Origin of the sequence: Marivita sp. S2033 (assembly GCF_046592965.1) — a bacterium.
Lineage (GTDB): Bacteria > Pseudomonadota > Alphaproteobacteria > Rhodobacterales > Rhodobacteraceae > Marivita.
In genome coordinates, this window is the sequence record NZ_JBISBV010000001.1 from 397,218 (window position 1) to 511,219 (window position 114,002).

Here is a 114,002-nt window from a genome sequence, read left to right on the forward strand (position 1 = left end):
TTGAAAGGGGTCTATTTCGACCGTTCCGGCGTCAGCGATATCGACGGATCGGCCGGAACGCTGCACTACCGCGGATATTCGATTCACGATCTGGCAACCCAAGCCACGTTCGAGGAAGTCTGCCATCTGTTGATGAAGGGTGAATTGCCCACCGCGACAGAGTTGGCGGAGTTCGATGGCATGATGCGCGCCAATCGCGCGGTGCCCGATGCAGTGCTCGACATCATCCGCACGTGTCAGAACGGGCATCCAATGGATGTCTTGCGCACCTGTGTTTCCGCACTGGCGGCGCTCGACGCTGACAGTCAGCAAACCGGCGAGGAGGCGTTTCTGCGCAACGGCATGAAGCTGACCGCTCAGGTGCCGACCCTGATCGCGGCGCACGAGGCGATCCGCAATGGCCGCGATCCGGTGCAACCTGACGACAGCCTGAGCCATGCCGCCAACTGGTTGTGGATGCTCAAGGGCGAAAAGCCTTCGGAGGATGCCGCGCGTCTTGCGGATGTGGATTTCGTGCTGCACGCAGAGCACGGTGCCAACGCTTCGAGTTTTGCGGCGCGTGTCACTGTCGGGACGGGTGCCAATCTTCATGGTGCAATCGTGACTGCGCTGTCCACGCTGGCAGGCCCGGCGCATGGCGGTGCGGCAGAGGATGTGATGAAGATGGTGCGCGAGATCGGCGCGCCCGAAAACGCCGCCGCCTACGTCAAGGCCAAGCGCAGCAACCGCGAGCCGGTCACCGGCTTCGGCCATCGCGTCTATCGCGCCGAAGACCCGCGAGCGCGTCACATGCGCGAAGGGGTGCGCAAATTGGGCGAGGAAATGGGCGCGCCCGAATGGTACGAGATCCTGCAAGGTGTCGTCGAGGCGATGAAACCCTATAGCCGGCATGGCCTGAACGTGAACGTCGATTTCTATTCCGGCGTGATCTATCAATTGCATAAGATCGCGATGGACCTTTACGTTCCGATTTTCGCCATCGGGCGGATGCCCGGCTGGGTGATCCAGTGCCTTGAACAGCAGCGTGGCAACATCCTGATCCGCCCGCTGACGCTCTATAACGGGCCGGAACCGCGCGACTGGACGGCGATTGAAGACCGCGGCTGACGCCGGTTTGTCATTCGTCGTGATGGCGCGCCGGTCTGCTATCCCTTGTATGCGAGATCCTTTGATGGTTTTGTCCCTGCTAAGACCGTCGGGACAAAACCCTGTTCCGACATTTATAGGGTGAACAGTGCGAAGCGGCTTCGCATCGCTGAGGGAGGTTGCATGGGCCAGCCGAAGATCGACACATCCCCCAAAGTCTCGGACGAGGTGCGCAAGACGACCTGCTACATGTGCGCCTGCCGCTGCGGGATCGACGTGCACATGAAAGACGGCAAGGTCGCCTATATCGAGGGCAACCGCGACCATCCGGTAAACAAGGGTGTGCTCTGCGCCAAGGGCAGCGCGGGGATCATGCAGCATAACGCACCCGCGCGGCTTCGCGCGCCGATGAAGCGGGTCGGGCCGCGCGGATCAGGCGAGTTCGAGGAGATCAGCTGGGACGAGGCGCTAGAGATCGCGACGGACTGGTTGAAACCATTGCGAGAGAAAGCGCCTGAAAAGTTGGCGTTTTTCACCGGACGTGACCAGTCACAATCCTTTACCAGCTTCTGGGCGCAAAATTTCGGCACGCCGAATTACGCTGCACATGGTGGATTCTGTTCCGTCAACATGGCCGCTGCCGGAATCTACACAATGGGCGGTGCGTTCTGGGAATTCGGACAGCCCGATTGGGACCACACCAAACTGTTCATGCTGTTCGGCGTGGCCGAAGACCATGACAGCAATCCGATCAAGATGGGGCTGGGCAAGATCAAGGCGCTCGGCGCCAAGGTGATCGGCGTCAACCCCATTCGAACCGGCTATAACGCTATCGCCGACGACTGGGTCGGTATTACACCGGGCACCGATGGTCTGTTCATCCTGTCGCTGGTGCACGAATTGCTTCGGGCCGGGAAGATCGACCTCGACTATCTGGCGCGGTTCACCAATGCGCCGGTCTTGGTAAATGGCGATCCCAAGTCGGACGAACACGGCCTGTTTCTCAAAAACGAGGCTGGCAAACCGCTGGTGATGGACCGTGAGACCGGCAAGCTCACGCCATTTGATCAGCCCGGTGTCAAACCGGACCTTGCCGCCACCTATCGCCACGCCGGAGTGACGCACCGGCCTGTGATGCAGCTCTTGGCCGAGCGTTATCTTGACAAGAAATACGCGCCGGACGCGGTGGCCAAGACCTGTGGCGTCGCGGCGTCCAAGATCAAGCGCATCGCGGCCGAGATTGCACATGTCGCCTTCGATCAGGCCATCGAGATCGCCCAGCCCTGGACGGACTTTCGCGGCGATCGACATGAGAGGATGGTGGGCCGCCCGGTCAGCTTCCACGCCATGCGCGGCATCAGCGCCCATTCCAACGGCTTCCAGACCGCGCGCGCGTTGCATGTTTTGCAGATCCTGCTGGGCAGCGTGGAAACGCCCGGCGGCTTCCGGTTCAAACCGCCCTATCCGAAACCGGCCACTGCGCATCCCAAGCCGCATTGCAAAGTCACACCCGGCAAGCCGCTCGATGGTCCGCATCTGGGCTTCGTGCAGGGGCCGGATGATCTGTGCCTGACCGAAGACGGCACGCCCGCGCGTATCGACAAGGCGTTCACATGGGAGAACCCGATGAGCGCGCATGGGCTCATGCACATGGTCATCTCGAACGCGCATGCGGGTGATCCCTACAAGATCGACACGTTGTTCATGTACATGGCGAACATGTCGTGGAATTCGTCGATGAACACCGGCGGCGTGATGAAAATGCTGACGGACACGGACGTGACCGGAGATTATATCATCCCGCGGATCATCTATTCCGATGCGTATTCATCAGAAATGGTCGCTTACGCGGACCTGATCCTGCCCGACACCACCTATCTGGAACGCTACGATTGCATCTCGTTGCTGGATCGCCCGATCTGCGAGGCGGATGCGGCGGCCGATGCGATCCGCTGGCCTGTGGTGGAGCCGGACCGCGATGTGCGCGGCTTCCAGTCGGTGCTGTGCGAACTGGGTGCAAAGCTCGATCTGCCGGGATTCGTGACCGAAGACGGCAGCCAGAAATTTGCCGATTACGCGGATTACATCACTCACCACGAGCGCCGCCCCGGCATTGGCCCCTTGGCGGGCTGGCGCATGGGCGAAGACGGTTTGACCAGCGGGCGCGGTGATGTGAACGAGGCGCAACTGGACAGCTACATCGCCAATGGCGGGTTCTGGACGTCGCATATTCCCGAGGAGGCCGCGTATTACAAGCCGTGGAACATGGCCTATCAGGAATGGGCAGTCGAGATCGGTCTTTATGATGCGCCAGCGCCCTATATCTTTCAGCTTTACGTCGAGCCGATGCGCAAGTTCCAGTTGGCCGCCGAAGGGCATGGTGACCGCCAACCGCCAGATCATCTGCGCGAGCGGATCAAGGCCACGCTCGATCCGCTGCCGATCTGGTATGCGCCGCTCGAGGATGGCCATGTCGACCCCGAGGAATATCCGATCCACGCGCTGACCCAGCGGCCGATGGCGATGTATCACTCCTGGGGGTCGCAAAACGCGTGGTTGCGCCAGATTCACGGGCATAATCCACTGTATTTGCCGACCAACCTTTGGGAGCGGCACGGCTTTGCCGAGGGCGATTGGGCGCGCGTGTCGTCAACTCATGGCGAGATCACGGTGCCGGTCGCACATATGGCGGCGCTGAATGAAAACACCGTCTGGACGTGGAACGCCATCGGCAAGCGCAAGGGTGCCTGGGCTTTGGAGAAAGACGCGCCGGAGGTCACCAAGGGCTTTCTGCTCAACCATCTGATCCATGAATTGCTGCCACCCAAGGGCGACGGGTTGCGCTGGGCAAACTCTGATCCGGTGACAGGACAGGCCGCGTGGTTCGACCTGCGGGTGAAGATTGAAAAAGTTGCGGCCCCTGACGAGGCACATCCGATCTTCGATCCGCAGGTATCCCCCGTAGGCACCGGACCGGACGAATTGCGCTGGAAGGTGGGATCATGAGCGGCGCGATGAAAACGACGTTGGCTCTTATCGCCGTGGTGATGTTCGGCATGGTTGCGTCGTTTATCTGGTTCGTCGCGAACTGGGACAAGGATGCAGAAGCGTCTATCGTCCTTGCCCCTGTCTGGCTGCTTACGGAGGAGCGTATCGCATGACCCAGCTTCCTGAAACCACCCAGCGCAAGATGGGCCTAGTGATCGACCTTGATACCTGCGTCGGGTGCCATGCCTGCGTGATTTCCTGCAAAGGGTGGAACACCGAAAACTACGGTGCGCCGCTGAGTGATCAAAACCCCTATGGCGCCGATCCATCCGGCACATTCCTGAACCGGGTACATTCCTACGAGGTACAGCCGGAAAGTGGTCCGGCGCAGTTGATCCATTTCCCCAAGTCCTGCCTGCATTGCGAAGATGCGCCCTGCGTGACCGTCTGCCCGACCGGAGCCAGTTACAAGCGTGTGGAAGACGGGATCGTTCTGGTGAACGAAAGCGATTGCATCGGCTGTGGCCTCTGCGCCTGGGCGTGCCCCTATGGCGCGCGAGAGATGGACCGCGCGGAAGGCGTGATGAAGAAATGCACGCTCTGCGTTGACCGGATTTACAACGAGAACCTGCCCGAGGTGGACCGCGTGCCTGCCTGCGTGCGGACCTGCCCGTCGAATGCGCGCCATTTTGGCGATCTGGGCGATCCCGAAAGCGCTGTCAGTCAGCTGGTGGCCGAGCGTGGCGGGGTGGATCTGATGCCCGAGCAGGGCACCAAACCGGTGAACAAATACCTGCCGCCGCGACCCAAGGACAGGCTGGACGACGAGATCGACATCCTTGCGCCACTGCTCGCGCCGGTGGCCGAGGAGCCGAAGGGGTTTCTCGGCTGGCTCGATAAAGCGCTGGAGAAACTCTGATGCATCCAGCCCCATCTATCATCGCATTCAGCACATTTTCCGGCCTTGGCCTTGGCTTGCTGTTCTGGCTGGGCGTCGATCAGACCGCGCCGACAGGCTGGGTCGCTTTCGCGTTTTTCGCCATCGGGTATCTTCTGGCGGTCGGAGGTCTGGTGTCCTCGACGTTTCATCTTGGCCGACCGGACCGCGCAATCAAAGCGTTCACGCAATGGCAAACCAGCTGGCTGAGCCGCGAGGCATGGGCGTCGGTTGCCGCGTTGGTGGTGATGGCGCTGTATGGGCTGGGGCTGGTATTCTTCGATGCCCAATGGATGATTTTGGGGCTTCTGGGCGCCGGGCTATCGATGCTCACGGTCTATACGACGTCCATGATCTATGCGCAGATGAAGACCGTACCGCGCTGGAACACCGTTCTGACGCCCGTTCTCTTCATCGCGCTCTCACTTGCAGGTGGCGCGCTCTTGTCGGGGCGTATCGCTGTGGCGCTTGTCCTGTTGATTGTGGCTGGCGTGTTGCAAGCGATCTGGTGGGTTCTTGGCGACAAGAGCCTGACGCAGAGTGAGACGACGATGGCCACCGCCACGCGTCTGGGCGACATCGGCACCGTACGCGCGTTCGAGCCGCCGCACACCGGAACGAACTATCTGCTGGATGAAATGGTCTACAAAATTGGCCGCCGTCACGCACAAAAGCTGCGCGTGATCGCGATCGTGTTGATGGTGATCGTGCCGATCATTCTGTTGCTGTTGCCTTCACCGCATATCTTTGGCGTGCTGGCCCTCCTCAGCCATATCGCCGGGGTCCTCACTTCACGATGGCTGTTCTTTGCCGAAGCGGAACACGTCGTGGGGCTATATTACGGAATGCGCTGATCCGGGTCCGGCTACTTGGACCGCCAACTGTCCAACCACCGCCGGAACCCGCTGCGCCGCCGGGCAAAGCCGTCGCCAACGGATTCGAACCCGTGCCCGACATCTTCGAGTACCGGATCGACCCGCGCGCGACGGAACCGCCGCCAGCGCACCCAGATCGCCCAGAACAGAGCGACCAGCACCACCAGAACGATGATCGTGACCCACGGAATGACCCGGGCATCCGGCCCGGCTACCGGTTTGATGCTGATCGCGTTGGGAAAGATCGACAGGAATTCGTTGCGCCAGCCGTAATGCTTGACCGCGTACCACTCGGGCGCGGCCCGGTCCGAGATCGCGTCATTCGCCTCGGTGTAAAGATTGGCGGTGTCGAACTTGAAATACGGCGGCCAGCCCCAACCGGTGTCTTCGTTGCGATAGACCATCGGCTTGCCGTTTGGCCGCACCGCCTGAATAAACTGCACGTCCCGGTTGGCAAGGTTGACCGCCTGATCGTCGGGAAGCGACCAGAATATCCGGGTCCAGTCGGTCAGGTCCTGACGTTCTTCGTAGGTGTTGACGATCCGCACGACATCGTTCTGCGGCAACGTATAATGCAAAAACGCACCCAGTACGGCCCAGAACAGGAGGATGATCGTCCACTTGATGTAACCCACGGCCCTGTTCCCTAATAAAAGTTCGTAAAGTAGATGACCGCACACATAAGCGTAAGCGGCACGATATACACCCCCAGAAGAAGCTTGCGTCGCAGTGATCCGTCATACTCGCGCAAACCGCCCTGAACATAGGTGTCACGGTTGCCTGCCCGGATCTCTTCGTCCCATTCCTTTTCCAACTCTTCCCGCCGCCCGGCGCGGCAATAGAAGGACAGAGAGAAATAGACCACGGTCAGGACAAGAAATCCGATCACCACCAGCCGTCCAAGTGCAAGCATACCCTACCTCCGAACCGCGCCCCAGGGACCGACGCGCGTGATGATATCGTCGCGGATATGTTGCGGTTCCACAAGCGGCGCGTCATGGCCGAACAACGCTTCGCGCGCGCCGACCTTGTCGGCCACGTATTCGCGGGTCAGGAAATCGACAACATAGGCGCGCTTGGTGTCGCTCCAGCTACGATAGGCGCCATAGAACGCCTCCTTGTGACAGATATAAAGCTGGCGGATATCCTTGGGCGACAGCTCCGACAGCAGCATGTTGACCAAGGTCGCATCCGGCGTGTCACTGGCGCGCAGCGTGTAGAAATAGGCCGGATGGTCGCTGGCGATCCGGGGCCATCTGGCATCGCCATCCGCCCAGAGCACAAGCTGGTTGAGCGCGTGCCACTCGGGCGGCAATCGGTCGGAATATCGCCGCGCCAGCCCTCTGATGTCCCGCCGGGTGGCACCGGTCAGGTCGATCTCGGCCTCTTGTGCGATGTCAACGACGATGAAGTCCATCTTCTGCCGCAAGATCGCACTTGCGTCGATGCCGCGCGCCTTGACGATGGGTTCGACCAGCCCGTTGAGGTCAAGAAACTTCGCCACCTTGTTCCGATCGTCCAGCGCGAACGTATAGGCAATCGGCAGCCCCGGCACCGCATCGCCCGCGCAGATCGCCGCCGGATGCTCCACCCCGCGAAACACATAGATCCCGCCGAAATGGCTGGTGTGGAAATTGTCCTGCCTGAACGACATCCGGTCGAGCTTCACCGGATTGCGCACAACATCTCCCGTGCGTTTGGCAAGGGTGATCATGTCGGCGATCAGCACGTCATCGTGCCAGCCGCCTTCCTCGGTGGTAAAGCGATCCACCAGCGCCGCCAGCTTGCCCGCATCGCGCAGCGTGCCCGTTGTCGTGTCCGCCTCGATGGTGATGGTGTGAATGTCGAACAGCCGTTCGGGATTGCTCACGTCGAACACCGAGTTGACCAGTTCTCCGGCCACTGCGTCCCTAGCCGTGAGCGCGAAAAGTTGCGGCTCGTTGGCGTTTATAAACTGCCTCAATATACCGCGCGAGGTCGAGAACTTCGCCTCCAGCAGCGGCGCGGTCTTCTGCTGCGTCGTCAACAGAATGAACTGCCGGTTCACCCCGTTCTGGTTGAGGTAGAGCGGGTCATTCAACTCATCCCCCACCTCGGGCGAGAAGCCGGAGATGTCGATGTGGAAATCCGTCTGAGTTGTGGTCTTGCCGGTGAGGTGCAGGAGCGCCCGGTTATACCGCTCTACGAGCGCGGGCGAGGCGACATGGATCAGGTTGCCGAACATCAGACCGGATTGGATGAGGCGGTTCATTGGTTAGCCATCCGCAACAAAAACCGGTTTTATAGAGCCAGTATTTTGAACTTTGAAAATGAAAGGTGCTTTGTGGTTTTGAGCCAGAGCTATGATGCGTTCATGCGTTCGCATAAAAATGGCTAAAGTTTTCCACATCCCAATCTGGGCATCAGGAAAGTAAAAGCACCGAATATTGTGCTGTTTCAGAGCTTGAACCTCATGTTCGATTAGATGGAATTTGAGGTCTTGGGTGAGAACTATCCAATTTTTGCCACCAACTTTTTCCATCCACTCGTCATCCGGCATATCTTGAGCGAACCGTTCGCCTTGATGCCAGCGAATTTCTACAGGAGGACGAAGCTTGTAAAGTGCGTTAGGAAGGCGCTTTCCAAAGTTCCTATCAAAGTAAAAAGTTAATGCATCCATCGAGATAAACGAACTTCGCTTGGTTCAATGCCTTCGAAGGTGAGTGCTTGTAGGACCTGTTGCTCGGACAGCGAGAAGTCTTCAGCGATCTCGTCTACGTCTTCACCTGCTACCCAACGAGCCTTCAAAATCCCTGTCTTAATTCCACCAATTTGCGGCGCACCAAATGCTAATTTTGGGTTGATCTCAATATCCTTGTCTGGTCCAGCGACTTTCCAGGCTATGACTGCGCCACTATCGTCATAATTAAATTCCTTGAATCTCGAGGAAAGCATTTCGGTCCAAGTGTATTGTCCCCCGTGGTTTGCCGATAGAACTTTGTCTTCGATGACTTCCCCCAAAGCCCCCTCAATTTCGCTAAACACGTCTGCGCCGTCACTCTTGAATCTTAGTTTTGCAAAGGGAAATTCGAGTCCAGTTTCTTTTTTGAAATATGCCCGAGCCAGCTCAATTTCGTGCAGCTTAACACCTAGCTTGCGCATGTCAGCCACAACCGCAAGCTCAATGAGTTGTAGGAAGGAAATCCCCTCGCGCGGCTTCTTCTCGCTGAGCAGTTGAGGTTTGCCTGCTATTTTTCTCTTGTGCCAAGCCGTGACGGTCTGTGGAGCAACGCGAGCATAGGAAGCAGCTTCACCCACTCGGTAAGAGGGGATGTTCAACCGTGTTTCCCATAATTGACGCGCTTCCGCAGGCATTTTTTTACTCCTTGATACCAAGTAGAATGTAGATGGGGTCTTTGGCAACGACTATGAAGTCACCCCTTCCCCTCCAAATACCGCCGCTTCGCCTCTTCCTGACGCCCGAAGTCGCGCACCATCCCCTCAATCGCAACCTCATCCGACTTGTCCGCATAGCGGAACTCGGAATCCGCGTAGCGGTTGATCTCCTGGATCACCATCTCGACCGTGATCGGCCGCCGCAGGTCTTCGATCATCGCCGCCTTCTCGTCATACGATTTGAACAGGAAAAGCTCCGGCTGCTCCATCCATTCATCCGGCAGTTCGAAATCCATCGCGCGAACCTTTACCGCGTCGGTGATGTTCTTGATCGCGCGGCCGGTAAAGCGCGGGTCGGCCTCCTGAATGGCCTTGAGGTAGGTGCCCATCTTGGCAATCGTGTCGAGCGCGCCGATCCGCGACGACACCCGATCATAGACCTCCAGCAACCCCGCCTCCTTGGGCCGGTTGTGCGAGTCAAACGACGCAGCCACCGCCTTCTTGATCTGCTGCGCCGCGTAAAGCTCGTGATCACCCAAGGGAATGTCGTGCTTCTTGCCCATCAGCAGCGCAAGGATGTCGATGTAATCCTCCCGCGTTTGTGGCCCGTCCACGAGGAACCGCGCGCCCGCCCGCTGGCGCAGGGCGTCGTCCACGTTCTCGGGGTAGTTCGAGAACATGCCAAACGTACAGCTCCCCCGCACCACCGTATTGGCCCCGGCGAAGGCCTCCATGAACACCGCCGTGACCTCCTGCTGGCCCGCGCTCGACTGCCGGTCGCCGCGCCGCCCCGCGATCTGGTCGATGTCGTCGATGGTGCCGAACCCGATCACCGACGGGTCGAGCACATTGGTCACAAAGGCCTTGGCGTTCTGGCCGGATTTGCCCTGATAGCTGTCGATATTGTCGATACCGAAGTTCTGATAGCGGAACGGATAGCCCGCGTTCTGGCAATAGTCGTGAATCAGCCCCGCCATCATCTGGATCAGTGTCGTCTTGCCGGTCCCCGGCGCACCGTCACCCATGAAGGTGAAGATGAAGCCGCCAAGCTCCGCAAACGGGTTGAGACGCCGCTCAAAGTCATAAGCCATCAGCATCTTCGCCAGCCGCATCGCCTGATACTTGGCGATATGGTTGCCCACCACCTGATTCGGTTTCTTGAACTGCATGGTGAGGACCGTACCCTTGGCGCGGGAGGCAGGCGTGAAGCCCCGGATCGTCAGGTCATCCGCCTCCACCCGCCAGTTGGCGCCGGTGAACGCGCCCGTCCGTGCGCCGTTCTGGGCGCGCAAGGCAACCCGCTCCATCAATTGCTCGGTAAAAGCCAGAACGGTCGCCACCATCCGGGCTTCGTCACTGGCGTGGGTGGCGATCTTCTGATCGAGTTCCCAAAGCGCCCCCTGCAAGGCCAGCGGCGCATTGTCAGTCAAAACTTCCTGCACCTCGCCCACGTCGGCGCTCACCTCGCTTGCCTGAGAAGCCAACAGATAGGACGTGGCGTTAGCAAAGACATGCAGAACCGCCAGCGCCTCGGCCTCCAACAGCGCACTGAAATCGGCCTTTCGATCCGCAGCCAAGGCACCTTGCAGGTTCGCGCGCTTGAGATCGGCCAGGGGCGTCGCTTCCGAAAACGCCTCACCCATTGCCAATGCGATCGCAAGGGCGCGGCGCAACCCGTGCATGACGACGGCCTGCGGCGGCGAAATCAGCGGATCGTCCCCATCGGCAGACGCGATCCGGTCCAGCAGGTGCACCCCCTCCGGCCGCGCGGTCGAGCGTGTTACCAGGCCCGGCGTTGTGCTGCGAAACCGACGCCGCGTGCCAATTCCCGAAGATCGCTCCACCCGCTCAGGCGACGCCGACCCATTGCGCGGCGTATGGTCAAACCCCTCGAGCATCGCGGTCGCGGCAGAATAATGTTTGCGGATCGCGTCTTCGCGCAACTCCATCAGGTCGGACGTCACACTCATCTCACCACGCTCCTAAACTTCATCTTGCCAAGTAAACTCCCGCCGGAGGCTCCCGCACGCAGCAAGAGCGCAACGCTCAATACCGCAGAACAGGCCCCGCATCGCTCACCACGAATTTGCGCACGTTTTCAAACCCCGGCGGATTGCGTTCTGCCAACACCTGAAACGGCCGCTCGGGCATGACGATCATCCGCTCCGTTCGCGTCGCGCCGGTTTCGGCGCCGCGGCCCGAGAACGGATCAAGCGCGAACATCTCGCGCTCCACGGTCGAAAACCAGCCGGATTTCTCCTGCCGCACATCTTCGCTTTCCAGGTCCTCCACCGTCCAGACCAACGCCCAATCCTGCCCGTCCGGCGCGCTTGCCTGTTCAAGAACCTCGCGGATCGGTCCGCTCTGGTGGGTAAACCCGTGCACATACATGGGGCCGATATGAAACCGGCGCAGACGCTTGGGGTGCAGATCGTCAAAGGTCTGGTCGAACCCTTGTGCAATGGTCAACAGCTTCAAACCGCTCAGGCTTTGCGCCATGAGATGGGCTTGCGCCTCGGGCCAGCGGCGCTGGTCGCGCGGCAGCGGATCGCGGCCGGTATCCTCGACTTCCATCAGGTAGACCGTCGGCAGGTTCATCTGAGTGTCGTAGATCGCCCAATGCAGCAGATAGCGCCGTCGCTCCTCTGTCCCGCCAAGCCACTGGCATTGCGGATCGTTGCGCGCCCAGAACAGGTTGCCGCGCAGCAATTCCTCGTAATACAGCCGCTGGCTCAAGGTGAATTGCAACCGCGTCGGGATGCTCTGCTCGCCGATGATCTCGGCCACCATGCGTTTCTTCAGCGTGCCGGCGTCGGGCAGCGTTTCAAGATGGCGTGCAGCCTGAGCTGCATCATTGGCCATCACCATCAGTTCGGTCGCAGTGGGAAACCCGCTTTCGTGCGTGTCCATCGTCAGCGCGCCAAAAACCTGGCCGGTCTCGCGCCCGACCAGCATGTACTTCATCGACAATGCGCGAAACGTCAGGTTGAGGCCGGTGACGTAGCGCGCCAGCACATCGACCTCGTCCTTGCTCAAGCGCCCTTCGGCATGCAGCAGCCCCGCAACCCGCGAAAGATGCGCGATGATCGCGTCGAACTTGGCAAAGTAGCGGCGGCTGACGTGCGTGTCGGTCAGGCCGCGATGGTCACTGGCAGGCTCTGTCATGCCCCATACAGGTTCTTGTCATGTTTCTCGACAATCGCCTGAAAGCGGCGCGCGAACCGTTCATCGGCCTTGGCCTTGGCTTCAAGCACCTCGCGGGCAAAGATCATGTGATCCTCGTGCCCTTCGAGCATATCGGCCATACGCTGGTTGGTGGCCGCGCCAATTCCGGCCATTGCCGATTGCGCTTCCTTGTCCGTCTGGACGCCGATTTCGTTGATCCGGTGCGCCACATCCTGTTGCTGTGCGGTTTTCAGCGATTTGGTCAGCGCGTCATACAGAACCACACGCTGCTTGGTGTCGGTCTGCAATTTATTGATCAGGACCATCTGCGTCGCCGCCTGGTTCTGCAGGCTGTCGATCCACGTCTTGCCCTTTTCGATATAACGCTCAAGCGTCTGGCTTTTGGCCAGCTTGACCTGCTCGTCCTGCACCAAGGCATTATAAGCGGCATTCAGTTCCGCCAGTTCGGTTTCCAGCTTGGTGCGGGCTGCGGCGTCTTGTTCAACGCTGATCTTGTTCTCGAGTTCGATGATCCTCGGATCCATATCAAGGATTTCAGCGCGCACGGTTTCCAACTCGCCGACCGTCGCCTCGCGCTCGTCCAGCGTCTCGGACAGGTTCACCTCGACCTTGTCCTTCTGCTCGTTGAGCATGTTCAACTGGCCTTGCAGAAGGGTAACGATAACGTCCGACTTGGCGATCAGATCCTGCAACTTGTCGTCAATCGACGCCGTGCGCATCCGTTCTTGCCGCATTGAATCGGATTTGCCCTTTGAGAAGATGCCGACAAAGCTCTCCCAGCCGGTTTTCGACCGCATGTCGTCGAAATCCTTGGAAAAGGCAGAGGTCACATCGTCAAGCCCCATGATCAGTTCCGCGATATTGGCGTTCATCACATCGGTATGGGCGTGCACATCGTCCAGAGTGGCGTTTTCAATGTCGAACGTGACATCGTCGCCGCTTTTCATCTGCGATCTGGCGGCTTCAATCCGTGTGGTCAGTTCGGCAATCTTGGCCTGTGCTTGCGCCACCTGAGCCTGACTTTCACGCACCTGAGTGTCAAAATCCGCCATCCGAAAAAATCTCCAATACGTATGCTGGGGCTCGAAAGCCGGGGATGTGACCATCGGGTCCGATGGCAGTGGAAAAACTTTTGCAAATACCCGCTTGAAAGTGAAGCGCAGATCGTATGCGGTGTTGCCTTAAGGTCAGCGTTTGGCGACGCTGGGAGTCTGGTCAAGGACGGAGTATTGAGATGAATCGTTTTGTTTCCGCAGCTTTGGCGCTGTCTCTGGCGCTTCCCGCCATATCGCACGCCGATGAGATTTCCGACACGTTGCAGGCCGCGCTGGAGGCCTACAACGACGGCGATGTGCAATATGCGCTCGAAGAGCTCGAGTTCGCGCGTCAGAAGATGAAGGCAATTCAGGCGGAGGCGTTCAAGCAGTTCCTGCCGGAGGCACCGGAGGGATGGGACCGACAACTAGACGATGACATGCAGGCCGGGCTTGCGATGATGGGCGGCGGCATGGGCGCGGGCGCCAGTTATACGTCCGAGGATCGCTCGCAATCCTATTCAATCACCATGATGGCCGATAACGCAATGGTGTCGACGATGGGAGGCATGGTCACCAACGCCGCCGCGATGGGCATGAAGCTTGAGCGGATCGGCCGCCAACGGGTCGCGTTGAACGACGGACAGGCTATGGCCTTGGTCAACAATCGTATCCTCATCACGATCGAGGGTCAGGACGAGGAGTTGCTGATGGACGCGATGGGCCGGATCGACTTCGAAGGCCTGTCGAATTTCGGCCAATAACCTTCAGGAAACTCGATGTTGGAAAAGGCGCTGTTCATCCGGCGCCTTTTTTTTGGCTTGCCGCGTCGCACCGTATCGCGCACCAAGCGGCAACGTGAACTGAAAGGAACAGGCATGGATTGGTCGCCGGATAAAACGCAAGTCAAAAGCTGGAATGAATGGGATACTCTGCGCCATGTGATTGTCGGGCGCGCCGATGATTGCCACATCCCACCCGAGGAACCGGCGCTGGATGCCAAGGTGCCCGAGGACAGCGACATGCGAGGCCAGTGGGGCCGCCGTCCGCAAGAAACCATCGACCGCGCGAACGAGCTGCTCGACACATTTGCCGACACGTTGTCCAAACGCGGCATTCGCGTGGACCGTCCGACACCGACCGATTTCAGCCTTCCGGTGACGACGCCCGATTTTCACACCGAAAGCCAGTTCGGCTGTATGCCGCCGCGCGACGTGCTGCTCACCGTCGGGCACGAGATGTTGGAAGCGACGATGTCCTATCGTTGCCGATGGTTTGAATATCTGTGCTATCGTCCGTTGATGCAGCAATACTTTGACGAAGATCCCAACTTCCGCCACGAGTCTGCGCCGAAGCCCCGCTTGAGCGATGCTGATTATCACGACGATTACCTGTCCGACAAAATCGGGATCGAGAAACGCCTAAAGTGGACGGCCGAAAAGCATTTTGTCACGACCGAAGAGGAACCGCTTTTCGATGCTGCTGACGTTCTTCGATTTGGCAAGGACCTGATCGTCCAGCACGGCTTTACCACCAATCTGAAGGGCATCGAGTGGCTGCGTCGTCATTTCCCCGACCATCGGGTGCGTGCGGTGAATTTCCCCGGCGATCCCTACCCGATCCACATTGACGCGACCTTCACGCCGCTGCGCCCCGGTTTGATCCTCAACAATCCCAACCGCCGTTTGCCCGATGATCAGCGGGACTATTTCAACAAGAACGATTGGGAGATCGTCGATGCCGCGCAGCCGGCGCACAACACGCCGCCACCGCTGTGCTATTCGTCGACCTGGCTGTCGATGAACGTGCTGGTACTCGACCCCAAAACGGTCTGCGTCGAGGCATCGGAAGTGTATCAGGCCGAGCAGATGGACAAGCTGGGGCTAGAGGTCATTCCCGTGGAACTGCGCGACGCCTATGCCTTTGGAGGCGGTCTGCACTGCTGCACGGCGGATGTGTACCGCGACGGTGTTTGCGAGGACTACTTCCCAATCCAGTAACCGCCATCGCGTCTTGTAAACTCTCCAGAGAGCCGCCCGACCGGCTCCTGGCAGGGGGCCAGATTCCGCCAGAAAACCATATCCTCGTCACAAGATTTTCACGGTTGCGCGCTAGGATGACGGGGCATGCTTTTTGGAGTGTGGATCAAGGTGATGATCGGTTCGGTGACGTTTCGGAAAACTGTGGCCGATTATCCTCATTTCCTGGCGAAACGTAAGATATTGTTTTAAACCGATGTTCGCTTCGTCACGGTGTGGAACGGTTCCGCAGCAGGGGCGTTGAACCACGTAAGGCACCTCTTTATAAATAACAGGCAAACCCGTTATGACCCGAAACGCGCTAGAGTATCCGCGCCCTGTGTGTGGCGCACCGATCCCGGATGAACGGTTGGCCGGCGCATTGGTCAAACCGATCTAGCGTCTTATGTCACCTGACCGATCAAACCCCTCCGACACCACAGCGGAAGACGCCGAGAGCAAGACTTTGACTCAAAGCCTCGTGGTGCGGATCGCCTTGCTGTTGTCGCTGGCGTTGTTGCCCATCGGTCTGGTGGCGATGAGCCAAAGCTGGCGCGCAATTGAGGCCGCCAACGAAAACCTTGAATCATCGCTGCACGCGCGAACCAGCACACTCGTCGAACCCGAACGGCGCGAGTTGCTGATGAAGATGGGCGTGGCAAAGGGGCTGGCCGAGACTTTGGGGGCAACAGAACTCAGCACCGAACAATGCACGGCGATCATGCAGCGGGTTCGGGTGTCGGGTGAACAATTCGAATTCGTTGGCGTCATGAACAGCGAATCCCGGTCCGTCTGTAACAGTGCCGGTACGGAACTTGAGTTCACACCCGGCCCGAGAGCCGCGGATCTGTTCCAGAATCCAGAGCCGTTCATCGGATTCAGTGCACGCGGCTCTGTTTCGGAATTGCCGGTGATCACGGTTTTACACCCGATTTTTGACGTCGAGGATATGCTGACCGGGTTCGTCGCATTATCCTTCGCGGCCGAGCCTATGGAGCGCACGGTTGAGCGGATAGAAGACGCCGGCGACGTGTCGATGGTGATGTTCAACAAATACGGCGAAGTTCTGTCGTCATCCTCCAACGGCGACTTCGAAGACAATTTGCCAGAAGGTCTGGCTCTGGAAGGGTTCGTGAATCAAGAGGGGTCGTTCTTTACAGCAACGAGCCGCGCGGGTGATCCCCGCCTGATTTCCGTAATCCCCATTTTGCCGGGCGAAGTTTACGCATTGGGCAGTTGGGGCCGCGAGGCGCTCAAGATGATGTCGGCCCCGTGGTTTACAGGAACGACGCTGCTCTTCCCCTTCGTGATGTGGGCGGTCGGCATTATCGTCGCCGTGATATCACTCAACCGTCTCGTGCTGCGTCATATCAGCGATTTGGGACGGCGTATGCGCCGCTTCGCTGACGAAAGGAACATTCAGTCATCCAAGGAGATTCAGGAAGCGCCAAACGAAATCCAGACCATCAACGAGACGTTCGAGTCGATGGCCGATCAGCTGTTGAGAGACGAAGCGGACCTGCAAAACGCGATTTATGAGCGCGAAGTGCTGCTGAAAGAGGTGTATCACCGCGTCAAGAATAACCTTCAGCTTATTTCCTCGATCATCAACATGCAGGTTCGGCAACTGAAAAGCCCCGAGGCCGTGACAGCTCTGCGCCAGTTTCAGGACCGCGTGAACAGCCTCGCCTCGGTTCACCGCGCCTTGTATCAGGAACCTTCGCTGACCAAGCTCAGGGTGGATGTTCTGATCGGGGAATTGGTGACGCAAGTTGCCAATATCGGTGCGGCATCAAAAACCTCGGTCGATATCCGCAAAGACCTTGAGAAAGTAACCTTGATCCCGGATCACGCCAGCCCTCTGGCAATGGCCACCACCGAGGCGCTTTCCAACGTCTTCAAATATGGCGGGCCGGGAAAAGACGGCGTTTTCCGACTGCGCATCGCTCTCAAGAAGCTGGAAATCGACGGCGAGGAGCATATCCGCCTGTCGATCGGCAACAGCGTGATGCCAACCAAGGACAGGGTTACGGGAACCGGGCTTGGCAGACGGCTGATCGCGGCGTTTTCCAGCCAACTCGAAGCTGATGTCCAAGAAGATGTGCGGGAAGACTGGCACGATCTCACGATCACGTTTCCCTACCAGCCGTATCTTCCCGAGCAGGCCTGAGTGCCGCACATGAAAAAGCGGCGCTGCCCATGATGGGCAACGCCGCTTTCTATCTTTGAATGTAAAAGACCCTTACGCTTCTTCAGCGTTCGCGCCGATGAACCAAGCATCCTTGTCGATGGCGCGGCTTACCTCGGTGAACAGATCGGCGGTATCTTCATCACCCGCGTCGCCTGCCGTCTTGGCCGCTCCACGCACTGCTTCACCGACTTCGAGAAACCGTTCTTTCAGAGCTTCGATATGCTCAGCAATATCGGTGGCTGCTTCAGGGTACGGGCTGACGCGCGTTTCCTTTGCGGCGGCTTCGAGTGTGCCCTTGGCGATACCGCCAAGAATGACGGCGCGCTCTGCCATGAGATCGGCGCCGTTGCGAAGGCGATCGGCCACCTCATCAAGCAACTCGTGGACGCCGATAAATCCGCGCCCCTTCAAATTCCAGTGCGCCTGTTTCACTGCGAGAGTAAGCGCAATGGCGTCAACCAGGTTCTCGTTGAGAAGGTCGACCATTTGGCTGCGCGTGTCCTGATTCAGGCCACCGGCAAAATTCGTAGGCATTGTAAACTCCTGTTTCTGGGGTTGGTGTTCTCAACGGGCGGCGTGTTGACCGGCCGTTGAACGAAAGTCGCGCCCGTCAGTCCTCTGACGTGCGCTCTGTGGATATCGGGAAACGATAAACTCGGCACACGGCTCGTAAGCCGCGCACCGGGAGCAGGTTTTCAAATGTCTTTCCTTGCCATCTCAACAAGCGACACGGCCTTGGGTTTGGTCGCAAGGATGAAAAGGAATTGGACAAGAACGAGGGCGAAAAGCGCCAAGGTAATTTGAACAGTCATGGTGTTTCCTTTCATTAAGGATAACCCCGAACACTCGCTGAGGTTCCCGCGTGAGGGCCGTCACATGCAAATAATTGCGTGTGTCCGCACTGGCACCGGGAGTCGGTCGCTCAGGGACCAGCATTGCCTGCGAATTAGGCCCCGGACGGAAAGATCGCATGCATCAGCGGGCTGTCAGCCTCGGTCAGCGCGTCGATGACATCGAAATGATGCTTGCCCGGATCGACGATGATGTTACAGCCCCACGCATCGGCAAGCCATTGCGCCTGATCCAGAAACACCGGCCGCTCGGCGCCGCCGACCCACACGGTCACATCCGTGGGCGGCGCGTCTGTGAGCACAGGGCTCTCGGCTGCGGCGGATGTCTCGTCCAGCTTGAAATCGTCGTTCATGCGGGTGTTCATCAGCGGGCGCAGGTCAGACACTGGCGAAATCGGTACGCATTTCTCGATCCGCTTCATGACATCCTCGGGCAACACGTCCGGTGCCAGCATTCGAGCGACCAGATGGCCACCTGCCGAGTGCCCGGCAAGCCGCAACGGTCCGTCGAACTCGTTCGCGACCACGCAAATGGCCTGTGCGATCTGGCGTGTGATGTCGGCAATTCGCACTCTTGGCGTCAGGTCATAGGTCGGCATGGCGACCGCCCAACCCCGATCCAGCGCGCCCTGCGCAAGGTGCGACCAGAGAGAGCCGTCAAACTGCCGCCAATAGCCACCATGCACAAAAACGAACACGCCTTTTGGAACACCGTCGGGGAGGAACAGGTCCACGATCTCGCGCGGGCCATGACCATACATCATCCCAAGTCGGGCGCGCCCCGAGACCGACAGCCGCTGCCGGAACGCGTCGGCCTCGGCCCGCCATCTGTCTGGAAACTCTTCACTGTTCGGAATGTAGGGCGCATTTGCATAGGCGTCGTCCCAATCCACGTTCCGTTCTCCTCAAAGATCAACACTTGCCTTACCATCTAGCAAGTGATCCACCATTGTCAGCATCTAATTCGGAGGGACCCATGCTCGATCAAAATACAAACCTTGCCAGCCTTCTCAACGACCCGTCGCTGTTGGAAACGCGCGCATATGTAAATGGTGAATGGATCGACGGCGATGATGGCACGTTTGCCGTCGAAAACCCCGCCCGTGGCGATACGATTGCCGAGGTCGCTGATCTGTCGCGCGCACAAGTGGCCGATGCCATAGCTGCGGCTGAGGTGGCCCAGAAGGACTGGGCCAAGTGGACAGGTAAAGAGCGTGCCGGCGTGTTGCGCAAATGGTTCGATCTGATGATCGAGCATCAGGACGACCTCGCCACAATCCTCACCGCCGAGCAGGGCAAGCCGCTGGCCGAGGCCAAGGGCGAGATCGGATATGGCGCGTCCTTCGTCGAGTTCTTTGCCGAAGAGGCCAAGCGCGTCTACGGAGAGACCATCCCCGGCCACCAGCGCGACAAGCGTCTGATGGTGATCAAACAGCCGATCGGCGTTGTCGGCTCGATCACGCCGTGGAATTTTCCGACTGCGATGATCACCCGCAAGGCAGGGCCGGCCTTGGCCGCCGGATGCAGCTTTGTCGCCCGTCCCGCCGCCGAAACACCGCTCTCGGCCATCGTTCTGGGCGTCCTGGCCGAACGGGCCGGCATTCCGAAAGGCGTGTTCAACGTCGTTCCATCCTCCTCCTCCTCCGAAGTGGGTAAGGAGTTCTGCGAGAACCATGCGGTGCGCAAGCTGACCTTCACCGGCTCGACCGAAGTGGGCCGCATCCTGCTGCGTCAGGCCGCCGATCAGGTGATGAAGTGTTCGATGGAGCTTGGTGGCAACGCGCCGTTCATCGTGTTCGACGATGCCGATCTCGATGCCGCCGTCGAAGGCGCGATCATGTGCAAGTTCCGCAACAACGGCCAGACCTGCGTCTGCGCCAATCGCATCTATGTGCAGGCGGGTGTCTATGACGAGTTTGCGCAAAAGCTGAAGGACAAGGTGTCAAAGATGAAGGTCGGCGACGGCCTCAAGGACGGCACCGACCTTGGCCCCCTCATCAACAAGGACGCGCTGGAGAAAGTGCAGGAGCATATCGCCGATGCCAAGTCCAAGGGTGGTAAGGTGATCCTGGGCGAGGAGGGCCAGAACCTCGACGGTAATTTCTTTGCCCCCGTCATCGTCACTGGCGCCACCAAGGACATGGCGTTTTCGACCGATGAAACCTTCGGCCCGCTTGCCCCGCTGTTCAAGTTCGAAACCGAAGACGACGTGATCGAATTGGCCAACGACACGATCTTCGGACTGGCGAGCTATTTCTATGCCAAGGATCTGAGCCGCGTCTACAAGGTGGCCGAGGCGCTGGAATATGGCATTGTCGGCGTCAATACCGGCATCATCTCGACCGAATTCGCGCCCTTTGGCGGGGTCAAGCAATCCGGGCTTGGCCGCGAAGGCAGCCACCACGGGATCGAAGAATTTCTTGAGATGAAATACATCTGCATGTCCGTCTGACACACAAAAAGGCCCGGCGGTCTACCCGCCGGGCCTTTCGTTTCAGCGTCGCGTTTAGTTCACGGCTTTAGCGTCAACCACATCTTTCTCGATGGCATCAGCCTTGGCAATCTCGATCCGACGCGGCTTCAGAGCCTCGGGAATCTCGCGCGCAAGGTCGATGTGCAACATGCCGTTCTCGTGGCTGGCGCCAACGACACGCACATGATCGGCAAGATGGAACCGGCGCTGGAACGCGCGGGTGGCGATGCCGCGATGCAGATAAGTGCGGCTTTCGTCTTCATCGACCTTGTTGGCCGAAACGAGCAGCGCGCCATCCTTCACCTCGACCGTCAGATCCTCGTCCGAGAATCCGGCCACGGCGATTGAGATGCGATAGGCATCATCAGCGGTTTTTTCGATATTATAGGGTGGATACGTGGTGTGCGAACCCTCGTTGGTTGTCACACGATCCAGCATGTCGGCGATTTGGTCAAAGCCGACGGTTGCGCGGTAAAGCGGCGCGAAATCAAGTCCTCGCATAGGTCATCCTCCATTGAGCGATACCAGATGTTTTGGGCCTTCCAGATTGGACAGGCCCGGTTTGCTGGGCCGGACTCCCGATGGGACATCCGACGATGATAAAATGGGAACCCGATATGGCGGGTTCAAGGGGTTTCGTGGCGGGAAACCGGACGAATGAACTTTGCTCCGGCGGCTTTGCGCAGGCGGTCATCGACACGGAACGGGCGAAAGGCGCTGCCCTCGATGAATCCGACACCGTCTTGCATCAACGCTTCGATCACCGCGATCTGGCCTTCCAGCGGCGCCCCCAACGACACCGGCGATCCGTCGCTTTTGGCCTTGGACGACACCACCGCGACGATCTTGGGCCCGTCCGGGCCAAGGGAAAAGACCGGCGATCCCGAGCTGCCGAAATCGACCGAACATGACAGCACCAGAAGATCGCTTTGTTCCGACAAGACCTCGCAAGTGTCCTGCATCGAGGGAGCCTCGGACCGGTTGTGCGCGTAAGAGACAACCGACACGCTCGATCCGGCGTGCGGGCGTTGATCGGTTGCGAAAGGGATGATCGTTGTGTTGCGCACCGGATGCTGGAGTTCGATCAAGGCGACATCGCGATAGACCCGACCCGCGCCCGATTTGGCGTTGAAATCATACTCGGGATGCGCAACCGCGCGCCGCACCCGCCGATAGGCCGCCGCGCGGCCATTGCGCCAACCGGCAAGAAACTGAATGTCCTCGGGCGCCAGAAGCGCGCCGGTGTCGTCGTACAGACAATGCGCCGCCGTCAGCACAAGGTGCGGCGTGATCAATGAGCCTGTGCAAAAGGCGCTTCCAGCCAATTCAAGACGCCCCACAGCCTCCCATGCGCGGCCATCCTGACGGCTTTCCATCGAGAACAGCCCGCCGCCCTGTGCAGCCACCAAAGACGGCAGCAGGGTCGACAGGAGGCCGAGTATGAAAAGGCGCATCAAACACTCCCCTTATTCGCCGTCTGGATACCGGGATATTGGGGCGAAACTATGACTGCAATGGTTAATTTCCGTTTAATTTCAACGCTGCAGGCGGAGGTCCGCCGGTCGCCCAGTCCAGCAACTCTACCGTGTGCACGACCGGAATCCCGGTTCCCGATCCAATCTGCATCATGCAGCCGATATTGCCTGCTGCAATGATCTCCGGCGCCTTCGCTTCCAGTGTCTGGACCTTGCGCAATTTCAACTTTTTGGAGATCTCGGGCTGCATCAGGTTATACGTCCCCGCCGATCCGCAGCACAGATGGCTGTCCGCCGGTTCCACCACGTCAAACCCGGCCGCCTTGAGCAGCGTCTTGGGATGGGTCTTGATCTGCTGCCCATGCTGCAAGCTGCATGCCGCATGATAGGCCACGCGCGGCCCGCCGTGAATCGTTCGCGCCTCCGCCACGTCGGCCTCGTCCACAAGCTCGATCAGAACTTCGCTGACATCCTTCGCTATCGCCGACACCCGCGCGGCATCTTCTGCCAAGGAGTCCGTCCGGAACATATGTCCGTAATCCTTCACCGTGGTGCCACAGCCGCTGGTGTTGATGACAATGGCATCCAGCCCATCGCCATCTATCTCGGCCACCCACGCGCGAATATTGGCCGCCGCCGAGCGGTGGCTCTCGTCGACCTTGCCCATGTGATGCGTCAATGCCCCACAACATCCCGCACCCTTGGCCACGACAACCTCGCACCCCAGCCGCGTCAGCAACCGGATCGTGGCATCGTTGATATCGGTGTTCAGCGCCTTTTGCGCACAGCCGGTCATCAGCGCGACCCGCTTCTTGCGCGCCACCTTGGGTGCGAAACTCTGCGGATCGTCATTCCGGCTCACCGGAGGAATGCGCTTTGGCGCCATCTCCAGCATCGCGCGCAACCGCGCATCCGGGATCAGCGGCGCGAACGGCTTTCCGATCTTCGCCGCGATCAGGGCCATCCGAAACCGCATGGGATAGGGCAAAATCCGCGCCAACATCCAGCGCAGCGCCTTGTCATGCCAGGGCCGGTCGTAATGCTCTTCGATATAGGCTCGCGCGTGATCGACAAGATGCATGTAATGCACCCCCGACGGGCAGGTCGTCATGCAGGCAAGGCACGACAGGCAGCGGTCGATATGCCTGACCGTCTTGGGGTCGGGCACCCGCTCGTTCTCAAGCATGTCCTTGATCAGGTAAATCCGCCCCCGCGGGCTGTCCAGTTCGTCTCCCAACACCTGATAGGTCGGGCAGGTCGCGGTGCAAAATCCGCAATGCACGCAGGCGCGCAGGATCTCGTTCGAGCGCTCGAAATCGGGATCCTGCAACTGCGCGTCGGTAAAAGTCGTCTGCATCGCCTACCCCATCAACCCGGTGTTCAGAATGCCCTTCGGATCAAACCGCTCACGCAGCCCTTTCGACAGCGCCGCAATGTCGTCCGGCTCGGGCTGGAACTTCGCGTGTCCGCTGCCACGTACGAGCGTCGCATGTCCGTCAAATGCGCCAAGGCGTGCGCGCAGATCGACGCCCGCCGGAACGCGCACCCAGATCAAGCCGCCACCCCAATCATAAAGCAGCGCATCTGCCTGCATCATGGCACCCAACTCGGCCGCTTTGCTAGGTGTGCAAGACACCCGCCAGACGTCGCCGCCATGATCGTGAAACGGCGCCACGTCCCGCACCGACACCCACTGCTCTGCAACCACCTCGGGCGCGCGTTCCACGCGCACCGGCTGGTCTGGATACAACGCTGAAATCCTGTCGGCGCGATAGCTGACCGATCCGGCAAACCCCTCGACCCTCAACATCGTCACCGATGCGCCATGCGCTCCGTCCGGAAGATGCGCCGCTCCCGACACCTCGAACGGCGAACGCAGCGCTTTGGCCATGGCGCTCACCGCGTCTGCATCGCTCAGACCGTCAATCATCACGCAGGCCGCCGCTTCGGGGCGCGGCAACACCTTGAGGCTCACCTCGCTCAACACGCCAAGTGTCCCCCAGGCTCCGCTCATCAGCTTGACCAGATCATAACCGGTGACATTCTTCATCACCCGACCGCCATTCTTGATGACGGTGCCCATGCCATCGACAAACCTGACGCCCAGCATGAAGTCCCGGCACGCACCCACGGAGACGCGCCGCGGCCCGCTGACATTGCCCGCCACCACGCCGCCGATCGTCGGCGTGCCTGATGTTCCCAGCAATCCGCGGTGATCCATCGGCTCGAAGGCCAGACGCTGCCCCTCGGCATCAAGCGCCGCTTCGATCTCTGCCAACGGTGTGCCCGCCTGCGCGACCAACGTCAGTGATCCCGGCTCATAAAGCGTGATCCCCGACAAGCCGCCGGTTTCCAGCACCTCGCCGTCAAGTCTCACGCCCCGCGTTCCACCTCCGCGCACGCAAAGCGGCCCGTCGGCTCCGGCTATCATGTCCGCCAGATCGGCTTCTGTCGTTGGTTTCATGGTCTCTTTGGGCCTCAAATACCTCGGGGGGTTTGGGGGGCTGGCCCCCCATCGCTCACTCAGCCGCCAGCGCCACGCTGCGACGGCTCTCTGACGCTGCGAGCGGGAACACCTTGGCCGGATTGAGTAGCCAGGCCGGATCGAAAACATCCTTCACCGCCATCTGCGCCTCGAGATCGGCAGGCGCGAACTGGTCGACCATCAGGTCGCGTTTTTCAATGCCGACACCATGCTCGCCTGTCAGGCAACCGCCCACCTCCACGCAGAGTCGCAGGATATCCGCTCCGAACGCTTCGCAAAGCTCCAGGTCGCCCGGCTTGTTGGCATCATACAGGATCAGCGGATGCATGTTGCCGTCCCCGGCGTGAAACACGTTGGCCACGCCCAGACCGTACTCCTTTGACATCTCGCCGATCCGGCGCAGAACGAAGGGCAGTTCCGACACCGGGATCGTCCCGTCAAGACACATGTAATCGTTGATCTGTCCCATCGCGCCAAAGGCCGATTTGCGGCCAAGCCAGATACGCCCGGCTTCGTCGGCATCCTTGGCCTCGCGCAGTTCGACGGGATCGTGCCGCCGCGCGATTTCAAGGATCAGCGCGAGTTGCTCGTCGATCTCGGCCGCGCTGCCCTCGACCTCGACGATCAGCAGCGCTTCGCACATCGGATAACCCGCCTTGGCAAACCGCTCTGTCGCCTCGATGCAGGGGCGGTCCATGAATTCGATCGCCACCGGCAAGACACCGGCCTTGATGATGTCGGCGACGCAGGCCCCCGCGACCTCGTTGCTGTCAAACCCCATCAGAACGGGCCGCGCGCCTTCGGGCTTGGGCAGGATGCGCAGCGTCGCCTCGGTCACAACAGCCAACTGGCCTTCGGAGCCGCAGATCAGCCCGAGCAGGTCGTAACCGCCCGCATCCATGTGCGTGCCGCCGATCTCGACGATGGTGCCGTCCATCTTCACCATCGTGACACCCAACAGGTTGTTCGTCGTCACGCCATATTTCAGACAATGCGCGCCTCCCGAATTCATTGCGATATTGCCGGCAATCGCACAGGCAAGCTGGCTTGAGGGATCGGGGGCATAGAAGAACCCGTCTTCCTCGACGGCGCCGGTGACACTCAGATTGGTGCGCCCGGTTTGCACTCGAATGAAGCGGTTGTCATAGTCGGTTTCAATCACATCGGCCATCCGCGCGACACCCAGCAGGACGCAATCCGCAGTCGGCAATGCGCCACCCGCAAGCGACGTTCCCGACCCTCGCGGCACGACAGGCACACCCATCTCGTGACAGATTTTCAGGATCTCCGAAACCTCGGACGTCGAGGATGGCAGCACCACCGCCAGCGGCGGGCATTTATACGCGGTCAGCGCATCACACTCGTATGCGCGGGTTTCCATCTCGTCAGAGATCACCGCGCCGTCAGGCAGCACGGATTTCAACCGGTCCACGATTTGCGCCTTGCGTGACAGCACGCGGGCGTCTGGCTGGGGCATTTGCATGGGACATCCTCCAAATTGGTAAAAAGATATAACCAATTTCACTCCGATGACCAGAAGTTTTTGGTCCAACCAAGTCTACCTGCCTCTTGCCTTCAGACGCCAGCAAGGCCACCAAGCGCCATGGACTGGATCAAGATTATACACCTTCTTTGCGTCATGGGCTGGATGACATCGATTTTCGCCGTTCCGCGCGCAATGATCTATTGGAAGCGCGAATATGACCGGTTGGGCGAATTCGGCCCGCTGGGGGATCTGACCGTCCGCCTGTACCGGTTTTCGGCGGGGCTTGGGGTGATCGCCCTGATCACCGGGGTCTGGCTTGGCGTGCTTTGGGGTATGCCGACATGGGTCTGGCTCAAGCTGGGGCTCGTCACCTTGCTGGCGCTGCACTACATCTGGACGGGTCGCATGGTGATCAGAGGCAAGCGCGGCGTCTTCACCGAAGGCGATGTCTACCTGCGCGTCTTCAATGAAATCAGTGTTTTCGGCGTGATCGCGATCCTGTGGGTCGTTGTCGTGAAGCCGTTCTGACAGATGGGCTGGATGGATCGCATCGCGCTGTTCACGCCACTGGATGCCGTCGCTTTCGCGGTGTTGCTCATCGCATGGGCCGGGTGCGGCGTCCTGATCGAGCATCCACCCAAATCGCGGCCTTCGGTTTCTCAGACCTGAGCCTGTCAGACCTGCCGAACGTGCAGCTGTTCATTCGCGCCAGATGTTCGGTTGACGGATGGTCCGGGGCGGTTTCGTCGCTGGGAAAGTAGGTCAACACCGCTGCCCCATTGTTTCGCATGCGAAACAAAAGGTCCGGTGCGGGCCTTTTTACGTTTCGTCAACCACATCCGCGTGCAGGTGCCGCTCGCCGCGTTCTTCGGCCAATCGGATCTGCTTTTGACGTTCGCGGAAGCGCGTCTTGTCCTCTTGCGAGGTTTCGTCGGCGCATAAATGGCAGGCAACGCCATGTTCGTATTCCGGCCGGTCGCGATCTTCGGGCAGGATCGGGCGCCGGCAGGCATGACAGAGCAGGTGCGGCCCTTCGACCAGTCCGTGACCAACCGAGACGCGGCCGTCAAAGACGAAACACTCGCCGTTCCAGGCGCTGTTTTCCTCGGGCACCTCTTCGAGATATTTCAGGATGCCGCCCTTGAGGTGATAGACGTCCTCGACGCCTTGGCTCAGAAGGTAGTTGGTCGATTTTTCGCAGCGAATACCGCCGGTGCAGAACATGGCGATGCGTTTGTTGTGAAAACGCTCCTTGTTCTTTTCCCACCACGCGGGAAACTCGCGGAAGCTTTCGGTTTCCGGATCGACTGCGCCTTCGAATGTGCCGATGGCAACCTCGTAGTCATTGCGGGTGTCGATCACCGCGACATCGGGGCTCTGGATCAATTCGTTCCACGCGCTCGCCTCAACGTAATGCCCAACCTTCGCGCGCGGATCGACATCCGGCACACCCATCGTCACGATCTCTTTCTTGAGCCGGACCTTCATGCGCGCGAACGGGCGTTCAGCCGCGTGTGAGAGTTTCCACTCCAGATCGGCGCAGCCGGGCAGGGCGCGCAGATGGGCCAGCAGATGCTGGACGCCGGTGTCCGGTCCGGCAACGGTGCCGTTGATGCCCTCATGTGCCAGAAGCAGCGTGCCGGTGATCTTGTGCGTGCGGCACAGGTCGCGCAGCGGCGCTTGCAAGGCGGCTGGGTCATCAAATCGGGTGAAGTGATATAAGGCGCAGACGGTAAACATGCGCGGGGGATTACGCCCGGATCGGGCCGTCTGCAAGGTTTCGCAATGCCGCAACCCTTGACCGCGCGCGGCAGGGTTCCTACCCAAGGGCAACTCAACAGGAGGATGCCTCATGTCCGCATTGATCGTCATTGATGTGCAAAACGATTTCTGTCCCGGTGGCGCACTGGCCGTGGCCGAAGGCGATACCATCATTCCGGGCATTAACGCGCTGATGCAGGACAGCGACGCGGTGATCTTTACACAGGATTGGCACCCGGCAGATCACAGTTCTTTCGCCTCGCAACATGAGGGGCGCGAACCGTACGGTTTGATCGACATGCCGTACGGTCCGCAAGTGCTCTGGCCCGATCATTGCGTGATCGGATCGTACGGTGCGGCGTTTCACGCCGACCTTGACGTCGATCGCGCCGAGATGGTGATCCGCAAGGGATTCCGCCGCGCCATCGACAGCTATTCGGCGTTTTTCGAGAATGACCACACCACGCCGACGGGCCTTGAAGGCTACCTGCGCACGCGCGGGATCACATCGCTGGTTCTCGCCGGGCTGGCGACGGATTTCTGCGTTGCCTATTCGGCCATTGACGCGGCGAAACTCGGCTTTGATGTCACCGTCCGGACGGATCTGAGCCGTGGGATCGACCTTGACGGATCGTTGGCGGCGGCCAGTCAGAAGATGCAGGATGCAGGCGTGACGCTGGTCTGACGCAGCCATGCGCGCGGCCTTGCGATGAAACCGTGACATTTGCACCAACCTGACGCGACGTCCTGTTCGGTTTGAGCGGTAAAATACGCTTCGCCATTCACAGGCGGGATCGGCGACGATACGATTCTCGTGTTGATCCAGACAAGGCCGGACCGTCATGTTCTCTCGTATCCTCGCGCTTTTCGACGCATCCGTCCCGCGCACCGAACTGCCGCCTGCGGACGCCAAGTTCGCACTGGGCGCGCTGATGGTCCGAACAGCGATGGCCGACAGGGCGTATCTGTTTCAGGAGGTCGAGGAGATCGACCGAGTCCTCGCAAAGTTGCATGGTCTTGGCCCGATCGAGGCGGCCAAGATGCGCGCGCAATGCGAGCTTTTGGAGCAGGAACTGCCCAAGACGTCCGATCTTGCTGCGATTCTGACCGAGAACGTCAGCCAGGAGCAGCGCGAACAGGCCGTCGCGGCGCTTTGGGATGTTGTTTACGCCGATGGCAACCAGCACGCGAAGGAAAGCCTTCTGCTGGGAGAGATTGCCGGGTTTCTGGGTGTGGACGAAGCCACCTGCGAGCGTATCCGCGATCAGGAAGTGGCCAACTGGGACAAGAACCACTGAGTCTGGACAAGCACCGTTCCGGTTGATCTAAGCGGGCGGCGTGCGCCTTTCGGAGACACTCATGGTCGATATCGCCACCCGCGTCTGGAACCATAAATGGAAGATCGACCCGATTGTGCGGTCTCTCATTGATACGGATTTCTACAAGCTGTTGATGTGCCAGTCGGTGTTTCGCAACAAGCGCGACACGCAGGTCACGTTTTCGCTGATCAACCGATCCACCAATGTGCCGCTGGCCAAGCTGATCGACGAAGGCGAGCTGCGCGAGCAACTGGATCACATCCGCTCATTGTCCTTGCGGCGCAACGAGAGCACCTGGCTGCGCGGCAACACGTTTTACGGCAAGCGGCAGATGTTCCGTCCCGATTTCATGGAATGGTTCGAGAATCTGCGCCTCCCGGCCTATCACCTGGAACGGGTTGGCGATCAGTACGAATTGACCTTTGAGGGCAAGTGGCCCGAAGTGATGTTGTGGGAGATCCCGGCTCTGGCGGTGCTGATGGAGTTGCGCGGGCGGGCGGTGTTGAACGATATGGGCCGGTTCGAGCTTCAGGTGCTTTATGCCCGCGCGATGACCAAGCTTTGGGAAAAGATCGAGCGTCTGCGCGAGGTGCCGGAGTTGCGCATCGCCGATTTCGGAACGCGGCGGCGGCATTCGTTCCTCTGGCAGGATTGGTGCGTGCAGGCGATGGTCGAGGGGCTGGGCGAGAGTTTCGTCGGCACCTCGAACTGCCTGATCGCCAAGAGCCGCGATCTGGAGGCCATCGGCACCAATGCGCATGAATTGCCGATGGTGTACGCGGCACTGGCCGAGGACGACGCCGCGCTGAAGCAGGCGCCGTACGACGTGCTGGCGGATTGGCACGAGGAGCATGACGGAAATCTTCGGATGATCCTTCCCGACACCTATGGCACCGAGGAATTCCTGCGCGATGCGCCCGATTGGCTGGCGGGCTGGACCGGCGTCCGAATCGACTCGGGCGATCCGGCGGCGGGTGCGGAAACGGCGATCCGGTGGTGGAACGAGCGCGGCGAAGATCCGAGACGGAAACTTGTGATTTTCTCGGACGGGCTGGACGTTGCAAAGATACTCGAATTGCAGGCGCAATTTGCGGGCCGGGTGCGCGTGTCCTTCGGCTGGGGCACGTTGCTGACCAATGATTTCAGAGGCCTCACTCCGGATGACCGGCTGGCTCCGTTCAGTCTGGTGTGCAAGGCGGTCGAAGCCAATGGCAGGCCCACGGTGAAGCTGTCGGACAATCCGAAAAAGGCGATGGGCCCGAAAGACGAGATCGCGCGCTACAAGCGGGTTTTCGGTGTTGGAGAGCAGGTTGCGCAGGACGTCATCGTATAACGGCGATGTGCGGTTGAGCGACCCCGACACTGTACTTGTTCACCTGTTCTGACCAAGGTTTGTGCCGGGAATTGCTGGTAACTTCGCTGGAGCTGACGCATTGTGCAGGACTGTTTGGCCAGCAACGAGACGCACATGACTTCAAAAAAAGCTTTGGACCTCGGGTCGCTGACGGTGATCGGGTGGCACGAATGTATTAGTTTGCCGGAACTGGGATTGAAGGATTTCGCGGTGAAGGTGGACACCGGCGCCAAGACCACGGCGCTTCATGCCGACGATATCGAGACATTCATGCGCGACGGGAAGAAATGGGTGCGGTTCCGAAGCCCTGACATTCCCGGGTTGCCACAGCGAACCTGTGAATTTCCGGTGTTCACCAAGCGAGACATCACAAATACCAGCGGCACGCCAGAATCGCGTATCGTCATTCGAACGCCGATGATATTGGCAGGACGCAGATGGAAGATCGACATTTCGCTGACCGATCGTGGAACGATGCGGTTTCCGCTTATTCTGGGCCGTCGTGCGCTGCGCCGACATAAGATCGTTGTCCATCCCGGAAAATCCTACCTCGTCAGCACCAAACCCAACTTTGGAGGACCAAGGCCATGAAAATCGCGATGCTTGCCCGAAACCCGAACCTGTATTCCCACAAGCGGCTGAAAGAGGCGGCAGAGGAACGGGGGCACGAGCTTGATATCATCAACACGTTGCGCTGTTACATGAACATCGCGTCGCGGCGGCCCGAAGTGTATTACAACGGCGAAAAGCTGGAAGGCTATGACGCGATCATCCCGCGGATCGGGGCGTCGGTCACGATGTATGGTACGGCCGTGCTGCGGCAGTTCGAGATGCAGGGCGTTTACCCGCTGAACGAAAGCGTGGCGATCGGGCGGTCGCGCGACAAGCTGCGCTCGATGCAGTTGTTGTCACGCGAGGGCATCGGCTTGCCGGTCACGACGTTCGCGCATGATCCGAAGCAAACCGAAGAGGTGCTGGAACTGGCGGGCGGAGCGCCGGTGGTGATCAAGCTGCTGGAGGGCACGCAGGGCATCGGGGTGGTTCTGGCCGACACGAAACGGTCTGCGAAATCGGTGGTCGAGGCGTTTCGCGGTGCGGGCGTCAACATCCTGTTGCAGGAGTTCATCAAGGAAGCGGGCGGCACCGATATTCGCGCCATCGTCATCGGCGGCAAGGTCGTCGCCGCAATGAAGCGCACCGGCGCGGAGGGCGATTTCCGCTCGAACCTGCACCGAGGTGGCTCGGCACAGGTGATCAAGCTGTCGCCCGAGGAGCGGTCAACCGCGATCCGGTCCGCCAAGGCGATGGGGCTGAACGTCTGTGGTGTGGACATGTTGCGCGCCAATCACGGCCCCGTCGTGATGGAGGTCAATTCCTCGCCCGGAATCGAGGGTGTCGAGAAGGCCACCGGACTGGATATCGCGGGCAAGATCATCGAATATATCGAGAAGAACGCCAAGCCGAACGCCACCAAAACAAAAGGCCGCGGATGACCAAGCGAGACGGTTTCAAGATTGCGGGTGAGTGCATCGAGGCAGGCACCCGCAAGACTGTCAATCTTCCCATCAGCACCCTGTCTGATCACACGCCCGTCACCCTGTCGGCGCATGTGATCCACGGGCGCAGCGACGGGCCGACGATCTTTGTCAGCGCCGGCATTCACGGCGACGAGGTGATCGGCGTGGAAATCGTGCGCCGGCTGTTGCGGGCCAAGAACCTGAAATCAGTGCGCGGCACGCTGATCGTGGTGCCGATCGTCAACACGTTCGGCTTCCTGAACCATTCACGCTACCTGCCCGACAGGCGGGATTTGAACCGCTGTTTTCCCGGTTCGGCCAACGGATCACTGGCCTCGCGGCTGGCGCATATCTTCATGGACGAGATCGTGGCGCGCTGTTCGCTTGGCATTGATCTGCATTCGGCGGCAATTCATCGGATGAACCTGCCCCAGATCCGGGTGTCGGCCAACAATCCCCAGACGCTGAAGCTGGCCTATGCGTTTGGCGCGCCGGTCATTCTGACAAGTGCGCTGCGCGATGGCAGTTTGCGTCAGGAAGCCAAGGCGCGTGGCGTTGATGTGCTGCTTTACGAGGCCGGTGAGGGCATGCGGTTTGACGAGATGTCGGTGCGTGCAGGCGTGGCGGGCATTTTGCGGGTGCTGAAAGAGACGGGGTTGTTGCCAGCGGCGGGCATCGCGAAACCTCGGGCGAAATCGCTGCTCTGCACCAACAGTTCGTGGATGCGCGCGCCGGTCGGTGGATTGCTGCGCATGTTCAAGGGTGAGGGCGACGTGGTCGAAGAGGGCGATATCGTCGCCGCGATTTCCGATCCGTTCGGGGATGGCGAAATCGAGGTTGTCGCGCGCAACGGCGGAATCATCGTCGGGCGCGCCGTCATGCCGGTTGTGCATGAGGGCGATGCGCTGTTTCACATTGCGGCGGTCAAATCGGCGGATGTGGCCGAGGCGGCGGTCGATGACCTTGCTACGCAGTTGGAAGAGGCGCCGTTGTTCGATGAGGACGAGATCATCTAGGCGGTGGTCTTACGCAGCCGCCGGTCGCATCTCCTTGCGCGGTTGGCTGCGGATCAGGATCAGGACCATGATCGCGATGTTGAGGCCGTTCCAGACGATGCCGTTGACGAAGGCCCACTGGTAGCTGCCTGTCACATCATAGATCACGCCCGACAGCCATCCGCCCAGAGCCATGCCGAGGATCGTCATCATCAGCACGAACCCGACGCGCGATCCGGCTTCGCGGCTTGGCATGTACTCGCGCACGATGACGGCATAGCTGGGAACGATGCCACCCTGGCTTAGCCCGAAGATCAGGCTGACGACGTAAAGCGACACGAGTCCGCCCGCTGGCAGATAGAGAAACAGCGCAATGGCTTGAAGTGTCGAGCCGATGAGCAGGGTGGGTATGCCGCCGATGCGGTCGGCCAGCGTTCCCGAGATCAGCCGCGAGACAACGCCGCCCATCAGCATGAGCGACAGCATTTCCGCGCCCACCGCCGCGCCATAGCCGTAATCGACGCACAGAGCCACGATATGAACCTGCGGCATCGACATGGCGACGCAGCAGGCGATGCCGGCAAAGCCCAACATCCATTGCAACTGGCGCGGTGAAAAGCCGGTGCTGCGGGTGCGGCTGGCCGATTGGGTGTCGGAGAGGGTGATCGCTTCGAGCGGTACGCGGGTGCGCAACATGAGCGCCAGCGGCGGAATGATGATCAGCGTCAGGATGCCGAGCGCGGTGTAGCTCCAGCGCCAGCTTTCGCCGCCGGCAAGATTGCCAAGGATCAGCGGCCAGATCGCACCCGAAAGGTAATTGCCCGACGCCGCGATGGCGACGGCGATGCCGCGACGTTTCAGGAACCATTGCGAGATATCGGCGATCAGCGGACCAAAGCTACAGGCGGTGGCAAAGCCGATGACGAATTGCAACGCCGACAGGATCAGCAAAGACGGGCTAAGCGCGGCGAGGATATAGCCCAGTGCCAGCGTCACGGCACAGGCGATCAACGATGTGGTGACGCCGAACCGGTCGACGGCCCGCCCGACATAGTAGTTGCCAAGCGCAAAGCCGATCATCGTCAATGTGTAGGCCAGGGAGACCTCGCCCCGCCCGGCGCCAAATTCGGTCTGCACTTCGGGCATCACGACGATGATCGCCCACATGCCGACATTGCCCATCACGGCGATCAACAGCGTAATGCCAAGGCGCAGCCAGGCGTAGCGGCTGTCGAGGATGGTGGGATCGCTCACGCCTTTTCTCCGCTCGCGCTTTCGGACGCGGCTTTCCATTCGGGAAGCGGGAAGAGCGCGTCATAGCCCCAATTGAAGCAAAAGGCATAGACGATGTAGAACGCCGCAAAGGACACATCGATCACGAAGGCCTGCCAGAGCGAGATGTGCAGATACCACGCGAACACCGGCATCAGCAGGATCAGCAGCCCGACTTCGAACAGGATCGCGTGCAGGACGCGCAGGCGCGGTGTCTTGAGCGTTGTGCCTCGGACCCGATTGAGGGCGCGGTCAAAGAGGTCGTTATACGCCATGTTATAAAGTGTGGCGATCGTGGCGCCGATGACCGTCACGACGCCGATATCCTCAATCGGCTTGTGGAAAATCAGGGCACCCAGCGGAATGACGATCAGCAGGGCAAGAAGTTCGAAGCTGATGGCGTGACGAAGGCGATCAAGAGGGGAGCGCATGGCGACCTCGCATCAAGTGCCGGGTCGTCCCGGCGTACATACCAGAATGGGGAGGTCGTCCTCGCGCGGAGATCTATGGCATTTTCTCTATCGTGCTTCAACCGTCGCGCTTACGCAGGGTCCGAGCCTTGCGCTGCGAGGTCTTTCAGAATGGGGCAATCGGGGCGGTTGTCTCCGGCGCAGCTTTGCACCAGCTCGGACAGCGTGTCGCGCATGGATTGAAGCTGGGTGATTTTCTCTTCGATCTTGTGCAGGTGGTCGCTTGCCAGGGATTTGACGTCGGCGCTGGCGCGTGTCTTGTCTTCGTACAGCGTGAGCAGGGTGCGGCAATCCTCGATGGTGAAGCCAAGCGCGCGGGCGCGGCTGAGGAAGGCCAGCTTGTGCAGATCGCTGTCACGGAAGGCGCGGTAGCCATTGGTATCGCGCGGCGGTTTGATCAGACCGATCTCTTCGTAATAGCGGATCGTCTTTGCCGGAAGGCCCGCGCGTTTGGCCACGTCGGAGATATTCATGCCGTGGCCTCCTGAAGCATTGCCTCGGGTTCATCGGCCTGCGCGGGCTGAATTGCGCGCAGGCGAAGCGCATTAGCAAGCACGAACACCGAGGACAGAGCCATCGCGCCCGCGCCGAGCATCGGCGACAGCTGGACGCCAAAGGCCGGATACAGCACTCCGGCGGCAACGGGGATCAGGGCGGTGTTGTAGGCAAAGGCCCAGAACAGGTTCTGGCGAATGTTGCGCATCGTCCGGTTGGAGATTTCCACCGCATTGACCACGCCAGCAACCCGGCCGGACGACAGGACAATGTCTGCGGCTTCGATGGCGACGTCCGTGCCGGTGCCGATGGCCAGCCCGATCTCGGCTTCGGCCAGCGCGGGTGCGTCGTTGATGCCATCGCCGACAAAGGCCACCGGGCCGAAGCGGGTGCGCAAATCCTTGACGGCATCGACCTTGCCGTCCGGCAGGACACCGGCGGTGACGTGGTCAATGCCCAGTTCGCGCGCGATGGCATTGGCGGCGGCGGGGCTGTCGCCGGAAATCATCGCCACCTTCAGGCCCTGCGCGTGAAGCGCTTCAATGGCGGGTTTGGCGCTGGGCTTGATCCGGTCGGCGACGGCGAAGACGGCGGCCGCCTGCCCGTCGATGGAAAGGCAGACAAGCGTGTGGCCCTTGTCGGAAAAGCGGGTGATCGCCTCTTGCAGTGGAGCGATATCGACGCCCCGTTCGGTCAGCAGGCGGGGAGAGCCGACGAGCAGCGTCTTGTCCTCGACTGTGGCGCGCAGGCCATAGCCGGGGATGGTTTCGCTGTCGGTGATGTTTGGCAGGTCCGAGGGTGCGGCGGTCAGGATCGCTTGCGCAATCGGGTGGTCAGAGGTTTGTTCGACCGCAGCGGCGAGCGTCAGCGCCCGCGCCGGATCAACGCCGCTTGCCGTGAATTGATCGAGCAGGGTCGGGCGGCCTTCGGTCAGGGTGCCGGTCTTGTCGAAGGCAACAACCTTCGCACCGTCGAGCCGTTGCAGCGCGTCGCCCTTGCGGAAGAGCACGCCGAGTTCTGCGGCGCGCCCCGTGCCGACCATGATCGAGGTCGGCGTGGCAAGACCCATCGCGCAGGGGCAGGCAATGATGAGCACGGCGACGCCTGCCACAAGCGCATGGCTGAGCGCGGGATCGGGGCCGAACGCCAACCAGACCGCGACAGTGAGCGCGGCGATGCCAAGCACGACGGGAACGAAAATGCGCACAACGCGATCGGCCAGCGCCTGAATCGGGAGTTTTGCACCCTGCGCGGATTGCACCATGTCGATGATACGCGCCAGAACCGTGTCCGAGCCAACGGCGGTGGCACGGTAGGTGAGAGTCGATTGACCGTTGATCGTACCGCCGGTGACGTCGCTGCCTTCGGATTTCGCGACCGGTGCGGGTTCGCCGGTGATCATGGCTTCATCGACAAAAGATTGCCCCGTCAGGACAACGCCATCCACGGCGATACGCGCACCGGCGCGTGCCTCTACGGTATCGCCGGTTTGCACGTCGGACAGGGGGATTTCGACGAACGCGCCGTCGCGTTGCACCCTTACTGTATCGGGGCGCAGGCCGATCAGGCGTTTGATCGCCGCGCCGGTGCGGCCCTTGGCGCGGGCTTCCATCCAGCGACCTGCGAGGATGAGCGTCCCGATCACCGCCGCCGCTTCGAAATAGACGGCGCGGGTGCCCTCGGGAAGAAGGGCAGGCGCAAATGTGGCGATGGTCGAATACCCCCAGGCGGCCAATGTACCAAGCGCGACAAGGCTGTTCATGTCGGGGCTGCCCTTAAACAGCAGTGGCAGGCCGATGCGGAAGAAGCGGCGTCCGGGCCATGCCAGAACCAGCGTGACGAGCAGGAATTGCAGCACCCAGAAGGTTTGCGTGCCGATGGTTGAGGTGATGGCATGGTGCAATGGCGGAAAAATGTGTCCGCCCATTTCCGCGATGAAGACCGGCAGGGTCAGCGCCGCCGCGATCAGCGTGTCGCGGCGCAGCGCGGGGGTTTCCGAAGTTGGCTCGGACGGTGTGTCCGAGGTGGTGGGCGTGGCGGGATAGCCCGCGTCCGAGACGATTTTTGCCAGTTTTGCGGCATCGACCGCACCGTCAAGCACGCGGATTTCGGCGGTTTCGGAGGCAAGGTTGACGCTGGCCGACACGACGCCCGGCTGTTCCATCAGCGCGCGTTCGACCCGTCCGGTGCAGGAGGCGCAGCTCATGCCGGTGATCGACAAGCGATGCGTGACCTCGTGCGCCGGATAGCCCGCGCTTTGCAACGCGTCGCGCAATGTTTCGGTTGTGGCGCTGCCGGTGACCTGCGCCATCTTGGTGGCGATGTTGACAGAGGCGGACGTGACGCCCGGAGCTGCCGCCAGCGCACGCTCGGCGCGACCGGCACAGCCAGCGCAGCTTAGGTTATCGACGGCGAAGCGGAGGGTTTGATCGGACATCTGCGCACCTTGGGTGGATTGGTTACAGGCATGACATAGGGGTTCCCGTGACTGGAAGGTCAAGGGGCGCGGTGTGATCCTTTGGTGAATCTCATTTGCGATATCTTGCAGGGTGCTTCAGCTGGTGATCCGCAGAAGGATCACGCCCGCGAGCGTTAGCAGAGCCGCCAGACCGCGGATGGGGTTCAGTGTTTCTCTCAGGACCAGAACGCCGATCAGCATCGCGAAGATGATGGAGGTTTCGCGCAGCGCGGTGACAAGGGCGATGGGGGCGTGGGTAAATGCCCAGACAACCAGCGCGTATGCGGTGAATGACGCGACACCGCCCAGAGTGAGCGCCTTGAGGCCCTGTGTCGGGAGCTGGCGCAGCACGCTCGGGCGTCTGATGGCCACGATCGTGGTGAAGATCAGGCCGTTTGCCGCCGCAACGCTGCCGTAGAATCCCAGTGCGGTCCCCGCCTGACGCGCGCCCCATCCATCGACCAGAGAGTAGGCGGCAATGAAGCCTCCGGTGACAAGCGCCAGCGCCGTGGCGCGGTAATTCGGTGCGATATGGCGTCTGCGGCTGAAGGTGATCGACATGATGCCAAGACCGATCAGCGCTATCGCGGCCAGCTGACCGGGTGTCAGGGTTTCACCAAGGAACAGGATCGACACCACGGCGACGATCAACGGTGCGCTGCCCCGGGCCAGCGGATAGACCTGTGTCAGATCACCGACCCGATAGGAAGCCAGCAGGAAGAACTGGTACCCGATATGCAGCGCAAGGCTGGCGGCCATCAGGGGCAGACTGGCGGGATCGGGAGCGGGGACGAAAAGCAGGGCGAAAAGACCGATGATTCCCGATCCGAGAATCACCGCAGTCATCGCCAGATCCTTGTCCGGCCCGCCTTTGACCATCGCGTTCCAGATTGCGTGCAAGAGCGCCGCAAGCAGGACGGCAAAGAATATGGTGAGGGTCACGCTCGCGGCTCCGGTCTGGTGCGTGAGCCTAGGCCGATCCTTGTCAGGATCGCAATGGCGAGAATGGCTTAGCTGGCCTCGGTCTCGGCTGCGATTTGTGCGCGGGATTTGCGGGCGCGTTCGGTGGCCGATTTCAACTGACCGCAGGCGGCCATGATGTCTTCGCCGCGCGGAGTACGGATCGGGGAGGCATATCCAGCTTTGTAGATGATGTCCGCAAAAGATTCGATCCTCGCCCAATCGGAACGTTCATAGGGCGCGCCGGGCCATTCGTTGAACGGGATCAGGTTGATCTTTGCCGGAATGCCCTTGATCAGCTTGACCAGACGACGGGCGTCTTCGTCGCTGTCATTGATGCCTTTCAGCATGACGTATTCAAAAGTGATCCGCTCGGAATTGGAATTCTTGGGATAGTCGCGCAGCGCGTCAAGCAGGGTGGCGATGTTCCATTTCTTGTTGATCGGCACCAGCTTGTCGCGCACGTCGTCGGTCGTGGCGTGGAACGACACCGCCAGCAGACAGCCGATTTCCTGCGCGGTCTTGGCGATTTCCGGCACGACGCCGCTGGTCGACAGGGTGATGCGGCGGCGGGATAAGGCAATGCCCTCGCCGTCCATCGCGATCTTCATCGCGTCGCGGACGTTGTCGAAATTGTAGAGCGGCTCGCCCATGCCCATCAGCACGATGTTCGACAGCAGGCGCGGACCGTTTTCGCCCGTGCCGACGCCCGGTTCGGGCCATTCGCCCAGATCGTCGCGCGCCAGCATGACCTGACCGATGATCTCTCCTGCCGTCAGGTTGCGCACAAGCTTTTGCGTGCCGGTGTGGCAGAACGAACAGGTCAGCGTGCAGCCGACTTGAGAGGAAATACAAAGCGTCCCGCGATCGGATTCGGGGATGTAGACAACCTCGACCTCGTGCCCGCCGGCGATGCGTACAAGATATTTGCGCGTGCCGTCGTCGGAAACCTGTTTCGACACGACTTCGGGCAGCGCAATCTCGAACACCTCGTCCAGTTCGGCGCGATAGCCCTTGGCAAGGTTGGTCATGGCGTGAAAATCGCGCACGCCCCATTGGTAAACCCACTGCCAGATCTGGTTCACACGCATCTTGGCTTGCTTCTCAGCCGTGCCCATTGCGATCAAAGCCTCGCGCAAGGCGGGGCGCGTGAGGCCAACGATATTCGTCTTGCCCCCTTCCGGCACCTTGCGCGGAATGGTCAGAACGTCTTGGGTGATCGGAGCGGAGCCGGTCATGGGCTGTGCCTTTTTCGAGAAACCAGATGGCTCACATATAGGATTCGGACGCAAAAGCAAAAGCGCCGCCTTTGGAAAAGGCGGCGATCAGGCGCAGCGGGGACACCGCGTCAGGATTTGCAGCGCTGCTCGGCGTCTTCGACGGCGGCAGTGAAGCCCAAAAGCGAGAACGTGTCTTTGGTGATCGTTCCCCGAGACGAGCGGGCCGTCAGGATCGCATTGGCGCCACGCTTCATCGCGGTGACGATCTTGCTGTCATCCTGCGGGGTGGCAGGCCAGGCCCATTCGCCTTCGGTGAACAGCTCGAACTCGGTGCCGCCGACATTGACGTTGACGGTTGATCCGGGCGCGAACGGGTAGCCGCCGGTAAAGGCAAGCTGGCCCTGCACCTCGGCTCCGGGGCGGTAGAACACCATCAACAGGATCTCGCCACGCGTGACGGCCACGACGCGGCCGTCCTTGGTGTTCACGCTTTCCTTATAGGTGGTGACCGCCCAGCATTCGCGCGGGTCCGTTCCTTCGAACACGCTCCAATCGGTAATCGCGTTCACGCGGTTGGTGCTCGTTTCCTGCGCCACACCTGCACTGGCCGATACCAACGCCATAGCGCCGATGATCGCTCCGCCAATCCATGAATTCATGCGTACAGCCTCCAGACCGTCCATTGCCTCAACAGGTTTGCTATGTCGCAGTTTCGGTTTGTTGTCTATTTATGTCACTGCAACTTTCTTCTCGACCCTGTGAGAATAGCCTGAAATACGAAGCCGATTAAAGCCCAATTGGCAGAAAATCGCCCATTTGTGAGGGAGTGTTTACATGACTCAACCAGCAGCTCTGACCGAAATCTGGCGCGGCCCGTTTATGGAGAGCGCGCATGTCGGTCATGCCGTGATTTGTGACGGCTCGGGGCAGATCGTGACAGCCTGGGGCGACCCGGATGCAGTGGTTTTGCCGCGCAGCTCGTCCAAGATGCTTCAGGCTCTGCCATTGGTGGCGTCAGGTGCTGCGGATGCACGCGGATTGACGACAGAGCAACTGGCGCTTGCCTGTGCGTCGCATCAGGGCGCGCCCGAGCATGTGGACCGTGTGAACCGCTGGCTCTCCGATCTGGGTCTGGGCGATGATGCGTTGTGCTGTGGGCCGCAGGTGAGTCGCGACACCGACCTCAAGATCGAGATGATCCGCGCACATGAAAGCCCGTGTCGGGTGCATAACAATTGTTCGGGCAAACACGCAGGGTTTCTGACGTTGACGCAGCATCTGGGCGCGGGGCCGAACTATGTCGATCCGGATCATCCGGTGCAGCGCGCGTGCCTCGATGCCTTCGAGACCGTGACGGATCAGGCCAGTCCCGGCTTTGGCATCGACGGCTGTTCGGCGCCCAACTTTGCCACCACGATGCACGGCATGGCGCGCGCGATGGCCTGGTTTGCGACAGCCGGTCAGCGGTCCGATGCGATGAGCGCCGCTGCCGCTCGATTGACCGAAGCGATGCACACGCACCCGCAATTGGTGGCAGGTGAGGGGCGGGCCTGCACGCGCTTGATGCGCGCAGCCAAGGAGCCGGTTGCCCTGAAAACCGGGGCGGAGGGATTTTTCATCGCGATCCTGCCCGAGCGCGGATTGGGCGTTGCGGTCAAGGCCGCCGATGGCGCGACGCGTGCTGCCGAATGTGCAATCGCGGCACTGCTGGTGCGTCTGGATGTGTTGGATGCAGAGCACCCTGATGTGATGGCGTTCCTCAATCCGGTGATCCGCAACTGGGACGGGTTGGAAACAGGTCAGATCAAACCGGCGCCGGGCCTTCTGGCGTGACAAAGGCATCGCGGCTGTAGCCCTGAAGGTACAACAGCGCGGTCAGATCGCCGTGATTGATTCGCAGCTTGGCCTCTGCCTGCACGCTTGGTTTGGCGTGCAGTGCGACACCGGCACCGGCACGCTGCAACATGCCCAGATCGTTGGCCCCGTCGCCGACCGCCAGCACATCGTCCGGCGTGATGCCAAGCTGTTGGGTGATGGTCTCCAACGCGGCAACCTTGGCGTCACGGCCAAGGATCGGGCGGGCCACGTCGCCGGTCAAGGCGCCGCTCTCGACCAGCAGGGTATTGGCGCGGGATTCGTCAAATCCCAACAGCGTCGCAACACGGGTCGTGAACGCGGTAAACCCGCCGGAGACCAGCGCAGCATGAGCGCCGTTTGCCTTCATCGTGGCCAACAGCACTGCGCCTCCGGGCATCAGGGTGATTCGGCTGGCTAGAACGTCGTCGATGACACTGTCCGACATGCCTTTGAGTAACGCCACACGTTCAAGCAGGGCGTTTTCGAAATTCAGTTCGCCATTCATCGCGCGCGCGGTGATTTCCTTGACCTGCGCGCCGACGCCGGCGACTTCGGCCAATTCGTCGATGCACTCCTGCTGGATCATTGTGCTGTCCATATCCGCCAGCAGCATTTTCTTACGGCGTCCCTCGGCTGGCTGTATCAACAGATCGACGCCTTGATCCTGAAGGGCGCGCCAGCTGTCCTCGGCGGTGTCGGGGCGGGACGGAATCGGAAATTCCGCCGCCTCGTCCGGGGAGAGCCACGCGAGTTCGCCGCCGCCCCACGCGTTGCGCAGCGCTTCGGCCAAGGCGGGATCAAGTGCACCGGGTTTGGCGATCAGGGTGACGGTGAACATCAAAGGCATCCTCAACAATATTGCCGGTCGTCTCTTAGAGAGCATGGCACCACTTGGAAAGGTTTGCCCGAAGGGCGTTTCGGTTCCCTGAGCCACGCGGCGAGAAAAAACGTCGCTTTGCACTCATTTTCCGACTTGTGCGACGCCCCTCTGCCGCTTAAGCACATCAGTGGGACACCCTTCCCCAACGAAGGGCGCTTATCTGGAAGGATAGCATCAATGGCTATGTCACAACCGGCAACGCGGCCGGTCACGAAACCTGTCGCCGTTCCGGCGAATCCGCGTTTTTCCTCTGGCCCATGTGCCAAACCCCCCGTTTTCAAATTGCAGAACCTGGCTGACGCGCCTTTGGGCCGGTCGCATCGTGCGGCTGTCGGCAAGGCCAAGTTGAAGGCCGCGATTGACGAGACGCGGGCCATTCTGGGCGTTCCCGACGATTACAGGATCGGCATCGTACCGGCATCAGATACAGGCGCGGTCGAAATGGCGATGTGGTCGCTCCTTGGCGCGCGCAAGGCGACGATGGTCGCATGGGAATCCTTTGGTGCCGGCTGGGTGACGGATGTCGTCAAGCAGCTCAAGATCGACGCCGAGGTGAAGACGGCCGAGTATGGCCAGATCGTCGACATGGCGGGTCTGGATTATGACACCGACGTGGTGTTCACATGGAACGGAACCACGTCCGGTGTGCGCGTGCCGAATGGCGATGTGATCCCGGCGGATCGTGGCGGCCTGACCATTTGCGATGCGACCAGTGCCGCTTTTGCGCAGGATTTGCCTTGGGACAAGCTCGATGTGACGACGTTTTCCTGGCAGAAGGTGCTGGGCGGAGAGGCGGCGCATGGGATGTTGATCCTGAGCCCCCGTGCGGTAGAGCGGTTGGAAAGCTACACGCCTGCATGGCCCCTGCCGAAGATTTTCCGCCTGAGCAAGGGCGGCAAGCTGATCGAGGGCATTTTCGTCGGTGAAACGATCAACACGCCGTCGATGCTGGCGGTCGAAGACTATCTTCAAGCGCTTGAATGGGCGCGGTCTGTTGGCGGGCTTGAGGGGCTGGTGGCGCGGGCCGATGCCAATGCGCAGGCGATTTTCGATTTTTGCGAGGCCAATAACTGGATCGCCAATCTGGCAGACGATCCGGCCACGCGGTCGAACACCTCTGTGTGCCTGAAATTCACCGATGACCGGATCTCCGATGGCGCGGCGTTTGCCAAGGCGGTCGCCAAGCGGCTCGAAGCCGAAGGTGTGGCGCTGGATGTCGGGGCGTATCGCGATGCGCCTGCCGGGTTGCGCATATGGTGCGGTGGTACGGTCGAGACTTCGGACATCGAGGCGATGTTGCCGTGGCTTGATTGGGCGTTTCACGCTGAACTCGACGCTCTGGCACAAGCCGCCTGAATTCAGAGGCGGGCAAATTGCCCGCACTCCCTTCTCCGTTCAACTCATTCGCAGGCCGGGTCGTGTGCCCATCTTCGCGAGCTATCAAAGGACCAGCATCATGGCCCCCCGTGTACTCATTTCCGACAAGCTTTCCGACGCCGCCGTGCAGATCTTCCGCGACCGCGGCATTGACGTGGATTTCCAGCCCGATCTGGGCAAGGACAAGGACAAACTGGCCGAGGTGATCGGGCAGTATGACGGGCTTGCAATCCGCTCTGCCACCAGGGTCACACCGACGATTTTGGCGGCGGCGGACAAGCTCAAGGTGATCGGCCGTGCCGGGATCGGCACCGACAATATCGACAAGGAGGCGGCGTCGCAGAAGGGCGTGATCGTGATGAACACGCCGTTTGGCAACATGATCACCACCGCCGAGCACGCCATCGCGATGATGTTTGCCGTTGCCCGCCAGATTCCGGAGGCGAGCGCCTCGACCCAGGCGGGCAAATGGGAAAAATCCAAGTTCATGGGCGTGGAGCTGACCGGCAAGACGTTGGGTGTGATCGGCGCGGGCAATATCGGCGGCATCGTGTGTGACCGGGCGCGCGGGCTCAAGATGAAGGTCGTGGCGTTCGATCCGTATCTCAGCGAGGAAAAGGCCGCCAAGATGCAGATTGAAAAGGTCGAGCTTGACGACTTGCTGGCGCGCGCCGATTTCATCACGCTGCATGTTCCGCTGACCGACCAGACACGCAACGTCCTGTCGGCGGAGAACCTTGCCAAGACCAAGAAGGGCGTGCGGATCATCAACTGCGCCCGCGGCGGCCTTGTGGACGAGGCGGCGCTGGCGGAACTCCTGAAATCCGGCCATGTCGCGGGCGCGGCGTTTGATGTGTTTGCCGAAGAACCAGCGACGGAGAACCCCCTGTTCGATCTGCCGAACGTGGTCTGCACTCCGCATCTGGGTGCCGCAACCACCGAGGCGCAGGAAAACGTGGCGTTGCAAGTAGCCGAGCAGATGTCGAACTACCTGTTGACCGGTGCGGTGGAAAACGCGCTCAACATGCCGTCGGTTACTGCCGAAGAAGCCAAGGTCATGGGACCGTGGATCAAACTGTCCGATCATCTGGGCAGCTTTATCGGCCAGATGACGGACGAGCCGATCAAGGCGATCAACATCCTCTATGACGGCTCGGTCGCGGAAATGAACCTCGATGCGCTGAACTGTTCCGCCATCGCGGGGATCATGAAGCGGGTGAACCCGGACGTGAATATGGTTTCTGCGCCGGTGATCGCGCGCGAGAGAGGGGTCAACATCTCGACCACCAATCAGGCGAAATCGGGCGCGTTCGACGGCTATATCAAGCTGACCGTTGTCACCGAGACGCGCGAACGTTCGATTGCCGGCACGGTGTTCAGCGACGGCAAGCCGCGGTTTATCCAGATCAAGGGCATCAATATAGACGCCGCGATCGGGGCGCATATGATCTACACCACCAACGAAGACATGCCCGGTATTATCGGGACGTTGGGAATGACGATGGGTGAGAACAACGTGAACATCGCCAACTTCACCCTTGGCCGTTCGGCCGAAAAGGGCGAGGCGATTGCGCTGCTTTATGTCGATGAGCCTGTTCCGGCCAATGTTGTGAGCAAGCTGAAAGAGACGGGCATGTTCCGGCAGGTCAAACCGCTTCAATTCGACGTCGCCTGAGCCAATCGCGGCTGAGCTTTGCCGGCGCGGATTGCACCTGTTGATATGCCATGTCAAAGAGCGCGTATGACACGCGCTCTTTACGCAATCGGAGATATCCACGGCCAGCTTCGCTTGCTCGACAAGGCGCTGCGCTGGATCGAAGCTGACGGCGGGCACGATGCGAGGATCGTGTTTCTGGGCGATTACGTGGATCGAGGGCCAGACAGTCGGGGTGTTCTTGACACGCTCGTCACGGGCCGCGCCGAGGGGCAGGACTGGATCTGTCTCAAGGGCAATCACGACCGGTTCTTTGAATGGTTTCTGCATCCCGACGGGCCGCGCACCGATCCGCATCTGCTGGTCGGCTATCACTGGTTTCACCACAACATCGGCGGCCTCGAGACCATTCAATCCTACGGAATGGGGCGACCTGATGGTGTGCGTCAGCGCGATCTGGCGCGGGCATTGCACGAGGTTGTGCCCGAGGAGCACAAGGATTTCCTGCGGGGCTTGAAACTCTGGCACAGACAAGAGAATTACTTCTTCGTCCACGCCGGAATCCGCCCCGGCGTGTCTCTGGAGCAGCAGGACGAGCATGATCTCTTGTGGATCAGGTCCGAGTTCCACGACGACCCCCGAGGCCATGGCGCGGTGGTCGTTCACGGGCATACTCCGGTTGACCGGCCCGAGCGTTATTCCAACCGCATCAACCTAGACACTGGCGCTGGCTATGGGCGACCATTGAGCGTTGCGGTATTTGAGGGTGACGAGGTGTTCAATCTGACTTCCAAAGGTCGTCAGCCCTTGCACACACGGCGCTGACAGGCCGCGCGATGTCACGCCTGAAGGTGGCGCGAAACGAGATTCTCGGGAATACAAAGGGCTGTTATAAACGGCGAAAAAGTGCATTCGGCCTGCATAAAAGATACTTTTTTCCTAAATGATTTGCCCTGTGCCAATTTACAGGACAATTTTCTGCCCTCTTGGTGCTAGCCTGACCTATCCGGCTTTAGAGCCGGTTCAATCAGGGGGGACAAGATGTCTGAAAAAATAGTCGTCGGATATGACGGCAGTGATGTGGCCAAGCGCGCTATAGATTTTGCCGTGCGACAGGCCACTGCGCAGAATGGAAGCGTTCTGGTCGTGCATGTGTTAGAATGGTCGGCCTATTCCTTCCTGACGCCCGAAGAGCTCGAAGAGCGTCACGGACGCCGCCGGGAGGAGATCGAGCGGGCGGAGGCCGCGCTGATGTCGCCGCTCAAGGCGACCATTTCGAAGGCGGGCGTGCCCGTCGAGACAATGATCAAATACGGCCATATCGCCAAAACCTTGTGCGAGGTCGCGCGGCAGACGGGCGCGACGCAGATGGTTGTCGGGCGTGACGGGGACGGTGGTCTGGCGACCCGCGTGTTCGGGTCGGTTGCCGGATCCCTTGTCCAGATCGCGCCGGTGGCGTGTACCATTGTCCCCTGAGCGCAGAGGAAAAAGTGTAATGAAACGATTTCTGTCATCTGCGGCTCTGACCGCGTCTCTTACGACCGTCGCCGCGACGTCAGCGTCGGCGCAATCCATCGACGAAACCATCAACGGCATTTTTGCCAGTTCTACCGGCTGGTTCGTCAACCTGATCTTCAGCAACTTCCCAGGCACAAGCTTTCCGTGGATCGTTGGCTGGCTGGTGATCGCGGCGGTGATTTTCACCATTTATTTCGGAGTCATCCAGTTTCGCGCGTTTGGCCATGCGATTGCCTTGGTCAAGGGCGATTACTCCGATCCGGACGATGCCGGTGAGGTCAGTCACTTTCAGGCGTTGGCCACAGCGCTGTCGGGCACGGTCGGTCTTGGCAATATCGCGGGCGTTGCGGTGGCCGTTGGGATCGGCGGGCCGGGCGCGACATTCTGGATGATCCTCGCCGGTCTTCTGGGTATGGCGACCAAGTTCACCGAATGTACGCTGGGCGTGAAGTATCGCAACGAATACGCCAACGGCAAGGTGTCGGGCGGCCCGATGTATTACCTGACCAAAGGCTTTGCCGAGCGTGGCATGCCCGGTGGCAAGTTTCTTGCAATCATGTTCTCGATCTTCTGTATTCTCGGGTCGCTGGGCGGCGGCAACATGTTCCAGGCCAATCAGGCCCATGCCCAGTTGACCAATGTTCTGGGGTCTTATCCCGGCTGGATCACCGGCGTCATCTTTGCAGGTATCGTGTTTGCCGTGATCGTGGGTGGATTGAAATCCATCGCGCGGGTGACCGAAAAGGTTGTTCCAATCATGGGTATCTTGTATGTCGGAACGGCGCTTATCATTCTGCTGATCAACTTCGATCAGATCGGATGGGCGTTCGGTCAGATCTTTGCCGGTGCCTTTACCGGACTTGGCGTGGCCGGCGGTTTTGTCGGCGCGTTGATCCAGGGCTTCAAGCGGGCAGCGTTCTCGAACGAGGCAGGGGTCGGGTCGGCCGCGATTGCGCACTCTGCGGTTCGCACCAAAGAGCCGATCACAGAAGGCTTTGTGTCCTTGCTCGAGCCGCTGATCGACACCGTGATCGTATGCACGATGACGGCGCTTGTGATCACCATCACCGGCCAGTTGATCGCCGATCCGAATACCGGGAACTACCTCCTCAACGAGGCAGGAACGTCGATCCAGACGATCGGCGACGTTTCGGGTGTGGCTCTGACATCGGCCGCGTTCTCGGCATCGTTCAGCGGATTCAAGTATATCCTCGCGCTGGCGGTCATTCTGTTCGCGTTCTCGACGATGATCTCCTGGTCTTATTACGGCCTGAAAGCATGGACCTATCTGTTCGGAGAGGGAAAAACGCAGGAACTGGTCTTCAAGGTCATCTTCTGCGTGTTCGTGATCATAGGTGCCGCGGCCAGCCTTGGCCCTGTCATCGACTTCTCGGATGCGGCCATCTTTGCAATGGCGGTGGTCAACATCATCGGCCTTTACGTCTTGATGCCGATCGTGAAGCGCGAGCTGAACAGCTATTGGTCACGTCTCAAGTCAGGTGAGATCCGGAAATTCGTCTAGGGCACGGCGCGAACGTGCCAGACGGGTCGTACAGTAGTAAGTGATGGGCGGGCCTCCGGGTCCGCCCTGTTTTCTTTGCAGACGGAAAAGTGGTTTCAAAAGGCCGCGCAGTTCCTATATCAGTCACCTTCGCGGACCAAGGAGACCGCTGTAATGGCAAAGCCCAAGGACAACCCGAACTACAAGGTGATCGCCGAAAATCGGCGGGCGCGGTTCGACTATGCCATTGAGGACGATCTGGAAGTGGGAATCGTGCTGCAAGGCTCCGAGGTCAAATCGCTGCGCGAGAACAGCGGCAACATCGCCGAAAGCTATGCAGCGGTCGATGACGGCGAGCTGTGGTTGGTCAACTCGTATATCGCGCCCTATGATCGCGCGATGTTTCCCCACGAGGAGCGGCGGCGGCGCAAGTTGCTGGTGTCGCGCAAGGAATTGTCGCGTCTGTGGAACGAGACCCAGCGCAAGGGCATGACGCTTGTGCCACTGGTGCTTTACTTCAACCACAAGGGCGTGGCGAAGATGAAGATCGGCATCGCCAAGGGCAAGAAGAACCACGACAAGCGCGAAACTTCGGCCAAGCGCGACTGGGGTCGCCAGAAGCAACGTTTGCTCAAGAACGCCGGCTGACGCAGCCTTTGCCTTGCGGAGCGAGCGCCGCCCACTTATGCAGGACGCGTTTGTAGCTTCGAAGGCGCGCGTGATGGCACAGGACGATCCGAGAACCCTTGTTTCCACCGAATGGCTGGCCGCGCATATGCGCGACCCCGATCTGCGTATCCTGGATGGATCGTGTTACATGCCGGGGAGCGGTCGCGACGCCAAGGCAGAATACCATGCGGGCCACATTCCCGGCGCGCGGTTTTTCGATATCGACGACATCTCCGACAGCCGCTCCGACCTGCCACACATGGCACCGCCGATCGAGAAATTCGCGTCGCGGATGCGGGCGATGGGTGTGGGCGATGGCCATCAGGTCGTGGTCTATGACGGGTCGGGGCAGTTTTCTGCCGCCCGCGTCTGGTGGCTGTTCAAGTTGATGGGCCAGAAGGACGTGGCGGTTCTGGATGGCGGCTTGCCGAAATGGGTGGCCGAAGGACGCGAGATCGAGGATCTGCCGCCGATGGTGCGCGACCGGCACATCACGGTGCGGCGTCAGGCCCATCTGGTCAAGGACGTGACGCAAGTGTCGGCTGCCTGCAAACTGCGTGACTATGAAATCATCGACGCCCGGTCGCCCGGACGGTTTCGCGGTGAAGAGGAGGAACCCCGCGCCGGGTTGCGCGCAGGGCATATTCCGGGTTCGAAAAACGTCCATTATTCCAGCCTGCTGAACGATGATCAGACGATGAAATCGCCCAAAGAGACGCGCGCGATTTTTGAAGCGGCCGGTGTGGATCTGGGCAAGCCGGTGATCACCACATGCGGCTCGGGCGTGACGGCGGCAATCCTGTCGCTGGCGCTGGAGCGCATGGGCAAGGACGACCATTCCCTTTACGACGGCTCGTGGACCGAGTGGGGAATGTCCCCGACGCTGCCCGTAGCCACTGGAGACGACGATGTTTGAAACGCTGAAAGAACAACCCGCAGACAAGATTCTGGCTTTGGTGCAGACCTATCGCGACGATCCGCGCGAGGTGAAAGTGGACCTTGGAGTCGGTGTCTACAAGGATGCCTCCGGCAACACGCCGATCATGCGCGCGATCAAATCGGCAGAACAGCAATTGTGGGAAGCCGAGAAGACGAAGGCCTATACCGGACTTGCCGGTGATCCGGCTTTTGCCGATGCGATGATCGCGATGGTTCTGGGCGATGCGGTATCGCGGGAGCAGGTGGCCGCAGCCGCGACACCCGGCGGCACCGGCGCGGTGCGTCAGGGATTTGATCTCGTGCGCATGGCGAACCCGGATGCCCGTGTGTTCGTCAGCGATCCGACATGGCCCAACCATTTGTCGATCCTCAAGCATATGGGCATGGAGATGGTGCCCTATCGCTATTTCGACGACGAGACGCGCGGCGTTGATTTCAATGGCATGATGGAAGATCTGGCGCAGGCCAAAAAGGGCGACGTGGTGTTGGTGCATGGCTGCTGCCACAACCCGACGGGGGCCAATCTGAACATGACCGAATGGCAGGCGCTGGTTGATCTGCTGCTCAAGAACGGCGCGACGCCGATGGTCGACATCGCCTATCAGGGCTTTGGCGACGGGCTTGAGGAAGATGCGGCGGCAACCCGCCTGATTGCGTCTTCTGTGCCCGAGACAATCATCGCGGCGAGTTGTTCGAAGAACTTTGGCATCTACCGCGAACGCACCGGCATCCTGATGTTGGTCTCGCAGGACGCGGGCCAGCAGAAGCTGAATCAGGGCACGCTCGCTTACCTCAACCGGCAGAATTTCTCTTTTCCGCCCGATCACGGTGCGCGTCTGGTGACGATGGTTCTGGAGGACGACGCCTTGCGCTCCGACTGGAAGGCCGAGGTCGAGGAGATGCGGACCGGAATGCTGGCGCTGCGCGAGCAGTTGGCGGATGAATTGCGACGGTTGTCCGGTTCGGACCGATTTGGCTTTATCGCACAACATCGCGGCATGTTCTCCCGGCTTGGGGCGACGCCCGAACAGGTGGACCGTTTGCGCGATGAGCACGGCATTTACCTTGTCGGGGATTCGCGGTTGAACATCGCCGGACTGAACAAGAACACGGTGCCGATCGTGGCCAAAGCTATGATCGCGGTGGGGATCTGATCGCCAATTGATGGCGGCTTGTCTGCTGCCGCCGGTTTCCGGGGATTGATGTTTCACCGCGCGTCTTGCGGCGTCAGCAGATGCCGCAAGAGCGCCACCGGATGCCGGCGAAGCGTCAGGCGCATGGCGACGTAATCTTCGACCACCTGTTCGCCTTCGGTCATTTCAGGCAGCAGGGCGGCGGGCTCATGGATCAGTTCGTCATCAAGCGTGCCCGAAAACAACGGCAACGGCTTGCGCGTGCTGAGCGCCTTGGCATCCCAGAGAGCCTGACGGCGGGTCAGATCGGTGCCCTGGAACACATCCGCTTCGGCCAGCCGCGCGATGGTGGCCGGATCGAGACCGGCGCGGCGCCAGAGGTCATGGACGCTGTGATAGCCATTGCCGCGTCCGGCGGCGATCCATGTGGCGTCTTCTTCGGAAATGCCCTTGATCTGGCGAAAGCCGAGCCGCAAGGCGAGGCCGCCATGTTCATCGGGTTCCATCACATTGTCCCAGAAGCTTGCATTGATGCAAATGGGCAGGACGGTGACACCGTGTTCACGCGCATCGCGCACGATCTGGGCGGGGGCGTAAAAGCCCATCGGCTGGGAGTTGAGAAGCGCGCAGGCGAAGATGCCGGGGTGATGGCGCTTGATCCAGGCGCTGGCGTAGACCAGCAGCGCGAAGCTGGCGGCGTGGCTTTCGGGGAAACCGTAGGAGCCGAAGCCCTCGATCTGGGAAAAGCAGCGTTCTGCGAAATCCTCGTCATAGCCGTTGTTGCGCATGCCGCGCATGAAGAGGGTGCGGAATTCGCTGACGCTCCCGTGTTTCTTGAAGGTGGCAAGCGACCGGCGCAAGCGGTCGGCCTGTTCGGGGGTGAAGCCCGCGCCGACGATGGCGATCTGCATCGCCTGTTCCTGAAACAGTGGCACGCCCAGCGTCTTGCCCAGCACCGCGCCCAACTCGTCGGAGGGAAAGTTCACCTCTTCTTCGCCGTTGCGGCGGCGGATATAAGGATGAACCATGTCACCCTGGATGGGACCGGGGCGGATGATGGCGACCTCGATCACCAGATCGTAAAAGCAGCGCGGGCGCATCCGGGGCAGGAAGTTCATCTGCGCCCGGCTTTCGACCTGAAACACCCCGATGCTGTCAGCACGGCAGAGCATGTCATAGGTGCCCGGATCTTCGGAGGGCAGGGTGGCAAGCGTATAGCGTTGCCCATGATGTTGGGCGAGCAGGTCAAAGGATTTGCGGATGCAAGACAGCATCCCGAGTGAAAGCACATCCACCTTGAGGATGCCCAGCGCGTCGATATCGTCCTTGTCCCAGCAGATGACGGTGCGATCCTCCATCGTGGCGTTTTCGATCGGCACCAGTTCGTCAAGCCGTCCTTCGGTGATGATGAAGCCGCCGACATGCTGGGAGAGGTGTCGGGGAAAGCCGATGATCTCGAAGATCAGATCCATCGTTTGTGTCAGGCGGTGATCGTCCGGATCGAGGCCGATCTCCTGCATCCGCTGTCGTTCCAGCCCGTTGGACGAGAAGAACCCCCAGAGCTGAGAACTGAGTGCGCCGATGGTGTCCTGACTGAGCCCCATCGCAGCGCCGACCTCGCGGATGGCGCGTTTGCCGCGATAGTGGATCACGGTGGCGCAAAGCCCGGCGCGGTGACGGCCGTAGCGGTCGTAAATGTGCTGGATCACCTCCTCGCGACGTTCATGTTCGAAATCGACGTCGATATCGGGCGGCTCGTCGCGGGCTTCGGACACGAAACGCTCGAACACCATGGTGCCGATCTCTGGAGACACGGAGGTGACGCCCAAGGCATAGCAGACCACCGAATTGGCCGCTGATCCGCGCCCCTGACACAGGATGCCCCGTTCGCGTGCAAAGGCGACGATGTCGCGCACGGTCAGGAAATAGGGTTCGTATTTCAGCTTGGCGATCAGGGTGAGTTCATGCGCGAGGAGCTTCTTCACCTTCTCGGGCGCGCCATAGGGGTAGCGCCATTTGAGCCCCTCATGAGCGAGCCGGGCGAGCCGCTGGGTCGCGGTTTCGCGCCCCGTAATCTCGCTTGGATATTCGTAGCGCAGTTGACCGAGGTCGAATTGGCAGCGCTCGGCCAACCGTGCGGCGCGCTCCACGGCATCGGCATGGGGGCCAAGCAGACGACGCATGTCCGCTTCGCTGCGCAAACGCTGCTCGGCATTTGCCAGCGCCTGCGTGCCAAGCTCGTCGACGCGACAGCCCTGGCGGATGGCGCTGAGCACATCGGCCATGCGGCGGCGGCGGCCTTGGTGCATGATGGGGGTGGCGGAGGCGATGGTGGGCAGGTTCAGCCTGTCGGCCAGCGCGGCGGTCCGGGCGAAATGCGCCCTGTCGCACCCGTCATATCGAGGAGCCAGCAGCAGATGCATCTGCGCGCCAAAGCGGCGCGTCAGCCGCTGTGCCTGTGTCAGCCAATCATCCGCGCCGCGCGGCATCGTGGGGGCGGGAGGGTGAAGAAGCAGTTCCAGACCCTTCGCGCCAGCCATCAGATCGTCCAGCGTCAGATGGCAGCTTCCCTTCGGCGCGCGGCGGCGGCCGGTGGTGAGCAGGCGGCAAAGCGTTGCCCAGCCCTGCCGCGTGCGGGCCAGCGCGGTGAGTTCGAGCCCGCTGTCGAAAACCAGCTTCGCCGCCGGGATGAGACGCGGCACATCGGTCAGGATATGCGAGCGGCGATGGTTCAGGTGATCCGGAACGGGCGGGCCGATGATGCCGGTCTTTGCCTCCAGGCTGGCGCGTTCCCGCAACTGTCGCCTGATCGTTTCGCCTTCGGTCCAGGCGCGCACGATACCCGCGACCGTGTTTGTGTCGGCAATGGCAATGGCCGACAGGCCCAGCATGGCGGCACGATCCATGTACTCCTCGGGGTGGGACGCCCCGGTGAGGAAGGTGAAGTTGGACGTGATCGACAGCTCGGCGAACATGTCCCTTTTTATGTTCTTATTTTGTTCTAATTCCAGTGATTCGATTTTTATCTGTTAAGTGTTTGTAAGGTCTCGGGGAATAGGAACGGAGAGCCATGTCAGAACATGGGTATCGCCTGTCGCGTGATGAATCAGGAAGGTTTGGTTTTTGAGGAAAGTTCTGGACAAATCCGCCGTCAGGCGAAGGCGCAGCGTATCCGGCCCCGGCGGTTCGGCCAGTTCAGCAGCGTCGAAGCCAAAGAATTGGCCAATCTGCGGATAAAGCGCTTTGAACAGGGTTTCCTTGGCGGAAAAGGCCAGTGTCGCGTCGCGGGCGGTTTCGGTTTTCGACAGCAGCGCCTTGTCGCGATCGGACAGGGTTTGCGACAGGATGGCCTTCAGGCTGTCGCCCTCGGCGATCTGCTCGGTGTCTATCCCGTGGCTTTGCTGCGCGTCCGTGGAGATGAGTACCGCGCAACGCCCGCGCGCATGGGTGATGGAGCCGACAAGGCCGTAAGGCCAGACGGGAGCACGGGAGTCGGCGGTGCCCACAGGGTCCGGCGAAAGGCCCAAGGCACGTTGGCCGTGCCGCGCCAATAGTCGCCCGGCGAGGAATTCGGCCTGCCGTTTCGGAACCGCCCGCGCGATGCGCGAAGGAACGTCCATGCCCGAAACGAAGAAAAGATCAGGGTGAAACCGGTCGGGGTGATATTGCGCCGTCAGCAAGAGCGCGCCCCCGGTCAGGGAACGGGTTGCGATATCGGTCAAAAAACCGCTGTGATCTGGCTGTGTTTGGCGCAACATGATGATAGTGCAGACACGAGGCGCGGCAGGGCGTCAAGCGGCAGAGGTGACGATGGCGGACGAACAGGCACAGCGCGGTGTGGTTTATGTTGCGTGGGGCAAGGCCCATGTGGATGTGGCACGCCGGTCGGCCGCTTCGGTCAAAAAGCACAATCCCGATCTGCCTTGTGTGATCTGGTGTTCAGCAGGCGATGATACCAGCGGATTTGACGGATCATTCGTAATTCCCGACGGGTTGAAGCGACCCAAAACGGCGGTGTTGCAGGACAGCCCGTTTCAGGAAACGCTGTTTCTGGACAACGACACCATCATTCGCGCCGATCTGTCGCCGTTGTTCGGCCTGTTGCAAAACTTCGATCTGTGCGGCGCGCATGTGGTGCTTTGGCACCGGCCCCGCCATTTGAAAGTGTGGCGCAAGGAACTGCCGGAAAGTTTTCCCGAGATCAACACCGGCGTGTTGCTGTATCGCAAGAACGACAAGACAACCGCCTTTTTCGAATCCTGGGCGCGCGCGTTTGACGAGGCCGGGTTTCGTGTCGATCAAGTGACGTTTCGCGAATTGCTGTGGGATGCGGATTTGCGGTTTTACGTCCTGCCGCCGCAATTCAACAAGCGCGTCTTTGAGGGGTCCGAAGTGATCTACTCCGATCAGCCCAAGGCGCGCATCCTGCATCTGCCGATCCTGCGGCCGCAGAAAAACGGGTTCAAACGCTGGTTTTCGAACTTGATCAGGTAAACAGGCCGATGGATCATGCGTCCTACGCGGCGTAGTCCTTGCCGTTGTGGCAGGCGCATGTCAGCATCGACCTCAGGCTATTTGGACACATTCATGCACACAACCGCGACAGGTACCCAGACAGACATGCACACCAAGGCCGCGCATTTGCCGCAAACCGTTGATCCGCGCAATCCGGGAATGCCGCTGGATCTGGACTGGGTGATGCGGGCGACGGCGAATCGCTCCGCGATCGAACGCCGTGCAGCATCGCTGCCGGGGCGGCGATCTGTGAAGAAAGAGTATCAGGCGGCGTGGCTGTGCCGGGCGATCACGTGCATCGACCTGACGACATTGGCGGGGGACGATACGGTTGGCCGGGTCAACCGGCTTTGCGCCAAGGCGCGTCAGCCTGTGCGCAGCGATCTGTTGAAGGCGCTGGGCATGGAAGGTCTGACCGTTGGAGCGGTCTGCGTCTATCACGACATGATCGCGTCTGCGGTGGACGCTTTGGATGGGTCGGGCATTCCGGTGGCCGCCGTGAGCACCGGTTTTCCGGCGGGCCTGTCCCCGTTTCATTTGCGGCTGGCGGAAATCGGAGAGAGCGTAAAAGCCGGCGCTGGCGAGATCGACATCGTCATTTCGAGGCGTCATGTGCTCACCGGCGACTGGCAGGCGCTTTACGACGAAATGCAAGCGTTTCGCGCAGCCTGCGGTGACGCGCATGTAAAGGCCATTCTGGCGACGGGTGAATTGGGCACGTTGCAGAATGTCGCGCGGGCGTCGCTTGTTTGCATGATGGCGGGCGCGGATTTCATCAAGACCTCGACCGGCAAGGAAAGCGTGAACGCGACGCTGCCGGTATCACTCGTGATGATTCGCGCCATCCGCGAGTATTTCGAAGCAACCGGCATTCGTATCGGTTACAAGCCTGCGGGCGGAATTTCGAAAGCCAAGGATGCGTTGGTCTATCTGGCTCTGATCAAGGAAGAACTTGGCGACAGGTGGTTGCAAAACGACCTTTTCCGGTTCGGGGCGTCGTCGCTTTTGGGTGATATCGAACGTCAATTGGAACACCATGTGACCGGGGCGTATTCGGCCTCGTGGCGTCATCCCATCGGCTGATGTTGAATTTGCATATTTTTGAAGAGAAGAAGCCATGAGCGTGCAAGAGATTTTCGAGAGCATGGACTATGGAACGGCACCCGAGAGCGCCGGAGATGCCTTGGCGTGGGTGGTCGATCAGGGGGCTCGGTTCGGCCATTTCATCGACGGGACGATGACCGAACCCGGCGAGGTGTTCGAAAGCCGAAACCCCGCTACAGGTGAGGTTCTGGCCCAAATCACTCAGGCAAGCCAGGCCGATGTCGATGCGGCGGTCGCGGCGGCCCGCAAGGCGCAGGCGGGCTGGGCAAAGCTGGGCGGGCCGGGACGCGCGCGCTATATCTATGCTTTGGCGCGACTGTTGCAAAAACATGCACGCCTGTTCGCCGTGCTCGAGACCTTGGACAACGGCAAGCCGATCCGCGAAAGCCGCGACATCGACATCCCTTTGGCGCAGCGGCATTTCTATTATCACGCAGGTCAGGCGCAGCTGTTCGAGACGCAATGTGCCGGGCGCGTCGCGCATGGGGCGTGCGGTCAGGTTGTTCCCTGGAACTTTCCGCTCCTGATGCTGTCCTGGAAGGTGGCGCCTGCACTGGCGGCGGGCAACACGGTGGTGTTGAAACCGGCGGAATATACATCGCTCACGGCGCTGCTGTTTGCGGATATCTGTCGACAGGCCGGGCTTCCCAAAGGCGTGGTCAACATCGTGACCGGAGATGGAGCGGTCGGCGAGATGATTGTCACGCATCCCGACGTCGACAAGGTCGCGTTCACCGGATCGACGGCGGTCGGGCGGCGCATCCGCGAGGCGACGGCAGGCAGTGGCAAGTCGCTGACACTCGAGCTTGGCGGGAAATCTCCCTACATCGTGTTCGAAGATGCCGACTTGGATTCCGCGATCGAAGGTCTGGTCGATGCAATCTGGTTCAATCAGGGCCAGGTCTGTTGCGCCGGGTCGCGGCTGTTGGTGCAGGAAGGTGTGGCGGAGCGGTTTTATACCAAGCTGCGCACACGGATGGACAAGCTGCGCGTCGGCTCGCCCTTGGACAAATCAATTGACGTCGGGGCTATCGTCGATCCCAAGCAGCTGGAGACGATCAAGCGACTGGTTGCGGACAATTCCGCCGGCGAAACGTATCAGGCAGCGTGCGAAATGCCGGAGAGCGGTTGCTTTTATCCGCCGACGCTGATCACCGGTTTAAGCAGCGCCGATCCCCTGATGCAGGAAGAAATCTTTGGTCCTGTGCTTGTCGGAACAACCTTCCGCACGCCGTCCGAGGCGGTCGAGGTTGCCAACAACACGCGTTACGGGCTGGCGGCGACGCTGTGGAGCGAGAACATCAACGTCGCCTTGGACATCGCGCCGAAACTCGCCGCTGGGGTCGTTTGGGTGAACGGCACAAACATGTTCGATGCTGCCGCCCCGTTTGGAGGTCTGCGCGAAAGCGGGTTCGGGCGTGAGGGGGGGCCGGAAGGAATGATGGTCTACACCAGGCCGTCAGGTACGACCAAGGCCCTGCGACGGATCGAAGGGTTCAGCAGCGGGTCCGATACAGAGCCGCAAGCGGTAGACCGGACGGCAAAACTTTATATCGGTGGCAAGCAGGCGCGCCCCGATGGCGGCTATGCCTACGAAGTTTTCACCAAGCCAGGCAAGTTGATCGGGCAAGCGCCACTGGCCAATCGCAAGGACGTTCGCAACGCTGTCGAGGCGGCGCGCGGTGCCGTAGGTTGGGCGGCGACGACGGCGCATCTGCGAGCCCAGATCCTCTACTACATCGCCGAGAACCTTGCGGCGCGCAAAGACGAATTCGCCAAGTCGCTCAACCGAATGACCGGTGGCCGTTCCGGCGCGAGTGAAGTTGATGCGTCGGTGAACCGGCTGTTCACCTATGCAGCCTGGGCAGACAAGTTCGACGGGCGGGTCGCGCAGGTTCCGCTGCGTGGAGTCGCCCTGGCGATGCGAGAACCCTGCGGTGTGATCGGTGCGTTTTGCCCGGACGATCATCCGCTGCTTGGGTTGGTGTCCGTATTGGCACCGGCCCTAGCGATGGGGAACCGGGTGATTCTGGTTGCGTCCGAGCCCTATCCTCTGGCGGCGACCGATTTTTATCAAATCCTGGACACGTCCGATGTACCCGGCGGCGTGGTCAACATTCTAACGGGTCGTCATGCAGAGCTTGTGCCGACGCTGGCCAGTCATATGGATGTCGAGGCCGTTTGGTCTTTCTCGTCCTCCGATCTTTCAGCCGAGATCGAAAGAGGCGCGGCGCAGAACCTCAAGCGCACGTGGGTCAACAACGGCCGAAATCGCGACTGGATGGGCGCGGATGGTGAAGGCGTGGTCTTTCTTGATGCAGCCACAGAGGTGAAGACGGTCTGGGTGCCCTATGGCGCCTGAGTGCCCTATTTTGTCGCAGTCATTGAGAAACCGCATGGGCGATGTTAATTTGAATGCATCCAGCGCCAGAATTGTATCGGCGCGCTTTATTAGGAGGACGATGTCCTGTCTCTTCATACCGATGTGGCTCATGCCACACACGGGGGTCTGCCGATGAACGGCACGCCCGGAAACCGAACTGCCAGCGACGCGTTGCTCGCGGCAATTCTTGCGGAACTTCAAGACAGCAAAGCCGAGGAAATCGTGCAGATCGACCTGCGCGGTAAGACGTCAATCGGCGATTACATGGTTATCTGCTCCGGTCGCTCGACCCGTCAGGTGTCTTCGATCGCCGAGAAACTGGTGGACAAGCTGAAAGCGGACCACGGTGTTCTGGCCAAGATCGAAGGCAAGGAAACCGGTGATTGGGTGCTGATCGACACTGGCGATGTGATCGTTCACGTGTTCCGGCCCGAAGTCCGGGAATTCTACCAGTTGGAAAAGATGTGGCTCCCGGCGGGGACGGCCCAGGCCAACTGACATGCGCGTTCATCTGCGCGCCGTAGGGCGGCTTGCGGGCCGCTCTGAAGAACGTGCCCTCGTCGACGATTACATGGCGCGCTTTGGTCAGACCGGGCGCGCTCTTGGCTGGCGCACCGGAACCGAGGTCGAGGTTGAGGACAAGAAGGGCGGCGGCTTGGCAGCGGAAGCGGTGCTGCTGCGGGATGCCTTGCCTTCCGGCAGTGTCACGGTGTGTCTTGACGAGCGTGGCCGCGTTTTGTCGTCGCCGGATTTTTCCGACCAATTGCGCAAGTGGGCGGATCAAGGCCGATCCGATGTGGCGTTTGTGATCGGCGGCGCGGACGGGATTGATCCATCTTTACGGTCCGAGGCTGATCTTCTGCTGTCGTTCGGCAAGATGGTGTGGCCGCACAAGCTGGTTCGGGTGATGCTGGCCGAACAATTGTATCGCGCCGCGACGATCGCCGCCGGGTCGCCCTATCATCGGGTTTGATCCGCGACTTTTACGAATACGCAATAATCAGCAAGATCACCCCAACCACCACACGATACACGACGTAGGGCGTGAAGCTGGTGGATTTGAGCAGTCGCATCATCAGCGCAAGCGCCCCCAATGCGGCCACAAACGCAAAACCCGCAGCGATGGCGGCGTCCTTGAGGATGGCGACGTCCGCTTCGTGTCGCATTTCCAGACCAAGTAACGTGCCGGATGCGATGATCGTGGGGATCGACATCAGCATCGCCAGGCGCGCGGCGTTCTCGCGGTCATACCCGAGGCGCCGGCCCGCCGTGATCGTGATGCCGGACCTTGACGTGCCGGGAATAAGCGCGATGGCCTGCCACAGCCCCATGATCAGGGCGTCCTTCACCGTCCAGTCAGAGGCTTGCTTCGCGGTCGCACCCGTCTGATCGGCCCAATAAAGGACGACGCCGAACACCAGCATGGCCCACCCGATGACTGCGGTCGAACGGAGCGCATCGGCGTATCCGGTCAGCGTCAAGACAAGGCCGAGAACCACGACCGGAACTGTCGCGATCAGGAGGCAAACAGCCCAGACCGCACCTTGGGTGTCGAGTTGGCCCTTGAGCAACGGGGCGAACCCCTTGGCCGCGATCTTCACATCCGACCAGAAAAACAACACCACGGCGAGAAGCGTTCCGACGTGAACAGCCACATCCAGCGTTTGGCCCTGATCCTCGATTCCGGTCAGATTGGGCAGGAGAATCAAATGTCCGGAAGACGAAATCGGAAGAAATTCGGTAATTCCCTGGATCAACGCCAGTATGAGCAGGTGTGTCAGTGCCATAGGTTACGCGCCGGATCGAGGTTGATCACGGGTATAATCCGTTAAGATTAGATAGAAAGTCCTAATTTAAGTCCGTATCGGACCTAAAAGCGTGAAAAAATGGCGTGCATTATCAATGTGAGACCAAAAAAAAGGAAAATAGGTCAGCACTATTTACTATAATTTCGTTTTGGATTGGTGTACGTCGTCTCAACCAGACGCAGGGAGTACATAAGTCGATGGCCCATCAGCCGATGTTGAAGTTTGTGAAGGTTGCGCGCGATATGCCGCTGAAACGCGATGCGCAGGCGCGGCGCGAAGATTTTCACGAGATTTACGCCGAATACGCTGACGCCAAGGCGAAAGAGCAAGCCAGCCGGTGTTCGCAGTGCGGTGTTCCTTACTGCCAGTCACATTGCCCGCTGCACAACAACATACCCGACTGGCTGCGTCTGACGGCCGAGGGGCGCTTGCAAGAGGCCTATGAGTTGAGCCAGGCCACAAACACCTTTCCTGAAATCTGTGGCCGCATTTGTCCGCAGGACCGTTTGTGCGAAGGCAATTGTGTGATCGAGCAGTCGGGTCACGGCACCGTCACGATTGGTGCAGTCGAGAAATACATCACCGATACCGCTTGGGACGAAGGCTGGGTCAAGCCCATTGCGCCATTACAGGAACGTGCTGAAAGCGTTGGAATCATCGGCGCGGGACCGGGCGGTCTGGCGGCTGCGGATGTGCTGCGCCGTCAGGGTGTGCAGGTGACGGTTTATGATCGCTATGATCGCGCTGGCGGTCTTATGACCTATGGTATTCCGGGGTTCAAACTTGAAAAGCCCGTGGTGATGCGCAGGAATCAGCAGCTCGAGCAGGGCGGTGTGACGTTCCGGCTGGATTGCAATGTTGGCGAGGATATCTCGTTTGCCGATCTTCGCGCCAAACATGACGCGGTGATCATCGCAACCGGCGTTTACAAATCGCGCGATCTGGGCGGGCCCGGATCAGGAGCCGATGGCATCATCAAGGCTCTGGATTATCTTACCGCGTCGAACCGCAAGAGCTTTGGCGATGATGTTGCGGAATATGACAGCGGCGCCCTGAATGCTGAGGGCAAGAAGGTGGTGGTGATTGGCGGCGGCGATACGGCGATGGATTGCGTCCGCACCGCGATCCGCCAAGGGGCGGAAAGCGTCAAATGCCTGTACCGCCGCGACCGTGCCAACATGCCGGGAAGCCAGCGCGAAGTGCAGAACGCCGAGGAGGAAGGTGTGCAGTTCGAGTGGCTGACCGCTCCGATGGGGTTTGTTGGCGATCCTGTCGAAGGGGTGATGGTGCAACGCATGCGTCTTGGTTTGCCCGACGCCACCGGACGCCAGATGCCCGAGATGATTGAAGGGTCCGACTATATGAAACCGGCCGATATCGTCATCAAGGCACTGGGCTTTGAGCCCGAGGCTTTGCCGACGCTTTGGGATGTGCCGGAATTGCCGGTAACCCGATGGGGTACGATCAAGGCCGAGTTCACCACCGGAGCCACCGATCTTCCCGGCGTCTATGCCGTTGGCGATATCGTGCGCGGAGCGTCGCTGGTGGTTTGGGCCATTCGCGACGGGCGCGACTGCGCCGAGGCAGTGATGCAGCAGCTCAACGGCGCCAGTGCCGTCGCGGCGGAATAATATTTCAATGACGACGCTCGCGTGACGGCGCAACGCGCTTTTGCAGGCGAGCCCCTGAGGAGGGATACCAATGATCAAATATGACGCAGACTGGGTTGCTGCCGAGGAAGCCAAGCGCAAGTGGATGGCAGAGAACGGGCTTTATTCCGAGGAAGATGAACACTCATCTTGCGGTGTGGGCCTGGTTGTTTCACTTGACGGATCGGCCAGCCGCAAGGTGGTCGAAGCCGGGATCGACGCGCTCAAGGCAATCTGGCACCGGGGCGCTGTGGATGCGGATGGCAAGACCGGCGACGGCGCTGGCATCCATGTGCAAATCCCGGTGTCGTTCTTCTACGACCAGATCAAACGCACTGGCCACACGCCGCGCGAAGATGAATTGATGGCGATCGGGCAGGTATTCTTGCCGCGCACCGATCTGGGCGCGCAGGAAATCTGCCGAACCATCGTGGAAACCGAAGTCCTGCGCATGGGCTATTACATCTATGGTTGGCGCCACGTTCCGGTGAACATTGATTGTCTGGGCGAAAAGGCCAACGCGACGCGCCCCGAGATCGAGCAGATCCTGATCACCAATGGCAAGGGAGTCGACGAAGAAACCTTCGAGCGCGAGCTTTACGTCATTCGCCGCCGCATCGAGAAAGCCGCGGCTGCTGCCGGTGTCGGGCATCTTTATATCGCGTCGCTGTCGTGCCGGTCGATCATCTACAAGGGCATGATGCTGGCCGAGCAGGTGGCGGAATTCTATCCCGACCTCCAGGACGAGCGGTTCGAGAGCGCTTTTGCGATTTATCATCAGCGCTATTCCACCAACACCTTTCCGCAATGGTGGCTGGCACAACCGTTTCGCATGCTGGCCCACAATGGCGAGATCAATACGCTCAAGGGCAATATCAACTGGATGAAAAGCCACGAGATCCGCATGGCGTCCTCGGCGTTCGGTGACATGGCCGACGACATCAAGCCGATCATCGCCACCGGGGCATCGGATTCCGCCGCTCTGGATGCGGTGTTCGAGGTGCTGGTGCGCGCAGGCCGCAATGCGCCGATGGCCAAGACGATGCTGGTGCCTGAGTCGTGGTCCAAGCAAGCCGTCGAACTGCCGCAGACCTGGCGTGATATGTATTCCTACTGCAACAGCGTGATGGAGCCGTGGGATGGCCCCGCGGCGCTTGCGATGACCGATGGCCGCTGGGTCTGTGCCGGGCTTGACCGGAACGGGTTGCGCCCGATGCGCTATGTCGTGACGGGCGATGGTTTGCTGATCGCCGGATCAGAAGCCGGGATGGTGCCCATTGACGAGGGCACCGTGCGTGAAAAGGGAGCGCTTGGACCGGGGCAGATGCTGGCCGTGGATATGGCCGAGGGCAAGCTTTACCGGGACGTGGAGATCAAGGACAAGCTGGCAGCGGGCCGCCCGTTCGGCGAATGGGTCGGCAAGATTCACGAGATGGACAGGGAACTGGCCAGCGTGACCGAGACGGCAAACTTTGAAGGCGCCGAACTGCGCCGCCGCCAGATCGCTGCGGGATATACGATTGAGGAACTGGAGCAGATTCTGGCTCCGATGGCCGAGGACGGGAAAGAGGCATTGGCGTCGATGGGCGACGATACGCCGTCCGCCGTCTTGTCCAAGAAGTACCGTCCGCTATCACATTATTTCCGTCAGAATTTCAGCCAGGTGACAAACCCGCCAATCGACAGCTTGCGCGAATTTCGCGTGATGAGCCTCAAGACGCGGTTCGGCAACCTCAAGAACGTGCTCGACGAAAGCAGCGCGCAGACCGAAATTCTGGTGCTGGACAGCCCGTTTGTCGGCAATGCGCAGTTCAAGGCCTTGATCGGCCAGTTCAAAAGGTCACTTGGCGAAATCGACTGCACGTTCCCAGCGGGAGATGATCCGCGTGCCCTCCAAGTGGCGTTGGAACGGGTGCGGTCCGAGGCCGAGGATGCGGTTCGATCGGGTGCGGGCCATCTCATCCTGACCGACGAACACTGCGACACCGACAAGATCGCAATTCCGATGATCCTTGCCACAAGCGCGGTACACAGCCATCTGACACGCAAGGGGCTGCGGACGTTTTGTTCGCTCAACGTGCGGTCGGCGGAATGCATCGATCCGCATTACTTTGCCGTTCTGATTGGTGCCGGTGCGACAGTGGTCAACGCCTATCTGGCCGAGGATTCGCTGGCCGACCGGATCAATCGCGGATTGCTCGACCTATCACTGACGCAAGCGGTTGCGAAGTACCGCGAAGCGATTGATCAGGGGCTGCTCAAGATCATGTCCAAGATGGGCATCTCGGTGGTCTCGTCCTATCGGGGCGGTTTGAACTTTGAGGCTGTCGGCCTGAGCCGCGCCATGTGTGCTGAATACTTCCCCGGTATCCTGTCGCGAATCTCGGGCATTGGTCTGAACGGTCTGCAACGCAAGGCCGAGCAGGTTCATGCGCTGGGCTTTCGCGGTGGTCAGGATGTGCTGCCCATCGGCGGCTTTTACAAGGCGCGCAAAAGCGGCGAGACGCACGCATGGGGCGCGCAGACGATGCATTTGATGCAGATGGCGTGCAACAAGGCGAGCTATGAGCTTTGGAAGACCTATTCCAAGGCGATGCAAGCGAACCCGCCGATTCATCTGCGCGACCTCTTGGCGATCAAGCCGTTGGGCGCGCCGATCCCGCTGGAGCAGGTGGAGAGCATCACCTCGATCCGCAAGCGGTTCGTGACTCCGGGCATGTCGCTTGGAGCGTTGAGTCCGGAAGCCCACAAGACGCTGAACGTGGCGATGAACCGGATCGGGGCAAAGTCCGATAGCGGCGAGGGCGGTGAAGACCCGGCACATTTCGTGCCGGAATCGAACGGCGACAACCCGTCGGCGAAGATCAAGCAGGTGGCGTCGGGCCGGTTCGGAGTGACCGCCGAATACCTGAACCAATGCGAAGAGCTGGAGATCAAGGTCGCGCAGGGCGCCAAGCCCGGTGAGGGAGGCCAGTTGCCGGGGATGAAGGTGACTGACCTGATCGCCCGCTTGCGCCACTCGACCAAGGGCGTCACGCTGATTTCCCCGCCGCCGCATCACGATATCTATTCCATCGAGGATCTGGCGCAGCTGATCTACGATCTCAAGCAGATCAATCCGCGCTGCAAGGTGACGGTCAAGCTGGTCGCGTCCTCCGGTGTTGGCACAATCGCCGCAGGTGTGGCCAAGGCTAAGGCGGATATCATCCTGATTTCCGGCCATAATGGCGGCACGGGTGCGTCGCCCGCAACGTCGATCAAACATGCCGGCCTGCCGTGGGAGATGGGGCTGACCGAGGCGCATCAGGTTCTGTCGATGAACAAGCTCAGGGATCGTGTGACCCTGCGCACCGATGGCGGCCTTCGCACTGGGCGCGATATTGTCATGGCCGCGATGCTCGGGGCCGAGGAATACGGTATCGGCACCGCCGCGCTGATCGCGATGGGGTGCATCATGGTGCGCCAGTGCCAGTCCAACACCTGCCCGGTGGGCGTGTGTACACAGGACGAGGATCTGCGCGCGAAGTTTACCGGCAGTGCCGACAAGGTGGTGAACCTCATCACGTTTTACGCACAGGAAGTGCGCGAGATCCTCGCCTCCATCGGCGCAAGATCCTTGGAAGACGTGATCGGGCGTGCCGATCTTCTGTCACAGGTCAGCCGGGGATCGGACCATCTGGACGATCTTGATCTCAACCCGTTGCTGATCCGGGTCGATGGGTCGGACGACATTGTCTACGACCGCAACCGTCCCCGCAATGCGGTGCCTGATACGCTTGACGCCGAGATCGTGCGCGATGCCGCGCGGTTTCTTGAGGATGGCGAGAAGATGCAGCTCTCTTATGCCGTGCAGAACACCGACAGAACTGTCGGGACGCGCACGTCGAGCCATATCGTGCGGGCGTTTGGCATGCGGAACTCCTTGCAGCCTGATCACCTGACGGTGAAATTGACCGGCTCTGCAGGTCAATCGTTGGGCGCATTTGCAGCTCCGGGTTTGAAACTGGAAGTGTCGGGCGATGCAAATGACTACGTTGGAAAGGGGCTGTCCGGCGGCATGATCGTCGTGCGTCCCCGGATGATGTCGCCGCTGGTGGCGGCGGATAACACGATCATCGGCAACACCGTGCTTTACGGTGCGACAGACGGCTATCTGTTCGCCGCCGGGCGCGCGGGAGAGCGGTTTGCAGTTCGCAATTCCGGCGCGAAGGTTGTGGTCGAAGGATGTGGATCGAACGGCTGTGAATACATGACCGGCGGTGTCGCGGTGATCCTGGGTGAAATCGGCGCGAATTTCGGTGCAGGCATGACCGGAGGGATGGCCTATCTTTATGATCCCGAAGGGTGTGCGCAGCCTTTGATGAATATGGACAGCATCGTCACGTGTCCGGTGAGCGTGCAACATTGGGAAGATCAGCTAAAGGGTCTGATCGAGCAGCACGTTGCGGAGACCGGCAGCCGCAAGGGACAGGACATCCTGCAACACTGGAGCCTTGAAATCGGCAATTTCCTTCAAATCTGCCCCAGAGAGATGCTTGACAAGATCACCCACCCCCTGAGCGTGGAAGACGCGGCCGTTCCGGCGGAATAAACCGACTACGACAGCTATGGAAAAAGCCCGGTTTCTGCCGGGCTTTTTCATGTCGAGTTATGGACTTGCAAGGCCTTCGCGGTCTTAGTGTAGCGGAGATGGGTCGCGAGGAGGCAACGGGATGAATCTGGCAAAACTGGCGGCTGAAGCGAAGGATCGGGGCACACCAGTGCGCGCCGGATTGATTGGCGCCGGGAAATTCGGCTCCATGTTCCTCAGTCAGGTTCCCACGATCGCCGGGCTGGAAGTGACCGCGATTGCCGATCTTGATACGGACCGCGCACGCACAGCCTGTGCTGCCGTCGGCTGGGATACGAGCCGCATTGATGGCACAGCATTTGTCGAGGATGGCGCGGAACTGGCGGCGCGCGACGATGTCGATGTCGTGATCGAAGCCACCGGCCATCCGCGCGCCGGAATTGCACATGCCCGCGCTGCGATGGCGGCTGGCAAGCATGTGGTAATGGTCAATGTCGAGGCGGATGTCCTGGTCGGTCCGATGCTGGCAAAGGAAGCAAAGGCGGCGGGTGTCGTCTATTCCATGGCCTATGGCGATCAGCCGGCGCTGGTGGCGGAAATGGTCGATTGGGCGCGTGCCACAGGATTCACCGTTGCGGCGGCTGGCAAGGGTACGAAGTATCTACCCGCCTATCATCAGGTCACGCCGGATGACGTGTGGGCGCATTACGGTCTGACACCGGAGGAGGCCAAGGCGGCGGGGATGAACCCGCAGATGTTCAACTCCTTTCTGGATGGCACCAAGAGCGCGATCGAAATGGTTGCCATCGCCAATGCCTGTGGCTTGAACGTCCCGAGCCAAGGGCTCGCGTTTCCGCCTTGCGGCGTTGACGATCTGGCCCATGTGCTGCGTCCCAAGGCAGTGGGTGGGCAGCTTGAAGGCACCGGCATGGTCGAAACGGTCTCGTCAATCGAACGTGACGGTCGCCCGGTCTTCCGCGATCTTCGCTGGGGCGTCTATGTGGTACTGGAGGCACCGAACGACTATGCGGCGGCCTGTTTCCGGCAATACGGTATGCCCACCGATTCGACCGGGCGGTACGCGTCCATGTACAAGCCCTTCCACCTCATCGGACTGGAGTTGTCGATCTCGGTCTTGAGTGCGGCACTGCGCCATGAACCCACGGGCCAAACGCAGGAGGTGCGTGGCACAGTCGCCTCGGTCGCCAAGCGCGACTTGAAAGCGGGCGAGGTGCTGGACGGAGAGGGCGGATATACCGTCTACGGCAAGGCATTGCCGCTTTCCCGCGCCGGGGCCGCGTTACCGATCGGGTTGGCGCAAGGTGTGACGCTGACCCGCGCGGTTCCGATGGGCGCGGTTGTGGACTTCGCGGATGTGTCTCTCGAAACAGACCCTGTGGCCCGCATGTATCGCGATATGATCGGGCATTAGCTTGCTGGAGTTCCCTCCAAATTTTGCGGCGGAAAGCCTATGTAAACGTCTCTCTTTCTTGGTTTTGCCTCGCATGAGCCACGGGCGGGCCAAAGTGCAATGCCACAAGCGGGGACGATAAAATGTGACGGATGTTTTCTTGGATGATGCCAGCGCCTAAGGTGCCTGCGATGGCAGGTGGTAAATCAGAACAATCCGCGCCGCAGGAACCTCGACTGAACAAGCCGAAGCGGTCCCGCAAGCGCAACACGAAGCCGCCTTCGCTGGTGGATCGCATTCTTGCGCCGTATCGCTGGACGGTTCGCTGGACGCTCCGTGGGTTTATCGCTTTGGTTGTTCTGGCTGTGGCCATGGTCGCGCTGTTTGGGGTGGTCAATCCACCAACGACCCACACGATGTGGTCAGAGGGCAGGCGGCTGAACGAGCCAGTGGATCACACTTGGGTTGCGGCGAGCCAGATTGCACCGGTGATGATGCGGTCTGCCGTGGCGGCAGAGGATGCGAATTTCTGTCTGCACTGGGGGTTTGATGTCGCCGCAATTCAGGCAGCGATAGAGGCCGGAGGCGCGCGGGGAGCGTCGACCATATCCCAACAGGTGGTCAAGAATGTCTATCTCTGGCAGGGCCGCTCCTGGGTGCGCAAGGCACTCGAAGCGGGTTTGACACCGATGATGGAAGCGATGTGGTCAAAGCGGCGCATCTTGGAAGTGTATCTGAACATTGCCGAGTTCGACGAGGGCGTGTTCGGCGTTCAGGCGGCAGCGGTGCACTATTTTGGCGTTGACGCACGGGATTTGACGGCGCTTCAGGCGGCGCGTCTTGCCGCGGTGCTGCCGTCGCCCAAAGACCGTTCGGCGTCGCGTCCAAGCAATTTCGTGCAACGCCGCGCCGCGTCGATCCGTGCCGGGGCCGAGACGATCAAGGCAGACGGTCGCGCGGCCTGTTTCGAGGGGTGAGGAACTTGCCGAGTGCGTGAAAGGCGCAGTTGCAGTAAACCAAAGGGAATTTCGAAGGCTGTTCATTCAGGCGGGGTCTGGCGCCGGGTCGTCGCATAGATGAGACGAAAACCGCGCGCGTTGTCGCAAACCGCAGTCGGGCCATTGTATTGTACTCCGCTTCGCGGCAATTAGGCATGGTTTCGACCACCATCAGGACTTGCCCGGCATGGCCAAACTCTATCATGTTCCGCTGTCTCCGTTCTGCCGAAAAGTGCGGCTGAGCCTTGCGGAAAAAAAGATCGAATGCGAACTGGTCGAAGAGCGGTATTGGGAGAAAGACCCGGATTTCCTGCGCCGCAATCCGGCGGCGAAAGTGCCGGTTCTCAAGATCGACGGTCGAACGATGGCCGAAAGCGCCGCGATCTGTGAGTATATCGAAGAAAAGTACCCCGAACCGCCTTTGATGCCCCGTTCTTCCGAGGCACGCTATGAGGTGCGGCGCTTGATCGGGTGGTTCGATGACAAGTTCCACCACGAGGTGACGTCCAAGCTCTTGTATGAACGGGTGAACAAGAAAGTCACGAAACAGGGTTTCCCGGATTCGGGAAATGTAAAATCCGGGGCCAAGGCGATCAAGTATCATCTGGATTACATGGCATGGCTACTTGATCATCGCCGGTGGCTGGCCGGAGACACGATGACACTGGCGGATTTCGCGGCTGCCGCTCATTTGTCGTCATTGGACTATATCCGCGACGTTGATTGGAATCGCAGTGCGGTGGTCAAGGACTGGTATGCCAAGATCAAGTCGCGGCCAGCGTTCCGGTCGATTCTGGCAGATCAGGTTCCGGGCTTTCCGCCACCGTCGCATTATGCGGATCTTGATTTCTAGCGCGTTGAATTTTGAGTCTGTGAAAGGGGCGGCGGAATGTGCGATTTGACCGAACGCCTGAAAGCCCAGGCGATTGAAGAGGGCTTTGCCGCCTGCCGAATATGTCGCCCCTGGGATGTGCCGCATGTGCCATCGCGACTCCACGCCTATCTTGATGCCGGATATCATGGCCAAATGGGGTGGCTGGCCGAGCGCACGCATTGGCGCGGCGCACCTCATGTTCTCTGGCCCGAGGCCCGTTCGGTGATCGTTCTGGCCGAAAATTACGCACCCGCGCATGATCCTCTGGCAATCCTCGATCAACCAGAGCAGGCGGCGATCTCGGTTTATGCGCAGAACCGCGATTATCACGATGTCGCCAAGAAACGGTTGAAACGGTTGGCGCGCTGGTTGATCGCCGAGGCGGGCGGCGAGGTGAAGGTTTTTGTCGATACGGCGCCGGTTCCGGAAAAGGCGCTTGGTCAGGCGGCCGGACTGGGGTGGCAGGGAAAGCACAGCAATCTGGTGTCGCGTGACCTTGGATCGTGGTTTTTCATCGGGTCGGTGTTCACCACGCTTGATCTGACGCCGGACCCGGCGGAAGTCGATCATTGCGGATCGTGTCGGGCCTGTCTTGATGTCTGCCCCACCGATGCGTTTCCCGCGCCGTACCAAGTTGATGCGCGCCGGTGCATTTCTTACCTGACGATCGAGCATCATGGCCCGGTAGATGAGGATTTGCGCGGATTGATGGGCAACCGGATCTATGGTTGCGACGACTGCCTGGCGGTGTGTCCCTGGAACAAGTTTGCGTCGCGTGCGTCCGAGATCAAGTATCATGCGCGAGACGATTTGCTGGCACCCAATTTGGCGGATTTGGCGAAGCTGGACGATGCAGCGTTCCGCGCGCTGTTTTCCGGTTCTCCGGTCAAACGTGTGGGGCGCGGTCGATTTGTGCGCAATGTGCTTTACGCCATAGGCAATTCAGGCTCTGCCCGGTTGCGCGACGTGGCACGCGATCTGACTGAGGACGAGGATCCAACCGTGGCCGATGCCGCGCGCTGGGCGGTAATGCAGGAGTAACGGCGTGGCAATCCTGTTGGGTGTGGACACCGGCGGCACCTATACAGATGCGGTGCTCATGCGCGACGAAGAGGCGGTGATCGCAAGTGCCAAGGCTTTGACAACCCGGCAAGATTTGGCCTTGGGTGTTGGTGCGGCTGTTCGTCGGGTGCTTGATGTGTCCGGAGTTGCGCCTTGCGACATCGCGTTGGCGTCTTTGTCCACAACCCTCGCCACTAACGCTCTGGTCGAGGGGCAGGGTGCACGCGTCGCGCTGGTCTATATCGGTTTTTCCGAGCGCGATCTGGACGCGCAGGGACTGGGCGATGCGCTGAACGGCGACCCTGTCTTGCTGACTGCTGGCGGCCACTCTCATTCCGGGGCCGAGGTTGCGGCTTTGGATCTTGACGCAATTGCCGCATGGGCCGCGGCGCAGGACGTTTCGGCGTTTGCCATTGCCGCGCAATTCGGAACGCGCAACCCATCTCATGAATTGGCGGCGCGCGATGCCGTGCGGCTTGCGACAAGCAAGCCGGTCACCTGTTCACACGAACTGTCGGCAAAACTGGGCGGACCGAAACGGGCGTTGACCGCGGTGCTGAACGCGCGGCTTATCGGTCTGACGCACCGCCTGATCGGACGCGCGCAAACCGCTTTGCAGGATCTCGGTATTGCCACACCGCTGATGGTGGTGCGCGGTGATGGGGCCTTGATGTCAGCCGCTCAAGCGTTGGAGCGACCCATCGAAACAATCCTCAGCGGCCCTGCGGCGTCCATCGTCGGGGCGCGATGGCTGACGCGAACGGACCTCGCGCTTGTTTCAGACATCGGGGGCACAACGACGGACATCGCTCTTTTGCGCAACGGGCGGCCAGTGATCGACCCCGACGGCGCACGGGTCGGCCCGCATCGCACCATGGTCGAAGCGGTGGCGATGCACACGCATGGGCTGGGTGGCGATAGCGAGGTGCATCTGAACCTTGGCGGATTGGTCGGTACGGTCAGCCTTGGGCCGAAACGTGTGTTGCCAATTGCGTTGATCGCACATGACGCACCGGACCTTGTGCATCGGACGCTGGACATGCAGCTGGCGCGCGTGACCGCTGGCAAGTTCGACGCGCGATTTGTGCGGCGCGTGGCCGATCAGGAGCGCGGACCGCTGCCAGCACGAGCTACAGACTTGCTGACCCGAATTGGGGATGATCTGCAGCCGCTGGGAACTGTGGCGCCCTCGCGGCTGGAGCTTCAATCCTTGCGGCTGCTGGTGTCGCGCGGTCTGGTGCAGATTGCCGGGGCGACTCCAACGGACGCGCTTCATGTTTCGGGTCAGTTCGCGCGGTGGGATCGAAGTGCTTCGGAAAAGGCCTTGGCCTTGGTGGCGCGCCATTGCGACGGGGCTGGCAAGCGTTATGCAACAGACGCAGCAGAGATGGCGGCGCGGATTATCGACGCCTTGACCCATGCAACAGGTGTGGCGTTGTTGGAAGCGGCTTTCGCGGCCGAGGGGGCGCTCGATCCAGCCGCGATGGCAAACGACGCCTTGCTTCACCGAGGTTTGCGTGGCGGCGAAGGGTTGGTGCGCATAGACGCTGCGCTCGACGTCCCGGTTGTCGGACTCGGTGCGTCGGCACAAGCGGTCTATCCGGCGGTTGGCGATTTCCTCAATTGTGAAACGGTGCTGCCAGATCACGGCGATGTCGCAAATGCGATCGGAGCCGTCACAGGGCGAATCCGGATGGTGCGGGAAGGGCTGGTGACAGTGATGACCGATGGCCATTTCCGCGCTCATCTGCACGATGCGCCGCAGGATTTCGACACTCTTGAAGCGGCGATGAACGCGATGGAGGCACAACTCCGCCGTGATGCGCAAGAGCAGGCCGAAGCCGCGGGTGCACAGACCGTGCATCTGCAAGCCGCGCGAGATATTTCGCAGGCTCAGGTCGAAAACAAGGCGGTCTTTGTCGAAGCGCGGATCATCGTCGAGGCCACCGGGCGGCCCCGGATTGCGGCTCACGATACGCGGACTGTAGTGTAACATGCCTTTTCATCGCGTGATTGCGCCCCATTTGTAGTGCTCAAGCGACCAGACAGGAGGCGGTATGGCCAAGTATGAAAAGAACCCGGCAGTGGTTGAAACGCTGACGCCGGAACAATTTCGCGTCACGCAGGAAAGTGGCACCGAACGGCCCGGCACGGGCGAATACCTCGATAACAAAGAGCCCGGGATTTACGTCGATATCGTGAGCGGCGAACCGCTGTTTGCCTCGGGTGACAAGTTCGAATCGGGCTGCGGCTGGCCAAGCTTTACCAAGCCGATCGAACCGGCGCATGTGAACGAATTGCGCGACATGACACACGGCATGGTGCGCACGGAAGTGCGCTCTACCCACGGGGACAGCCATTTGGGCCATGTGTTTCCCGACGGGCCGCAGGACCGGGGCGGTCTGCGCTATTGCATCAATTCCGCCAGTCTGCGGTTCATCCATCGCGATGACATGGAGGCCGAGGGCTATGGCGAGTATCTGGATCAAGTGGAGGACGTGGCATGAGTGATCGTGCAGTTTTGGCGGGCGGATGTTTCTGGGGGATGCAGGACTTGATCCGCAAGAAACCCGGAATTCAAAGTACCCGCGTCGGCTATACCGGCGGCGATGTCGATAATGCGACGTATCGCAACCACGGCACACATGCCGAGGGGATCGAGATCATCTTCGATCCCGATGTGATCTCGTATCGAGAGATCCTGGAGTTCTTTTTCCAGATTCACGATCCGACGACTCTCAACCGTCAGGGCAATGACCGCGGCATGAGCTACCGGTCCGCGATTTACTATGTCGATGAGGCGCAAAAAGAGTGCGCGCTGGAGACGATTGCCGATGTGAACGCATCGGGTGTCTGGCCGGGCAAGGTCGTGACAGAAGTTGAACCCGTTGGTGCCTTCTGGGAGGCGGAATCCGAACATCAGGATTATCTGGAGCGGGTTCCAAACGGATATACGTGCCATTTCCCGCGCCCCGACTGGGTTCTGCCAAAGCGAGATGCGGCCGAATAGCGTATAGTGAATGACAATTGCGACGGCTGGTCAGACAGCCGTCGTGCAACGTTCAGGCCTTGGAGCCGCCGATGCGCGGCTCTGTTCCCGCCCTGAGCCGTTTTATGTTGGCGCGGTGGCGCCACATGATCAATCCGACGAGCACGAGGGTGAGAAAGAATATCTCGCCTTTGCCCAGCAACAGGCACCAGAGCAGCGACCACAACGCGGCGACGAGGGCGGAAAGGCTGGAAATACGGCTGATTGCGGCTGCGGCGAGCCAGGTGGCGCAAGACAACAACCCCACGGGCCATGACAGGGCGAGCATGAGGCCGAGGAACGTTGCCACGCCTTTGCCGCCCTTGAACTCGAGCCAGATCGGATAACAATGGCCCAGAAATGCGGCAAGTGCCGCGACTTGTGCCGCGGCCTCTCCGCCGAGTGCGCGCGCCAGAAGGACAGCAACCGCGCCTTTCGCCCCGTCCAGAACAAGTGTCGCGGCAGCGGTCGATTTGCTGCCGGTGCGCAGAACGTTTGTGGCTCCGATATTGCCCGACCCGATCTCGCGCAGATCGCCAAGCCCAAAGGCGCGTGTGAGGATCAGACCGAACGGAATTGATCCAAGCCCATAGCCAATCACCGCCCAAAGGGCCAAAACGGCAGGGCTCGAATCGATCATGGGCATCAGGCGCTCCGATATACCGAGGTTCCGTTGACGAAGGTTTGCAAGACTTTACCCTGCAAGCGCGCTCCGTCAAAGGGAGTGTTTTTCGATTTCGACAACAGCTTGAACCGATCAAGCACGATAGGCTTGTCCGGATCAAACAGCACCAGATCGGCCGGTGCGCCCTTTTCCAGTCGACCACATTCAAGCCCAAGCCGTTTCGCCGGGTTGAGCGATAATGCGCGGAACAATGTGGGAAGATCCAGTTCGCCAGAGTGATACAGGCGCAAGAGCACCGGCAGCATGGTTTCCAGACCGACGGCACCGCTGGCGGCCTCTTCGAAGGGCAGGCGCTTGCTTTCTTCGTCCTGAGGCGTGTGGAACGACCCGATGATGTCGATCAGGCCGGTTCTCACGGCCTCGACCATCGCAACCCGGTCATCCTCGGCGCGCAAAGGCGGTTTGACTTTGAAGAAGGTCCGATAGTCGGCAATGTCGAATTCGTTGAGTGTCAGGTGGTGCATGGAGATCCCGGCCGTCACATCAAAGCCGTTGCGCTTGGCGCGGTCCAGCGGCGGCAGTGCGCGCGACGTGGTGATCTGATCTGCGTGGTAGCGCACGCCGGTCATCTCCACCAAGGCTATATCACGGTCCAGCCCCATACGCTCGGCCATCGGCGACACCGACGGCAGACCGCGCAACGAGGCGAATTTGCCAGACGTGGTGGCCGCCCCGGCAGACAGTACGGGGTCTTGCGGATGTCCGACGATCAAAGCGCCCAACGCTCGCGCATACGTCATGGCGCGCGACAGCACCTTGGTGTCGCTGACCACGCGATCGCAATCGGAAAACGCCACCGCACCGGCATCCATCAGAAAGCCGATCTCGGTCATTTCGCGGCCCAGTCGGCCCTTGGTCAGCGCGGCCATCGGCAAGACATGCACCGGGGCCGCTTCATTGGCACGCCGGCGGACGAATTCCAGCGTTTCGGGCGTGTCGACAGCGGGTGAGGTGTCAGGGCGGGTGACGATGGTCGTCACGCCGCCCGCCGCCGCCGCCTGCCCGGCGGAGCCGTAGCTTTCCTTGTGCCGTTCACCGGGTTCGCAAATCTTCACACCGATATCCACGATACCGGGTGCGATGTATTTCCCTCGCGCATCAATGCGCGCTTCGTCGGGCACGGACTCGGCGCTGATTTCGGGGTCGGGTGTATCGAACACCTCGGCAATCACACCGCCCAATATGAGGATCGCGCCAAGGGTGACCGTGCGTGATTCGGGATTGACCAATCTGGCGTTGGTGATGAGCGTGGTCATGTCGCGTGCTCCGCTCCGCGTGCCTGGTTGATCGTTGCGATCACCGCCTGCGGGTCTTCCTGATATTTGATGAGGTGCTTGTCGCCGCTCCGCGTGACCACTTGAACCGCACCGGCAATGGTGCGCAGTTTGGTGATGTTCTCGAGCGCGGTGGTGCGTTGATAGGGGCCGCTCAGGTTTTTTCTATCCAGAACCCACACTTCGGTCAAAAGTTCGGACGCCATGTACCAGCCTCGTATCGCGACGGCGGCGAAACCGGCGACCGCGCCGGTCCAGACATGCGGATTTCCCACCAGCCAGAGAACGAGCATCGCACCCGCCATCGCCACAGCGGCCATCATCGCATGTGTGCGAATATAGGTCGTCTTGTCCGGATGAAATTCTGTCATGTGGTCTTTCAGGAACGGCTGCGGTGTCAGTTGAGGAACAATCTGGCGAGGATGATCCCGACCGCCAGCACAGCCAGGATGCTGACAATGAGCCAGACCACCGATCCCTGCTTCTGCGACTGCGGCGCCGCCGTGCCGCCGCCGACGCCTTTGGCGGAGTCGCTGTGAACAGCAGCACCGCGCGGGGTGGGCTTGGGCTCATTGAATGTGCCGATCCAACGCAGAGGTGCTGAGATGTTCAATTCTTGCTCGGTTTGATCAAAGGCTTGTGACGGCAGGATCAGGGCATGTCCGGTCAGCGCATCCAGGCGTGCGCGCATTGACTCGAATTCCGGCCCGTTCACGTCATGTGCGCTGCTGAGATATTGCGACAGCGTCATGCCGCCCAATTCGCGGATATCGACCACTTCGACAAAAGATGGGCGCAGCGATTTCGCGCCAAGCGCGTATTGGACCGGCCATTCTCCGGTGCCCGCTTGCTTGGTGAACCGGCTGATCGCATCGCGTGGCAAATCGATGTGGAACACCCGGATCACCCCGTGCTCGCTGCTCTTGATCGTCATTGGCGTGCTCATACCATCACTCCCTTGTTTTGTGTTGCGCGTCGCTCTTTCAGCGACCGCGCCAGCAAATCCATTGCGGCCATCCGAACGGCGACGCCCATTTCAACCTGTTCGTGGATAACCGACCGATTGATGTCATCCGCCAATGTGCCGTCAATCTCGACCCCGCGATTCATCGGTCCAGGATGCATCACGATGGCGTCCTCCTTGGCATGGCCAAGTTTTTCCGCGTCGAGCCCGTAGCGGTGATAATATTCGCGTTCAGAAGGAATGAACCCGCCATCCATCCGTTCTTTTTGCAGCCGCAGCATCATGACCACGTCCACGTCTTTCAGCCCTTCGCGCATGTCCTCGAACACTTCGACTCCGAATTCGGCAATGCCCGAGGGCATCAGCGTCGGCGGGCCGATCAGGCGCACGCGGTTTTCCATCTTGCCCAGCAACATGATATTGGAACGCGCGACGCGGCTGTGGGCGATATCGCCGCAGATGGCGATGGACAGACGGTGCAAACGTCCTTTGGCGCGCCGGATCGTCAGCGCATCCAACAACGCTTGCGTCGGGTGTTCGTGGCGTCCGTCACCGGCGTTCAGCACGGCGCAATCGACCTTCTGGCTCAGCAGGTCCACCGCGCCGGATTGGGGATGACGCACCACCAGAAGATCGGGGCGCATCGCGTTGAGGGTGAGCGCCGTATCGACCAGGGTTTCCCCCTTTTTCACCGAGGATGCCTGCATCGCCATATTCATCACGTCCGCGCCCAGACGCTTGCCCGCCAGTTCGAAACTGGCCTGCGTTCGGGTAGAGTTTTCAAAGAACATGTTGATCTGCGTCAGCCCTGCCAACACGTCGGTGCTGGGCATGCGGGTCCTGTTCCGGTCAGCGTATTGATCGGCCAGATCAAGAAGCGTGGTGATTTCATCCGGGCGGAGGGGTTCGATCCCGAGAAGATGTCGTTGCGTGAAGATCATATTTCGGTCCCGGAGCCAAGCCTTTGCCTTATAGGCGCTCGGTCAGGCACCAGCAAGCGGCGTGAGGTCTGTCGGCGATGTTTCCCCTGTATCAGTCTACTACATGTAGTGATTTTTCTAAAATTTTACTCTCCATATGGTTGACTTCATTTCTCGCTCACGGGTAGGTGAAGATGCTAAATCTGCGGGGAAAATATGTATCTTAATAAAACGTTAAGCGGCCTTATGCTTGGGGCTGCGCTGTTTCTTACGGCTTGCGCGGAACAGGCGCACCGTGTGCCGGCAGCTTATATTCCAAGTATCATCTATCGCGGAGCGACCTGCCAGGAGCTCTATCAAGAACGCGTCAAACTGGCGGGTTATGTGCGCCATATTACCGCCGAGCAGCGCAACGCGGCGCAGGGCGACGTGGTGTTCTTTACCGCCGGCGCGCTGATCTTCTGGCCGGCTCTGCTTGCCCTGCCGATCAGCGTCGACCAGTCGGCCCAACTATCGGTGGCGCGGGGGCACTATGATTCCCTGTCCAAGGCGATGGTCGAACAGGGGTGCATAGTGGGTGCGGGCGGCCATCGCGCGGCACCGCAGGTCGTTCGGGTTCCTTCTAGCAAAGTGTCGGTTGGCACTTATCAGCAGCATCCTGATGCGATGTTGCCGAACTGGAAACGGTATCCGGGTCAGTTCCCGCCAATGTAGGGGTTTGCGGCCAATTAGGCCGCAACGCCGCTTTTGCGTGCCGCGCCGCCGAGATAAGCTACGCGCATGGATTCGCATCTGGATTGGCACGCGGCACGGGCTGCATTGGAATGGCAGGTTGACCTTGGCGTGACCGAGGCGATCTCGGAAGCGCCGGTCAACCGCTTCGAGCAGGTCGCCCCGCCTCCCAAGGCTGGCGTGGCCTCAACCGCGCAAGCGCCGGTGTCACCTGTGCAACCCGTCGCCGCGCCCGATCCGGTTGCCGATGCCGAAACGGCGGCACGCGGGGCGGGCGATCTTGCCTCTTTGAAGGCAGCGATGCAGGCTTATACCCATTGCGATCTGCGCAAGGGCGCCCGCAATCTGGTGTTCAGCGATGGGATCGCCGGCGCGCGCGTGATGATTGTCGGGGAATCGCCGGGTCGCGAGGAAGACCGCGTTGGGAAACCGTTTGTCGGCCGTGCGGGACAGTTGCTTGACAAGATGCTGGCGGCGATCGACCTGGGCCGTGATCGCGAGGACGGGCGCGGCGTTTACATCACCAACGTTCTGCCGTGGCGGCCGCCACAGAATCGCGATCCGAAACCTGATGAGATGGCGATGATGCTGCCGTTCCTGAAGCGGCATATCGAATTGGCCAACCCCGAGTTTCTGGTCGTCATGGGCAACAGTTCATGTCAGGCCCTGCTTGGCAAACGTGGTATCACGCGGCTGCGTGGTGAATGGGCTGAGGCGCTGGGCCGTCCCGCTTTGCCGATGCTTCATCCCGCGTATCTGTTGCGCAACCCCGCCGCCAAACGTGAGACTTGGGCCGATCTGCTGGATCTGCAAGCCCGCCTCGCACAATCGAAAGCCTGACCCATGAGCCGGATCGACGACACCAAGTACTTTGTGCCCATCCGCATTGCGGTTCTGACCGTGAGTGACAGCCGCGCGCTTGATGAGGATCGCTCGGGCGACACGCTTGTTGGGCGGATCAAGGACGCTGGGCATATTTTGGCCGATCGCAAGATCATCCAGGATGAACGTGATCTGATCGCCGCGCAGTTGCGCAATTGGTGTGACGGTTCGGATGTGGATGTCGTGATCTCCACCGGCGGCACCGGCCTTACCGGGCGCGATGTGACGGTCGAGGCGCACCGCGATGTCTACGAGAAAGAAATTGATGCGTTCAGCACTGTGTTTACGATGGTGTCGTTTCAGAAGATCGGCACCAGTGCTGTGCAAAGCCGCGCCACCGGCGGCGTGCGCAACGGCACATACCTGTTTGCCTTGCCCGGAAGCCCCGGAGCCTGCAAGGATGCATGGGACGAGATTTTGCGCCTTCAGCTCGATTATCGGCACCGTCCTTGTAACTTTGTCGAGATATTGCCGAGATTGGATGAACATTTGCGACGGAAATAACGCTATCCTGCGTGTTACGAAGGACGTGTTATTGGAAAACATGCAGATCTCGCTATCTGTAAAGCAGACCTGTTGCTGAGGATTGTCGCCAATGCGCTTTTTGCGCCGTAGCCTTACGGGGCTGTTTTTGTTGTCTTTGACGCTGGGCTTGCTGGCCTTCGCCGCCGTTCAGGTGCGCGATGCCGTGCAGGATCGCATGAACCGGGAACCGAGGAGCTTCGAGGCGCGCGAACGGGTGTTCGCGGTCAATGTCGTGCCGGTCGCTTTCGGGACTGTTACACCGGAGTTGACGGCGTTCGGCCAGGTCGAAAGCGCGAGAACGCTGGAGATCCGGGCTGCCGCAGGCGGACGTGTGATGGACATCGCCCCGGAATTTGTCGAAGGCGGCACCGTGACCGAGGGTCAGGTGATGTTGCGGATCGACCCGACGGATGCGGAGTCGGTGCTACAGCGGCTCCAGAGCGAGATTGTAGACTCCAGGGCAGAGCAGCGCGAGGCCGAGCGCGGGTTGGTGCTGGCGCAGGACGAGCAAGCCGCGGCCGAAGATCAGGCGGCTCTGCGTGAACGTGCTTTCCAGCGGCAACGCGATTTGCAGGATCGCGGAGTCGGCACGGCAGCGGCGGTCGAAGTTGCCGAACTCGCCGCCGCGCAGGCGCGCCAGTCTGTTCTGGCGCGGCGTCAGGCCGTGGCACAGGCCGAAGCACGCATAGATCAGGCCACGACACGCCTGTCGCGCGCGGTGATTGCCGAGGCCGAGGCGCAGCGCCGGTTGGATGACACGCTGATCACCGCAGGGTTTACTGGCACGCTGGCTGAGGTTTCGGTCGTTCAGGGACGGCTTGTCTCGTCCAATGAAAAGCTGGCCCGTTTGATAGACGCCGATGCGCTTGAAGTTGCGTTTCGGGTCTCCACGCAACAGTTTGCCCGATTGCTTGACGACGACGGCGATTTGTCAAACGCCGATGTGACGGTCGTGCTTGACGTGTTTGGAACCAATCTGACGGCGCAAGGCCGACTCAGCCGCGCCGGGGCGACCGTGGGCGAGGGACAGACCGGGCGGCTCTTGTTTGCCACGCTCGACAGCGCGAGAGGGTTTCGCCCCGGTGACTTTGTCACGGTCATGACCGACGAACCGCCCTTGGACCGCGTCGCAAAAATCCCTGCGTCTGCGCTGGACGCTGCCAATGAGGTGCTTGTTCTTACCGAGGACGACCGGCTTGAGGAAGTTCCGGTTTCGCTCGTACGCAGGCAAGGAAACGATGTTCTGATTCGCGCCGACGAAATCGAAGGACGCGAAGTCGTTGCCGAACGGACACCGCTTCTGGGTGCCGGTATCAAGGTGAAACCGGTCCGACCCGATGAGCGGTCGAATGTGTCAGAGGCTCCCGAGATGGTCGAACTGACCGACGAGCGCCGTGCAAGACTGACGGCATTCGTGGAGGCCAACACCCGGATGCCCGAAGAAGCGCGACAGCGTATTCTGAACCAGCTTTCCCAAGGTACGGTGCCCGCCGGAGTGGTCGCACGTCTTGAATCCCGGATGGGGGGCTAAACCGTGGTACGCGCCCTACCTGGCAAGGCCGGTGGTCTGCTGAGTTATTTCGTACGGCACAGGACAATCGCGAACCTGCTGTTGATCCTCATGATCGTGGCGGGGTTGATGGCGTTTCCAAACATGCGGGCGCAGTTCTTTCCCGATGTGGTTGTCGATGATGTCGACATCTCGGTCAGTTGGGACGGTGCGGGCGCCGAAGACGTGGATCGCGGCATCGTGCAGATCCTCGAACCTGCCGTGCTGTCGGTCGAAGGGGTTGAAAGCTCTCAGGCGACGTCGCGCGAAGGGCGTGCGAGCATCCGGTTGGAGTTTGAACCCGGTTGGGACATGTCGCGTGCGGCCGATGACGTGCAGACCGCAGTCGATGCCGTGTCGACGCTGCCCGAGGATGCGGACGATCCGGTGATCCGTCGCGGCGCGTGGCGTGATCGGGTGACGGACCTTGTCATCACCGGTCCGGTGGCGGTCGATCAGTTGGCGCGCTTTGCCGATGAACTGAGCGTCCGGCTGTTTGCCGAAGGTGTGACGCGCACCACGATCCGGGGACTGGCTGCGCTGCGCACCGTGGTCGAGGTGCCATCGGCCAACCTTGTCGCCTTCGACATCTCCATGCAGGAGATCGCGACCGCCATCGCGCAGGAGGTCGATGCCAACCCTGCGGGCGATGTCGGGAGCGCCAACACTCGGGTGCGCACCGGTGTCGAAAAGCGCAGCGCAGAGCAGATTTCCGACATCGTGCTGCGCTCGAACGATGACGGATCGAACCTGACCGTCGGTGATGTGGCCATGATCTCGGTTCAGGGGGTCGATCGCGAGCGCGGCTATTTCGTTGGCGAGAACCCGGCGATTTCCGTGCGTGTGGATCGCAGCGATCAGGGTGATGCAATCGCCATTCAACGCACCGTCGAAGACGTCGCGGCAGAGTTCGAGGCATCGCTGCCGGACGGTGTGAAGATTGATCTGATCCGAACGCGGGCCGAAGCGATTTCGGGACGTCTGGACATATTGCTGGATAACGGGCTGACGGGGCTGGCGCTGGTGCTGCTGCTCTTGTTCCTGTTCCTCAATGTGCGCACCGCATTCTGGGTGGCGGCGGGCATCCCGGCTGCCATGTTTGCGGCAATTGCGCTCATGTGGGCGGCGGGAATCACGATCAACATGATTTCCCTGTTCGCGTTGATCATCACGTTGGGGATCGTCGTAGACGATGCCATTGTGGTGGGCGAACACGCCGATCATCTCGCCCGCAGCGGCCTGCCACCTGTCGAGGCGGCAGAGCGAGCGGCTCACCGGATGGCGCTGCCGGTGTTCGCGGCCACGCTGACCACGATCATCGCCTTTTTTGCCCTGGTGGCGGTCGGTGGGCGATTTGGAGATCTGATTGCCGACATTCCCTTTACTGTGATCGCCGTGCTGGCTGCCTCCCTGATCGAGTGCTTCCTGATCTTGCCGAACCACATGGCGCATGCGCTGGCACATGGTGCGAAACAGCATTGGTACGATGTGCCGTCTCGCGTCGTGAACCGCGGGTTTCGATGGGTGCGGGAGCGACTGTTCCGCCCGCTGATGGGTTTGATCGTCAGGGCGCGATACGCCGTTCTGGCGGGGGCGGTGGTTCTGCTCGCGATGCAAGTGGCGATGGTCATTCGCGGCGACGTGCAGTGGCGGTTCTTCAATTCGCCCGAGCAAAGCTCGGTCACGGGCAACTTTGCCATGGCACCGGGCGCGACCCGCGAAGACACGATCGAGATGATGCGTATCTTCCAAAGGTCGGTCGAGGAATTTGGCCGCACGCTGGAAGAACGTCACGGCGTGAACCCTTTGGAATACGTGATCGCCGAAATCGGCGGTAACGCGGGCCGTGGCATTGCGGGGTCAGACACCAAGGACGCGGACCAGCTTGGCGGCATTTCCATCGAGTTGATCGACGCCGATGCCCGCCCCTTCACCAGCGGCGCGTTCGTCAGCGAATTGCAGGATGCCGTGCCGCGACATCCGCTTGTCGAGACCATCAGTTTCCGCAGCTGGGCCAGTGGCCCGGCGAGCGATGCGCTGGACGTGCAGTTTTTCGGCGCCAGCGCCGAGACGCTGAAAGCTGCGTCCGAAGACCTCAAGGCAGCGCTGGCGCGCTATCCCGAAGTGTCGGCGGTCGAGGACAATCTGGCTTATGACAAGGAGGAGCTTGTCCTCGAGCTGACTGCTCAGGGACAGGCTTTGGGCTTCACCATAGATGGGCTCGGCCGCGTGTTGCGTGCCCGGCTTGGCGGAATCGAAGCGGCAACCTATCCCGACGGCCCACGCAGCGCCGAAATTCGGGTTGAACTGCCAGTTGGCGAACTGACCGCAGATTTCCTTGAACGCACGCAGATGCGCACACCCGCCGGAGCCTATGTGCCACTGGCCGACATCGTGAGCGTCGAACGCCGCACCGGATTTTCAACTGTGCGGCGCGAAAACGGCGTCAGGCTGATTTCGGTTACCGGCGACATTTCGGAAGACAACGCCGCGCGCGCCAATGACATCATGCTGGCGCTCGAAACCGAGATCCTGCCGACGATCGCGAGCGAGCGTCAAGTGGAATACCGGCTTGCCGGGCTGAGCGAGCAGGAGGGCGAATTTCTCAACGACGCGCGCACGGGTTTGATCTTGGCGCTGGTCGCGATCTACATCGTCCTGTCGTGGGTGTTTGCCAGCTGGACACGGCCCTTGGTGGTGATGTCGGTGATCCCGTTCGGGCTGGTCGGCACCATCTACGGACACGCGCATTGGGATGTGCCGCTTAGCATGTTCACTGTCGTGGGTCTTTTGGGCATGACCGGGATCATCATCAACGATTCAATCGTTCTGGTCACGACAATCGACGAAAAGGCACAGGATCGTGGGCTTGTGCCGTCAATCATCGACGGTGCGGCAGACCGGCTGCGACCGGTGTTCCTGACCACGGCGACAACGGTTCTCGGGTTGGTTCCCCTGCTCTACGAGCAATCGAACCAGGCGCAATTTCTGAAACCCACGGTCATCACTCTGGTCTATGGTCTCGGTTTCGGGATGTTTCTGGTTCTGTTGATCGTGCCATCTTTGGTTGCGGTGCAGCATGACATGGCTCGGCTGACGCAATCGGCACGGCGCGGCCTGCGATTTCGACAGAAGGGATTGCGCAGCGCCTTGGTTGCTGCGTCGGTGCTGATCGTTGCATGGCTTGGCGCGACCCTGGGGGTGTTTGCGCTCACTGGCGCGTTGCCGTCGGCACTTCAGAAATTGCTGTCGCGCCTATCGTTCGCACCTGATGCCGGTCTGACGACAACGCTTGCGCTGTTCATCTTTGGTGCGGCAGTGATCTGCGTTGGCGTTTATCTGTTGGCGGCCATTGCTCTGGGGGTCACCCGCGCGCGTCGGACGGTGTAAACATCAGGGCGAACAGCCGTGAATGTCTACTGCGTGATTGCCCCCGATGACGGTGAAGCGCAGCTTGGAGCGATCAAGCGCAAAGCTGCCGCCATCGACATGCATCATCCGGGTGCTGGCAAACAACGATCCACCATCGCGGTGGCTGTCAGGTTCGGCAACCCAGACACGCGGATTGTCGGTCTCGATCACCACATACTCGGCTCCGCCTGCACTTGGCATGTCGATCCTCGTGTGCAGGACCAGACCTCCGCCCTTGCCGGACTTCACCTTGCATGACACAGCGCGCACATGCGCGTCTTGCGCCGTAAACGGTGTATCTGTTAGGGCCGCGGCGATTGTCGGATCAGGGCGCGTCACAGCGCTGGGGAGGGTCGCGGTAAAGTTCAGGCGGGCGGGAATGCAGATATCCTTGCAAATCCCGATATGCACCTCGCCTGAAACCTCGATATCTGCGGATATGTCCTTGGCGACCAGATGCAACGGGATCACCACTTCGCGCCGATATCCGACGGAGCGCATGCCCTGTTCAAAGAAGACATCCGGTGTCGGCCACTTGGGCGAGACCGCATCAATATTTTGCGAACCAGCCCAGTCGAATTGCGGCGGGATGCCGAAATCGCCCGGCGCGCGCCAATAGGTTTTCCAACCCGGTTCCAAAACGATATGCAGCGCGGCCATATGGGTGCCGTCGGCCATCCGCCATCCCGGACGCAACTCGACCTTGGACAGCCCGGTCGTATCACCGCCCGCAAACGCAGGCATGCCGCACAGGATCAGCGCGACAAGTGCCGCAAGGTAGGTTCGCATGAGTGTCATACATCAGCAGATGGCCGCTTTGCTGCCGGAAGAAAAGTCACAAACCGGCGATCCAAAGCGATCTGACGTGATCTGTGCCCTTGCAACCGCGCGCCGACGCAGCCACGTTAGAGACGTGAATACGCGCCAGACCATGACCGACCTCACCGGACAATTGCTCATCGCAATGCCGGGGATGCCCGACCCTCGGTTCGAGCATAGCCTGATCTATCTTTGTGCCCATTCCGACGAGGGCGCCATGGGATTGATCGTGAACAAGCCGTCTGCGGATGTGACCTTTGGCAATCTGCTCGACCAGCTGTCGATCGACAGCCCGGAGGATGTCGCCGAGACGCAGGTGCATTTTGGCGGACCGGTCGAGTTGGGCCGCGGATTTGTGCTTCACAGCACCGATTTCATGTCGGACCTGACGACGCTGGAGGTGGACGAGGAATTCTCCATGACCGGAACGCTTGACGTCCTGGAGAACATCGCGGCCGGCACCGGGCCAGAGAAGCGTTTGATCTTGTTGGGGTATGCCGGATGGGGGCCAGGACAACTGGAAAGCGAAATTGCGTCAAACGGTTGGTTGATCTGCGACGCAACAAGCGATCTGGTATTTGCGACACCCGACAGCGACAAGTGGGAAGCCGCCCTGGCAACGCTTGGCATCACCCCGCTGGCCCTTTCGGCAGAAGGCGGGCGCGCCTGAACCGGCGGTCTTCGAGGGGCGCTGCCCCTCACCCCGAGGTATTTTACAACCAGAGAAGGCGTTAGCCGTGCGCCTGAAAGAGCCACGCACCACCCGCTGAAAGCGTGCGTGTGGCGCGACCTTCGTGCCACAGATGCATACAATGGGCCATCGCCTCGACCAGAGCGAGGCCGTATTCGCCTTCTCCGATCTTGCGCTTGAACAAGGGCGCAAAGCATTCTCCAGCGGATTTCGGGCTGGTTATATGCGCTTCCAGCCGGCGCAACGCGCCGTGATGGTTTTCGATCATCTGATGTAGCCGCAAGGGCAAGCCCGTGAACGGTAATTTATGCCCACCCAGCACCAGATGGTCCTCGCGCGCCAATGTCGACAAGCGCTCGCACGCCTCGAGCCAGTCAGCGACCGGATCGGCCTCGGGTTCTGTGGCGTAAAGACCGATGTTGGAACTGATCGAGGGAAGGATCTGATCTCCTGCGAGGACCAGATTGTCATCGCGTGACCAAAGTGTCGCGTGTTCGGGGGCATGGCCATTGCCGATATGCACATCCCAATCCCGTCCGCCCGCGCGTATCACATCGCCTTGCTTTATGCGGGTATAGCCGACCGGCAACGGCGCGACGCAATCGGCAAAGTTGAATGGGCGCTCAGACGCGCGTTTGTTCAGGATCGTCGGATCCATACCGCAACGTCTCCAGAACTCCAGTGTCTCGCCGCTGGGCCGCTCCTGTTCATCGAGTTGCAGCATCCGCCCCATCAGCCACGCAGTGCGTGTGGTGACAAGTTCGGCTTGGTGATCGTTCTGGAACCAACCGGCCAGGCCGATATGATCGGGATGATGATGCGTGACGATCACCCGGTGCACGGGTTTTCCGGCCAGCGGCCCGTGCATCAGCCGCGTCCAGATCTCCCGGCTGCGATCAGAGGCGAAACCGGCGTCCACAACGGTCCAGCCGTCGCCTTCGTCGAGCGCGTAGACGTTGACGTGATCGAGCTTCATCGGCAGCGGCAGTCGCATCCAGAGCACACCCGGTGCAACTTCGGTTGCTTTGCCGTCTTCGGGCGGCTCGATCCAGGGATAGCGAATGCCGCCTGTATCTCGATCCTTCACGACGCCAGGTCTTCGACGCTCAGCGCAAACAGTGCGGTGGCGCCTTGACGGGCATGGGCCAACAGGCCGACATGTTCGGGCAACAGTCGGTGAATGTAGAACGCGGCGAGGCGCTGATGCGGGCCGTCAGGATCGGCCAGCGCCGCCTTGAGGTGGTAATGCGCACCAAGTACGCGGGCAAAGCCGTGCAAGAACGGAACTGACCCGGCAAAGCGGTCCTTTGGCGCGTGTTCGACCATCCACTCGGTGGTCTCGCGCAGCGTCTCGCAGGCTTGCCAGACCGGATCAACCAGATCGGGCAAGGCGGTGCGGGCAGCCTCGGCCTCGGATTCCATTTCGTCAAGCAACCGATACGCCGCCTCGCCGCCGTCCATCAGCTTGCGGCCGACGAGGTCCATTGACTGAATGCCGTTGGTGCCTTCGTAGATCGCAGTAACCCGGACATCGCGGGAATACTGCGCCGCGCCGGTTTCCTCGACAAAGCCCATGCCGCCATGCACCTGGACACCCATCTCGGCCACCCTCATGCCGGTTTCGGTGCCGAACGCCTTGGTGATGGGCGTCAGGAGCGCGGCGCGTGCGGCCCAGTCGGCATCACCGGTGGCGGTCTCCATGTCGATCGCCACGGCATTGGCCAAGGCAATCGCGCGCGCGGCGAAGATATCGGCCTTCATCGTTGCCAGCATCCGGCGCACGTCGGCATGATCGGTGATGTTGTTGTTCTCGGTCTTGCCCTGCTTGCGGTCTTGCGCGTAGGCGAGCGCGTGCTGGAACGCGCCTTCGGCGGCACCGATGCCTTGGACACCGACACCAAGTCGCGCATTGTTCATCATGGTGAACATGGCGCGCATCCCGTCATGCTCCTTGCCGATCAGCCAGCCTTTTGCGCCATCATACTGCATCACGGCGGTGGGACTGCCATGCAGGCCCATCTTGTGTTCGAGGCTCACCACTTTCAGCGTGTTTGCCACACCGGGGTTACCGGCCTCATCCGGAATGAGCTTGGGCACCAGAAACAGGCTGATCCCCTTCGTTCCCGGCACGGCTCCCGGCAAGCGGGCGAGAACGAGGTGGCAGACGTTTTCGGTGAAATCGTTGTCGCCCCATGAGATGTAGATCTTTTGCCCGGTGATCGCGTATGTGCCGTCGCCGTTCGGTTCGGCTTTGGTCGCCAGCGCCCCAACGTCGCTACCCGCCTGCGGTTCGGTCAGGTTCATCGTGCCGACCCATTCACCCGAGATCAGCTTGGGCAGATAGGTGTCCTTGATCTCGTCTGTCGCGTGATGCTCCAGCGCTTCAATCTGACCTTGCGACATCAGCGGCGCAAGTTGCAAAGACAGGCAGGCGGCGCTCATCATGTCGTTGACGGCGGTGGTCATGGACATTGGCAATCCCATGCCGCCGTGGTCCGGATCGGCGGCAATCGCGATCCAGCCGCCATCGGCAATCGCGCGGTAGCCGTCGCTGAACCCCGGAGACGTCCGCACGACCCCGTTCTCAAGCCGCGCGGGATGCAGATCCCCGGCGCGCTGCAACGGGGCGAGGATTTCTTCGCACATCTTGCCCGCCTCGGTCAGCACGGCATCGACCGTTTCAGGTGTCGCTTCGCCGAAACGGTCGGTCGCGGCGACCTGATCAAACCCGACCACGTGATCGAACATAAAACGGAACTCGGAAACATTGGCGCGATATGGCATGAGCGGGCTTTCCTTTGGTGGCTTGGCGCGCGCAGGGCGGCTTGGCAATCGATGGTCCGGGCGATAAGCAATCGTCACCTTTGGTGCAAGCCTGACGAATGCGGTCTGCCCCATCAACCAAAACGCGGCGTCACGGATGAACCGATCCCCGATGGAAATCTTGCCCGACACGGCCGAGGGCCACGCGCGCGCCGCACAGCTGCTACGCGGCGGCGGGCTTGTCGCCTTTCCGACCGAAACGGTTTACGGGCTGGGCGCGGATGCGTGTAACGACCGCGCGGTGGCGCGCATCTTCGATGCGAAAGGCCGCCCCAGCTTCAACCCCTTGATCGCCCATTTTGCCGAGCGTGATGCCGTCAAACGGCATGTGATTTGGAGCGATGAGGCCGAAGCGCTGGCCAATGCCTATTGGCCCGGTCCACTGACAATGGTCCTGCGCAAGCGCGCAGACAGTCCGATTTCCAAATTGGTGACCGCCGGGCTCGATACGCTGGCGGTGCGCGTGCCGGCCCACCCGACGGCCAAGGCGGTGCTGGCGGGTTTCGGCGGCCCGGTCGCGGCTCCGTCGGCCAACCGGTCGGGCCAGATCAGCCCGACGCGCGCGTCGCATGTCACGAGCGGTCTCGGAGACCGCGTGGATGCGGTGATCAACGCGGGCGTCTGCGCGGTTGGCATCGAATCCACGATCATCGGGCTGGTCGAGCATCCGATTCTGTTGCGTCCCGGTGGGGTCACGAAAGACCAGCTGATGCAAACGCTGGGTGCCGCGATCGCCGTTCGAAAAAACGCCGAGGCGATTTCCGCGCCGGGGCAGCTTGGCTCGCATTATGCACCGAACGCCGCAGTGCGTTTGAACGCGACCGAGTGGCGCGCGGGCGAATTGCGCTTGGGGTTCGGAGATGTGGCCTGCGATCTGAACCTGTCCGAGGACGAGGATCTGGTCGAGGCGGCGGCGCATCTGTTCGACCATCTGCACCGCCTGGACGCGCGGGGCGGAACGGTGATTGCCGTGTCGCCGATCCCGCATCACGGGTTGGGCGTGGCGATCAATGACCGACTGACCCGCGCCGCTGCTCCTCGCGACTGACGCTGCTCGCAGCTCAGTCGAATTTCCAGAGTGCCGGAACAAAGCTGTATGTGTCACCCTCGCGCATGACATGGCCGACGCCGGGGAACGGAAAGTGATAGCCGAGGACCGCCATCCGATCCGCCGCCACCATATCGAGCAGGCGCATGCGCGTTTTCACCGCTTGATCGCCATCCATGTCGAATTCGTTATACCAGCCGGGATGGGCGAAGTTTGTATAGGCGTGGGTCATTGCATCGCCGAGCGCGATCAATTGCTGCCCGCCGCTCTCGACGACAACCGACATGTGCCCCGGCGTGTGACCGGGTGTGTCGATCACGCGCACGCCCGGCAAAATTTCGGTGCCGTCCTGCATCAGCTCCCATTCGGCGCCGTCGACTTCGATGGAATTCTGTGCACCGACAACGAATTGCTGCATGTCCGCGGACACTTGCGAGGCAAGACCGTCCTGCATCCAGAAGTTCTTTTCGGTCTCTCCGATGAAGTACTTTGCATCCGGTAGGATCGCTTCGTCGAAATCGTCGCGAATGCCCCAGATGTGATCCGGATGCGCATGGGTGATCACCACATGCGTGATCGCCGCCGGATCAAGCCCTGCCGCCTCCATGTTGGCCCAGACGCGCCCTGCGGTTTCAAGGAACCGGTTGCCGGAGCCGACATCGACCAGCACGCGCGCGTCTCCGATCTCGATATGGATGTGATTGGTGTGGGAATAGTTGGTCTCGGTCGACAGGAAGTGCTTTGCCAGAAACGCCTGCACCTCTGCCGGATCGGCGTTGACGCCAAGGCCATCGACCGACAGACCAAGGTAACCATCCGAAACGACGGTGATCTTCGCCTCTCCCAATGTGAAGCGGAAAAACCCGGGATTGCCACCCTCGGGCGCGCCGAGGCTGGCCAGCGCTTGCGCTCCGGGCAGGGCAAAGGCGGGCATCGCGGCGGCGGTTTTCAGAAAGGCGCGGCGGGTCGGGCGCAACAGCATGGTGTCTCCTCCCAGAGATAAATTCAAACTTGTGAATAACATATCGCCAAGCAATGCCGCAATCGCGATTTCCGTTTGCCTAGATAGGAGTATAGCGCAGCACCGTGACATGGGTGTCGCCATAACGGCGGGCGTCGAGACGTTCGAACCCGGCAGGGGCCGATTGCGGCGCGCTTTCCTCCCAGACGATCAGCGCATCTTGCGCCAGCCATCCGCCCTCTGTTGCCGCTGACAGGGCTTTGATGCCCAGACCCAAACCGTAAGGCGGATCGAGGAATACCAGCGTCGCCGGCGCTGCATCACAAGCCGGCAGCCGCGTCGCATCACGCGCGATGACGCGGCAGGCGGTGCAGCCAAGCGTCTGAATATTGGCGCGGATCAGCCCGAGCGCCTTGCGACCGTCATCGACAAACACCGCTGCATCCGCCCCGCGCGACAGCGCCTCAAGCCCCAGCGCGCCAGTTCCCGCGAACAGGTCAAGCACCTGCGCGCCCTCGAAAGGCGCGCCGAACCGTCCGCCGCCCAGCATGTTGAACAGGCTCTCGCGCACGCGGTCGGATGTCGGGCGCAGATGGGCGCTGGGGTCGCCCTTTCCGACACTGGCCAGAGGCCGCCCGCGCCATTTTCCGGCGATGATCCTCACGCCTTGAGCAGCGCTTTGAGATCGGTGGAGGTGTCGCGCACGGCTTCGGGAGAAGGCGACTTACCCGCTTCGATCAGACGCTTGCCCACCATGTAGGAGCGCGGGTCGTTCATCGCGTCGATTGCCAGAAGCGTCTCGCCGGAGAAGTACCAATGCGAAACCGTATCGCCGTCACCCTCGCGCACGACGATCCTGTCATAGCCGGTGCTCAATCCCGCGATCTGGAGTTTGACATCGTACTGATCCGACCAGAACCACGGCTTCGCGTCATAGGCGCACTCCGCGCCCAGGATGTTGTCGGCCACGCATTCGGCCTGATCTATCGCGTTACCCACGCTTTCGAGCCGCAACTGCTGGCCGCGCCACGGAAAAGACGCACAGTCGCCCGCTGCCCAGATATTCGCAACAGAGGTGCGGCCATGCGCGTCGGTCTTGATGCCGTTCTCGATCGTGACACCTGCGGCTTGCGCCAGCGCTGTGTGCGGCAGGATGCCAACCCCAACCAGCACGAAATCCAGCTCGAGCGAGCTGCCATCCGTCAGAACCGCACCCGTCACTGCGCCGTCCGTTCCGGTCAGATGATCCAGCCCCACGCCTTCGCGAATATCTACACCATGCGCAGTATGAAGCGCACGGAAGTATGCCGAGGTTTCCGGCGCAGCAACGCGTTGCAGGATACGTTCCGCCATTTCCACCAGCGTGACCGACAGGCCGCGTTTCGCAGCGACCGCCGCAGCTTCCAGCCCGATATAGCCACCGCCAACGATCAGCACGCGCGCGCCTCTCGCAAACCGTGGCCCCATCGCATCGACATCCCGCAATCCCCGCACCAGCAGAACACCGTCCAGATCGCCGCCGATCGCCGCCGGAAGCCGGCGTGGTTCCGAACCGGTCGCAAAAACCAGATCATCATAGCCCAGCGTCTCGCCCGCCACCGTCACCGTCTGCGCGTCAGCGTCTATCTCGGTCACCGGCGCGCCCAACCGCAGGTCGATGTCGTTCTCGGCGTAGTAACTTTCGGGCCGCAGATAGAGACGTTCCCGCTCCATCTCTCCCAGCAGATAGGCTTTTGAAAGCGGTGGGCGCTGATAGGGCGGAAAGGGTTCCTCACCGATAAGGGTGATGCGACCGTCAAAGCCTTTTGCGCGCAGCCGGGCGACCAGAGACGCACCGGCTTGCCCGGCTCCCACTACGATGACGTGGCTCATATGCGCCCCTTATCTCTCGAAAATGCCATTGGTGTCGTTGTGCCTGACCCTATATGCCAGCAGCACGGAAACGCAATTCTTTGAAAGGGACCAGACATGGCCGTTAAAACAGGCGACAAACTCCCCGAAGCAACGTTGGTCAAGATGGGCAAGGACGGCCCTGAACAAGTGTCTCTGGCCGCTCACGCCAAGGGCAAGAAACTGGTGATCTTTGCCGTGCCGGGCGCGTACACGCCAACCTGTCACGCCGCGCATGTCCCGAGCTTTGTTCGCACCAAGGATCAGTTCACTGAAAAAGGCGTCGACGAGATCATCTGTGTGTCGGTCAACGATCCGTTCGTGATGCAAGCCTGGGGCGGAGCGACCGGCGCGACCGGTGCCGGAATCACCATGCTGGGTGATCCGCAAAGCGAATTCACCAAGGCGCTGGGCATGGATTTCGATGCACCTCCCGCCGGTCTGATCGGGCGGTCCAAGCGCTATGCAATGCTGGTGGACGACGGCACCATCACCGCATGGCATGTCGAGGAAAGCCCCGGCGTCTGCGAAATCTCCGGCGGCGAATCGATGCTGAAGGAACTCTAAGCCACTAACCGATACCGCCCGCTGCTCAAACCGGGTGGCGGGCCTTGTTATAGTCGCTCCAATCCTCGATTTCGGGATAGTAGCGCTTGCGCCATTCCCGAACACGCGGGTTCATCATCGCGCGCCACTTGCGCGGAAACAGCGCGAAGAACGTCATCACCGGATAGCCATAGGGCAATTGCGGCGCGTCCTCCTCGGAATGGGCTTGTAGCAGCGGGAACCGGCGGTCGGGCTTGTAGTGGTGATCTGAATGGCGTTGGAGATTGATCAACAGCCAGTTGGATGCCTTATGTGACGCATTCCAGCTATGGCGTGGCTTGACGTGTTCATACTTGCCGCCGCCCAGATACTTCCGTGTCAGCCCATAATGTTCGACATAATTCACCAGTTCGAGCTGGAAGATCGCCGACCACGCCTGAAGCATGAAGATCAGCACGCCAAGCCAGCCGCCAAGCGCAAAGGCCAATAGCAGAAACGCCAGTTGCAACGCGCCATAGCGCCAGAACGGATTGCGCCGGTGCCACCACGGCAACCCCTTGCGCGCCAGCATGTCGCGTTCGGCACGAAAGGACGAGACGAGGCAGGTACGCAGAACGCGGGGATAGAAGCGCCAGAACGATTCGCTGTAGCGCGCCGTCACGGGATCGCGCGGCGTTCCCACATGGCGGTGATGCACCAAGAGATGCTCCGAGCGGAAATGCCCGTAAAGCGCCATCGCCATGAGCAGATCGCCCAGCCAACGCTCCCATTTGTTGCGCTGGTGCATGAGTTCATGTGCGTAAACGATGCCGATGGTGCCGGACATGACGCCCATCCCGACCGTGACCAGATAAATCTCCAATGCGCCAAGATACTCGGCGCGAGGCACATACCAGACCAGCCCGAAGATCATCGCGAACTGCAAAGGTGCCCAGATCAGCGTGATCAGTCGATGCCAGAACAGCGCGCTGTCCCTGGTCTGCGGATCGAGGTTGTCGATATTGAGCCCGAGGGCCGCATCCAACGTGGCAAAGACCCCCCACGTTGCGAGAATCGGCACCAGAACCCAAACCCCACCAAAGATCGCGCCGCTCAGAACCAGCGGGATCATCAACAGCGACAGCCAGAACGGCAATGCGGTACGCAAGGGCAGGCGGGTCGGTTTGGGTACTGTGCTGTCAGCCACGGCATGGACTCGCAGAAAGGGGTCGCGCAAAACTAACAGCGTGCAGTTGGCTTCGCCAAGACTTACGTTGCGAGGATCGAACCACATTGCACGTTTGAATTGGGGCGCTATCTGGCACGAACGATGACGACCTTGTCCTGTATAAGCTGGAACATCCATCGTGGACGCGGGGAGGACGGGGTAATCGATCCTGTTCGGACGGTCGACGTCCTGACCGGTGAGGTCGCCGACCGCAGCACAGACATACTGGTTCTGCAGGAAGCAGACGAGGAAGCACAGCCACATCAGGGATTTCTCGATCTCGATCGCATCGAGGCCGACACCGGCCTGGGACACGTACATGCCGATACGCGGACCCGGTGGGGCGAAAGCAGTCATGGCTTTCTCGGCGTTCTGATATTGGCGCAGGCCGGTGTGACGATTGAGGACATTGCGCTGGTTGATTTGCCCGGGCACTGCCATCGTGGCGCCGTGGTGCTGGATCTGCAAAAAGACAATTGTCCGGTACGCTTGATCGGAACACATCTGTCGCTGACGCAGGCATTGCGGGTGGCCCAGATGCGGACACTGGGCCAATATCTCACGCGGCGCAGTGATCGGCCGACCATCTTGTGCGGAGATCTCAACGAATGGCGTCCCTGGGGCGGGCTGGCTTTTTCCAAGGGTATTCTCGGACAACGCTTTTCCGGACCGGCTCGGGCGACATTTCCGGTCCGGCGACCGCTCTTGCCGCTCGACCGGTTCTTGGCGGCCGGCGCTGCGCGCGTTGTCGATGCCCGCGTTCTCGATGGCGCCGGGATACGCATGGCGTCGGATCACCGTCCGCTTGCGGCACAGATCAAGGTTGGGTCGCCGTCATGAAAAGGGCGGCCACATGCGCAAGAAGACACCGTCACGTCGAAAGAGCGCGTGTTGCGCCGCAGCGGCGACATGGACCGCGATAAGCGCGACAATCACCAAACTTCCGTAAAAATGCAACATCATCGCGGTCTCAGCCAGAGACTCCGAGCGGGGTACAAGCGATGGCAGGCCGATGACGTCGAGGATTTCAATGGGAAACCCACCTGCCTTCACACGCACATATCCCGCAATTGGCATGAAAAACAGAAGCGTATAGAGCGCGACGTGAGACGCCGCCGCAGCGCGCCGTTGCCAGCCGGGAACATGCGCGGGAAGTCGTGCGGGCGGATGGCGCCAGCGGTAGACAACGCGGATAAAGACCAGGATCAAAAGCAAGACGCCAACATTCTTGTGAAAAAGATAAAGCACATCTTGCAGCGTTTTGGCGATGCCCTCGCGCGCCATCAAAGCGCCGACCGGAATCGTCGCCAGCACCAGGGCCGCCATGGTCCAGTGGAGGACGCGAGCCGGTCGAGAGTACTTGAATCGGGCATCTGACATAGTCGAAATCCTAGATCGTGCTACCATAGCATCAAGTGCGCGGTTTGAGTCCGTTTTTAGCAGACTGTGGTTATCCAGATGGCTGAGATTCATCATCATACGCCCAAGCGTTCCGTGAGCATGGCGACCACGATGCCGGCGCCCGTACATTCGTTTCTCGTTGCGGCGCTGGTTTGCGGGTTGGGTTTGCTTACTCTTGCGATCGCGTTTCCCGGCACTGGCCCGGTGCAGGCAGTCGCAGCGCTTGTCGTTTACGGGGCTGCGGTGGCGATCGCTGCGCGCGCGCTCGCTCAAGACCATCCATTCCCGCGCCTTGGATTTGGCAATCTGACAACCCTTTTGCGTCTTGCGCTGACAGCGGCGCTTATCGCACCGGTGTTCGCGGGCACCGGAACGTCATGGCCGGTCTTCGCGGTTGCCCTCGGGGCACTTTCGCTGGACGGCATCGATGGCTGGCTTGCGCGGCGGCAGGGTCTGACCTCGGCCTTCGGCGCGCGGTTCGACATGGAAGTTGACGCAGGTTTGGCGCTCGTTCTGGCGCTCAACGTGCTTGCCGGCGGTGATGCGGGTTGGGCCATCCTGCTGCTGGGCCTGCCACGCTATGTGTTTATCGGCGCTATGGCCCTGCTGCCGTGGATGAGGCGCGAACTGCCCGAGCGGTTCAGTCGCAAGGCGATTTGCGTTCTGCAAGTTGGAGCGCTGATCGCTCTTCAGGCACCGATCCTGCCCCATGTCATTGCGACAGCGCTTGAATTGTCGGTTGCGGCGGCCCTGGCATGGTCATTTGCGCGCGACGTAGTGTGGCTTTGGCGGCAAGCATGACGCAAGTCACGCTCCGTCCCTGTCTTGCGGTCTTTGTCGTTTCACCTCTTGTTAATCCAAACCGATGCACGAATTGATACCCGATGGTTACGACGGTACAGCGCCGCAAGGAGGGTCGGGTAAGTGAAAGATCTGATTGACACGATCCCGGGATGGGTTCTGCGTGTGGCGCAAATCGCGGTAGCGGTTGGTCTGATGGCGCTCCTCTGGAACGCCGCAGACGGGCCAGAAGCAGCGCGGGCGCTGGCGTCGGCGCATTGGGGATGGCTTTGTCTGGCGCTGATCGCGCTCAGTCTGCAAACGGTGCTCTCGGCGCTGCGCTGGCGGCTGACAGCGCGGCAACTTGGCATTTCGCTTGGCGCAGGTCATGCCATCGCAGAGTATTACCTCGCACAGGTGGTCAACCAGTCATTGCCAGGCGGCATGGTCGGAGACGCAGGCCGTGCGGTTCGCGCGCGCGGGCAGGCCGGGCTGCTGGCGTCGGGGCAGGCTGTGGTGTTCGAGCGATTGGCCGGTCAGATCGCGATGTTTGCCGTTTTGGCGGTCGGGTTCATTGTGACGCTGGCGATTCCGGGTGGGCTTGACTGGCCGGACTGGCTGGCGCTTCCGGTTGCGCTGCTGCTTGCGTGCGGGTTGGCGCTTCCGTTCGCCCTGTTGTGGCTGACGCACCTGCCCGGCGCCTTGGGGAGAGCGACGGCAGGCTTCTGGAAGGCGCTGCACACGGCACTCGCGACGCGACAGGCGCTGCCCGGACAGATCGGGCTGAGCATCGGGACGGCACTTTGCAATCTCTCTGCGTTTGCCTTGTGCGCCCGCGCCGTTGGTCCCACGCTTGATTTGGCAGCGATCACCGCGCTGGTGCCGCTCATTTTATTCACCATGTTGATCCCGATCTCGATCTCCGGTTGGGGCCTTCGCGAAGGCGCGGCGGCAGCGCTTTTGCCCCTGGCCGGAACAAGCGCGAGCGACGGATTGGCGACCAGCATCGCGTTCGGGCTGGTCTTTATCGTCGCTGTTCTGCCAGGGCTTGCGGTCCTCTGGCGCGGTGCGCGGCGCGAGCGGATTTTGGTCGGGCGAACCAGCGCAGCGCCAGACAGGCGATAGTTTTGCTTGTCTCGGGGAACGTCGGGACTAGCCTTAGAGTTGAGACAGAAAAGGATCGTTCCGATGCCCTCAGACCTAACCCGCCGCACTCTTCTAGGAACCGGAGCAGCCGCCCTCGGCGCAGCCGGTTTAGGATTGACCCCGCACCGAGCGGTTGCCCAAACACCGGTGAGCTTGCAGCTATCGTGGCTTCATTCCGTTCAATTCGCCGGAAGCTATATTGCACAGGAACGTGGCTTCTGGTCCGACGCAGGGCTTGATGTGTCACTGCTTTCCGGTGGTCCGAATGCCCCCGTCGAGCCGCCGGTGATTTCGGGCACCGCGCTGGTGGGTATCTCTGCTGCCGACTATGTCGCAGCAGCGGTCGAGCAGGGCGCACCGTTCAAGATATTGGGAGTCGCCATGCAAAAGAACCCGTTCGTCATCGCATCGCTGCCTGAAAACCCAGTGAACTCCCCGGCAGACCTCATCGGCAAGCGGATCGGCATGGCGCTTGCCAACACGCCGATCCTTCAGGCGCTTTGCAAGCTTAACGGCATTGACATCAATGAGATTAACATCATCCCAACGCAATATTCCGCTCAGCCGCTTTTGGCTGGCGAGGTTGATTGCCTGCTGTGTTGGGAGACCGATCTTCCCGTCGCAATGGCGATGCAGGGGGTCGAGAGCGTGACGATGCTTCTGGCCGATCACGGCTATGCCGTCCATTCGCAGACCTATCTGGCCACCGAAGACAGCCTTGCCAATCGCCGCGCCGATTTGATCGCGCTGATGGCCGGAGAGGTGCGTGGCTGGACCGCGTATCGTGAAGATACCGATGCTGCGGCGGAATTGACCGTGCGGATGTATCCCGATGCCGGGCTCGATCTAGAAACGCAGAAACTTCAGGCCGCCCGGCAGGTGCCGCTCATGTTTTCGGATCTGACCGATGCGCAGGGCTTCGGCTGGTGGACGGATGACGCGGTTGCAGCCAATATCGAAACTCTCGCGCTTCTGGGCCGGACGGTGACGCCCGATCTCTGGGACCGCTCGGTCCTGGAAGAGGTTCATGCCACCTGAAACCCCGCCCCCCGAGATTGACTGCTCCGGCGTGTCGAAACGGTTCGACGGCGGAACTGAAGCGGTGCGCGACGTTGATCTGACGATTGCGGCGGGGCAGACGACAGCGCTGGTCGGGCCGTCCGGGTGCGGAAAATCCACGCTGCTTCGCATGGTCGCGGGTCTGGAAGACCCGAGCGCGGGAACCATTGAGATCGCCGGTGCGCCGCCATCCGAAACCTTGCAGCAGGCGGGGCTGTCGATTGCCTTTCAGGATCCCTCACTACTGCCGTGGCGCAGCGTCCGTGGCAATATCGAACTGGCGCTGAGCCTTGCGCGCCGCCCAGTTTCAGACTCCGAAATCAACCAATTGATTGCCCTCGTCGGGCTGAACGGGTTCGCCGACGCCCGCCCTGCAGAGCTTTCCGGCGGGATGCGCCAGCGCGCGGCGATCGCGCGGGCGTTGGCGACGCAGCCGGGGCTGCTGCTGCTCGATGAACCGTTCGGTGCCGTCGACGAGCTGACGCGCCGCCAGTTGGCGCAGGATCTGCCACGCATCTGGGAGGCGCGGGGAACCACGACGCTTCTCGTGACGCATTCGGTCAGCGAAGCTGTGGCGCTGTCTGATCGGGTGATCGTGCTGACACCCCGCCCGGCGCGGGTCGCCGCGGACATCGTGATCGACTTGCCGCGCCCGCGCCCCGAAGGGATCGGCCGCAGCGATGACGCTCTGGAATTGGTTGAACGGGTTTTTGCCGAGCTGACCGAGGCGATGGCGGCGGAAGATACTCCGCTTGCCGCGCAATGACGGCGGCAGCAAGTCCCGCCGTGCGCTCTGCGCGGCTGCCGAGCGCGTGGATCGGCGTGGCGCTGCTGATCGCGCTGTGGGAAGGTGCTGCGCATCTCTTGACCGGCGCGTTTGTCCTCGCCGCGCCAAGCGAGGTCGTGTTTTATCTGATCGACGATTGGCGGCTCATGGGCCGCGCGCTTGGCGTGACGCTTCTCAATGCCGCCGCCGGTTTCGTGATCGGCAACCTTGCCGCCGTGGCGCTGGCTGGTGTCGCGCTCATTTGGCCGCGATCCCAGCGCGTCGTCACCGGGCTGGCGCTGCTGGTCTTTTGCCTGCCGCTTGTCGCAACCGGGCCGATCCTTCGGGTGTTTTTCGGCCCCGGTTCCGGCCCGCAAATCGCGCTGGCCGCGTTGGCGGTCTATTACACCACGCTGATTCCGCTGCTGGTGGGCCTGCGCGCTGCTCCCGATAGCTGGTTCGATCTGGTGCGCAGCTATGGGCGCGGGCCGCTGGCGGCACTGGTGCATGTGCGGCTGATGGCGGCGCTGCCATACCTGTTCGCCGGTCTGCAAATCGCCGCGCCTGCCGCCTTTCTTGGCGCGATGGTGGGTGAGTTCACCGGTGCCGAGCGCGGCATGGGCGTTTTGACGATCCGCGCGATCCGGGCGCTGGATGTGGAGATGACATGGGGGCTGGCGAGCGTTGCCACGGCAGTCTCGATCTTCGCCTATCTTGCCATCGGCGCGCTCGCGCGGCGGGTCTTGCTGGACGCGCCCCCCGTGATCCTCGCTGCGCCCTCGGGCGTTCGCAGCGGACGCGGCTGGGTCGATGCACTTGTCGTTCTGGGTTTGGCGCTGGCGCTTTGGGCGGGGGCCATCTGGGCATTCGGGTTGAACCCGTTCTTTGCCAAGGGGCCGAATGATGTCTGGGCCGCACTTGTGACGGACCCGGACGCTACTGCAACCCGCGCGACCATTTACGCAGCGCTGGCGGAAACGGCGGTGTTCCTGCTTCCGGGATACCTTGCCGGATTGGCGGCGGGCGCGGGACTGGCAATCTTGCTGGTGCTGGCGCCTGCGCTGGCCAGCACGGCGATGCCTCTTGCCATCGCGCTGCGCTCGGTGCCGATCGTGACGACCGCGCCGCTGGTGGTTCTGATCCTCGGTCGCGGGGCGGTCGGGACCATCGTTCTGGTTGCGGTCATGGTGTTCTTTCCCACTTTCGTCGCTTGCCTGCACGGATTGCGGCAAGCGCCGGGGCAGGTGCTCGATGTGCTGGACAGCTATGCCGCCGGTCCAATGACGCGGCTGCTCCGGGTGCAAATTCCGGCGATGTTGCCCGCCTTTTTCGCCGCGGCACGGATGGCGGTGCCAGCCTCGGTGCTGGCGGTGACGGTGGTGGAGTGGCTGGCAACCGGGGCGGGAATCGGCAGCCTGATGGCGCTCTCGGCATCATTGTCAGACTACGACATCTTGTGGAGCTCCGTGGTCATTGTCGCGGCGCTGTCCTCGCTTGGATATGCGCTGGTCGGTGCAGTGGAGCGGCGCGTTCTTGCGCGGTATGCGCCCGAGCAACTGGCATGAGCTTGCGCCGCGCCGCCTTTGCCATTCCGGGCGACATCAACACCCCGACGGGCGGGTACATCTACGAGCGCAAGCTGCTGGAAGGGCTGCGCGCTCAGGGTAGGGACGTTGTGCATCTGGAATTCGGGGCGTCCTTTCCCGATCCGGACCGCGCAGACATGGCGGATGCAGTTATGCAGCTAAATGCGCTTGAGCCGGATCGGGTGGTGATCCTTGACGGGTTTGTGTCGGCAACGATGGACACGGATGCGCTTGCGCGACTGCATGTGCCCTGCGTGGCAATGGTCCATCATCCGCTGGCCTTGGAAACAGGGTTGAGCGCCGCGCAGCGGGATCGGCTCTACCGGATCGAGCGCGAAAATCTCGCTCATATGGCGCATGTGTTCGTTCCCAGCCCCAGCACGGCAGAGACGATTGTTTCGTCCTACTCTGTGCCGCGCGAACGCGTCACGGTGCTGCGTCCCGGTACAGAGCCGCCAAAGCTTGCACCAGCGCCAGTGTCGCCGCCGCTGATCCTGTCGGTCGGGATTCAGCATCCGCGCAAAGGTCATGACATCCTGTTGCGTGCATTGGCCCGACTGAGACATCTAGACTGGCAAGCTGTGATCGCAGGCAAGGTGCATGACGCGAGCCATGCCGCCGAACTGAGAGCGCTTGGGGAAGAGCTGGGACTGGAAGCGCGGGTCGAGATTGCGGGCTTTGTTGCGCAGGACGATCTGCAACGGCTCTACGCGAACGCCACCATATTTGCCCTGGCCACCCGATTCGAGGGCTACGGGCTGGTCTTTGACGAAGCGCTGGCACACGGCTTGCCCATCGTCAGTTGCCGCACCGGTGCAGTGCCAGACACAGTGCCGCAGCGCGCCGGACGGCTTGTCGCTGTCGATGACCCAAATGCCTTCGCCGCAGCGCTCTCCGATCTTCTGACGGATGATTCGATGCGACAGAACATGGCGCAAGCGGCGGAACTGGAAGGCCGTCGGTTGCCGATGTGGAAAGACACGGCGCGCGTTGCCGGGCAGGTTCTGGACCGGCTTTGTGGCGAACCTTCAAGCAAGTGACGTCGGCTTCTCGCTTCCGCTCAACAGGTTGTAAACCTTGCGCATCACTGTCGGCAGATCTTCAGGATCAAAGCGTTCGGCCTCGACAAACATGCCGCGGGCCGGCGCGCGCTCCATCGGAACAAGCGCGGTCTTTACCGTCAGCCGCAGATGAAAATGCGTGAATGTGTGCAGCGCCTCGGCTGGCAGGGTGCGCCACTCGGCCTTGATGGGGGGCGCCTCCTGCGGATCATCGCCCCATTCGCTCCCCGGCCAGCCAAGCATACCGCCCAGAAGCCCGCTGTCCGGGCGCTGCTCCAACAGCCATGCACCATCGACCCGGCGCACCAGATAGGCAAAGCCGTGACGGGTCGGCTTGCGTTTCTTCGGCGATTTCCGAGGCAGGTCTTTCGCCGTCCCGGCCTCCCATGCCGCACAAGACCTGCGCCACGGACACAGGCCGCACGCCGGGTTGCGCGGGGTGCAGATCGTCGCGCCCAAATCCATCACCGCCTGCGCATAGCACCCCGGCCTGACCTGCGGCGTCAGCGCTTTGGCATATTCCATCAACACAGGTTTCGCAGCGGGCAATGGCATGTGCTCATCGTACAGGCGGGCCATGACCCGTTCGACATTGCCGTCAAGCACGGTTTCGGCACGGTCAAATGCAATCGAGGCGATCGCGGCGGCGGTATATGGCCCGATCCCCGGCAGTGCGATCAGACCGTCATAGGTATCGGGAAACGTTCCGCCGTGTTCGTCGCGGATGACCCTTGCGCATTTCAGAAGGTTGCGCGCGCGGGCATAGTAGCCAAGCCCCGCCCATGCGGCCATGACGTCGGCATCCTCGGCGTCCGCCAGGTCACTGACGGTGGGCCAGCGGGCTGTGAAGGCCTCGAAAAAGCTCTTTACGGCTGCGACCGTCGTTTGCTGCAGCATGATCTCGGACATCCAGACCCGATAGGGATCGGGCCGCACGCCGTTCGCGCGCGATTTCGGCCCCACGCGCCACGGCATGGCGCGGGCGTGTCGGTCGTACCATTCAAGGAGCGCTGCCGGATCGGGGCGTTCACGGGGGGCTGACGGGGCTTTGATCGCTGTGTTCATTTCAAGGCTGGTTGCATCGGGCTTGCGGCACTAGAATAGTGCGCGGGACAGGGAGTCAAACATGCCGCCGCGCACCGGACAGACACGAGGGTTCAAACGCACGTCAAGTCTGCTTCAGACGCAGATTCGAAAGACGTCCGAATCGCGGGGGTTTGCCCAGTCACGACTCCTCACCCATTGGTCAGAGATCGCGGGCGACGATATTGCCGCGATCAGCCGCCCTGTCGAGGTCCGGTATGGGCGTGGCGGTCTGGGCGCAACATTAACGCTGCTGACCACAGGCGCCAACGCTCCGATGCTCGAAATGCAAAAGGAAGCGTTGCGTGCCAAGGTAAACGCCGTTTACGGGTACAACGCGATTTCAAAACTGCGGATCACGCAAACCGCGGCGACCGGCTTCGCGGAAGGCCAGGTCAGCTTCCAGCATCGCCCCAAGGCGGAACAGCGCGATATCTCGCCCGCTGTCACGCCCCAGGCGCAAGACATGGCGCGCGGGGTCGAGGATGACGGCTTGCGCTCTGCTCTGGAACGTCTGGCCAGCAATGTCTATTCCAGAACACAACACCGGACCTGACGGTCTGACATACACAGGATAAAGGGTTTCGCAATGAAACAACGCTTGATGACAATTGCTCTCTCGACGGCCATGCTGATTGGCGGAGGCGCCGCCACCGCGCAGGAGGCGGATGCCGACACCACAGACACTGTGGAGATTCAGGAAATGGTGCTCGGTGCCGAGGACGCGCCGGTCGAGGTCATCGAGTACGCGTCTTATACCTGCCCCCATTGCGCGACCTTCCACGAAACGGTTCTGCCAGACCTGAAAAGGGATTACATCGACACCGGAAAGGTCAAGTTCACGTACCGTGAGGTCTATTTCGATCGCTACTCGCTGTGGGGCTCGCTCGTGGCGCGGTGTGGTGGCGAAGAGAAGTTCTTCGGGATCACGGATATCATCTACGATCAACAAAGCGATTGGGTGCGCGCCGGATCGGAAGCAGATATCGCCGAGGCGTTGCGCAAGATCGGGCGCATTGCCGGAATCGAGAACGACAAGCTTGAGTCGTGCCTGAGCGACGGCGACACCGCACGGGCGCTGGTCGAGTGGTATCAGGCCAATGCCGAGGAGCACGAAATCACCTCAACGCCATCGTTCGTGATCGACGGCAAAACCTATTCGAATATGAGCTATCCCGATTTCAAGGAGATTCTCGACGAGCGTCTGGGGAGCTAGAACGAGTTTTCGCGATTTATGGGAATTCCACGAAAAGCCGGCGATATTACGCCGGCTTTTTTCGTTTTGGGTGGACATCGAAATAGGTCCGCGCCGGACCCATTGTTTCGCATGCGAAACATTGAGGCCGCTTCGGACCTTTTAACTTATTGTAAAACAATCCAAATAGTTGATTAAAATTTACAGCGCCGAATGCGGACATTTCCGTTCAGGCCACCTTCGCCGACGACACGCGAATAAGCGACACCGACTTCGTGCAAGACGAATGCAGGGGCAGCGCTATGTGCGCCGCCCTTCGCGCAGCCATGCGCCAAGGATCAGGGCGGATGACAGCAGTAGCACCAGCCAGCCCGGCAAGAGGGGTGTTTGCGTGACGTCGAGCGTCTCGAACGCGTCGCGCGGAGTGATGCCGAGCCAGCCGCGTCCGGCGGCAGGGCGGCCGATGCCGACACTGCGGATGCTGGGCATGCCGTTTTCCAACCGCCGCACACCGCCACGCGTACCGTCGATGGCCGGCTCCAGCGCGGTGCCGCTGGCGATGGTCTGCTCGAACTCGCGCGGCGCGGCGGGGCCGAGGCCGACAACGGCGCTCTGGTCGCCTTCGGCAAGGCGGTAAAGGCCGATCTCCGGGCCGGTATAGAGCGCCTCGAACCGGCCGGGGGAGGATTCAGCGAGCGTTATCTCTTCGTCAGTGCCATCGGGGCGGGTGACCGTCACCGGGCCGACGGTTTCCTCGAGCGTTCGGCGGATGATGCGCATGGTCTGGCCGGTGGGTTCGGCCCAGAGCGCCTCTTCCTCGAGCTCGGGCTCTTTCATCATCCAATGGGCAAGACGGCGCAGCAGGTCGAGTTGCGGGCCGCCGCCCTCATAGCCGCGCGACCAGAGCCATGCCTGATCGGAGGCCAGAAGCGCGACACGTCCTTCTCCGACGCGGTCAAGCACCAGGAGAGGCTTGTCGTCGATACCGGACATCACCACATCGCCGGATTTCGGCGCAACTTCGATCTGGCGCAGCCATCTGCCCCAAGCCGCAGCGCCTTGCAGGCCGGAGGTGACAGGATGGCGTTCGCCCAGATCGGTGATCGCGGGGCTGTAGCCCTCGTCGATGACGCGGGCCGTCGGCTCGGCGGGGAGTATCTCGGACAGTGGTGAACGGTAGATACTGTCGGCGCTGGCGAAATCGGGGCCGGCGGCGACCAGCACTGCGCCACCCTGTTCGACGTAGTTGCGTACGTTATCCAGATAGATGGCCGGCAGGATACCGCGCCGCTTGTAGCGGTCAAAGATGATAAGGTCGAAATCCTCGATCTTTTCGAGAAACAACTCGCGTGTGGGAAACGCGATGAGAGAGAGTTCCGTGACCGGCACACCGTCTTGTTTTTCCGGCGGGCGCAGGATGGTGAAATGCACGAGGTCCACCGAACTGTCGGATTTCAGCAGGTTGCGCCAGGTGCGCCCGCCGGCGTGGGGTTCGCCCGACACCAGCAGCACGCGCAGCCGGTCGCGCACGCCGTTGATCTGCACCAGCGCGGTGTTGTTGCGGTCGGTCAGTTCGGCCTCGGCTTCGGGGACGGTGAACTGGATCACGTTTAGCCCGCCATGCGGCAGGGTGATGGGCAGATCGATGTCCTGTCCGATGGGCATGTCAAAGCGCTGCGGCTCTGCACCATCGACGGAGATGTCGATCACGGTCTGGGCAGCGTCGGGGGCAGCGCCCTCGTCCTCGACGCGCAGCGTGAGGGTGACGGGCTCGCCCAGAATGGCGAAGGCGGGGGCGTTCCTGACGATCAGGCGGCGGTCCCAGTCGGTCTCCTCGCCGGTGAGAAGTAGGTGCAGCGGTGCGGGCAGGTCGGGCGTGCGTTCAAGATCGTGCAAACGGCCATCCGAGAGCAGGAACATGCCCGCGATGCGCCCGCGCGGTTCCTCGGCCAGCGTATCGGACAGCGCGGACATGAGCAGCGTGCCGGTATCGGCCTGCCCGTCGCCAACCTCGATCCGGCGGATTTCGGTGTTCGGACGCGCGTTGATGTCGGCGGCAAGCGCGTCGGCAGCGGTTTCAGTGGTGCCAAGGCGTTCGCCGAGCGATTGACTGGCGCTCTTGTCCTCGACGATGAGCACGATATCGGACAGCGGCGCGCGATCCTCGATCTGGTAGGAGGGTTGCGCCAAGGCCGCCAGAACCACCAGCGCGGCAAGCGCGCGCAAGGCCCAGCCCTGCAAGCCGCGCCAGAGGGCAAGGGCGATGCCTAGCGCGGCCACACCGGCCAGCGCGGCAATCAGGAGCCAGGGCAAGAGCGGATCGAAAACGATGCTGCCGGTCATCAATTTCCCAATCTGTCAAGAAGTGCAGGCACATGCACCTGATCGGATTTGTAGTTGCCGGTCAGCACGTGCATCACGAGGTTCACGCCAAAGCGATACGCGATCTCGCGCTGACGTTCACCCGCATAGCCGCGCCCGACCGGGTAAAGCGGGCTGCCGCGTTCGTCCATCGCCCAGGCCGAGGCCCAATCGTTGCCACCGATCACCACAGGCGTCACGTTGTCGTTGAGATTGCGGAAGGGCATCCCTTCGACCTGTTCGGCATCGGGCGGCGCAGCCTCGACCCAGACATCGCGGCCGGAGTGGCGGCCGGGGAAATCCTGAAGCAGGTAGAAGGTGCGGGTCAGCACGTGATCCTCGGGGATCGGCTCCAGCGGCGGGATGTCGAGCGGGGCGGCGAGCTCTTGCAGCTTGCGGCCATTGGGGCTGGATGCGCCGAAGCTGGCGATATCGGCATCGCGGGTATCGAAGAGGATCATCCCGCCGGAGCGCAAATAGGTGTTCAGCTTGGCATAGGCTTCTGCGGATGGCGTGGGCTGGTCGGGTGTGATCGGCCAGTAGAGGAAGGGGAAGAACGCGAGTTCGTCGGTTTCAAGATTCACGGCGACGGGCTCGGCAGGCTCGACGGAGGTTCGGAAGAACAGGGTTTCGGACAGGCCGCTCAACCCGGCCTGTGCAACCTCGTCTAGCCTGTCATCGCCCGTCACGACATGGCCAAAGGTCACTTCGGCAGTGGTCGTGAGCGCGAATGCGTCATCCTGAGTCTGGGCCTGCGCCGATGGTAGGGGCGTCAGTAGCGCCACCAGCGCAAGGGACGCCGCAGTGGTCGCACGGGGGCCGGTCAGCCTGCCTGACAGGAGGAGCGAGGCGATGATGTCGACCAACAAGAGCAAGATTGACAGTGCCAGAACCCAGCCTGCCAGCGGTGTTTCTTCCGAGCGCGAGAAACCTTCCACCCGCACCTCCGAGGGCCAGACCGCCGGTGTCAATGTCGACTCTGCGGCCAGCACGTTGCGGGCAAGTGCGCGGTCCTGATCGAAATAAACCCCCGGTCGCATGTCAGGGCCAAGCGGAGCCGATACGAGATCCTCGCCCGCGACGCCGGGAAGGGTGCTGCCATCGGCAAGCGCGCCGAACGCATCGAGAACCAGACTGGGCTGCCAGATCGTTCCCGCCAAATCGTCGGCTCCGGGTCGATCGGCGGTGCCGGCAGCTATCGCCAGACGTTCCAACATTTGCACGAACAGGCCCGACAGCGGCAGGCTTGACCATTCGGCATTGGCGGTGACGTGGAACAGGATGATCTGGCCCTGACCAACGGTCTTGCGCGTGACGAGCGGTGTTCCGTCGCTCAGTTGTGCAATCACACGCTCTGCCAGTGCCGGATCTGGTTGCGCCATGACCTGCGCCGACACGGTCACATCGGGCGGCACGGGCAGGCCGAAGAAAGGGCTGTCCTCTGGGAACGGGGCCAGTGACTTGGGCTCGCCCCAGCTCATCGCGCCGCCAACACTGCGACCGCCGGCGCGCAGGCGCACAGGCATCAGCGGGTCTTCGGTATCGCGGCTCACATCGCTGGCGGCAAGACGTGGTCCGGCAAAGCGCAACAGGATACCACCCCCTTCGAGCCAATCGGTTAGCGCGGCCTCTTCGGCCATGCCGAGGGTCGCCACATCTGCCAGTGCGATCACATCGGGGTTGGCCGGAATGACGTCCATCAGCGCGCCGTTCAACAAGTCGGCGCTCGGTTCCAACGCTTTTTGCAGATAGTGCAGCGGCGAGAGCAGTTGCAGCCCCTCGCGGTCGTCGCGGCCTGCGATCAGGGCCACTTCGCGGCGGCGCAAGCTGTCATCCGGCAGGGTGGTGGCGCCCGCACTGCGGTTGCCCTCGATTTCGAACCGGGTGATCCGGGCGCGCAGTTCGGACGGCAGGGACAAGGCGGTTTCCGCCAAGGCTTCGCCGGATGCAAACTGTGCAGTCGCGCGTGCGAGAACCGCCGGATTGCCTGCCGGGTCGCGCCCTTGAGCCAGAATGGTCACGTCGCGCTCTGCTCCGGTTTGGGCGCGCAGTGCGCTCAAAACGATATTGCCATCCTCAAAGCGCGCGGGGAGAAGTCCCATTACGGTTTGTCCGGTCTGAAACACCGTGACCGTGCCGCGAGCCTGCACTGCGTTCAGAAGCTCTGTGCGAAAGGATCGCTCCAATCCGTCCGACAGCCAATAGGTGTCGAAATCGCCCTCCGGCAACAGCTCGGTCGCGCGGATGGTTTGCGCCTCATCGGGTTCCCACGGCTCTGGAGACAGGCCAACCAGTCGTCCCCGCAGATCGTCGGCGGCCTGAAAGCTGGGCTGCTCGGGGCTGCTCAGCTTGATGAGCGCCACACGTCGATCCTCGCGCGCGGCCTGCGCGAGCAAGCCATCAAGCGCCTGCATCCGTGCCCGCCAGCTGGCCGCGCTTGCCCAGGAGCCGTCCATCAGCACCAGCACGCGGTCATTGGCCAACGCAGCGTCCTCGGGTTCCGGGTTGAGGATCGGTCCGGCCAGACCGACGATCAATGCCGCGACGGCCAACATGCGGAGCAACAACAGCCACCACGGTGTGCGGTCGCTGACCTGATCGTCGTCCTTCAGGCCCAACAGCAGAACCACGCCGGGAAACAGACGTCTGATCGGCGCAGGTGGCACGGCGCGCAGGATCACCCAGAGGATCGGCAGCGCCAGAAGCGTCAGCAAGAGCCACGGTGCGGTGAATCCGATCGGGCCAATCAGCGTCATCTCTGGCCTCCGTCCATAGCGCGGTAGATCCACAACAAGGCGGATTGCGCGCTGTCGCTTGTGCGATGACACAGATATTGCCAGCCGGTGAGCCGCGCCAACTGGTCCAGCCGATCCTTGCGCTTTGCCAGCCGGTCAAGATAGCGGCTTCGCAAATCTCCGGCCTTCAGGGTTTCATGCACATAGCCGCCGCCAACGCTTTGAAAGATGGTGCGCCCGTCAAAGGGAAACATCTCTTCGCTTGGGTCGAGGATTTGCACCAATGCGCCCTGCACGCCGCGGTCCGCCGCTTTGGTCAATGCCGTCTCTACCGGTTCGGGATCGCCCAGGAAATCGGAGAAGAAGAGCGCTCGCGATTGCGGAATCATATTGCGTGAGTCCGGTTTTGAATAATCATCCGGTTCATCGAGCGATAGCATTTCCGACAGACGCGCAATTTGCGCACGTCCACGTCGCGGCGGCAAATCGGCACCGGTCAATCCCACACGTTCGCCGCCATGCACAAGCAGGATGGCGGTGGCCATTGCCAGGGTGCGGGCGCGATCGGCTTTGGTGATCAGGTTGGGATCGGAGGCAAACCGCATCGACGCCCCCTGATCGACCCAGAGCATCACGCTTTGCGCGATCTGCCATTCGCGTTCGCGCACGAACTGCGTGTCGCTTCGCGCCGAGCGGCGCCAGTCGATATCGCGCAAGGCATCGCCGGTTTGCAGCGGGCGGTATTGCCAGAAATCATCGCCGATGCCCGACCGTCGCCGTCCGTGATCGCCAAGTAGAACCGTACCCGCCAGATGCTCGGCCCGCGCCAGAAGTGCGGGCAGTCGGGCGGCTTCCGCCTCCGAGCGTTGGCGAAGGGTTGCCGCTTGCGTCACGCAGCCGCCTCGGACATCACCATGCCCGCCGCGACATCGTCAATCAGACGGCCGAGATCCTCGCCTCGCGCGCGCGCCGAGAAGCTCAGCGCCATGCGATGCGTCAGGACGGGGCGCGACATTGCCATAACGTCCTCGGGTGCCGGGGCAAGACGCCCCTCAAGTAATGCGCGTGCGCGGACCGTCAGCATCAACGCTTGCGCCGCACGCGGGCCGGGGCCCCATGCGACCGTGTCCTTGACCCGGTCACCGGCGAGGGAATCGTCGGGGCGGAACGAGCGAACCAAGTCGAGGATCATCTCGACGACGGCATCGCCGACCGGCATCCGGCGCAGCAATCTTTGCGCGGCAATCAGTTCTGCGGCAGTGAATACCTGATAGGCCTCGGCCTCTTCGGCGCCGGTTGTCGCAAGCAGGATGTCCTTTTCAGTCACGCGGTCGGGATAGGCCACGTCGATCTGCACCAGGAATCGGTCAAGCTGCGCTTCGGGCAACGGATAGGTGCCCTCTTGCTCGATCGGGTTTTGCGTGGCCAGCACATGAAACGGCGCGTCCAGGACGCGGGTTTCGCCGGCCACCGTCACCACCTTTTCCTGCATCGCTTGCAGCAGCGCTGACTGCGTTCGCGGGCTGGCACGGTTGATTTCGTCGGCCATCAGCAGTTGGCAAAAGATCGGGCCGGGAATGAACTTGAACGCGCGGCTGCCATCGGCGCCGGTTTCAAGCACTTCGGAGCCCAGAATATCGGCAGGCATCAGATCGGGGGTGAACTGGACACGGTTGCCGTCCAGCCCCATCACGGTCGAGACCGTTTCCACCAACCGCGTCTTGCCGAGACCCGGAAGGCCGATCAAAAGACCATGCCCGCCGCAGAGCAGCGCCGCCAGGGTGAGGTCAACGACCCGCTCCTGACCGATGAACCGGCGGGTGATTGCCGTTTTGGCTTCGGCCAGCTTGCGCTCCAGCGCTTCGATCTCTGACACGAGGTCCTCGGTCGCAGCCATCCTGTCTCTCCCTTGAAAGATTTCCCTGTTTGGGCAAAGTGTAACGTTTAGTGGAGAAATGGCAAAAGCAATGAGCGCACAAGATCGTGTACCCCCCTCCGCCGAAGGCATCGCAGCTTCGGCCCGCGCGGCACAGGAAAAAGACGGCAAAAAAGGTCTTCCGCCAGTGCACCTGTGGAATCCGCCCTTTTGCGGCGACCTCGATATGCGTATCGCGCGGGACGGGACGTGGTTCTACCTTGGCACTCCCATAGGCAGACCAGCGCTGGTCAAACTGTTTTCGTCGATTCTGCGCAAAGACGGCGATCAGTATTTTCTTGTTACCCCGGTGGAAAAGGTTGGCATCACGGTCGATGATGCACCGTTCGTCGCCACCGATTTCGAAACGTCGGGCGCGGGCAAGGAGCAAGTTCTGAGATTTACGACCAATGTCGGTGATAGCGCGGTCGCCAGTTCCGAGAATCCGATCCGGGTCGCGCGCGACACTGAAACGGGCGAGCCGTCGCCCTATGTTCTGATCCGTTCCAATCTCGAAGCGTTGATCGACCGCAAGAGTTTTTACCGCTTGGTGGATATCGGAACGCACCATGACGACTGGTTCGGCGTCTGGTCGAGCGGTACGTTCTTCAAGATCATCCCATCGGACGAATTGCCGGGTTGAATTTCCGATCGCCGGATTGATATCTGCCCACGGAGTTCATATTCTGAACTCTGAATTTGATGTATACGCGAAGGACATACCCATGATCCCCACCCGTTTTGCCCCGGTGGTCTTTGGACTTTTGTTATCCGGC

104 protein-coding genes and 2 pseudogenes (2 of these 106 cut by a window edge) are annotated in these 114,002 nt (G+C 61.0%); 60 read left to right on the plus strand and 46 right to left on the minus strand.

Translation table 11 applies throughout. From position 1 onward, the window contains the following. The 5 genes from ACGKZZ_RS01875 to ACGKZZ_RS01895 all read left to right on the plus strand — a co-directional run. Nucleotides 1-1,107, plus strand: partial view of a citrate/2-methylcitrate synthase gene (locus tag ACGKZZ_RS01875; protein ID WP_411221730.1) — the 3' portion only. Its footprint begins 30 nt before the window's first position; 1,107 of the gene's 1,137 nt are visible here — the last part of the coding sequence; the start codon falls outside the window, past its left edge; the stop codon is at nt 1,105-1,107. Between the two features lie 162 nt (nt 1,108-1,269). Then, nucleotides 1,270-4,092 carry a molybdopterin oxidoreductase family protein gene (locus tag ACGKZZ_RS01880; RefSeq protein WP_411221731.1) on the plus strand — a complete coding sequence of 941 codons (2,823 nt, stop codon included), beginning with the start codon at nt 1,270-1,272 and terminating at the stop codon, nt 4,090-4,092. Continuing rightward, complete coding sequence (locus tag ACGKZZ_RS01885) at nt 4,089-4,247, plus strand: hypothetical protein (protein WP_411221732.1); 159 nt, start codon at nt 4,089-4,091, stop codon at nt 4,245-4,247. The genes ACGKZZ_RS01880 and ACGKZZ_RS01885 overlap by 4 nt, the downstream gene beginning before the upstream one ends. Further along, entirely contained in the window at nt 4,244-4,993 is a 750-nt protein-coding gene (locus ACGKZZ_RS01890) for a 4Fe-4S dicluster domain-containing protein (RefSeq protein WP_411221733.1), read from the plus strand. The genes ACGKZZ_RS01885 and ACGKZZ_RS01890 overlap by 4 nt, the downstream gene beginning before the upstream one ends. Further along, entirely contained in the window at nt 4,993-5,865 is an 873-nt protein-coding gene (locus ACGKZZ_RS01895; RefSeq protein ID WP_411221734.1) for a dimethyl sulfoxide reductase anchor subunit family protein, read from the plus strand. The genes ACGKZZ_RS01890 and ACGKZZ_RS01895 overlap by 1 nt, the downstream gene beginning before the upstream one ends. A gap of 11 nt (nt 5,866-5,876) precedes the next feature. Here the strand turns inward: ACGKZZ_RS01895 and ACGKZZ_RS01900 are convergent, their stop codons facing one another. The 8 genes from ACGKZZ_RS01900 to ACGKZZ_RS01935 all read right to left on the minus strand — a co-directional run bounded on the left by ACGKZZ_RS01900 (nt 5,877) and on the right by ACGKZZ_RS01935 (nt 13,499). After that, nucleotides 5,877-6,521 carry a DUF1523 family protein gene (locus ACGKZZ_RS01900; RefSeq protein WP_411221735.1) on the minus strand — a complete coding sequence of 215 codons (645 nt, stop codon included), beginning with the start codon at nt 6,519-6,521 and terminating at the stop codon, nt 5,877-5,879. Nucleotides 6,522-6,532: 11 nt separating this feature from the next. Next, a complete protein-coding gene (locus ACGKZZ_RS01905) occupies nt 6,533-6,799 on the minus strand; it encodes a hypothetical protein (RefSeq protein ID WP_411221736.1) in 267 nt (88 codons plus the stop codon). Between the two features lie 3 nt (nt 6,800-6,802). Continuing rightward, nucleotides 6,803-8,137 (minus strand): DUF6638 family protein, encoded by a 1,335-nt coding sequence (locus ACGKZZ_RS01910; RefSeq protein ID WP_411221737.1) that lies wholly within the window; start codon nt 8,135-8,137, stop codon nt 6,803-6,805. Between the two features lie 3 nt (nt 8,138-8,140). Continuing rightward, complete coding sequence (locus tag ACGKZZ_RS01915; RefSeq protein ID WP_411221738.1) at nt 8,141-8,545, minus strand: hypothetical protein; 405 nt, start codon at nt 8,543-8,545, stop codon at nt 8,141-8,143. Beyond that, entirely contained in the window at nt 8,533-9,240 is a 708-nt protein-coding gene (locus tag ACGKZZ_RS01920) for a DUF433 domain-containing protein (protein WP_411221739.1), read from the minus strand. The genes ACGKZZ_RS01915 and ACGKZZ_RS01920 overlap by 13 nt, the downstream gene beginning before the upstream one ends. 59 nt (nt 9,241-9,299) lie before the next feature. Continuing rightward, complete coding sequence (locus tag ACGKZZ_RS01925) at nt 9,300-11,231, minus strand: ATP-binding protein (protein ID WP_411221740.1); 1,932 nt, start codon at nt 11,229-11,231, stop codon at nt 9,300-9,302. A 76-nt stretch (nt 11,232-11,307) separates the two neighbouring features. Beyond that, nucleotides 11,308-12,426 carry a hypothetical protein gene (locus tag ACGKZZ_RS01930; protein WP_411221741.1) on the minus strand — a complete coding sequence of 373 codons (1,119 nt, stop codon included), beginning with the start codon at nt 12,424-12,426 and terminating at the stop codon, nt 11,308-11,310. Next, complete coding sequence (locus tag ACGKZZ_RS01935; protein WP_411221742.1) at nt 12,423-13,499, minus strand: hypothetical protein; 1,077 nt, start codon at nt 13,497-13,499, stop codon at nt 12,423-12,425. Before ACGKZZ_RS01935 ends, ACGKZZ_RS01930 begins: the two co-directional genes overlap by 4 nt. Nucleotides 13,500-13,681: 182 nt before the next feature. Here ACGKZZ_RS01935 and ACGKZZ_RS01940 point away from each other — a divergent pair, with 182 nt between their 5' ends. The 3 genes from ACGKZZ_RS01940 to ACGKZZ_RS01950 all read left to right on the plus strand — a co-directional run bounded on the left by ACGKZZ_RS01940 (nt 13,682) and on the right by ACGKZZ_RS01950 (nt 17,669). Then, complete coding sequence (locus ACGKZZ_RS01940) at nt 13,682-14,245, plus strand: hypothetical protein (RefSeq protein ID WP_411221743.1); 564 nt, start codon at nt 13,682-13,684, stop codon at nt 14,243-14,245. A 114-nt stretch (nt 14,246-14,359) separates the two neighbouring features. Next, nucleotides 14,360-15,481 carry a serine/threonine protein kinase gene (locus ACGKZZ_RS01945; RefSeq protein ID WP_411221744.1) on the plus strand — a complete coding sequence of 374 codons (1,122 nt, stop codon included), beginning with the start codon at nt 14,360-14,362 and terminating at the stop codon, nt 15,479-15,481. A gap of 424 nt (nt 15,482-15,905) precedes the next feature. Continuing rightward, a complete protein-coding gene (locus ACGKZZ_RS01950; RefSeq protein WP_411221745.1) occupies nt 15,906-17,669 on the plus strand; it encodes a sensor histidine kinase in 1,764 nt (587 codons plus the stop codon). Nucleotides 17,670-17,741: 72 nt separating this feature from the next. Here ACGKZZ_RS01950 and dps read toward each other — a convergent pair whose 3' ends face one another. Next, the gene (dps, locus tag ACGKZZ_RS01955; protein WP_411221746.1) at nt 17,742-18,224 is read right to left on the minus strand and encodes a DNA starvation/stationary phase protection protein Dps; all 483 of its coding nucleotides are present in this window, start codon (nt 18,222-18,224) and stop codon (nt 17,742-17,744) included. A gap of 412 nt (nt 18,225-18,636) precedes the next feature. Further along, complete coding sequence (locus tag ACGKZZ_RS01960) at nt 18,637-19,434, minus strand: alpha/beta hydrolase (RefSeq protein WP_411221747.1); 798 nt, start codon at nt 19,432-19,434, stop codon at nt 18,637-18,639. Between the two features lie 83 nt (nt 19,435-19,517). On the opposite strand from ACGKZZ_RS01960, the gene ACGKZZ_RS01965 reads away from it, so the two are divergent. Then, the gene (locus ACGKZZ_RS01965) at nt 19,518-20,993 is read left to right on the plus strand and encodes an NAD-dependent succinate-semialdehyde dehydrogenase (protein ID WP_411221748.1); all 1,476 of its coding nucleotides are present in this window, start codon (nt 19,518-19,520) and stop codon (nt 20,991-20,993) included. Nucleotides 20,994-21,047: 54 nt separating this feature from the next. Here the strand turns inward: ACGKZZ_RS01965 and ACGKZZ_RS01970 are convergent, their stop codons facing one another. From ACGKZZ_RS01970 to ACGKZZ_RS01990, 5 genes are all read right to left on the minus strand, one after another. Further along, nucleotides 21,048-21,515 (minus strand): Hsp20 family protein, encoded by a 468-nt coding sequence (locus tag ACGKZZ_RS01970; protein WP_411221749.1) that lies wholly within the window; start codon nt 21,513-21,515, stop codon nt 21,048-21,050. A 125-nt stretch (nt 21,516-21,640) separates the two neighbouring features. After that, nucleotides 21,641-22,468, minus strand: coding sequence for a trypsin-like serine peptidase (locus ACGKZZ_RS01975; protein ID WP_411221750.1), 828 nt, complete (start codon nt 22,466-22,468; stop codon nt 21,641-21,643). A gap of 64 nt (nt 22,469-22,532) precedes the next feature. After that, the gene (gene glcF / locus ACGKZZ_RS01980; RefSeq protein ID WP_411221751.1) at nt 22,533-23,846 is read right to left on the minus strand and encodes a glycolate oxidase subunit GlcF; all 1,314 of its coding nucleotides are present in this window, start codon (nt 23,844-23,846) and stop codon (nt 22,533-22,535) included. Between the two features lie 3 nt (nt 23,847-23,849). Further along, on the minus strand, nt 23,850-24,953 hold the full coding sequence (locus ACGKZZ_RS01985) for an FAD-binding protein (protein ID WP_411221752.1): 1,104 nt from the start codon (nt 24,951-24,953) through the stop codon (nt 23,850-23,852). A 55-nt stretch (nt 24,954-25,008) separates the two neighbouring features. Next, complete coding sequence (locus ACGKZZ_RS01990; RefSeq protein ID WP_411221753.1) at nt 25,009-26,457, minus strand: FAD-linked oxidase C-terminal domain-containing protein; 1,449 nt, start codon at nt 26,455-26,457, stop codon at nt 25,009-25,011. Nucleotides 26,458-26,577: 120 nt separating this feature from the next. Here ACGKZZ_RS01990 and ACGKZZ_RS01995 point away from each other — a divergent pair, with 120 nt between their 5' ends. Together ACGKZZ_RS01995 and ACGKZZ_RS02000 are read left to right on the plus strand one after the other, a co-directional pair. Next, nucleotides 26,578-26,988, plus strand: coding sequence for a CopD family protein (locus ACGKZZ_RS01995; RefSeq protein WP_411221754.1), 411 nt, complete (start codon nt 26,578-26,580; stop codon nt 26,986-26,988). Between the two features lie 3 nt (nt 26,989-26,991). Beyond that, complete coding sequence (locus tag ACGKZZ_RS02000; RefSeq protein ID WP_411221755.1) at nt 26,992-27,129, plus strand: hypothetical protein; 138 nt, start codon at nt 26,992-26,994, stop codon at nt 27,127-27,129. Nucleotides 27,130-27,279: 150 nt separating this feature from the next. Here the strand turns inward: ACGKZZ_RS02000 and ACGKZZ_RS02005 are convergent, their stop codons facing one another. After that, nucleotides 27,280-28,200: a rhodanese-related sulfurtransferase gene (locus ACGKZZ_RS02005; RefSeq protein WP_411221756.1), complete on the minus strand. Its 921-nt coding sequence runs from the start codon at nt 28,198-28,200 to the stop codon at nt 27,280-27,282. A 112-nt stretch (nt 28,201-28,312) separates the two neighbouring features. Between ACGKZZ_RS02005 and pncA the strand changes: the two genes are divergently transcribed. The 6 genes from pncA (at nt 28,313) to ACGKZZ_RS02035 (ending at nt 33,427) form a co-directional block, all read left to right on the plus strand. Then, a complete protein-coding gene (gene pncA / locus ACGKZZ_RS02010; RefSeq protein ID WP_411221757.1) occupies nt 28,313-28,906 on the plus strand; it encodes a bifunctional nicotinamidase/pyrazinamidase in 594 nt (197 codons plus the stop codon). Nucleotides 28,907-29,063: 157 nt separating this feature from the next. Then, nucleotides 29,064-29,519, plus strand: coding sequence for a TerB family tellurite resistance protein (locus ACGKZZ_RS02015; protein WP_411221758.1), 456 nt, complete (start codon nt 29,064-29,066; stop codon nt 29,517-29,519). 61 nt (nt 29,520-29,580) lie between these two features. Continuing rightward, entirely contained in the window at nt 29,581-30,873 is a 1,293-nt protein-coding gene (pncB, locus tag ACGKZZ_RS02020; RefSeq protein ID WP_411221759.1) for a nicotinate phosphoribosyltransferase, read from the plus strand. Nucleotides 30,874-31,008: 135 nt separating this feature from the next. After that, nucleotides 31,009-31,485, plus strand: a complete 477-nt coding sequence (locus ACGKZZ_RS02025) for an ATP-dependent zinc protease (RefSeq protein WP_411221760.1) — start codon at nt 31,009-31,011, stop codon at nt 31,483-31,485. Continuing rightward, nucleotides 31,482-32,387 (plus strand): 30S ribosomal protein S6--L-glutamate ligase, encoded by a 906-nt coding sequence (rimK, locus tag ACGKZZ_RS02030; protein ID WP_411221761.1) that lies wholly within the window; start codon nt 31,482-31,484, stop codon nt 32,385-32,387. The genes ACGKZZ_RS02025 and rimK overlap by 4 nt, the downstream gene beginning before the upstream one ends. Next, nucleotides 32,384-33,427: a succinylglutamate desuccinylase/aspartoacylase family protein gene (locus tag ACGKZZ_RS02035; RefSeq protein WP_411221762.1), complete on the plus strand. Its 1,044-nt coding sequence runs from the start codon at nt 32,384-32,386 to the stop codon at nt 33,425-33,427. Before rimK ends, ACGKZZ_RS02035 begins: the two co-directional genes overlap by 4 nt. A 9-nt stretch (nt 33,428-33,436) precedes the next feature. On the opposite strand, the gene ACGKZZ_RS02040 is transcribed toward ACGKZZ_RS02035, so the two are convergent. The 4 genes from ACGKZZ_RS02040 to ACGKZZ_RS02055 form a co-directional block, all read right to left on the minus strand. Continuing rightward, the gene (locus ACGKZZ_RS02040; protein ID WP_411221763.1) at nt 33,437-34,660 is read right to left on the minus strand and encodes an MFS transporter; all 1,224 of its coding nucleotides are present in this window, start codon (nt 34,658-34,660) and stop codon (nt 33,437-33,439) included. Next, the gene (locus ACGKZZ_RS02045) at nt 34,657-35,109 is read right to left on the minus strand and encodes a PACE efflux transporter (protein WP_411221764.1); all 453 of its coding nucleotides are present in this window, start codon (nt 35,107-35,109) and stop codon (nt 34,657-34,659) included. The genes ACGKZZ_RS02040 and ACGKZZ_RS02045 overlap by 4 nt, the downstream gene beginning before the upstream one ends. A 110-nt stretch (nt 35,110-35,219) precedes the next feature. Then, on the minus strand, nt 35,220-35,621 hold the full coding sequence (gene cueR, locus ACGKZZ_RS02050) for a Cu(I)-responsive transcriptional regulator (protein WP_411221765.1): 402 nt from the start codon (nt 35,619-35,621) through the stop codon (nt 35,220-35,222). After that, a complete protein-coding gene (locus tag ACGKZZ_RS02055) occupies nt 35,618-37,864 on the minus strand; it encodes a heavy metal translocating P-type ATPase (protein WP_411222192.1) in 2,247 nt (748 codons plus the stop codon). Before ACGKZZ_RS02055 ends, cueR begins: the two co-directional genes overlap by 4 nt. Between ACGKZZ_RS02055 and ACGKZZ_RS02060 the strand changes: the two are divergent. Continuing rightward, nucleotides 37,859-37,912: pseudogene (locus tag ACGKZZ_RS02060) on the plus strand (hypothetical protein); the annotation flags it as partial. The gene ACGKZZ_RS02055 and the pseudogene ACGKZZ_RS02060 sit on opposite strands and share 6 nt — an antisense overlap. Here the strand turns inward: ACGKZZ_RS02060 and ACGKZZ_RS02065 are convergent. The 4 genes and pseudogenes from ACGKZZ_RS02065 to ACGKZZ_RS02080 form a co-directional block, all read right to left on the minus strand. Next, a pseudogene (locus ACGKZZ_RS02065) lies at nt 37,901-38,080 on the minus strand (heavy-metal-associated domain-containing protein); the annotation flags it as partial. The pseudogenes ACGKZZ_RS02060 and ACGKZZ_RS02065 sit on opposite strands and share 12 nt — an antisense overlap. 117 nt (nt 38,081-38,197) lie before the next feature. Beyond that, a complete protein-coding gene (locus tag ACGKZZ_RS02070) occupies nt 38,198-39,043 on the minus strand; it encodes a DMT family transporter (RefSeq protein WP_411221766.1) in 846 nt (281 codons plus the stop codon). A gap of 68 nt (nt 39,044-39,111) precedes the next feature. Continuing rightward, nucleotides 39,112-40,299: a 23S rRNA (adenine(2503)-C(2))-methyltransferase RlmN gene (rlmN, locus tag ACGKZZ_RS02075; RefSeq protein WP_411221767.1), complete on the minus strand. Its 1,188-nt coding sequence runs from the start codon at nt 40,297-40,299 to the stop codon at nt 39,112-39,114. 110 nt (nt 40,300-40,409) lie between these two features. Then, complete coding sequence (locus ACGKZZ_RS02080; RefSeq protein WP_411221768.1) at nt 40,410-40,940, minus strand: invasion associated locus B family protein; 531 nt, start codon at nt 40,938-40,940, stop codon at nt 40,410-40,412. Nucleotides 40,941-41,115: 175 nt separating this feature from the next. On the opposite strand from ACGKZZ_RS02080, the gene ACGKZZ_RS02085 reads away from it, so the two are divergent. Further along, nucleotides 41,116-42,114 (plus strand): asparaginase, encoded by a 999-nt coding sequence (locus ACGKZZ_RS02085; RefSeq protein ID WP_411221769.1) that lies wholly within the window; start codon nt 41,116-41,118, stop codon nt 42,112-42,114. Here the strand turns inward: ACGKZZ_RS02085 and serB are convergent. Then, on the minus strand, nt 42,086-42,976 hold the full coding sequence (gene serB / locus ACGKZZ_RS02090; protein ID WP_411221770.1) for a phosphoserine phosphatase SerB: 891 nt from the start codon (nt 42,974-42,976) through the stop codon (nt 42,086-42,088). The two genes, ACGKZZ_RS02085 and serB, sit on opposite strands and share 29 nt — an antisense overlap. 219 nt (nt 42,977-43,195) lie before the next feature. Here serB and ACGKZZ_RS02095 point away from each other — a divergent pair, with 219 nt between their 5' ends. From ACGKZZ_RS02095 to ACGKZZ_RS02130, 8 genes are all read left to right on the plus strand, one after another. Continuing rightward, a complete protein-coding gene (locus tag ACGKZZ_RS02095; RefSeq protein ID WP_411221771.1) occupies nt 43,196-44,374 on the plus strand; it encodes a phosphoserine transaminase in 1,179 nt (392 codons plus the stop codon). Nucleotides 44,375-44,474: 100 nt separating this feature from the next. Next, nucleotides 44,475-46,070 carry a phosphoglycerate dehydrogenase gene (gene serA, locus ACGKZZ_RS02100; protein ID WP_411221772.1) on the plus strand — a complete coding sequence of 532 codons (1,596 nt, stop codon included), beginning with the start codon at nt 44,475-44,477 and terminating at the stop codon, nt 46,068-46,070. Nucleotides 46,071-46,136: 66 nt separating this feature from the next. Then, nucleotides 46,137-46,874 carry a metallophosphoesterase family protein gene (locus ACGKZZ_RS02105; RefSeq protein ID WP_411221773.1) on the plus strand — a complete coding sequence of 246 codons (738 nt, stop codon included), beginning with the start codon at nt 46,137-46,139 and terminating at the stop codon, nt 46,872-46,874. 216 nt (nt 46,875-47,090) lie between these two features. Continuing rightward, complete coding sequence (locus ACGKZZ_RS02110; protein ID WP_411221774.1) at nt 47,091-47,525, plus strand: universal stress protein; 435 nt, start codon at nt 47,091-47,093, stop codon at nt 47,523-47,525. A 19-nt stretch (nt 47,526-47,544) separates the two neighbouring features. Further along, entirely contained in the window at nt 47,545-49,089 is a 1,545-nt protein-coding gene (locus ACGKZZ_RS02115) for an alanine/glycine:cation symporter family protein (protein WP_411221775.1), read from the plus strand. A 153-nt stretch (nt 49,090-49,242) separates the two neighbouring features. Further along, entirely contained in the window at nt 49,243-49,716 is a 474-nt protein-coding gene (gene smpB, locus ACGKZZ_RS02120) for an SsrA-binding protein SmpB (RefSeq protein WP_411221776.1), read from the plus strand. Between the two features lie 73 nt (nt 49,717-49,789). Next, the gene (sseA, locus tag ACGKZZ_RS02125) at nt 49,790-50,653 is read left to right on the plus strand and encodes a 3-mercaptopyruvate sulfurtransferase (RefSeq protein WP_411221777.1); all 864 of its coding nucleotides are present in this window, start codon (nt 49,790-49,792) and stop codon (nt 50,651-50,653) included. Next, nucleotides 50,646-51,830, plus strand: coding sequence for an aromatic amino acid transaminase (locus tag ACGKZZ_RS02130; protein WP_411221778.1), 1,185 nt, complete (start codon nt 50,646-50,648; stop codon nt 51,828-51,830). Before sseA ends, ACGKZZ_RS02130 begins: the two co-directional genes overlap by 8 nt. A 53-nt stretch (nt 51,831-51,883) precedes the next feature. On the opposite strand, the gene ACGKZZ_RS02135 is transcribed toward ACGKZZ_RS02130, so the two are convergent. Further along, on the minus strand, nt 51,884-54,784 hold the full coding sequence (locus ACGKZZ_RS02135) for an error-prone DNA polymerase (RefSeq protein ID WP_411221779.1): 2,901 nt from the start codon (nt 54,782-54,784) through the stop codon (nt 51,884-51,886). Nucleotides 54,785-54,838: 54 nt separating this feature from the next. Continuing rightward, nucleotides 54,839-55,531, minus strand: coding sequence for a 4'-phosphopantetheinyl transferase family protein (locus tag ACGKZZ_RS02140; RefSeq protein WP_411221780.1), 693 nt, complete (start codon nt 55,529-55,531; stop codon nt 54,839-54,841). A gap of 34 nt (nt 55,532-55,565) precedes the next feature. Between ACGKZZ_RS02140 and ACGKZZ_RS02145 the strand changes: the two genes are divergently transcribed. From ACGKZZ_RS02145 to rlmH, 5 genes are all read left to right on the plus strand, one after another. Further along, a complete protein-coding gene (locus ACGKZZ_RS02145) occupies nt 55,566-56,303 on the plus strand; it encodes a hypothetical protein (protein ID WP_411221781.1) in 738 nt (245 codons plus the stop codon). A 126-nt stretch (nt 56,304-56,429) separates the two neighbouring features. Further along, nucleotides 56,430-57,407: a deoxyribose-phosphate aldolase gene (gene deoC, locus ACGKZZ_RS02150; RefSeq protein WP_411222193.1), complete on the plus strand. Its 978-nt coding sequence runs from the start codon at nt 56,430-56,432 to the stop codon at nt 57,405-57,407. A 34-nt stretch (nt 57,408-57,441) separates the two neighbouring features. Continuing rightward, on the plus strand, nt 57,442-59,790 hold the full coding sequence (locus ACGKZZ_RS02155; protein ID WP_411221782.1) for an aldehyde dehydrogenase family protein: 2,349 nt from the start codon (nt 57,442-57,444) through the stop codon (nt 59,788-59,790). Nucleotides 59,791-59,943: 153 nt separating this feature from the next. Continuing rightward, nucleotides 59,944-60,309 (plus strand): ribosome silencing factor, encoded by a 366-nt coding sequence (gene rsfS / locus ACGKZZ_RS02160; RefSeq protein ID WP_411221783.1) that lies wholly within the window; start codon nt 59,944-59,946, stop codon nt 60,307-60,309. Between the two features lies 1 nt (nt 60,310). Continuing rightward, entirely contained in the window at nt 60,311-60,784 is a 474-nt protein-coding gene (gene rlmH, locus ACGKZZ_RS02165; RefSeq protein WP_411221784.1) for a 23S rRNA (pseudouridine(1915)-N(3))-methyltransferase RlmH, read from the plus strand. 10 nt (nt 60,785-60,794) lie between these two features. Here rlmH and ACGKZZ_RS02170 read toward each other — a convergent pair whose 3' ends face one another. Next, a complete protein-coding gene (locus tag ACGKZZ_RS02170) occupies nt 60,795-61,598 on the minus strand; it encodes an undecaprenyl-diphosphate phosphatase (RefSeq protein ID WP_411221785.1) in 804 nt (267 codons plus the stop codon). A gap of 218 nt (nt 61,599-61,816) precedes the next feature. Between ACGKZZ_RS02170 and ACGKZZ_RS02175 the strand changes: the two genes are divergently transcribed. The 9 genes from ACGKZZ_RS02175 (at nt 61,817) to msrA (ending at nt 75,193) form a co-directional block, all read left to right on the plus strand. Then, nucleotides 61,817-63,250, plus strand: coding sequence for an NAD(P)-dependent oxidoreductase (locus ACGKZZ_RS02175; RefSeq protein WP_411221786.1), 1,434 nt, complete (start codon nt 61,817-61,819; stop codon nt 63,248-63,250). 70 nt (nt 63,251-63,320) lie between these two features. Beyond that, nucleotides 63,321-67,859, plus strand: coding sequence for a glutamate synthase large subunit (gltB, locus tag ACGKZZ_RS02180; protein ID WP_411221787.1), 4,539 nt, complete (start codon nt 63,321-63,323; stop codon nt 67,857-67,859). Between the two features lie 121 nt (nt 67,860-67,980). Next, a complete protein-coding gene (locus ACGKZZ_RS02185) occupies nt 67,981-69,270 on the plus strand; it encodes an NAD(P)H-dependent oxidoreductase (protein WP_411221788.1) in 1,290 nt (429 codons plus the stop codon). 170 nt (nt 69,271-69,440) lie between these two features. Further along, nucleotides 69,441-70,226: a monofunctional biosynthetic peptidoglycan transglycosylase gene (gene mtgA / locus ACGKZZ_RS02190; RefSeq protein WP_411222194.1), complete on the plus strand. Its 786-nt coding sequence runs from the start codon at nt 69,441-69,443 to the stop codon at nt 70,224-70,226. A gap of 208 nt (nt 70,227-70,434) precedes the next feature. Next, on the plus strand, nt 70,435-71,100 hold the full coding sequence (locus ACGKZZ_RS02195; protein ID WP_411221789.1) for a glutathione S-transferase family protein: 666 nt from the start codon (nt 70,435-70,437) through the stop codon (nt 71,098-71,100). A gap of 36 nt (nt 71,101-71,136) precedes the next feature. Next, nucleotides 71,137-72,162, plus strand: coding sequence for a tRNA epoxyqueuosine(34) reductase QueG (queG, locus tag ACGKZZ_RS02200; protein ID WP_411221790.1), 1,026 nt, complete (start codon nt 71,137-71,139; stop codon nt 72,160-72,162). Between the two features lie 4 nt (nt 72,163-72,166). Then, complete coding sequence (locus ACGKZZ_RS02205) at nt 72,167-74,176, plus strand: hydantoinase/oxoprolinase N-terminal domain-containing protein (protein ID WP_411221791.1); 2,010 nt, start codon at nt 72,167-72,169, stop codon at nt 74,174-74,176. Between the two features lie 64 nt (nt 74,177-74,240). Then, nucleotides 74,241-74,690, plus strand: a complete 450-nt coding sequence (gene msrB / locus ACGKZZ_RS02210; RefSeq protein WP_411221792.1) for a peptide-methionine (R)-S-oxide reductase MsrB — start codon at nt 74,241-74,243, stop codon at nt 74,688-74,690. Next, nucleotides 74,687-75,193, plus strand: a complete 507-nt coding sequence (gene msrA, locus ACGKZZ_RS02215; RefSeq protein WP_411221793.1) for a peptide-methionine (S)-S-oxide reductase MsrA — start codon at nt 74,687-74,689, stop codon at nt 75,191-75,193. Before msrB ends, msrA begins: the two co-directional genes overlap by 4 nt. 52 nt (nt 75,194-75,245) lie before the next feature. Here the strand turns inward: msrA and plsY are convergent, their stop codons facing one another. The 5 genes from plsY to ACGKZZ_RS02240 are packed head-to-tail and all read right to left on the minus strand — an operon-like array spanning nt 75,246 to nt 79,075. Then, nucleotides 75,246-75,857: a glycerol-3-phosphate 1-O-acyltransferase PlsY gene (plsY, locus tag ACGKZZ_RS02220; protein WP_411221794.1), complete on the minus strand. Its 612-nt coding sequence runs from the start codon at nt 75,855-75,857 to the stop codon at nt 75,246-75,248. Further along, on the minus strand, nt 75,857-77,152 hold the full coding sequence (pyrC, locus tag ACGKZZ_RS02225; RefSeq protein ID WP_411221795.1) for a dihydroorotase: 1,296 nt from the start codon (nt 77,150-77,152) through the stop codon (nt 75,857-75,859). The genes plsY and pyrC overlap by 1 nt, the downstream gene beginning before the upstream one ends. Then, nucleotides 77,149-77,541, minus strand: coding sequence for a hypothetical protein (locus ACGKZZ_RS02230; protein ID WP_411221796.1), 393 nt, complete (start codon nt 77,539-77,541; stop codon nt 77,149-77,151). Before ACGKZZ_RS02230 ends, pyrC begins: the two co-directional genes overlap by 4 nt. A gap of 26 nt (nt 77,542-77,567) precedes the next feature. Beyond that, nucleotides 77,568-78,116 (minus strand): aspartate carbamoyltransferase catalytic subunit, encoded by a 549-nt coding sequence (locus ACGKZZ_RS02235; RefSeq protein WP_411221797.1) that lies wholly within the window; start codon nt 78,114-78,116, stop codon nt 77,568-77,570. Then, nucleotides 78,113-79,075, minus strand: a complete 963-nt coding sequence (locus ACGKZZ_RS02240) for an aspartate carbamoyltransferase catalytic subunit (RefSeq protein WP_411221798.1) — start codon at nt 79,073-79,075, stop codon at nt 78,113-78,115. Before ACGKZZ_RS02240 ends, ACGKZZ_RS02235 begins: the two co-directional genes overlap by 4 nt. A 195-nt stretch (nt 79,076-79,270) precedes the next feature. Here ACGKZZ_RS02240 and ACGKZZ_RS02245 point away from each other — a divergent pair, with 195 nt between their 5' ends. From ACGKZZ_RS02245 to ACGKZZ_RS02265, 5 genes are all read left to right on the plus strand, one after another. Beyond that, nucleotides 79,271-79,768 carry a hypothetical protein gene (locus tag ACGKZZ_RS02245; protein WP_411221799.1) on the plus strand — a complete coding sequence of 166 codons (498 nt, stop codon included), beginning with the start codon at nt 79,271-79,273 and terminating at the stop codon, nt 79,766-79,768. A gap of 66 nt (nt 79,769-79,834) precedes the next feature. Further along, the gene (locus ACGKZZ_RS02250; protein ID WP_411221800.1) at nt 79,835-80,626 is read left to right on the plus strand and encodes a uracil-DNA glycosylase family protein; all 792 of its coding nucleotides are present in this window, start codon (nt 79,835-79,837) and stop codon (nt 80,624-80,626) included. Nucleotides 80,627-80,629: 3 nt separating this feature from the next. After that, nucleotides 80,630-81,172, plus strand: a complete 543-nt coding sequence (gene moaB, locus ACGKZZ_RS02255) for a molybdenum cofactor biosynthesis protein B (protein WP_411221801.1) — start codon at nt 80,630-80,632, stop codon at nt 81,170-81,172. 91 nt (nt 81,173-81,263) lie between these two features. Continuing rightward, complete coding sequence (locus tag ACGKZZ_RS02260; RefSeq protein WP_411221802.1) at nt 81,264-82,724, plus strand: efflux RND transporter periplasmic adaptor subunit; 1,461 nt, start codon at nt 81,264-81,266, stop codon at nt 82,722-82,724. A 3-nt stretch (nt 82,725-82,727) separates the two neighbouring features. After that, nucleotides 82,728-86,132, plus strand: coding sequence for an efflux RND transporter permease subunit (locus tag ACGKZZ_RS02265; RefSeq protein ID WP_411221803.1), 3,405 nt, complete (start codon nt 82,728-82,730; stop codon nt 86,130-86,132). A gap of 3 nt (nt 86,133-86,135) precedes the next feature. Here the strand turns inward: ACGKZZ_RS02265 and ACGKZZ_RS02270 are convergent, their stop codons facing one another. Beyond that, complete coding sequence (locus ACGKZZ_RS02270) at nt 86,136-86,951, minus strand: protein-disulfide reductase DsbD domain-containing protein (RefSeq protein ID WP_411221804.1); 816 nt, start codon at nt 86,949-86,951, stop codon at nt 86,136-86,138. Nucleotides 86,952-87,084: 133 nt separating this feature from the next. On the opposite strand from ACGKZZ_RS02270, the gene ACGKZZ_RS02275 reads away from it, so the two are divergent. Beyond that, nucleotides 87,085-87,642, plus strand: coding sequence for a YqgE/AlgH family protein (locus ACGKZZ_RS02275; protein WP_411222195.1), 558 nt, complete (start codon nt 87,085-87,087; stop codon nt 87,640-87,642). A gap of 61 nt (nt 87,643-87,703) precedes the next feature. On the opposite strand, the gene ACGKZZ_RS02280 is transcribed toward ACGKZZ_RS02275, so the two are convergent. After that, a complete protein-coding gene (locus ACGKZZ_RS02280) occupies nt 87,704-88,750 on the minus strand; it encodes an MBL fold metallo-hydrolase (protein WP_411221805.1) in 1,047 nt (348 codons plus the stop codon). After that, the gene (locus ACGKZZ_RS02285; RefSeq protein WP_411221806.1) at nt 88,747-90,447 is read right to left on the minus strand and encodes an acyl-CoA dehydrogenase; all 1,701 of its coding nucleotides are present in this window, start codon (nt 90,445-90,447) and stop codon (nt 88,747-88,749) included. Before ACGKZZ_RS02285 ends, ACGKZZ_RS02280 begins: the two co-directional genes overlap by 4 nt. A gap of 136 nt (nt 90,448-90,583) precedes the next feature. Between ACGKZZ_RS02285 and ACGKZZ_RS02290 the strand changes: the two genes are divergently transcribed. Next, a complete protein-coding gene (locus ACGKZZ_RS02290; protein ID WP_411221807.1) occupies nt 90,584-91,534 on the plus strand; it encodes an L-threonylcarbamoyladenylate synthase in 951 nt (316 codons plus the stop codon). Nucleotides 91,535-91,547: 13 nt separating this feature from the next. Here ACGKZZ_RS02290 and ACGKZZ_RS02295 read toward each other — a convergent pair whose 3' ends face one another. From ACGKZZ_RS02295 to ACGKZZ_RS02305, 3 genes are all read right to left on the minus strand, one after another. Next, nucleotides 91,548-92,516: an MBL fold metallo-hydrolase gene (locus tag ACGKZZ_RS02295; RefSeq protein WP_411221808.1), complete on the minus strand. Its 969-nt coding sequence runs from the start codon at nt 92,514-92,516 to the stop codon at nt 91,548-91,550. 79 nt (nt 92,517-92,595) lie between these two features. Beyond that, the gene (rsmD, locus tag ACGKZZ_RS02300) at nt 92,596-93,159 is read right to left on the minus strand and encodes a 16S rRNA (guanine(966)-N(2))-methyltransferase RsmD (protein WP_411221809.1); all 564 of its coding nucleotides are present in this window, start codon (nt 93,157-93,159) and stop codon (nt 92,596-92,598) included. Further along, entirely contained in the window at nt 93,156-94,367 is a 1,212-nt protein-coding gene (locus tag ACGKZZ_RS02305; RefSeq protein ID WP_411221810.1) for an NAD(P)/FAD-dependent oxidoreductase, read from the minus strand. Before ACGKZZ_RS02305 ends, rsmD begins: the two co-directional genes overlap by 4 nt. Nucleotides 94,368-94,463: 96 nt before the next feature. On the opposite strand from ACGKZZ_RS02305, the gene ACGKZZ_RS02310 reads away from it, so the two are divergent. Continuing rightward, a complete protein-coding gene (locus ACGKZZ_RS02310) occupies nt 94,464-94,952 on the plus strand; it encodes a peroxiredoxin (RefSeq protein ID WP_411221811.1) in 489 nt (162 codons plus the stop codon). A gap of 25 nt (nt 94,953-94,977) precedes the next feature. Here ACGKZZ_RS02310 and ACGKZZ_RS02315 read toward each other — a convergent pair whose 3' ends face one another. Then, entirely contained in the window at nt 94,978-96,117 is a 1,140-nt protein-coding gene (locus tag ACGKZZ_RS02315) for an alkane 1-monooxygenase (RefSeq protein WP_411221812.1), read from the minus strand. Between the two features lie 123 nt (nt 96,118-96,240). Here ACGKZZ_RS02315 and ACGKZZ_RS02320 point away from each other — a divergent pair, with 123 nt between their 5' ends. After that, nucleotides 96,241-96,978 (plus strand): endonuclease/exonuclease/phosphatase family protein, encoded by a 738-nt coding sequence (locus tag ACGKZZ_RS02320; protein WP_411221813.1) that lies wholly within the window; start codon nt 96,241-96,243, stop codon nt 96,976-96,978. Here ACGKZZ_RS02320 and ACGKZZ_RS02325 read toward each other — a convergent pair. Further along, on the minus strand, nt 96,973-97,518 hold the full coding sequence (locus ACGKZZ_RS02325; RefSeq protein ID WP_411221814.1) for a cytochrome b: 546 nt from the start codon (nt 97,516-97,518) through the stop codon (nt 96,973-96,975). The two genes, ACGKZZ_RS02320 and ACGKZZ_RS02325, sit on opposite strands and share 6 nt — an antisense overlap. A gap of 78 nt (nt 97,519-97,596) precedes the next feature. Here ACGKZZ_RS02325 and ACGKZZ_RS02330 point away from each other — a divergent pair, with 78 nt between their 5' ends. The 6 genes from ACGKZZ_RS02330 (at nt 97,597) to ACGKZZ_RS02355 (ending at nt 103,916) form a co-directional block, all read left to right on the plus strand. Then, the gene (locus ACGKZZ_RS02330; protein WP_411221815.1) at nt 97,597-98,340 is read left to right on the plus strand and encodes a CDP-alcohol phosphatidyltransferase family protein; all 744 of its coding nucleotides are present in this window, start codon (nt 97,597-97,599) and stop codon (nt 98,338-98,340) included. A 123-nt stretch (nt 98,341-98,463) separates the two neighbouring features. Next, nucleotides 98,464-99,444 carry a lysylphosphatidylglycerol synthase transmembrane domain-containing protein gene (locus ACGKZZ_RS02335; protein ID WP_411221816.1) on the plus strand — a complete coding sequence of 327 codons (981 nt, stop codon included), beginning with the start codon at nt 98,464-98,466 and terminating at the stop codon, nt 99,442-99,444. Nucleotides 99,445-99,507: 63 nt separating this feature from the next. Continuing rightward, nucleotides 99,508-100,503: an ABC transporter substrate-binding protein gene (locus ACGKZZ_RS02340; RefSeq protein WP_411221817.1), complete on the plus strand. Its 996-nt coding sequence runs from the start codon at nt 99,508-99,510 to the stop codon at nt 100,501-100,503. Further along, entirely contained in the window at nt 100,493-101,290 is a 798-nt protein-coding gene (locus ACGKZZ_RS02345; RefSeq protein WP_411221818.1) for an ABC transporter ATP-binding protein, read from the plus strand. Before ACGKZZ_RS02340 ends, ACGKZZ_RS02345 begins: the two co-directional genes overlap by 11 nt. Beyond that, the gene (locus ACGKZZ_RS02350) at nt 101,287-102,855 is read left to right on the plus strand and encodes an ABC transporter permease (protein WP_411221819.1); all 1,569 of its coding nucleotides are present in this window, start codon (nt 101,287-101,289) and stop codon (nt 102,853-102,855) included. The genes ACGKZZ_RS02345 and ACGKZZ_RS02350 overlap by 4 nt, the downstream gene beginning before the upstream one ends. After that, nucleotides 102,852-103,916 (plus strand): glycosyltransferase family 4 protein, encoded by a 1,065-nt coding sequence (locus tag ACGKZZ_RS02355; protein ID WP_411221820.1) that lies wholly within the window; start codon nt 102,852-102,854, stop codon nt 103,914-103,916. Before ACGKZZ_RS02350 ends, ACGKZZ_RS02355 begins: the two co-directional genes overlap by 4 nt. Here ACGKZZ_RS02355 and mutY read toward each other — a convergent pair. Next, entirely contained in the window at nt 103,905-105,002 is a 1,098-nt protein-coding gene (mutY, locus tag ACGKZZ_RS02360) for an A/G-specific adenine glycosylase (protein ID WP_411221821.1), read from the minus strand. The genes ACGKZZ_RS02355 and mutY overlap by 12 nt on opposite strands. A gap of 61 nt (nt 105,003-105,063) precedes the next feature. Here mutY and ACGKZZ_RS02365 point away from each other — a divergent pair, with 61 nt between their 5' ends. Both ACGKZZ_RS02365 and ACGKZZ_RS02370 read left to right on the plus strand, forming a co-directional pair. Then, nucleotides 105,064-105,576, plus strand: coding sequence for a DUF721 domain-containing protein (locus ACGKZZ_RS02365; protein ID WP_411221822.1), 513 nt, complete (start codon nt 105,064-105,066; stop codon nt 105,574-105,576). Between the two features lie 33 nt (nt 105,577-105,609). Beyond that, a complete protein-coding gene (locus ACGKZZ_RS02370) occupies nt 105,610-106,236 on the plus strand; it encodes a DsbA family protein (RefSeq protein WP_411221823.1) in 627 nt (208 codons plus the stop codon). A gap of 279 nt (nt 106,237-106,515) precedes the next feature. Here ACGKZZ_RS02370 and ACGKZZ_RS02375 read toward each other — a convergent pair whose 3' ends face one another. Genes ACGKZZ_RS02375 through ACGKZZ_RS02390 form a run of 4 tightly spaced genes read right to left on the minus strand, consistent with a single transcriptional unit; the run spans nt 106,516 to nt 113,208 of the window. Further along, nucleotides 106,516-108,558 carry a glutamine amidotransferase gene (locus ACGKZZ_RS02375; RefSeq protein WP_411221824.1) on the minus strand — a complete coding sequence of 681 codons (2,043 nt, stop codon included), beginning with the start codon at nt 108,556-108,558 and terminating at the stop codon, nt 106,516-106,518. Next, on the minus strand, nt 108,558-111,332 hold the full coding sequence (locus ACGKZZ_RS02380) for a DUF4159 domain-containing protein (RefSeq protein WP_411221825.1): 2,775 nt from the start codon (nt 111,330-111,332) through the stop codon (nt 108,558-108,560). The genes ACGKZZ_RS02375 and ACGKZZ_RS02380 overlap by 1 nt, the downstream gene beginning before the upstream one ends. Further along, nucleotides 111,329-112,204: a DUF58 domain-containing protein gene (locus ACGKZZ_RS02385; RefSeq protein ID WP_411221826.1), complete on the minus strand. Its 876-nt coding sequence runs from the start codon at nt 112,202-112,204 to the stop codon at nt 111,329-111,331. Before ACGKZZ_RS02385 ends, ACGKZZ_RS02380 begins: the two co-directional genes overlap by 4 nt. Continuing rightward, nucleotides 112,201-113,208, minus strand: a complete 1,008-nt coding sequence (locus ACGKZZ_RS02390; protein ID WP_411221827.1) for an AAA family ATPase — start codon at nt 113,206-113,208, stop codon at nt 112,201-112,203. The genes ACGKZZ_RS02385 and ACGKZZ_RS02390 overlap by 4 nt, the downstream gene beginning before the upstream one ends. Nucleotides 113,209-113,278: 70 nt before the next feature. Here ACGKZZ_RS02390 and ACGKZZ_RS02395 point away from each other — a divergent pair, with 70 nt between their 5' ends. Together ACGKZZ_RS02395 and ACGKZZ_RS02400 are read left to right on the plus strand one after the other, a co-directional pair. After that, a complete protein-coding gene (locus tag ACGKZZ_RS02395) occupies nt 113,279-113,869 on the plus strand; it encodes a DUF1285 domain-containing protein (protein ID WP_411221828.1) in 591 nt (196 codons plus the stop codon). An 82-nt stretch (nt 113,870-113,951) separates the two neighbouring features. Further along, nucleotides 113,952-114,002, plus strand: partial view of a DUF2798 domain-containing protein gene (locus ACGKZZ_RS02400; RefSeq protein WP_411221829.1) — the start only. It continues 177 nt past the right edge of the window; only the first 51 of its 228 coding nucleotides appear in the window; it begins with the start codon at nt 113,952-113,954; the stop codon falls past the right edge of the window.

Bases quoted from the DNA above. Each gene is read 5' to 3' on its own strand.
- ACGKZZ_RS02170 (WP_411221785.1), bottom strand. From the start codon at position 61,598: ATGGCACTGACACACCTGCTCATACTGGCGTTGATCCAGGGAATTACC.
- ACGKZZ_RS02045 (WP_411221764.1), bottom strand. From the start codon at position 35,109: ATGCGCTCCCCTCTTGATCGCCTTCGTCACGCCATCAGCTTCGAACTT.
- ACGKZZ_RS02275 (WP_411222195.1), top strand. From the start codon at position 87,085: ATGACCGACCTCACCGGACAATTGCTCATCGCAATGCCGGGGATGCCC.
- ACGKZZ_RS01905 (WP_411221736.1), bottom strand. From the start codon at position 6,799: ATGCTTGCACTTGGACGGCTGGTGGTGATCGGATTTCTTGTCCTGACC.
- ACGKZZ_RS02340 (WP_411221817.1), top strand. From the start codon at position 99,508: ATGCCCTCAGACCTAACCCGCCGCACTCTTCTAGGAACCGGAGCAGCC.
- serA (WP_411221772.1), top strand. From the start codon at position 44,475: ATGGCCCCCCGTGTACTCATTTCCGACAAGCTTTCCGACGCCGCCGTG.
- ACGKZZ_RS02395 (WP_411221828.1), top strand. From the start codon at position 113,279: ATGAGCGCACAAGATCGTGTACCCCCCTCCGCCGAAGGCATCGCAGCT.
- ACGKZZ_RS01965 (WP_411221748.1), top strand. From the start codon at position 19,518: ATGCTCGATCAAAATACAAACCTTGCCAGCCTTCTCAACGACCCGTCG.
- dps (WP_411221746.1), bottom strand. From the start codon at position 18,224: ATGCCTACGAATTTTGCCGGTGGCCTGAATCAGGACACGCGCAGCCAA.
- ACGKZZ_RS02285 (WP_411221806.1), bottom strand. From the start codon at position 90,447: ATGCCATATCGCGCCAATGTTTCCGAGTTCCGTTTTATGTTCGATCAC.
- ACGKZZ_RS02235 (WP_411221797.1), bottom strand. From the start codon at position 78,116: ATGAGCACGCCAATGACGATCAAGAGCAGCGAGCACGGGGTGATCCGG.
- ACGKZZ_RS02175 (WP_411221786.1), top strand. From the start codon at position 61,817: ATGGCCCATCAGCCGATGTTGAAGTTTGTGAAGGTTGCGCGCGATATG.
- ACGKZZ_RS02005 (WP_411221756.1), bottom strand. From the start codon at position 28,200: ATGTTTACCGTCTGCGCCTTATATCACTTCACCCGATTTGATGACCCA.
- ACGKZZ_RS02025 (WP_411221760.1), top strand. From the start codon at position 31,009: ATGACTTCAAAAAAAGCTTTGGACCTCGGGTCGCTGACGGTGATCGGG.
- ACGKZZ_RS02130 (WP_411221778.1), top strand. From the start codon at position 50,646: ATGTTTGAAACGCTGAAAGAACAACCCGCAGACAAGATTCTGGCTTTG.
- ACGKZZ_RS01925 (WP_411221740.1), bottom strand. From the start codon at position 11,231: ATGAGTGTGACGTCCGACCTGATGGAGTTGCGCGAAGACGCGATCCGC.
- ACGKZZ_RS02135 (WP_411221779.1), bottom strand. From the start codon at position 54,784: ATGTTCGCCGAGCTGTCGATCACGTCCAACTTCACCTTCCTCACCGGG.
- ACGKZZ_RS01995 (WP_411221754.1), top strand. From the start codon at position 26,578: ATGGACTGGATCAAGATTATACACCTTCTTTGCGTCATGGGCTGGATG.
- ACGKZZ_RS02295 (WP_411221808.1), bottom strand. From the start codon at position 92,516: ATGCTGTTGCGCCCGACCCGCCGCGCCTTTCTGAAAACCGCCGCCGCG.
- ACGKZZ_RS01950 (WP_411221745.1), top strand. From the start codon at position 15,906: ATGTCACCTGACCGATCAAACCCCTCCGACACCACAGCGGAAGACGCC.
- sseA (WP_411221777.1), top strand. From the start codon at position 49,790: ATGGCACAGGACGATCCGAGAACCCTTGTTTCCACCGAATGGCTGGCC.
- pncB (WP_411221759.1), top strand. From the start codon at position 29,581: ATGGTCGATATCGCCACCCGCGTCTGGAACCATAAATGGAAGATCGAC.
- ACGKZZ_RS02240 (WP_411221798.1), bottom strand. From the start codon at position 79,075: ATGATCTTCACGCAACGACATCTTCTCGGGATCGAACCCCTCCGCCCG.
- ACGKZZ_RS01890 (WP_411221733.1), top strand. From the start codon at position 4,244: ATGACCCAGCTTCCTGAAACCACCCAGCGCAAGATGGGCCTAGTGATC.
- ACGKZZ_RS02270 (WP_411221804.1), bottom strand. From the start codon at position 86,951: ATGACACTCATGCGAACCTACCTTGCGGCACTTGTCGCGCTGATCCTG.
- msrB (WP_411221792.1), top strand. From the start codon at position 74,241: ATGGCCAAGTATGAAAAGAACCCGGCAGTGGTTGAAACGCTGACGCCG.
- serB (WP_411221770.1), bottom strand. From the start codon at position 42,976: ATGTTCACCGTCACCCTGATCGCCAAACCCGGTGCACTTGATCCCGCC.
- ACGKZZ_RS01940 (WP_411221743.1), top strand. From the start codon at position 13,682: ATGAATCGTTTTGTTTCCGCAGCTTTGGCGCTGTCTCTGGCGCTTCCC.
- ACGKZZ_RS02260 (WP_411221802.1), top strand. From the start codon at position 81,264: ATGCGCTTTTTGCGCCGTAGCCTTACGGGGCTGTTTTTGTTGTCTTTG.
- ACGKZZ_RS01880 (WP_411221731.1), top strand. From the start codon at position 1,270: ATGGGCCAGCCGAAGATCGACACATCCCCCAAAGTCTCGGACGAGGTG.
- ACGKZZ_RS02370 (WP_411221823.1), top strand. From the start codon at position 105,610: ATGAAACAACGCTTGATGACAATTGCTCTCTCGACGGCCATGCTGATT.
- ACGKZZ_RS02110 (WP_411221774.1), top strand. From the start codon at position 47,091: ATGTCTGAAAAAATAGTCGTCGGATATGACGGCAGTGATGTGGCCAAG.
- ACGKZZ_RS02375 (WP_411221824.1), bottom strand. From the start codon at position 108,558: ATGACCGGCAGCATCGTTTTCGATCCGCTCTTGCCCTGGCTCCTGATT.
- pncA (WP_411221757.1), top strand. From the start codon at position 28,313: ATGTCCGCATTGATCGTCATTGATGTGCAAAACGATTTCTGTCCCGGT.
- queG (WP_411221790.1), top strand. From the start codon at position 71,137: ATGTGCGATTTGACCGAACGCCTGAAAGCCCAGGCGATTGAAGAGGGC.
- mutY (WP_411221821.1), bottom strand. From the start codon at position 105,002: ATGAACACAGCGATCAAAGCCCCGTCAGCCCCCCGTGAACGCCCCGAT.
- ACGKZZ_RS02185 (WP_411221788.1), top strand. From the start codon at position 67,981: ATGAATCTGGCAAAACTGGCGGCTGAAGCGAAGGATCGGGGCACACCA.
- msrA (WP_411221793.1), top strand. From the start codon at position 74,687: ATGAGTGATCGTGCAGTTTTGGCGGGCGGATGTTTCTGGGGGATGCAG.
- rsfS (WP_411221783.1), top strand. From the start codon at position 59,944: ATGAACGGCACGCCCGGAAACCGAACTGCCAGCGACGCGTTGCTCGCG.
- ACGKZZ_RS02155 (WP_411221782.1), top strand. From the start codon at position 57,442: ATGAGCGTGCAAGAGATTTTCGAGAGCATGGACTATGGAACGGCACCC.
- pyrC (WP_411221795.1), bottom strand. From the start codon at position 77,152: ATGACCACGCTCATCACCAACGCCAGATTGGTCAATCCCGAATCACGC.
- ACGKZZ_RS02350 (WP_411221819.1), top strand. From the start codon at position 101,287: ATGACGGCGGCAGCAAGTCCCGCCGTGCGCTCTGCGCGGCTGCCGAGC.
- ACGKZZ_RS02325 (WP_411221814.1), bottom strand. From the start codon at position 97,518: ATGTCAGATGCCCGATTCAAGTACTCTCGACCGGCTCGCGTCCTCCAC.
- cueR (WP_411221765.1), bottom strand. From the start codon at position 35,621: ATGAATATCTCCGACGTGGCCAAACGCGCGGGCCTTCCGGCAAAGACG.
- ACGKZZ_RS01990 (WP_411221753.1), bottom strand. From the start codon at position 26,457: ATGCAAATGCCCCAGCCAGACGCCCGCGTGCTGTCACGCAAGGCGCAA.
- deoC (WP_411222193.1), top strand. From the start codon at position 56,430: ATGCACACCAAGGCCGCGCATTTGCCGCAAACCGTTGATCCGCGCAAT.
- ACGKZZ_RS01935 (WP_411221742.1), bottom strand. From the start codon at position 13,499: ATGGCGGATTTTGACACTCAGGTGCGTGAAAGTCAGGCTCAGGTGGCG.
- plsY (WP_411221794.1), bottom strand. From the start codon at position 75,857: ATGCCCATGATCGATTCGAGCCCTGCCGTTTTGGCCCTTTGGGCGGTG.
- ACGKZZ_RS02115 (WP_411221775.1), top strand. From the start codon at position 47,545: ATGAAACGATTTCTGTCATCTGCGGCTCTGACCGCGTCTCTTACGACC.
- ACGKZZ_RS02230 (WP_411221796.1), bottom strand. From the start codon at position 77,541: ATGACAGAATTTCATCCGGACAAGACGACCTATATTCGCACACATGCG.
- ACGKZZ_RS02330 (WP_411221815.1), top strand. From the start codon at position 97,597: ATGGCTGAGATTCATCATCATACGCCCAAGCGTTCCGTGAGCATGGCG.
- ACGKZZ_RS02085 (WP_411221769.1), top strand. From the start codon at position 41,116: ATGACTCAACCAGCAGCTCTGACCGAAATCTGGCGCGGCCCGTTTATG.
- ACGKZZ_RS02080 (WP_411221768.1), bottom strand. From the start codon at position 40,940: ATGAATTCATGGATTGGCGGAGCGATCATCGGCGCTATGGCGTTGGTA.
- ACGKZZ_RS01915 (WP_411221738.1), bottom strand. From the start codon at position 8,545: ATGGATGCATTAACTTTTTACTTTGATAGGAACTTTGGAAAGCGCCTT.
- rimK (WP_411221761.1), top strand. From the start codon at position 31,482: ATGAAAATCGCGATGCTTGCCCGAAACCCGAACCTGTATTCCCACAAG.
- ACGKZZ_RS02105 (WP_411221773.1), top strand. From the start codon at position 46,137: ATGACACGCGCTCTTTACGCAATCGGAGATATCCACGGCCAGCTTCGC.
- smpB (WP_411221776.1), top strand. From the start codon at position 49,243: ATGGCAAAGCCCAAGGACAACCCGAACTACAAGGTGATCGCCGAAAAT.
- ACGKZZ_RS01975 (WP_411221750.1), bottom strand. From the start codon at position 22,468: ATGCGCCTTTTCATACTCGGCCTCCTGTCGACCCTGCTGCCGTCTTTG.
- ACGKZZ_RS01920 (WP_411221739.1), bottom strand. From the start codon at position 9,240: ATGCCTGCGGAAGCGCGTCAATTATGGGAAACACGGTTGAACATCCCC.
- gltB (WP_411221787.1), top strand. From the start codon at position 63,321: ATGATCAAATATGACGCAGACTGGGTTGCTGCCGAGGAAGCCAAGCGC.
- glcF (WP_411221751.1), bottom strand. From the start codon at position 23,846: ATGCAGACGACTTTTACCGACGCGCAGTTGCAGGATCCCGATTTCGAG.
- ACGKZZ_RS02290 (WP_411221807.1), top strand. From the start codon at position 90,584: ATGAACCGATCCCCGATGGAAATCTTGCCCGACACGGCCGAGGGCCAC.
- ACGKZZ_RS02390 (WP_411221827.1), bottom strand. From the start codon at position 113,208: ATGGCTGCGACCGAGGACCTCGTGTCAGAGATCGAAGCGCTGGAGCGC.
- ACGKZZ_RS02310 (WP_411221811.1), top strand. From the start codon at position 94,464: ATGGCCGTTAAAACAGGCGACAAACTCCCCGAAGCAACGTTGGTCAAG.
- ACGKZZ_RS02365 (WP_411221822.1), top strand. From the start codon at position 105,064: ATGCCGCCGCGCACCGGACAGACACGAGGGTTCAAACGCACGTCAAGT.
- mtgA (WP_411222194.1), top strand. From the start codon at position 69,441: ATGGCAGGTGGTAAATCAGAACAATCCGCGCCGCAGGAACCTCGACTG.
- ACGKZZ_RS02195 (WP_411221789.1), top strand. From the start codon at position 70,435: ATGGCCAAACTCTATCATGTTCCGCTGTCTCCGTTCTGCCGAAAAGTG.
- ACGKZZ_RS01895 (WP_411221734.1), top strand. From the start codon at position 4,993: ATGCATCCAGCCCCATCTATCATCGCATTCAGCACATTTTCCGGCCTT.
- ACGKZZ_RS02250 (WP_411221800.1), top strand. From the start codon at position 79,835: ATGGATTCGCATCTGGATTGGCACGCGGCACGGGCTGCATTGGAATGG.
- ACGKZZ_RS01945 (WP_411221744.1), top strand. From the start codon at position 14,360: ATGGATTGGTCGCCGGATAAAACGCAAGTCAAAAGCTGGAATGAATGG.
- ACGKZZ_RS02345 (WP_411221818.1), top strand. From the start codon at position 100,493: ATGCCACCTGAAACCCCGCCCCCCGAGATTGACTGCTCCGGCGTGTCG.
- ACGKZZ_RS02035 (WP_411221762.1), top strand. From the start codon at position 32,384: ATGACCAAGCGAGACGGTTTCAAGATTGCGGGTGAGTGCATCGAGGCA.
- ACGKZZ_RS02000 (WP_411221755.1), top strand. From the start codon at position 26,992: ATGGGCTGGATGGATCGCATCGCGCTGTTCACGCCACTGGATGCCGTC.
- ACGKZZ_RS02245 (WP_411221799.1), top strand. From the start codon at position 79,271: ATGTATCTTAATAAAACGTTAAGCGGCCTTATGCTTGGGGCTGCGCTG.
- ACGKZZ_RS02320 (WP_411221813.1), top strand. From the start codon at position 96,241: ATGACGACCTTGTCCTGTATAAGCTGGAACATCCATCGTGGACGCGGG.
- ACGKZZ_RS01985 (WP_411221752.1), bottom strand. From the start codon at position 24,953: ATGAAACCAACGACAGAAGCCGATCTGGCGGACATGATAGCCGGAGCC.
- ACGKZZ_RS01970 (WP_411221749.1), bottom strand. From the start codon at position 21,515: ATGCGAGGACTTGATTTCGCGCCGCTTTACCGCGCAACCGTCGGCTTT.
- ACGKZZ_RS01885 (WP_411221732.1), top strand. From the start codon at position 4,089: ATGAGCGGCGCGATGAAAACGACGTTGGCTCTTATCGCCGTGGTGATG.
- ACGKZZ_RS02305 (WP_411221810.1), bottom strand. From the start codon at position 94,367: ATGAGCCACGTCATCGTAGTGGGAGCCGGGCAAGCCGGTGCGTCTCTG.
- ACGKZZ_RS02015 (WP_411221758.1), top strand. From the start codon at position 29,064: ATGTTCTCTCGTATCCTCGCGCTTTTCGACGCATCCGTCCCGCGCACC.
- ACGKZZ_RS01910 (WP_411221737.1), bottom strand. From the start codon at position 8,137: ATGAACCGCCTCATCCAATCCGGTCTGATGTTCGGCAACCTGATCCAT.
- moaB (WP_411221801.1), top strand. From the start codon at position 80,630: ATGAGCCGGATCGACGACACCAAGTACTTTGTGCCCATCCGCATTGCG.
- ACGKZZ_RS02380 (WP_411221825.1), bottom strand. From the start codon at position 111,332: ATGACGCTGATTGGCCCGATCGGATTCACCGCACCGTGGCTCTTGCTG.
- ACGKZZ_RS01930 (WP_411221741.1), bottom strand. From the start codon at position 12,426: ATGACAGAGCCTGCCAGTGACCATCGCGGCCTGACCGACACGCACGTC.
- rlmN (WP_411221767.1), bottom strand. From the start codon at position 40,299: ATGACCGGCTCCGCTCCGATCACCCAAGACGTTCTGACCATTCCGCGC.
- ACGKZZ_RS02355 (WP_411221820.1), top strand. From the start codon at position 102,852: ATGAGCTTGCGCCGCGCCGCCTTTGCCATTCCGGGCGACATCAACACC.
- ACGKZZ_RS02095 (WP_411221771.1), top strand. From the start codon at position 43,196: ATGGCTATGTCACAACCGGCAACGCGGCCGGTCACGAAACCTGTCGCC.
- rlmH (WP_411221784.1), top strand. From the start codon at position 60,311: ATGCGCGTTCATCTGCGCGCCGTAGGGCGGCTTGCGGGCCGCTCTGAA.
- ACGKZZ_RS02145 (WP_411221781.1), top strand. From the start codon at position 55,566: ATGATGATAGTGCAGACACGAGGCGCGGCAGGGCGTCAAGCGGCAGAG.